Annotated in this window: 120 protein-coding genes, 2 tRNA genes and 2 pseudogenes (1 of these 124 running past the window's edge); 67 read left to right on the plus strand and 57 right to left on the minus strand. The window is 63.0% G+C overall.

Annotated features, from left to right (window positions below; genetic code table 11):
• Positions 1-55 precede the first annotated feature (55 nt).
• The 35 genes and pseudogenes from nusG (at position 56) to H9L16_RS11435 (ending at position 34,864) form a co-directional block, all read left to right on the plus strand.
• Positions 56-571, plus strand: coding sequence for a transcription termination/antitermination protein NusG (gene nusG / locus H9L16_RS11265; protein WP_187551774.1), 516 nt, complete (start codon positions 56-58; stop codon positions 569-571).
• 131 nt (positions 572-702) lie between these two features.
• Entirely contained in the window at positions 703-1,056 is a 354-nt protein-coding gene (locus tag H9L16_RS11270) for a MarR family EPS-associated transcriptional regulator (RefSeq protein WP_187551775.1), read from the plus strand.
• A gap of 25 nt (positions 1,057-1,081) precedes the next feature.
• Positions 1,082-2,077 (plus strand): UDP-glucose 4-epimerase GalE, encoded by a 996-nt coding sequence (gene galE, locus H9L16_RS11275; protein ID WP_187551776.1) that lies wholly within the window; start codon positions 1,082-1,084, stop codon positions 2,075-2,077.
• Positions 2,074-2,937 carry an ABC transporter permease gene (locus tag H9L16_RS11280; protein ID WP_187551777.1) on the plus strand — a complete coding sequence of 288 codons (864 nt, stop codon included), beginning with the start codon at positions 2,074-2,076 and terminating at the stop codon, positions 2,935-2,937. The genes galE and H9L16_RS11280 overlap by 4 nt, the downstream gene beginning before the upstream one ends.
• The gene (locus H9L16_RS11285; protein ID WP_233449387.1) at positions 2,937-3,659 is read left to right on the plus strand and encodes an ABC transporter ATP-binding protein; all 723 of its coding nucleotides are present in this window, start codon (positions 2,937-2,939) and stop codon (positions 3,657-3,659) included. The genes H9L16_RS11280 and H9L16_RS11285 overlap by 1 nt, the downstream gene beginning before the upstream one ends.
• On the plus strand, positions 3,656-4,234 hold the full coding sequence (locus H9L16_RS11290) for a Wzt carbohydrate-binding domain-containing protein (protein WP_187551778.1): 579 nt from the start codon (positions 3,656-3,658) through the stop codon (positions 4,232-4,234). The genes H9L16_RS11285 and H9L16_RS11290 overlap by 4 nt, the downstream gene beginning before the upstream one ends.
• A complete protein-coding gene (locus tag H9L16_RS11295) occupies positions 4,227-5,147 on the plus strand; it encodes a class I SAM-dependent methyltransferase (RefSeq protein WP_187551779.1) in 921 nt (306 codons plus the stop codon). Before H9L16_RS11290 ends, H9L16_RS11295 begins: the two co-directional genes overlap by 8 nt.
• A 102-nt stretch (positions 5,148-5,249) precedes the next feature.
• Positions 5,250-6,311, plus strand: coding sequence for an NAD-dependent epimerase/dehydratase family protein (locus H9L16_RS11300; RefSeq protein ID WP_187551780.1), 1,062 nt, complete (start codon positions 5,250-5,252; stop codon positions 6,309-6,311).
• A 114-nt stretch (positions 6,312-6,425) separates the two neighbouring features.
• Complete coding sequence (locus H9L16_RS11305) at positions 6,426-7,412, plus strand: class I SAM-dependent methyltransferase (protein ID WP_187551781.1); 987 nt, start codon at positions 6,426-6,428, stop codon at positions 7,410-7,412.
• 91 nt (positions 7,413-7,503) lie between these two features.
• Positions 7,504-8,739 carry a glycosyltransferase family protein gene (locus H9L16_RS11310; RefSeq protein ID WP_187551782.1) on the plus strand — a complete coding sequence of 412 codons (1,236 nt, stop codon included), beginning with the start codon at positions 7,504-7,506 and terminating at the stop codon, positions 8,737-8,739.
• Complete coding sequence (locus tag H9L16_RS11315; RefSeq protein WP_187551783.1) at positions 8,736-10,088, plus strand: glycosyltransferase family 4 protein; 1,353 nt, start codon at positions 8,736-8,738, stop codon at positions 10,086-10,088. Before H9L16_RS11310 ends, H9L16_RS11315 begins: the two co-directional genes overlap by 4 nt.
• A 44-nt stretch (positions 10,089-10,132) precedes the next feature.
• Complete coding sequence (locus tag H9L16_RS11320) at positions 10,133-11,482, plus strand: glycosyltransferase family 4 protein (RefSeq protein ID WP_187551784.1); 1,350 nt, start codon at positions 10,133-10,135, stop codon at positions 11,480-11,482.
• A gap of 428 nt (positions 11,483-11,910) precedes the next feature.
• Positions 11,911-12,069 (plus strand): annotated as a pseudogene (locus tag H9L16_RS16540) (DapH/DapD/GlmU-related protein); the annotation flags it as partial.
• A 2-nt stretch (positions 12,070-12,071) separates the two neighbouring features.
• The gene (locus H9L16_RS11330) at positions 12,072-13,160 is read left to right on the plus strand and encodes a glycosyltransferase family 2 protein (protein ID WP_187551786.1); all 1,089 of its coding nucleotides are present in this window, start codon (positions 12,072-12,074) and stop codon (positions 13,158-13,160) included.
• Entirely contained in the window at positions 13,157-14,158 is a 1,002-nt protein-coding gene (locus tag H9L16_RS11335) for a sulfotransferase (protein ID WP_187551787.1), read from the plus strand. Before H9L16_RS11330 ends, H9L16_RS11335 begins: the two co-directional genes overlap by 4 nt.
• Before the next feature lie 93 nt (positions 14,159-14,251).
• Positions 14,252-15,166 (plus strand): glycosyltransferase family A protein, encoded by a 915-nt coding sequence (locus H9L16_RS11340; RefSeq protein ID WP_187551788.1) that lies wholly within the window; start codon positions 14,252-14,254, stop codon positions 15,164-15,166.
• A 16-nt stretch (positions 15,167-15,182) separates the two neighbouring features.
• The gene (locus tag H9L16_RS11345) at positions 15,183-16,445 is read left to right on the plus strand and encodes an acyltransferase family protein (RefSeq protein ID WP_187551789.1); all 1,263 of its coding nucleotides are present in this window, start codon (positions 15,183-15,185) and stop codon (positions 16,443-16,445) included.
• Positions 16,442-17,425 carry a glycosyltransferase family 2 protein gene (locus H9L16_RS11350; protein WP_187551790.1) on the plus strand — a complete coding sequence of 328 codons (984 nt, stop codon included), beginning with the start codon at positions 16,442-16,444 and terminating at the stop codon, positions 17,423-17,425. The genes H9L16_RS11345 and H9L16_RS11350 overlap by 4 nt, the downstream gene beginning before the upstream one ends.
• A complete protein-coding gene (locus H9L16_RS11355; protein WP_187551791.1) occupies positions 17,415-17,729 on the plus strand; it encodes a hypothetical protein in 315 nt (104 codons plus the stop codon). The genes H9L16_RS11350 and H9L16_RS11355 overlap by 11 nt, the downstream gene beginning before the upstream one ends.
• 95 nt (positions 17,730-17,824) lie before the next feature.
• On the plus strand, positions 17,825-18,607 hold the full coding sequence (locus H9L16_RS16545; RefSeq protein WP_425507269.1) for a glycosyltransferase: 783 nt from the start codon (positions 17,825-17,827) through the stop codon (positions 18,605-18,607).
• A complete protein-coding gene (locus tag H9L16_RS11365) occupies positions 18,520-18,885 on the plus strand; it encodes a glycosyltransferase family 4 protein (RefSeq protein ID WP_187551793.1) in 366 nt (121 codons plus the stop codon). Before H9L16_RS16545 ends, H9L16_RS11365 begins: the two co-directional genes overlap by 88 nt.
• Before the next feature lie 140 nt (positions 18,886-19,025).
• Positions 19,026-19,970 (plus strand): glycosyltransferase family 2 protein, encoded by a 945-nt coding sequence (locus H9L16_RS11370; protein WP_187551794.1) that lies wholly within the window; start codon positions 19,026-19,028, stop codon positions 19,968-19,970.
• An 876-nt stretch (positions 19,971-20,846) separates the two neighbouring features.
• Positions 20,847-21,200: a glycosyltransferase family 4 protein gene (locus H9L16_RS16550; protein WP_425507198.1), complete on the plus strand. Its 354-nt coding sequence runs from the start codon at positions 20,847-20,849 to the stop codon at positions 21,198-21,200.
• Between the two features lie 25 nt (positions 21,201-21,225).
• Positions 21,226-22,602: a hypothetical protein gene (locus H9L16_RS11380; protein WP_187551796.1), complete on the plus strand. Its 1,377-nt coding sequence runs from the start codon at positions 21,226-21,228 to the stop codon at positions 22,600-22,602.
• Positions 22,592-23,719: a glycosyltransferase gene (locus tag H9L16_RS11385; RefSeq protein ID WP_187551797.1), complete on the plus strand. Its 1,128-nt coding sequence runs from the start codon at positions 22,592-22,594 to the stop codon at positions 23,717-23,719. Before H9L16_RS11380 ends, H9L16_RS11385 begins: the two co-directional genes overlap by 11 nt.
• Entirely contained in the window at positions 23,716-24,696 is a 981-nt protein-coding gene (locus H9L16_RS11390) for a GDP-mannose 4,6-dehydratase (protein WP_187551798.1), read from the plus strand. The genes H9L16_RS11385 and H9L16_RS11390 overlap by 4 nt, the downstream gene beginning before the upstream one ends.
• Before the next feature lie 3 nt (positions 24,697-24,699).
• Positions 24,700-25,827, plus strand: coding sequence for a glycosyltransferase (locus tag H9L16_RS11395; protein ID WP_187551799.1), 1,128 nt, complete (start codon positions 24,700-24,702; stop codon positions 25,825-25,827).
• Positions 25,828-25,994: 167 nt separating this feature from the next.
• Entirely contained in the window at positions 25,995-26,384 is a 390-nt protein-coding gene (locus tag H9L16_RS11400; protein WP_223158139.1) for a DapH/DapD/GlmU-related protein, read from the plus strand.
• The gene (locus H9L16_RS11405; protein WP_189375893.1) at positions 26,381-27,244 is read left to right on the plus strand and encodes a glycosyltransferase family 2 protein; all 864 of its coding nucleotides are present in this window, start codon (positions 26,381-26,383) and stop codon (positions 27,242-27,244) included. Before H9L16_RS11400 ends, H9L16_RS11405 begins: the two co-directional genes overlap by 4 nt.
• Positions 27,241-28,356, plus strand: coding sequence for a GDP-mannose 4,6-dehydratase (gmd, locus tag H9L16_RS11410; RefSeq protein ID WP_187551802.1), 1,116 nt, complete (start codon positions 27,241-27,243; stop codon positions 28,354-28,356). Before H9L16_RS11405 ends, gmd begins: the two co-directional genes overlap by 4 nt.
• A 4-nt stretch (positions 28,357-28,360) precedes the next feature.
• Positions 28,361-29,305: a GDP-L-fucose synthase gene (fcl, locus tag H9L16_RS11415; protein ID WP_187551803.1), complete on the plus strand. Its 945-nt coding sequence runs from the start codon at positions 28,361-28,363 to the stop codon at positions 29,303-29,305.
• 35 nt (positions 29,306-29,340) lie between these two features.
• Complete coding sequence (locus tag H9L16_RS11420) at positions 29,341-30,558, plus strand: glycosyltransferase family 4 protein (protein ID WP_187551804.1); 1,218 nt, start codon at positions 29,341-29,343, stop codon at positions 30,556-30,558.
• Between the two features lie 4 nt (positions 30,559-30,562).
• Positions 30,563-31,573: an NAD-dependent epimerase gene (locus H9L16_RS11425; protein ID WP_187551805.1), complete on the plus strand. Its 1,011-nt coding sequence runs from the start codon at positions 30,563-30,565 to the stop codon at positions 31,571-31,573.
• Positions 31,574-31,713: 140 nt separating this feature from the next.
• Positions 31,714-32,820 carry a nucleotidyltransferase family protein gene (locus H9L16_RS11430; protein WP_187551806.1) on the plus strand — a complete coding sequence of 369 codons (1,107 nt, stop codon included), beginning with the start codon at positions 31,714-31,716 and terminating at the stop codon, positions 32,818-32,820.
• Between the two features lie 130 nt (positions 32,821-32,950).
• Positions 32,951-34,864, plus strand: coding sequence for an asparagine synthase-related protein (locus H9L16_RS11435; protein WP_187551807.1), 1,914 nt, complete (start codon positions 32,951-32,953; stop codon positions 34,862-34,864).
• Between the two features lie 16 nt (positions 34,865-34,880).
• On the opposite strand, the gene H9L16_RS11440 is transcribed toward H9L16_RS11435, so the two are convergent.
• The 4 genes from H9L16_RS11440 to H9L16_RS11455 form a co-directional block, all read right to left on the minus strand.
• Positions 34,881-36,047 (minus strand): methyltransferase domain-containing protein, encoded by a 1,167-nt coding sequence (locus H9L16_RS11440; RefSeq protein WP_187551808.1) that lies wholly within the window; start codon positions 36,045-36,047, stop codon positions 34,881-34,883.
• On the minus strand, positions 36,044-36,913 hold the full coding sequence (locus H9L16_RS11445) for a phosphoenolpyruvate carboxykinase (ATP) (RefSeq protein ID WP_187551809.1): 870 nt from the start codon (positions 36,911-36,913) through the stop codon (positions 36,044-36,046). The genes H9L16_RS11440 and H9L16_RS11445 overlap by 4 nt, the downstream gene beginning before the upstream one ends.
• A gap of 498 nt (positions 36,914-37,411) precedes the next feature.
• Entirely contained in the window at positions 37,412-37,843 is a 432-nt protein-coding gene (locus tag H9L16_RS11450; RefSeq protein WP_187551810.1) for a lasso peptide biosynthesis B2 protein, read from the minus strand.
• Positions 37,844-38,137, minus strand: coding sequence for a PqqD family protein (locus H9L16_RS11455; protein WP_187551811.1), 294 nt, complete (start codon positions 38,135-38,137; stop codon positions 37,844-37,846).
• Between the two features lie 47 nt (positions 38,138-38,184).
• On the opposite strand from H9L16_RS11455, the gene H9L16_RS11460 reads away from it, so the two are divergent.
• The 4 genes from H9L16_RS11460 (at position 38,185) to H9L16_RS11475 (ending at position 43,905) form a co-directional block, all read left to right on the plus strand.
• A complete protein-coding gene (locus H9L16_RS11460; protein WP_187551812.1) occupies positions 38,185-39,897 on the plus strand; it encodes an ABC transporter ATP-binding protein in 1,713 nt (570 codons plus the stop codon).
• Positions 39,898-40,101: 204 nt separating this feature from the next.
• Positions 40,102-41,046: an MraY family glycosyltransferase gene (locus tag H9L16_RS11465; protein WP_187551813.1), complete on the plus strand. Its 945-nt coding sequence runs from the start codon at positions 40,102-40,104 to the stop codon at positions 41,044-41,046.
• 165 nt (positions 41,047-41,211) lie between these two features.
• On the plus strand, positions 41,212-42,606 hold the full coding sequence (locus tag H9L16_RS11470) for a mannose-1-phosphate guanylyltransferase/mannose-6-phosphate isomerase (RefSeq protein WP_187551814.1): 1,395 nt from the start codon (positions 41,212-41,214) through the stop codon (positions 42,604-42,606).
• A gap of 108 nt (positions 42,607-42,714) precedes the next feature.
• Positions 42,715-43,905 carry an EAL domain-containing response regulator gene (locus H9L16_RS11475; RefSeq protein ID WP_187551815.1) on the plus strand — a complete coding sequence of 397 codons (1,191 nt, stop codon included), beginning with the start codon at positions 42,715-42,717 and terminating at the stop codon, positions 43,903-43,905.
• Positions 43,906-44,447: 542 nt separating this feature from the next.
• Here H9L16_RS11475 and H9L16_RS11480 read toward each other — a convergent pair.
• The gene (locus tag H9L16_RS11480; RefSeq protein WP_187551816.1) at positions 44,448-45,308 is read right to left on the minus strand and encodes a hypothetical protein; all 861 of its coding nucleotides are present in this window, start codon (positions 45,306-45,308) and stop codon (positions 44,448-44,450) included.
• 134 nt (positions 45,309-45,442) lie between these two features.
• Between H9L16_RS11480 and H9L16_RS11485 the strand changes: the two genes are divergently transcribed.
• Positions 45,443-45,886, plus strand: a complete 444-nt coding sequence (locus tag H9L16_RS11485) for a hypothetical protein (RefSeq protein ID WP_187551817.1) — start codon at positions 45,443-45,445, stop codon at positions 45,884-45,886.
• 99 nt (positions 45,887-45,985) lie between these two features.
• On the opposite strand, the gene H9L16_RS11490 is transcribed toward H9L16_RS11485, so the two are convergent.
• Both H9L16_RS11490 and H9L16_RS11495 read right to left on the minus strand, forming a co-directional pair.
• Positions 45,986-46,612, minus strand: a complete 627-nt coding sequence (locus tag H9L16_RS11490) for a TetR/AcrR family transcriptional regulator (protein WP_187551818.1) — start codon at positions 46,610-46,612, stop codon at positions 45,986-45,988.
• A 14-nt stretch (positions 46,613-46,626) separates the two neighbouring features.
• Entirely contained in the window at positions 46,627-46,884 is a 258-nt protein-coding gene (locus H9L16_RS11495; RefSeq protein WP_187551819.1) for an acyl-CoA-binding protein, read from the minus strand.
• 148 nt (positions 46,885-47,032) lie between these two features.
• On the opposite strand from H9L16_RS11495, the gene H9L16_RS11500 reads away from it, so the two are divergent.
• Positions 47,033-49,021 carry an SDR family oxidoreductase gene (locus H9L16_RS11500; protein WP_187551820.1) on the plus strand — a complete coding sequence of 663 codons (1,989 nt, stop codon included), beginning with the start codon at positions 47,033-47,035 and terminating at the stop codon, positions 49,019-49,021.
• A gap of 125 nt (positions 49,022-49,146) precedes the next feature.
• Here the strand turns inward: H9L16_RS11500 and H9L16_RS11505 are convergent, their stop codons facing one another.
• The 3 genes from H9L16_RS11505 to H9L16_RS11515 form a co-directional block, all read right to left on the minus strand.
• Positions 49,147-50,142: a restriction endonuclease gene (locus H9L16_RS11505; protein WP_187551821.1), complete on the minus strand. Its 996-nt coding sequence runs from the start codon at positions 50,140-50,142 to the stop codon at positions 49,147-49,149.
• 155 nt (positions 50,143-50,297) lie between these two features.
• Positions 50,298-50,909 (minus strand): phasin family protein, encoded by a 612-nt coding sequence (locus H9L16_RS11510; RefSeq protein ID WP_187551822.1) that lies wholly within the window; start codon positions 50,907-50,909, stop codon positions 50,298-50,300.
• Positions 50,910-50,983: 74 nt separating this feature from the next.
• Complete coding sequence (locus H9L16_RS11515) at positions 50,984-52,255, minus strand: patatin-like phospholipase family protein (RefSeq protein ID WP_187551823.1); 1,272 nt, start codon at positions 52,253-52,255, stop codon at positions 50,984-50,986.
• Positions 52,256-52,437: 182 nt separating this feature from the next.
• Between H9L16_RS11515 and H9L16_RS11520 the strand changes: the two genes are divergently transcribed.
• A complete protein-coding gene (locus tag H9L16_RS11520; RefSeq protein ID WP_229796586.1) occupies positions 52,438-53,097 on the plus strand; it encodes a DUF8198 family protein in 660 nt (219 codons plus the stop codon).
• Positions 53,098-53,104: 7 nt separating this feature from the next.
• Here the strand turns inward: H9L16_RS11520 and H9L16_RS11525 are convergent, their stop codons facing one another.
• Positions 53,105-53,896 (minus strand): FHA domain-containing protein, encoded by a 792-nt coding sequence (locus tag H9L16_RS11525; protein WP_187551825.1) that lies wholly within the window; start codon positions 53,894-53,896, stop codon positions 53,105-53,107.
• 96 nt (positions 53,897-53,992) lie between these two features.
• Between H9L16_RS11525 and H9L16_RS11530 the strand changes: the two genes are divergently transcribed.
• Positions 53,993-54,265, plus strand: a complete 273-nt coding sequence (locus H9L16_RS11530; protein ID WP_187551826.1) for a polyhydroxyalkanoic acid system family protein — start codon at positions 53,993-53,995, stop codon at positions 54,263-54,265.
• Here the strand turns inward: H9L16_RS11530 and msrQ are convergent.
• Entirely contained in the window at positions 54,237-54,881 is a 645-nt protein-coding gene (gene msrQ, locus H9L16_RS11535) for a protein-methionine-sulfoxide reductase heme-binding subunit MsrQ (RefSeq protein WP_187551827.1), read from the minus strand. The two genes, H9L16_RS11530 and msrQ, sit on opposite strands and share 29 nt — an antisense overlap.
• Before the next feature lie 120 nt (positions 54,882-55,001).
• On the minus strand, positions 55,002-55,967 hold the full coding sequence (gene msrP, locus H9L16_RS11540; RefSeq protein WP_187551828.1) for a protein-methionine-sulfoxide reductase catalytic subunit MsrP: 966 nt from the start codon (positions 55,965-55,967) through the stop codon (positions 55,002-55,004).
• Positions 55,968-56,138: 171 nt separating this feature from the next.
• Here msrP and serC point away from each other — a divergent pair, with 171 nt between their 5' ends.
• From serC to aroA, 4 genes are read left to right on the plus strand one after another with little or no spacing between them, the layout of a single operon-like run.
• The gene (gene serC / locus H9L16_RS11545; protein WP_187551829.1) at positions 56,139-57,224 is read left to right on the plus strand and encodes a 3-phosphoserine/phosphohydroxythreonine transaminase; all 1,086 of its coding nucleotides are present in this window, start codon (positions 56,139-56,141) and stop codon (positions 57,222-57,224) included.
• Complete coding sequence (gene pheA / locus H9L16_RS11550) at positions 57,217-58,377, plus strand: prephenate dehydratase (protein WP_187551830.1); 1,161 nt, start codon at positions 57,217-57,219, stop codon at positions 58,375-58,377. The genes serC and pheA overlap by 8 nt, the downstream gene beginning before the upstream one ends.
• A gap of 7 nt (positions 58,378-58,384) precedes the next feature.
• Positions 58,385-59,500 (plus strand): histidinol-phosphate transaminase, encoded by a 1,116-nt coding sequence (hisC, locus tag H9L16_RS11555; protein ID WP_187551831.1) that lies wholly within the window; start codon positions 58,385-58,387, stop codon positions 59,498-59,500.
• 20 nt (positions 59,501-59,520) lie between these two features.
• On the plus strand, positions 59,521-60,810 hold the full coding sequence (aroA, locus tag H9L16_RS11560; protein ID WP_425507270.1) for a 3-phosphoshikimate 1-carboxyvinyltransferase: 1,290 nt from the start codon (positions 59,521-59,523) through the stop codon (positions 60,808-60,810).
• Between the two features lie 74 nt (positions 60,811-60,884).
• Here aroA and H9L16_RS11565 read toward each other — a convergent pair whose 3' ends face one another.
• On the minus strand, positions 60,885-61,448 hold the full coding sequence (locus H9L16_RS11565) for an energy transducer TonB (RefSeq protein WP_187551833.1): 564 nt from the start codon (positions 61,446-61,448) through the stop codon (positions 60,885-60,887).
• Positions 61,449-61,596: 148 nt separating this feature from the next.
• Positions 61,597-62,232 carry an energy transducer TonB gene (locus H9L16_RS11570; protein ID WP_187551834.1) on the minus strand — a complete coding sequence of 212 codons (636 nt, stop codon included), beginning with the start codon at positions 62,230-62,232 and terminating at the stop codon, positions 61,597-61,599.
• Between the two features lie 92 nt (positions 62,233-62,324).
• Here H9L16_RS11570 and serS point away from each other — a divergent pair, with 92 nt between their 5' ends.
• The 5 genes from serS (at position 62,325) to H9L16_RS11595 (ending at position 66,820) form a co-directional block, all read left to right on the plus strand.
• The gene (serS, locus tag H9L16_RS11575) at positions 62,325-63,605 is read left to right on the plus strand and encodes a serine--tRNA ligase (protein ID WP_187551835.1); all 1,281 of its coding nucleotides are present in this window, start codon (positions 62,325-62,327) and stop codon (positions 63,603-63,605) included.
• A 21-nt stretch (positions 63,606-63,626) separates the two neighbouring features.
• The gene (locus tag H9L16_RS11580; RefSeq protein WP_187551836.1) at positions 63,627-64,631 is read left to right on the plus strand and encodes an acyltransferase family protein; all 1,005 of its coding nucleotides are present in this window, start codon (positions 63,627-63,629) and stop codon (positions 64,629-64,631) included.
• A gap of 131 nt (positions 64,632-64,762) precedes the next feature.
• Positions 64,763-65,758: an FG-GAP repeat domain-containing protein gene (locus H9L16_RS11585; RefSeq protein WP_187551837.1), complete on the plus strand. Its 996-nt coding sequence runs from the start codon at positions 64,763-64,765 to the stop codon at positions 65,756-65,758.
• Positions 65,752-66,186 carry an FG-GAP repeat domain-containing protein gene (locus H9L16_RS16555; protein ID WP_425507271.1) on the plus strand — a complete coding sequence of 145 codons (435 nt, stop codon included), beginning with the start codon at positions 65,752-65,754 and terminating at the stop codon, positions 66,184-66,186. The genes H9L16_RS11585 and H9L16_RS16555 overlap by 7 nt, the downstream gene beginning before the upstream one ends.
• A gap of 58 nt (positions 66,187-66,244) precedes the next feature.
• Complete coding sequence (locus H9L16_RS11595; RefSeq protein WP_187551839.1) at positions 66,245-66,820, plus strand: FG-GAP repeat domain-containing protein; 576 nt, start codon at positions 66,245-66,247, stop codon at positions 66,818-66,820.
• A gap of 109 nt (positions 66,821-66,929) precedes the next feature.
• Here H9L16_RS11595 and H9L16_RS11600 read toward each other — a convergent pair whose 3' ends face one another.
• Entirely contained in the window at positions 66,930-67,511 is a 582-nt protein-coding gene (locus tag H9L16_RS11600; protein WP_187551840.1) for an FMN-dependent NADH-azoreductase, read from the minus strand.
• 114 nt (positions 67,512-67,625) lie between these two features.
• On the opposite strand from H9L16_RS11600, the gene H9L16_RS11605 reads away from it, so the two are divergent.
• The 3 genes from H9L16_RS11605 (at position 67,626) to H9L16_RS11615 (ending at position 69,497) form a co-directional block, all read left to right on the plus strand.
• Positions 67,626-68,615, plus strand: a complete 990-nt coding sequence (locus H9L16_RS11605; RefSeq protein WP_187551841.1) for a LysR family transcriptional regulator — start codon at positions 67,626-67,628, stop codon at positions 68,613-68,615.
• 20 nt (positions 68,616-68,635) lie between these two features.
• Positions 68,636-68,725 (plus strand) — tRNA-Ser (locus tag H9L16_RS11610).
• 118 nt (positions 68,726-68,843) lie between these two features.
• Entirely contained in the window at positions 68,844-69,497 is a 654-nt protein-coding gene (locus tag H9L16_RS11615) for a response regulator (protein ID WP_187551842.1), read from the plus strand.
• A gap of 24 nt (positions 69,498-69,521) precedes the next feature.
• Here the strand turns inward: H9L16_RS11615 and H9L16_RS11620 are convergent, their stop codons facing one another.
• The gene (locus H9L16_RS11620; protein WP_187551843.1) at positions 69,522-72,620 is read right to left on the minus strand and encodes an Rne/Rng family ribonuclease; all 3,099 of its coding nucleotides are present in this window, start codon (positions 72,618-72,620) and stop codon (positions 69,522-69,524) included.
• Between the two features lie 464 nt (positions 72,621-73,084).
• Between H9L16_RS11620 and H9L16_RS11625 the strand changes: the two genes are divergently transcribed.
• Together H9L16_RS11625 and H9L16_RS11630 are read left to right on the plus strand one after the other, a co-directional pair.
• Positions 73,085-74,065, plus strand: coding sequence for an RluA family pseudouridine synthase (locus H9L16_RS11625; RefSeq protein WP_187551844.1), 981 nt, complete (start codon positions 73,085-73,087; stop codon positions 74,063-74,065).
• On the plus strand, positions 74,058-74,660 hold the full coding sequence (locus H9L16_RS11630; protein ID WP_187551845.1) for a hypothetical protein: 603 nt from the start codon (positions 74,058-74,060) through the stop codon (positions 74,658-74,660). Before H9L16_RS11625 ends, H9L16_RS11630 begins: the two co-directional genes overlap by 8 nt.
• Positions 74,661-74,719: 59 nt before the next feature.
• On the opposite strand, the gene H9L16_RS11635 is transcribed toward H9L16_RS11630, so the two are convergent.
• The gene (locus tag H9L16_RS11635) at positions 74,720-75,064 is read right to left on the minus strand and encodes a 4a-hydroxytetrahydrobiopterin dehydratase (RefSeq protein ID WP_187551846.1); all 345 of its coding nucleotides are present in this window, start codon (positions 75,062-75,064) and stop codon (positions 74,720-74,722) included.
• Positions 75,065-75,152: 88 nt separating this feature from the next.
• Between H9L16_RS11635 and H9L16_RS11640 the strand changes: the two genes are divergently transcribed.
• Together H9L16_RS11640 and H9L16_RS11645 are read left to right on the plus strand one after the other, a co-directional pair.
• Positions 75,153-75,779: an NfuA family Fe-S biogenesis protein gene (locus H9L16_RS11640; protein WP_187551847.1), complete on the plus strand. Its 627-nt coding sequence runs from the start codon at positions 75,153-75,155 to the stop codon at positions 75,777-75,779.
• A 736-nt stretch (positions 75,780-76,515) separates the two neighbouring features.
• The gene (locus tag H9L16_RS11645) at positions 76,516-77,520 is read left to right on the plus strand and encodes a hypothetical protein (RefSeq protein ID WP_187551848.1); all 1,005 of its coding nucleotides are present in this window, start codon (positions 76,516-76,518) and stop codon (positions 77,518-77,520) included.
• A gap of 71 nt (positions 77,521-77,591) precedes the next feature.
• Here H9L16_RS11645 and H9L16_RS11650 read toward each other — a convergent pair.
• From H9L16_RS11650 to ccmA, 13 genes are all read right to left on the minus strand, one after another.
• Positions 77,592-77,677, minus strand: a tRNA-Leu gene (locus H9L16_RS11650).
• Positions 77,678-77,707: 30 nt separating this feature from the next.
• Positions 77,708-78,313, minus strand: a complete 606-nt coding sequence (locus H9L16_RS11655) for a cysteine dioxygenase family protein (RefSeq protein ID WP_187551849.1) — start codon at positions 78,311-78,313, stop codon at positions 77,708-77,710.
• Between the two features lie 53 nt (positions 78,314-78,366).
• Entirely contained in the window at positions 78,367-79,482 is a 1,116-nt protein-coding gene (gene metX / locus H9L16_RS11660; protein WP_187551850.1) for a homoserine O-acetyltransferase MetX, read from the minus strand.
• 112 nt (positions 79,483-79,594) lie between these two features.
• Positions 79,595-80,602 carry a tetratricopeptide repeat protein gene (locus H9L16_RS11665; protein WP_187551851.1) on the minus strand — a complete coding sequence of 336 codons (1,008 nt, stop codon included), beginning with the start codon at positions 80,600-80,602 and terminating at the stop codon, positions 79,595-79,597.
• Complete coding sequence (locus H9L16_RS11670; RefSeq protein ID WP_187551852.1) at positions 80,602-81,054, minus strand: cytochrome c-type biogenesis protein; 453 nt, start codon at positions 81,052-81,054, stop codon at positions 80,602-80,604. The genes H9L16_RS11665 and H9L16_RS11670 overlap by 1 nt, the downstream gene beginning before the upstream one ends.
• Positions 81,054-81,599 (minus strand): DsbE family thiol:disulfide interchange protein, encoded by a 546-nt coding sequence (locus tag H9L16_RS11675; protein ID WP_187551853.1) that lies wholly within the window; start codon positions 81,597-81,599, stop codon positions 81,054-81,056. The genes H9L16_RS11670 and H9L16_RS11675 overlap by 1 nt, the downstream gene beginning before the upstream one ends.
• Complete coding sequence (locus H9L16_RS11680) at positions 81,596-83,539, minus strand: heme lyase CcmF/NrfE family subunit (protein ID WP_187551854.1); 1,944 nt, start codon at positions 83,537-83,539, stop codon at positions 81,596-81,598. The genes H9L16_RS11675 and H9L16_RS11680 overlap by 4 nt, the downstream gene beginning before the upstream one ends.
• Positions 83,539-84,054 carry a cytochrome c maturation protein CcmE gene (ccmE, locus tag H9L16_RS11685; protein WP_187551855.1) on the minus strand — a complete coding sequence of 172 codons (516 nt, stop codon included), beginning with the start codon at positions 84,052-84,054 and terminating at the stop codon, positions 83,539-83,541. Before ccmE ends, H9L16_RS11680 begins: the two co-directional genes overlap by 1 nt.
• On the minus strand, positions 84,051-84,221 hold the full coding sequence (gene ccmD / locus H9L16_RS11690) for a heme exporter protein CcmD (protein WP_187551856.1): 171 nt from the start codon (positions 84,219-84,221) through the stop codon (positions 84,051-84,053). The genes ccmE and ccmD overlap by 4 nt, the downstream gene beginning before the upstream one ends.
• Positions 84,218-84,985, minus strand: coding sequence for a heme ABC transporter permease (locus H9L16_RS11695; RefSeq protein WP_187551857.1), 768 nt, complete (start codon positions 84,983-84,985; stop codon positions 84,218-84,220). The genes ccmD and H9L16_RS11695 overlap by 4 nt, the downstream gene beginning before the upstream one ends.
• Positions 84,986-85,118: 133 nt before the next feature.
• Positions 85,119-85,694, minus strand: a complete 576-nt coding sequence (gene azu, locus H9L16_RS11700; protein ID WP_187551858.1) for an azurin — start codon at positions 85,692-85,694, stop codon at positions 85,119-85,121.
• Positions 85,695-85,783: 89 nt separating this feature from the next.
• Positions 85,784-86,455 carry a heme exporter protein CcmB gene (gene ccmB, locus H9L16_RS11705; RefSeq protein WP_187551859.1) on the minus strand — a complete coding sequence of 224 codons (672 nt, stop codon included), beginning with the start codon at positions 86,453-86,455 and terminating at the stop codon, positions 85,784-85,786.
• The gene (ccmA, locus tag H9L16_RS11710; RefSeq protein WP_187551860.1) at positions 86,452-87,096 is read right to left on the minus strand and encodes a heme ABC exporter ATP-binding protein CcmA; all 645 of its coding nucleotides are present in this window, start codon (positions 87,094-87,096) and stop codon (positions 86,452-86,454) included. The genes ccmB and ccmA overlap by 4 nt, the downstream gene beginning before the upstream one ends.
• A 91-nt stretch (positions 87,097-87,187) precedes the next feature.
• On the opposite strand from ccmA, the gene H9L16_RS11715 reads away from it, so the two are divergent.
• Both H9L16_RS11715 and H9L16_RS11720 read left to right on the plus strand, forming a co-directional pair.
• Positions 87,188-88,336: a pyridoxal phosphate-dependent aminotransferase gene (locus H9L16_RS11715; protein ID WP_187551861.1), complete on the plus strand. Its 1,149-nt coding sequence runs from the start codon at positions 87,188-87,190 to the stop codon at positions 88,334-88,336.
• A gap of 111 nt (positions 88,337-88,447) precedes the next feature.
• Positions 88,448-89,293: an amidohydrolase gene (locus tag H9L16_RS11720; RefSeq protein WP_187551862.1), complete on the plus strand. Its 846-nt coding sequence runs from the start codon at positions 88,448-88,450 to the stop codon at positions 89,291-89,293.
• Between the two features lie 139 nt (positions 89,294-89,432).
• On the opposite strand, the pseudogene H9L16_RS11725 reads toward H9L16_RS11720, so the two are convergent.
• A pseudogene (locus tag H9L16_RS11725) lies at positions 89,433-90,485 on the minus strand (IS3 family transposase).
• Between the two features lie 285 nt (positions 90,486-90,770).
• On the opposite strand from H9L16_RS11725, the gene H9L16_RS11730 reads away from it, so the two are divergent.
• Together H9L16_RS11730 and H9L16_RS11735 are read left to right on the plus strand one after the other, a co-directional pair.
• Positions 90,771-91,112: a type II toxin-antitoxin system RelE/ParE family toxin gene (locus H9L16_RS11730; RefSeq protein WP_187551863.1), complete on the plus strand. Its 342-nt coding sequence runs from the start codon at positions 90,771-90,773 to the stop codon at positions 91,110-91,112.
• Entirely contained in the window at positions 91,109-91,399 is a 291-nt protein-coding gene (locus H9L16_RS11735) for an XRE family transcriptional regulator (protein ID WP_187551864.1), read from the plus strand. Before H9L16_RS11730 ends, H9L16_RS11735 begins: the two co-directional genes overlap by 4 nt.
• A 619-nt stretch (positions 91,400-92,018) precedes the next feature.
• Here the strand turns inward: H9L16_RS11735 and H9L16_RS11740 are convergent.
• The 5 genes from H9L16_RS11740 to H9L16_RS11760 all read right to left on the minus strand — a co-directional run bounded on the left by H9L16_RS11740 (position 92,019) and on the right by H9L16_RS11760 (position 95,501).
• Complete coding sequence (locus tag H9L16_RS11740; RefSeq protein WP_187551865.1) at positions 92,019-92,459, minus strand: DUF4265 domain-containing protein; 441 nt, start codon at positions 92,457-92,459, stop codon at positions 92,019-92,021.
• Positions 92,460-92,873: 414 nt separating this feature from the next.
• Positions 92,874-93,536, minus strand: a complete 663-nt coding sequence (locus H9L16_RS11745) for a DUF5677 domain-containing protein (RefSeq protein ID WP_187551866.1) — start codon at positions 93,534-93,536, stop codon at positions 92,874-92,876.
• A 105-nt stretch (positions 93,537-93,641) separates the two neighbouring features.
• Positions 93,642-93,935 (minus strand): hypothetical protein, encoded by a 294-nt coding sequence (locus tag H9L16_RS11750; protein WP_187551867.1) that lies wholly within the window; start codon positions 93,933-93,935, stop codon positions 93,642-93,644.
• Between the two features lie 444 nt (positions 93,936-94,379).
• Entirely contained in the window at positions 94,380-94,688 is a 309-nt protein-coding gene (locus H9L16_RS11755) for a hypothetical protein (RefSeq protein WP_187551868.1), read from the minus strand.
• A 114-nt stretch (positions 94,689-94,802) separates the two neighbouring features.
• On the minus strand, positions 94,803-95,501 hold the full coding sequence (locus H9L16_RS11760) for a hypothetical protein (RefSeq protein ID WP_187551869.1): 699 nt from the start codon (positions 95,499-95,501) through the stop codon (positions 94,803-94,805).
• 552 nt (positions 95,502-96,053) lie between these two features.
• Between H9L16_RS11760 and H9L16_RS16560 the strand changes: the two genes are divergently transcribed.
• Positions 96,054-96,248, plus strand: a complete 195-nt coding sequence (locus H9L16_RS16560) for a type II toxin-antitoxin system prevent-host-death family antitoxin (protein WP_425507199.1) — start codon at positions 96,054-96,056, stop codon at positions 96,246-96,248.
• A complete protein-coding gene (locus H9L16_RS11770; protein WP_187551871.1) occupies positions 96,248-96,655 on the plus strand; it encodes a type II toxin-antitoxin system VapC family toxin in 408 nt (135 codons plus the stop codon). Before H9L16_RS16560 ends, H9L16_RS11770 begins: the two co-directional genes overlap by 1 nt.
• A gap of 1,405 nt (positions 96,656-98,060) precedes the next feature.
• Here H9L16_RS11770 and H9L16_RS11775 read toward each other — a convergent pair.
• Positions 98,061-98,324 (minus strand): hypothetical protein, encoded by a 264-nt coding sequence (locus tag H9L16_RS11775; RefSeq protein ID WP_187551872.1) that lies wholly within the window; start codon positions 98,322-98,324, stop codon positions 98,061-98,063.
• A 288-nt stretch (positions 98,325-98,612) separates the two neighbouring features.
• On the opposite strand from H9L16_RS11775, the gene H9L16_RS11780 reads away from it, so the two are divergent.
• A complete protein-coding gene (locus tag H9L16_RS11780; protein ID WP_223158140.1) occupies positions 98,613-99,764 on the plus strand; it encodes an IS481 family transposase in 1,152 nt (383 codons plus the stop codon).
• 21 nt (positions 99,765-99,785) lie between these two features.
• Here the strand turns inward: H9L16_RS11780 and H9L16_RS11785 are convergent, their stop codons facing one another.
• From H9L16_RS11785 to H9L16_RS11860, 16 genes are all read right to left on the minus strand, one after another.
• Positions 99,786-100,118: a type II toxin-antitoxin system RelE/ParE family toxin gene (locus H9L16_RS11785; RefSeq protein ID WP_187551874.1), complete on the minus strand. Its 333-nt coding sequence runs from the start codon at positions 100,116-100,118 to the stop codon at positions 99,786-99,788.
• Positions 100,106-100,363, minus strand: a complete 258-nt coding sequence (locus tag H9L16_RS11790; RefSeq protein WP_187551875.1) for a type II toxin-antitoxin system prevent-host-death family antitoxin — start codon at positions 100,361-100,363, stop codon at positions 100,106-100,108. The genes H9L16_RS11785 and H9L16_RS11790 overlap by 13 nt, the downstream gene beginning before the upstream one ends.
• Positions 100,364-100,514: 151 nt before the next feature.
• Entirely contained in the window at positions 100,515-100,727 is a 213-nt protein-coding gene (locus tag H9L16_RS11795) for a hypothetical protein (RefSeq protein ID WP_187551876.1), read from the minus strand.
• Positions 100,728-101,161: 434 nt separating this feature from the next.
• Complete coding sequence (locus H9L16_RS11800; RefSeq protein WP_187551877.1) at positions 101,162-101,455, minus strand: HigA family addiction module antitoxin; 294 nt, start codon at positions 101,453-101,455, stop codon at positions 101,162-101,164.
• On the minus strand, positions 101,455-101,733 hold the full coding sequence (locus tag H9L16_RS11805) for a type II toxin-antitoxin system RelE/ParE family toxin (RefSeq protein ID WP_187551878.1): 279 nt from the start codon (positions 101,731-101,733) through the stop codon (positions 101,455-101,457). The genes H9L16_RS11800 and H9L16_RS11805 overlap by 1 nt, the downstream gene beginning before the upstream one ends.
• A gap of 496 nt (positions 101,734-102,229) precedes the next feature.
• Positions 102,230-102,439 (minus strand): BrnA antitoxin family protein, encoded by a 210-nt coding sequence (locus H9L16_RS11810; protein ID WP_187551879.1) that lies wholly within the window; start codon positions 102,437-102,439, stop codon positions 102,230-102,232.
• An 8-nt stretch (positions 102,440-102,447) separates the two neighbouring features.
• The gene (locus H9L16_RS11815; RefSeq protein ID WP_187551880.1) at positions 102,448-102,726 is read right to left on the minus strand and encodes a BrnT family toxin; all 279 of its coding nucleotides are present in this window, start codon (positions 102,724-102,726) and stop codon (positions 102,448-102,450) included.
• A gap of 141 nt (positions 102,727-102,867) precedes the next feature.
• Positions 102,868-103,311, minus strand: a complete 444-nt coding sequence (locus tag H9L16_RS11820; RefSeq protein WP_187551881.1) for a hypothetical protein — start codon at positions 103,309-103,311, stop codon at positions 102,868-102,870.
• Positions 103,312-104,064: 753 nt separating this feature from the next.
• Positions 104,065-104,295, minus strand: a complete 231-nt coding sequence (locus H9L16_RS16565) for a zinc ribbon domain-containing protein (RefSeq protein ID WP_223158141.1) — start codon at positions 104,293-104,295, stop codon at positions 104,065-104,067.
• Positions 104,296-104,416: 121 nt separating this feature from the next.
• Entirely contained in the window at positions 104,417-104,713 is a 297-nt protein-coding gene (locus tag H9L16_RS16570) for a type II toxin-antitoxin system RelE/ParE family toxin (protein ID WP_187551882.1), read from the minus strand.
• Complete coding sequence (locus H9L16_RS11835) at positions 104,713-104,937, minus strand: addiction module protein (RefSeq protein WP_187551883.1); 225 nt, start codon at positions 104,935-104,937, stop codon at positions 104,713-104,715. The genes H9L16_RS16570 and H9L16_RS11835 overlap by 1 nt, the downstream gene beginning before the upstream one ends.
• A gap of 130 nt (positions 104,938-105,067) precedes the next feature.
• Positions 105,068-105,436 carry a YfeK family protein gene (locus tag H9L16_RS11840; RefSeq protein ID WP_187551884.1) on the minus strand — a complete coding sequence of 123 codons (369 nt, stop codon included), beginning with the start codon at positions 105,434-105,436 and terminating at the stop codon, positions 105,068-105,070.
• Between the two features lie 1,362 nt (positions 105,437-106,798).
• Positions 106,799-107,167: a hypothetical protein gene (locus H9L16_RS11845; RefSeq protein ID WP_223158142.1), complete on the minus strand. Its 369-nt coding sequence runs from the start codon at positions 107,165-107,167 to the stop codon at positions 106,799-106,801.
• A 118-nt stretch (positions 107,168-107,285) separates the two neighbouring features.
• Positions 107,286-107,609, minus strand: coding sequence for a type II toxin-antitoxin system RelE/ParE family toxin (locus H9L16_RS11850; protein ID WP_187551885.1), 324 nt, complete (start codon positions 107,607-107,609; stop codon positions 107,286-107,288).
• Positions 107,606-107,848, minus strand: a complete 243-nt coding sequence (locus H9L16_RS11855) for a type II toxin-antitoxin system ParD family antitoxin (protein WP_187551886.1) — start codon at positions 107,846-107,848, stop codon at positions 107,606-107,608. Before H9L16_RS11855 ends, H9L16_RS11850 begins: the two co-directional genes overlap by 4 nt.
• Before the next feature lie 154 nt (positions 107,849-108,002).
• Positions 108,003-108,365, minus strand: coding sequence for a DUF7079 family protein (locus tag H9L16_RS11860; RefSeq protein ID WP_187551887.1), 363 nt, complete (start codon positions 108,363-108,365; stop codon positions 108,003-108,005).
• A 380-nt stretch (positions 108,366-108,745) separates the two neighbouring features.
• Between H9L16_RS11860 and H9L16_RS11865 the strand changes: the two genes are divergently transcribed.
• On the plus strand, positions 108,746-109,111 hold the full coding sequence (locus tag H9L16_RS11865) for a hypothetical protein (protein WP_187551888.1): 366 nt from the start codon (positions 108,746-108,748) through the stop codon (positions 109,109-109,111).
• 123 nt (positions 109,112-109,234) lie between these two features.
• On the opposite strand, the gene H9L16_RS11870 is transcribed toward H9L16_RS11865, so the two are convergent.
• From H9L16_RS11870 to H9L16_RS11880, 3 genes are all read right to left on the minus strand, one after another.
• Positions 109,235-109,489, minus strand: coding sequence for a hypothetical protein (locus H9L16_RS11870; protein ID WP_187551889.1), 255 nt, complete (start codon positions 109,487-109,489; stop codon positions 109,235-109,237).
• Positions 109,490-109,606: 117 nt separating this feature from the next.
• Entirely contained in the window at positions 109,607-109,834 is a 228-nt protein-coding gene (locus H9L16_RS11875) for a hypothetical protein (protein ID WP_187551890.1), read from the minus strand.
• A 442-nt stretch (positions 109,835-110,276) separates the two neighbouring features.
• Positions 110,277-110,418 carry the final stretch of a DUF4265 domain-containing protein gene (locus H9L16_RS11880; RefSeq protein ID WP_187551891.1) on the minus strand. The gene runs 299 nt beyond the window's last position, so the window shows 142 of its 441 coding nt (coding positions 300-441); its start codon lies beyond the right edge, outside the window; the stop codon is at positions 110,277-110,279.

Below are 110,418 nucleotides of genomic sequence, written 5' to 3' on the forward strand. Positions count from 1 at the left end.
CGCTTGTGACCCCCGTCGCATTCCGATAGGCTGCGTTCAATCGTTGAACGCAGTGATGTGTCCCGTGCAGGCGTGGTTCGCAGTTGCCACCAAACCCAGGTCCGAGGCGATTGCCTTCGAACACCTCACCCGACAGGGCTATGCCTGCCTGTTGCCGCGGGTGCGCCGCGTACGGCGCGACGCCACCGGCATGCGCGAAAAGATCGAGTGCCTGTTCCCCAGTTACCTGTTCCTGCAGGCCGATCCGGATCTGGAATCCCTCGCGCCGGTGCGTTCGACGCGTGGGGCGATTGGCCTTGTGCGTTTCGGCAGCACGCCGGCACAGGTTCCGCAGGACGTGATCGACCGCATCCGTGCGCAGGTCGACGAGGATGACGGACTGGTGCGGCTCACCGCGCATGGGTGGCTTCCGGGCGACCGGCTGCGGATTGCGGACGGTCCGCTCAGCGGCATCGAAGGCATCTTCGTTGCCGACAGCGGGCTTGAGCGGGTGCGATTGCTGCTGGACTTGCTGGGTACGGCGCGCGAGGTGATCGTGCCGCGCGAGCAACTGGCGGCCGGGCTCTCGTGACGTATCGCTTCGACTGAACAAGCGGCAAGCCGGGCTCGCCCGGTGCACAACATGAAGCCATCGGGGCGCAGCGGATGATCCACGACCGCAGGGCGGTAGCGTACCTGGACACTTTCAAACAAGCGGGGCATGTGGACGACGAACTGCGACTGAGGATCCTGCGCCTGCTCGCCGAGCGGCCGGAAATGAGCCAGCGCGAGCTGGCCCAGGCCCTGGGCCTGTCCTTGGGCAAGACCAACTATTGCCTGCGCGCCCTCATCGACCGCGGTTGGGTGAAGGTCAACAATTTCCGTACCAGCCAGAACAAGCTGGCGTATGCGTACGTGCTGACATCGAAGGGGCTGCAGGCCAAGCTGTCCGCCGCGGCCCGCTTCCTCAAGTCCAGGCAAGCCGAATTCGTGCGCCTGGAGCGCGAGATCGCCGAGCTGCGCGACGAGCTGGGCGATCAGCAGGGCGGGCAGTCGCGCAGCGGGGCACATCGATGATCCCAAAGAAAGTCAGGATGGCTCGATGAAACATGTACTGGTGACCGGCGGCGCAGGTTACATCGGCAGCCATGCGTGCAAGGCACTCGCAAGCGCAGGCTACGTGCCGGTGGCCTACGACAACCTGGTGCACGGGCACCGCTGGTCAGTGAAGTGGGGGCCTCTGGAACAGGGCGACATCGCCGACCGCACACGCTTGGACGACGTGCTGGCCCGCTACCGGCCGGTGGCGGTGATGCATTTCGCCGCACACGCGTATGTCGGCGAATCGGTCACCAATCCAGGCAAGTACTACCGAAACAACGTTGCCGGCACGCTGACCCTGCTCGAAGCCATGCGCGACCACGCCATCGACAAGCTGGTGTTCTCCAGCACCTGCGCCACGTACGGCGTGCCGCAGCACTTGCTGCTGACTGAAGAACACCCGCAGCATCCGATCAATCCCTATGGTGCCAGCAAGCTGATGGTGGAGCGCATGCTGGCGGACTTCGATGCTGCGCACGGCCTGCGCTCGGTCTGCCTGCGCTATTTCAACGCCGCCGGTGCCGATCCGGACGGCGAGATCGGCGAATGTCATGATCCGGAGACCCATCTGATCCCCTTGGTTCTTGATGCCGCCAGCGGCAAGCGTGCCGACATCACCGTGTTCGGCAGCGATTACGACACGCCGGATGGCACCTGCATCCGCGATTACATCCACGTGGGCGATCTCGCCGGTGCGCACGTGCTCGCCCTGCAGGCCCTGGAAGCTGGTGCGGCAAGCGCGGCCTACAACCTCGGCAATGGGCAGGGGTTCTCGGTGCGCCAGGTGATCGATGCGGCGCAGCGGATCACCGGGAGAGCGATCCCGATTACCATCGCCGACCGCCGCGCCGGAGATCCCCCAGTACTGGTCGGCGACGCCACCCGAATCCGCGACGCACTGGGCTGGTCGCCCAGGCATGCCGATCTGGACGACATGATTGCCAGCGCATGGCGCTGGCAGCAGGCGCGCGAACGCAGGATGGGCGAGGCCGTATGAGCGAGCTCGACGACCGCATACACGAAGAACACTTCGGCCACGCGCATCTCACCGAGATCAGTGCATCCGGCAACTCCCTGCGCACCGAATTGCGTGAACTCTGGGCCTACCGCGACTTGCTGGTCCTGTTGATCCAGCGCGATGTCAGCATCCGCTACAAGCAGAGTGCCGTCGGTATCGGCTGGGCCGTGATCCAGCCGCTGATCACGATGCTGATCTTCACCGTCGTATTCGGAAACTTCGCAAAGCTGCCGTCTGAGGGTTATCCCTACGCTGTCTTCACCATGTGCGCCTTGGTGCCTTGGGCGTTCTTCGCGCGGGCATTGGCGGGTGCCAGTGGCAGCATCGCCGGGTCGGCGAACATGGTCACCAAGGTTTATTTCCCACGACTCATCTTGCCGATCAGCAAGACCGTGTCGGGAATCGTAGATTTCGGCGTCGCCTTTGGCGTCCTTGTGGTGATGCTGCTGATCTATCAGGTCCCGCCCAGTATTGGTCTGCTGTGGTTGCCACTGTTCGTGCTGCTGGCCCTCGCCACGGCACTGGGTATCGGCCTGTGGCTAACCGCCTTGAACGTGAAGTACCGGGACATCGGCCTGCTGGTGCCGTTCCTGACCCAGATTTGGATGTACGCCTCACCGATCGCGTATTCGACAACGATCATTCCAGCGAAGTGGATCTGGCTCTACAGCCTCAATCCGATCACCGGCGTGGTCGAAGGCTTCCGCTGGGCACTGCTCGGCAAGGCACCGCCTGCTGCAGGTCCACTTGCGCTCTCGTGCGCGGTCGTCGTGCTGATGCTGGTCAGCGGACTGTGGTATTTCCGTCGCACCGAACGAACCTTCGCGGACACCATCTGATGCCGACCGCAATCAAGGTGGAAGGACTCGGCAAGCGCTTCCTGCTTGGCCAGACATTCGAAAATACCTTGTCGAGCCGCATGGGCGACCTGCTGCGCGGCCGTGGCCTGCGCCGTAGTGCGGCGCCACCCGCGGACTTCTGGGCGCTGCGCGATGTGTCGTTTGACATCGCCCAGGGAGAGGCGGTCGGCATCATCGGTGGCAATGGCGCCGGCAAATCCACACTGCTCAAGATCCTGTCGCGGATCACCCCGCCCACGCTGGGCCGGGCGTCGGTCAGGGGCCGGCTGTCGAGCCTGCTCGAAGTGGGCACCGGCTTCCACCCCGAACTAACCGGGCGCGAGAACGTCTTCCTCAATGGGGCCATCCTCGGCATGCGCAAGGCCGAGGTGGAGCGCAAGTTCGACGAGATCGTGGCCTTCTCCGGCGTCGAGAAATTCATCGATACGCCGGTGAAGCGTTACTCCTCGGGCATGTATGTGCGGCTTGCGTTTGCGGTGGCTGCGCACCTGGAACCGGACGTGCTGATCATCGACGAAGTCCTCGCCGTGGGCGATGCCGACTTCCAGAAGCGCTGCCTGGGCAAGATGAACGATGTGGCGAGTGAAGGGCGTACGGTGATTTTCGTCAGCCACAACATGGCGGCGGTGCAGAAGCTGTGCAGCAAGGCGATCTGGATGCAGGGGGGCGGGTCGCGAGTACTGGTGAAACGAGCAGCGTGATCGGCGACTATCTCGCATCGTCCAGCCAGCCACTCGACCACGACTCGCCAAGAACACCAGGCTGCATCTACGCCCATGAGCTTGAAGAGGACTCCAGCTCGGACGCCTACGTGACAAGTCTCCACCTCTCGGATCTTGATGGCCGACCGCTGGACGAGGCCGCAACGTTTGCACCTTTGCGCTTCCGAATGAGTTTTTACGTAAAGCGCGAGTTCCGCAGCTTTTCGGCTGTATTGCAGGTCAACACGGCAGACGGGGTGCCATTGCTGTTGACCTCGACGACTCCTGACCAGCAGCAGGCGTTCTCGGTCAAGCCTGGTCATTACACGGTTGATTGCGACTTCTCCCAGTTCCCGCTTGCCGCAGGTGAATACGTGCTTGGCCTGGGACTCGCAATTCCGGGTACGGAATACGTCTGGCGAAACGACGCGGCTTGCCGCCTGCATGTCGCGCCACGCGATGTCTTTGCGTCGGGGCTCCCCCCGGCATCGAATCGATACCTGGTGGCCACTCCGCATGCGTGGTCGGCTCCGCATCGTAATTCGTCTGCGTTGCAGGACAGCCCAATTGCCTGAAGAGATGCGTTGTCGAGTCTGTGCCAGTGCCGGCCTGGTCGATATGGGTCCTTGCGCGGCGCCCGCCGGCGCACAGTGGACAGATGCTGATGGCAGGCTGTTTCGTTGCCCGGAGTGCGCGCTGGGCCAGCGTCATCCGATCCCGAGTGAGCAAGCGCTCATCGCGATGTATCGCGAGACTTCCGATGAAGAAATGGCCTACCCATACGAGGACAATGCAGCCTGGTCGCTGGCGCGCGCTTTGCTACGCGGACGCTTCGCCCATCACACTGGCGTTGCGGTTCTGGACATCGGATGTCATACCGGCGCATTCCTCGCAGGTCTGCCTGCCGAGTGGAATCGACACGGCATCGAAAGTGCACGCGGCCCGATGAATATCGCCCGGGAACAGCATGGGGTAATCCTGATTGGGGAACGGATCGAGACGATCGAGCAGGGGTGGGCAGGCAAGTTCGACGCCGTCACCATGTTCGATGTCGTCGAGCATCTTCCCGATCCAAGCGCTGGGTTGGCCGCTGCTGCGCGGCTCTTGAAGCCGGGTGGCACACTGATGATCAGTTCGAGCGATCTCGATGCCTGGACATGGCGATGGCTGGGCAGCGGGCACTGGTACCTGCAGACACCGCAGCACCTGTCCGTCATCTCGAAGAAATTCCTGGACTATGTCGCTCGGCGAGAAAGCCTGAAAATGAGCGATTTCCATGCCATTCCGCACCGGCGCGCCGATATTGCCACGCGCTACGGTGAAGCGATTCGTGCGTTTTACTGGGGGATGAGAAGCCGCGGTGGAATCTGGCGGATTCCGCATCGAGTGCTGCCATCGTTGCCCGGGCTTGGGCATCTTCGGCACATGCAGTCTGTGCCATGGACAATGACGCTTAAAGATCACTTCTTGGCTTCATATCACCGATGAGGGCTTCGTTTGTCGTACAGATTTCGAGCAAGTCGTCAGCAACGACAAGACCCGCGTGCTGTTCGCGGATGCGATTTTCAAAAACGAATCTGGTAGAACCCAATGACTGATCCCGTCCTGCTCGTCACCGGCTCCGCCGGCCTGATTGGTTCCCAGGCCGTGCGCCACTTCGCCGGCTTGGGCTGGCAGGTGCACGGCATCGACAACAACATGCGTGCCGACTTCTTCGGTCCCGATGGCGATACCACCTGGAACCTGCAGCGATTGCAGCACGACATCCCCGGTTATCGGCACCACGTGCTGGACATTCGTGATCGCGCCGCGGTCCTGCGCGCCATCGAGGAAGTTCCCGCCGACATGATCGTGCATGCAGCGGCGCAGCCCTCGCACGATCTCGCGGCCAGCCGTCCGTTCGACGATTTCGACGTGAACGCGGGTGGCACACTCAATCTGCTGGAAGCGACACGCCGGCATCGTCCGGAAGCGACGTTCTGCTTCATGAGCACCAACAAGGTCTACGGCGACGCTCCCAATGAATTGCCATTGGTCGAACTGGAAACGCGCTGGGAGTACGAGCGTCCGCAGGATTTCGGCGGGATCGCCGAGGACTTCCGGATCGACCGCAGCAAGCACAGCTTGTTCGGCGCCAGCAAGGTCGCCGCCGACGTGATGGTTCAGGAATACGGCCGCTATTTCGGAATGAAGACGGTCTGCCTGCGCGGCGGCTGCCTGACCGGTGCCGCCCACAGCGCGGCCGAATTGCATGGCTTCCTTGCCTACCTTGCGCGTTGCGTCGTCGAAGGACGTCCATACCGGGTGTTCGGCTACAAGGGCAAGCAGGTACGCGACAACATCGATGCCAGCGACGTCTGCCGCTTCATCGAGCGCTTCCATGCCGCGCCTCGTTGTGGCGAGGTCTACAACATCGGGGGCGGACGCGGCAACAGCATTTCAATGCTGGAAGCCATCGCCAAACTCGAGGCCATCGCCGGCAAGCGCTTGTCATGGGAATACGTCGACGAAAACCGCGCTGGCGACCACATCTGCTACATCTCCGACCTGAGCAAGATGAAGACGGATTATCCGGGCTGGGACATCACCGTTCCGCTGGACAATATCCTGGAAGACATCGTGCGGGTGCTGCGGGATCGTGGTGTTGACTGAAGCATGCTGCTTGCTCCGAAATGGCGGTCACGTTAGCCCGCCTTCCCTGTGACGTGAGCCGGACATCATTGGCTTGACCTTTACAACTGACTGGCTTGTCAATGAGGTATGCGCATGACATTCTCGATTCGTAGCCTCCTGCGCCCGTTGCGTCGCAAACTTGACCGAATAATCACGTCACGGGGCTTCCTCAGCTATCAGGCTGGCGCAATGGATCGCCGCAGGCTGGGTAGTGGCGACCTCGCTGCATTCGACGGTCATGACCACATTCTGTTGCGGCGGCACTACTACCTGCCGTTGCCGGATGCGAAGGACCTCGCAAGCCAGAGGGAAACGGAGCTGATCGGCTGCGACTTCGATGCGGATGCCTGCTTCGCGTTTCATGCCGAGCACGTTGCTCGTTACGACCCGGAGTTCCGCCAGTTCCCGAATTCGGGGCCGGCCTCGGTTGATGACTACCACCTCGTCAACGGCACCTTCATGGCGCTTGACGGAAACATGTACTACGGACTCATCCGTGCGTTGGCACCTGCGCGCATCATCGAGATAGGCTCCGGGAACTCGACCAAGCTCGCGTGCGCCGCGATCCGCAGGAATGTCGCGGAAGGGCGCGTGGCAAGCACGCTCACCTGCATCGAGCCGTTCCATACGGAAGTACTGGAGGGGCTGCCGGAGGTCTCTCGAATCCTTCGTTCGTATGTACAGGATGTCGCCATGGATGAGTTCACCAGCTTGGAGGCTGGCGACATCCTGTTCATTGATTCCACCCACACAGTCCGGCCCGGCGGTGATGTCTGGTGGGAAATCTGCGAGATTCTTCCACGTCTGAACCCGGGTGTACTTGTACACATCCACGACATTTCGTTGCCGCAGCCGTATCCGTCGAGGACCTTGGACAACCATTGGTACTGGATGGAGCAATACATGCTCCAGGCGTTCCTGAGCTTCAATCGCAGGTACTCGGTCGTGTGGGCCGGAAACTTCCTGATGCTGAAGGCGCCTGCGCGGATGACCTCGTTGTTCGGGGAAGAGTATTCGGCGATGCGCGCGGCGTATCCCGATTCCGAGCCAGCCAGCTTGTGGCTGCGTGTAGAGGCGTGACAGGGCGAATGTCTCCCGGCACCGTCCAACAGAGCGAAGCCTTTTCACTGCGTCCAGCCGAACCGATGCCGCGATCTCGGGCGTGTCTTGCATGAGCGCCGTGCAAACTGAGGTCGTGAACGTGGCCGAAGGTCTCGGTGGCAAGACCCTGCTGCTGGTCGGTTCGGTTCCGGGCCAGCGCAATGTTGGCCAGATCCTGCTGCGCGAAATGCTCGACTGTCTTGGCCCCAGCCAATTCGTTGTCGCAGGTCTGTTGTCGGCTGGCGAGGTTGGTGATACGCCGCAATCCGATGGGGTGCGCATATTCCGGCGGCCGCATGAACACTCGAGCCGCGCCTTCCCGGGCCGATTGGGCGGCATGGTCGCTGCGATCAATCGGCTCCGTGACTACGAACCCGTCGTTGCCACGCTGGCGGACGAGGTGCATGCCTACGCGCAGGACAACGGGGTGAACCGGGTCTGGGCGATCCTGAACATGCCTTCGGTCATCGATGTCTGCACGCGGCTGATGACGCGCCTGGACGTGCCGCTGCTCGCGCATGTCTGGGACGACGTGAATCATCTGTCGCGGCAGCAGGGACTTGATGCGATGACCCGGTGGCGCACCGAGCGTCGCTTTGGTTCCTTGTTGGCTCGCGCCGAGCGTACCGCGGTGATCGGCGAAACCATGTCCGCCCACTACTCGGCTTGCTATGGCGCGCGCTGCCAGATCGTGCGCCATGGGGTAGCGGATGGCATCGTCGCACGGGATCGGCCGACCGGCTCGGATGAGTTCGTGATCGGATTTTCCGGTGGGATGTATTGCCCCTCGGCTTGGAATGCGTTCCAGGCAGCGCTGGACAGACTGGGGTGGCAGACCGCTGGCAAGCGAATTCGCCTCGTCGTGATGAGCGGGCAGGTAACCTTCAAGACAAGTTCGCCAGCGCGGGTCGACTATCTCGGCTGGCGCAGTGATGCCGAAGTCCATGAGCGGCTCGCCACATGCGATCTGTTGTACTTGCCCCAGCCTTTTGAAGCGTCCCAGCGCGAGCTTGCGGAGCTGTCGTTCCCGACCAAGCTCAGTGCGTACGTGAGCACTGGGCGACCAGTGCTGGTGCATGCACCACAACACGCATCGCTTCCGGTGTTCGCCCGCGCATATCCGCTTGGCCAGGTATGCACCAGCCTGGATCCCGCGGTCATCGCCGCGGTCATCCAGCAGCTAGCGACGGAGCCGGGCCTTTATGCCGAATCAGCCAGGGCCTCCACTGCGATCGCGAACTCGGTGCTGAGCAAGACGAATTTCTCTGCGCAGGTACGGGCATTTGTCGATGGTGGCGCTGCTTGACTCGCATTTTGCTCTTCATGCAGACAAGCTCGACGCTCGGCGGCGTCGAGACGTGGCTGGATCGAACCTGTTCGTACCTGGCGACGCGCGGCTTCGAGCCTGTGGTCGGGCTGGCGCGAGGACTTGCGAACAACAACCCCGCGCGTTACCGGCAACAGCATCCGGATCTCGATACGATCGAGGTCGACGGGCGCGGCCTGAACCGTGACGGGCGCGTGCGGGCCCTGATGCGCGGCATCCGCAAGGTGCGTCCAGCCATCGTGCTGCCCCTGGGTGTTGTGGATGCGAATGCCGCAGTCGTGCGATGCAAGCTGGATGGCGACGATGTGCGCTTGCTGGCGCATGCGCAGGGCAATCTGCCGCCGATGCTTGCGGATTTGAGGTTGTATCGGGACTGGTTTGATCGCGTGGTGTGCCCGGGCCGGCTGACCCGGCGGATGCTGGTCGAGTGGGGTGGATTCGCTCCCGAACGCGTCGAGCACATTCCGAACGGGGCGGATGCCCCCATCGTCGAGCGCCTGCCAAGGCGAAACGATGGCGTGCTTCGACTCGGCTACGTTGGCCGTCTCAGCCAGCCCGACAAGCGCGTACTCGATCTGGTGCCGCTGTGCCACGAATTGATCCGGCTCCGCGTTCCGTTTGAACTGGACGTGGCAGGGGATGGCCCGGCGCGCACGGAACTGGCAGCTGGATTGGCGGAGTTCGGCAGCCGCGTGCGGATGCTCGGACCAAAGGACCAGCAGACGCTTTACCGCGAGATTTTTCCGACTCTGGACGTGCTGATGATGACCTCGGCTTCGGAAGCGTTCGGCATCGTGTTGGTAGAGGCGATGATGCACGGCGTGGTGCCGGTCTCGTCGCGTTACCACGGATTTCACAGCGAGGGCCTGGTGCTCGAGGGCGAAACCGGCCTGGCGTTCGAGGTGGGAGACATGGCGGGCGCGGCAAGGGCGGTGCAGGATCTGCATGCCAAGCCGGATCGATTGCAGGCACTCGCTGCCCGCGCCAGGCTGCACGGCGCCGGCTACACGTGGGAGCGGTCGCTTTCGCAATGGGAGGCTTCTCTGCGCACCGTTGCGGAAGAGCCAGTCCTGCACGCAACGACTCACCCGATCGCCATGTCTGCTGGCGAGAGCGGGCGCCTCGAACGCCTCGGAGTGTCAACCGGCATGGTTGATCGCCTTCGACGGCTGCGACGCGCTGTGCTGGGTCCTGCGGTGCCTGCTGGAGGCGAGGAGTGGCCGCTCTTTCATCGGTTCCACAAGGCCGAGCAGTTGGCTGCGATCCGTGAAGAGTTGCTGCGAATCGATGGACTCGCGGAACGCGCAGTCCCCGAAGCGGCGGGCTGAATGTATGTTGCTCCTCTCGAACCAGACAAAGGCAGCATGCGCAAATGCCTAGCGTGATGTTCGTGAGCCCTTCGGCTTACAGCTTGAGTGGATTGGCGACCTGGCTCGATTATCTGTTGCCAGGACTTGAGCAGCTTGGCTGGACTTCGAGCCTCTGTCTGGTATCGGGGCCGCAGCATCACCGACCCGAAAAATATCTGGAAGTCCACCCGGCAACCCGCGTTGAAATCGCGCACTGTCGAACCGGGACACCCGAAGGGCGTGTTCAAGCATTGTTGGCGGTACTGCGGCGGACGCAGCCAGATATCGTGGTCTCGGTGAATGTGCCTGACACCTACCCAGCCGTGAACAGATTGCGCGAGGATCCCGGCTCATCACCCCATGTGGTGATGAGCGTGCACGGTATCGAAGCCTTTCTTTACGCCGATGCTTCCAAATTCAGGCGTGTGATCGACGCGGTCATTTGTTCGAACAAACTCGCCTGCGAACTGACGAAATCGCTTGGCGGCATCGCCGAGGATCGTGTCCTGTATTCGGCGTATGGCGTTGATATCCCGCAAGGCGGTGATATCGAGAGTAACGCGGATTCTCTGAGAATCGTCTATTCCGGCAGGTTGGAAACTCCCCAGAAAAGGGTGGGTGACCTGGTCGGGATTCTGCGGGCGCTGGATGCACGCAGTGTTCCCTACCAGCTCGAGATCGCCGGCGATGGGCCAGATCGCGATGCCTTGCAACAAGCGTTGCAGCATGGCGTCATCGCTGGCAGGGTCAAATTCCACGGTCAGGTTTCAATCAGTCGATTGAAGGGCGAGATCTATCCTGCAGCCGACGCTATGCTGATCACATCAAGTTGGGAGACCGGTCCAATCGTGGCGTGGGAGGCCATGGCACAAGGACTTCCGGTGGTCAGTGCGCGCTATGTGGGTGCCGGGTTGGAAGGCGCCTTGATCAGTGGCGAGAATGCCTTGCTGTTCGATATTGGCGACACGGAGGGCGCGGCAGCGGCTCTCGAAACGCTATGGCGCGATGCGCAATTGCGACTACGACTGGGAGAGGCGGCCCGGCGACTGGTTGAAACCCGCTACAGCATTCCGGTGTCGATCAAGGCCTGGAGCGATTCCCTCCATCAAGTCCTGTCGGTCAAGCAACTCGCGTTCGCGCCGCTGCCTGAATCTGCTCCCAGCGGCCGCTTGGATCGCTGGTTTGGCCCCGGCATGGCAGAGCGGCTGCGAAAATGGACGGGCAAACAGATGTTCCCTGCGGTGGACCCGGGCGGCGAATGGCCGCACTCGCTCTCCAGCGCGCGCAGTGATGAGGCTTTCTGGCAGTCGGCGACTCATGCGGACCGGGACCAAGCCCGACCCTTTCGCGAGCATGAGACTCCATGCGCTTGAGTGTTAAAACCTGGCTCCGCGGGCTGGCCATGCTGCGCCACCCGATTCTGATCGCGGATCTGGGGCAGCGCCTGCAACATTTGCGCCGGATTTCACTGTTGCGTGCCGACAATCCTGGAGCAACGATCAAAGCGGATCTGATTCTGCTCGGCAACGACATTTCCCGCATCCGGCTGGGAGCGGGTTGTATCCTGGGTGGTGGCGCAGTGCTGGCGTGTGGCGACGATCAGGATGGGCTTGGCCGAATCGTGATCGACGAGGGAACCTATATCGGTCAGTACAACAATCTGCGCGCCGGCGGCGGGGACATCCGCATCGGCAAGAACTGCCTAGTAAGCCAGTTCTGCACCTTGGTCGCAAGCAATCACGCGCATGTGCGCGGACAGCCCATCATTCAGCAGGGCAACGACACAAGGCGCGTGGGTATCGTCATCGGAGACGACGTCTGGCTGGGCGCAGGGTGCGTCATCCTTCCCGGCGTCGTCGTTGGCGATGGGGCCATCATTGGGGCCAACGCCGTGGTGACTACCGATGTTCCGCCCAACGAGATATGGGGCGGCGTGCCCGCACAAAAAATCAGCGAGCGCATGTGACCACGTCCTCGCTACGTGAACGCGCTGGCTGTTGGCTGTACGAGCGCTGGCAGGCGGAGCTCGTGTTGCGCGCCCCAGGATTGGCGCGCACGCTTGGTCTTGCCTGGCAAGACGTTCACAACCGCAGCGAACGACTCCAACTCGATCCGATCACTGGTGGTCGGGTTTGCGAATGGCAGGATTCAAGTCGTCTCACCGTGGCGCGCATCTTCCCGGATGTCGGGACGCGTTTGCTGCGCCATGCGCTTCAGGAATGGCCAGTGCGATTTGCCGGGGCCGATCACGCCACGGCTCCGGGTGCTCCCGACATCTCGATTCTGATCCCGATCGCCGGCCAATCGCGAATGGCGCAGTTCCGGCTGGCGCTAGCTACGGCACGTGCTCAAATTGGTGTAAATACCGAGGTCGTGGTAGTGGAGCAGTGGCCCGACGCGACCTTGCGTTACAGCCTACCGTCGGATGTTCGCTATCTGCACCAGATCGCTGCAGAGGGCGCGCAATTCAACAAGAGCAAAGCCCTCAACGCGGGCGCGCGGGCAGCGTCGGGTCGCAATCTCATCATCCTCGATGCGGACTACGTGCTTCCAGAGCGCTTTGCGGCAGAGTGCGCGTATGCGCTTGAGAACGTCGATGCCGTGCGTTCCGCGCGCTGGATCTTCTACCTTGATCGAACGAGCAGCGAACGATTGGCCACCACGTACGACTGCCTGACTAATGGTGGCACCGAGGCGATCGTCTCCAACAATCCCACGCCTCTGGCGCTGCGCCGCAGTGTGTACTGGGAGATCGGTGGCCACGACGAAGCTTATGAGGGATGGGGCGGCGAAGACACAGAGTTTCTCGACCGCTTGCGCATCAGGCCCATCAGCGAAGGCGGGTGGATGCCGGTGTTGCACGCGTGGCATGCACCCGCGCCGAAGAAAGCGGATGGCGACCGCAACCGGATGCTCCACGAGGAACGGATGGCGATACCCGTCGAAGTTCGGATTGCTCGGCTTCGTGCGGCGCAGGAAATGAGGTCGGAGGAAATCGTTGAGCCAGTACCATTCCGGTCAGGACACGCAATAGAGCAGTCCCAGCCATGAACTGGAAGCTCACCACAGGCAAGCTGCGGGATGCCTGGCTGGCTTATCCCTCGCAGCGAAGGGCATACAGATCGGTGCCGGCTGGCAAGCCGATCTTGCTCACCGGTACTCACCGAAGCGGCACCACCTGGCTGGCCAAGATGCTGGCCGCCAGCGGCATCTGGTACGTCCACGAGCCCTTCTTCCCCGGCAAGGGACGCTGGCCGAGGTCGTTCGAATTTCGCGAGAGTGGCACACCGGACGTCGCGGTCGATGCGCTGTTCACTGACGTGTTGGGGGGCGGCTTCCGACAAGCCCTGAATCTGCCCAATGCCGATCACCCGCTGATGCCCTTGCGACTGATTCCACCCATGGTTCCGAGGATGCTGGTCAAGGATCCAATCGCGTGTCTGCTGAGCGAGTACCTGACCCGGCGGTTCGATCTCCAGACCCTGATCCTGTTCCGGCATCCGGCTGGTTTCGCCGCGAGCGTATGCCGCCTCGGCTGGCCGCGCGGCGCTTTCCTGCGCCAGTTCCTTGCGGATGAGCCATTGATGGCGGCGCACCTTGAGCCATACCGAGCGCTGCTCGAGCGTTATGCGGGCGAGGACACCCTCGCGTCCGCGACAGTCCTGCACGGCGCTCTCTCGTGCGTGCTGTGGCGTTGGGTCGAGGAAGGTGTGGGTACTCCTGTCGTATTCGAGGAGTTGTGCGCAGATCCGATCATGCGCCTGCGGAGCGTGTACGAGACGCTGCACCTACCTTACGACGAGGACATCGCTGACGCGCACCGTACGGCGTGCTTTGGCAGTGCGCGTGCTGTGGGGGACTATCATCCGCATTCGGTCAATCGCAACAGTCTTGCGATGGCGCGTTCATGGACGACGCAACTCGACGACGCCGAACTCGCCGGGGTCCGTGGGATATGGGACACCTTTGGCATTCCGCTCTATTGCAGCGATGCCGACTGGGATCGCAAGGGTTATCTATTGAGTCCGGTCACGGGGCAGGCTGCATGAGTCGCCCGGTCCTTGGCCATCGACGATAAGGCGAACTGATTGCACTCGCTTGGTTTCGTCAGCACCATCATCCCGGCGTACAACCGCCCAGCGATGCTGCGGGACGCGGTAGCATCGGTTCTCGCACAGACATATCCTCGGGTTGAGGTCATCATCGTCGATGATGGGTCCGAAGATGAAACCCCGAAGGTTGCAGGAGAATTGGCGACCTTGCATCCCGGCGTGGTGCGCTGGTTCCGCCAAGACAACGCTGGCCCCGGGGCAGCACGTAATCTCGGGTTGCGACATGCGCGAGGAGAATTCATCCAGTACCTCGATTCCGATGACTTGCTGGAACCCGGCAAGTTCGAGTCGCAGGTGGCTGCCTTGCAGCAACATCCGGATGTCGGCTTGGCATACGGAATCACCCGGCGCGTCGATGTGGCGACGGGCGAATCGCGTGTCTGGGCGCGTACCGGCGAACAGATCGAACATATTTTCCCGTCTTTCCTGATGAAACGGGATTGGGATACGAATGCCCCACTTTGGCGAAGGACTACGTGCGAAGCGATCGGGCCCTGGCTGGAACTGCGCTGCCTGGAGGACTGGGAGCATGACTTGCGTGCAGGCATGCTGGGTATCAGGGCGGTCCATGTGCCGAAGCCGGGCGCCATCGTTCGCGATCACGATGCTATGCGGGCGAGCGGCATGACCACCGGTTTCACAGTGGAGATCGTTCGTGACATGGCTCGGGCTCACGCGGCAGTCTGGAGCCGCATGCGAGCCCTGGATCTTCGTGACTGGAGTTATCTCGAGGAGTTCTCGCGAAAAGTGTTCTGGATCGCCCGGATGTGCGGTGAGCGGGGCTTGATCACCGAAGCCGATGAAGCTTTGGAGATCGCCTCGGAGATGATGACCGGCCACAGCGCGGCGAAACGCCTGCGCATGTTCCGCGTGCTGGTTCGCATACTGGGCTGGCGTCGCGCGGTGGCGTTGGGCGAGCGCGCAATGCATGGATTGGCGGCATGACGGGAGTCGATCACCGATGGCTGTAATCGTCGGCACAGCCTCGCTGGCAAGCCTGCCCGTGACAGGCACCGAAAGTCCACCACGGCTGTTCTCGCTCGATGTGCTCCGTGGTCTGGCGATCGCGCTGGTGATGATCCGGCATTTCCCACCTTCCGACCTGCACCTGCCGGGCATGTTCGAGGTGGTCGTGCAATGGGTGATGAGCATCGGCCACGTGGGCGTGGATCTGTTCTTCGTGCTGTCGGGCTTCCTGATTTCGCGATTGATCTACACCGAGTACGATCGAACCGGTGGATTCGACGCCGTGCGCTTCTGGCTGCGCCGCGGGTTCAAGATATGGCCGGCCTATTTCGCTGCCTACGGCGGCATGACCGCGCTTCGCGTGTTGTGGGAGTTTTGGCGAGGTGAGGGTGCGAGGGCGGGCGAGTTGCTTGATGCGGCGGCCTGCAATGCCGTGTTCCTGCAGAACTACCTGGCCTGCGAGCGCTGGTCGCACAGCTGGAGCCTGGCAGTCGAGGAGCACTTCTACACGGTGTTCGCCGTGCTTGCCGGGGTTCTGACGTGGTGGGCGGCAAGAAAGCAACTTACGGGGGCGCGCGCATTCAAGACCGTGGCATGGGCTTGCGTCCTGGCGGGCGTGGCGGCCTTGCTGATGCGGTTCTACGTCGTGTCCCCGGAATACACGCACACAACTGCGAGCATTGCTTATTACCGCAGTCACCTGCGAATGGATAGCCTGTGCTACGGGGTGCTGCTCGGCTACTGTGTGCACTACCGCATTGGTGGATCATTAGTGCCGCGGATCCGCTGGCCCTTCGGATTCGTTGCGCTCGTGGCTGGCTTGGCATGGCCGACGCTGTGGACAAAAGGTGAGTCCTTCTGGTTCGAGTCGATCGGATTCACGCTGATCTACCTGAGCTTCGGCTTCCTCGTACTTGGCGCCGCGCAGCGTCCGGATTTCGGGCTCGCTGCCCCGCGTGTGCCACGCGCGATGTTGCGCGGCGTGGCGTGGCTGGGTGTGTACTCGTACACGATTTACCTGGCGCACGCGATCCTGTTCGGCATCCCCGGGGTCGAGACGTTGCGTCAAGCTGTTCTGGGTGTATCACTGCCGACCTTCGGAGCAGGCTTCAGCCTGTGGCTCGATCGGTTTGCCTACCTCGCGGCATCCATTGGCTTGGGTGTAGCACTGTCCCATGTGATCGAGCGTCCATTCCTGCGGTTGCGTGCGCGCCTGCTTCCGTCCCGACGCCGGGACTTCGGGTTGTCGGTTGCATGAACACCTCCTCCTCCCCGCGGGTCTCTGTGGTGATGAGCGTCCACAACGACGTCGGCCGCGTGGAAGTGGCCGTGCGCAGCATCCTCGGGCAGAGTTTCCGGGATCTGGAGTTGATCGCAATCGACGACGGGTGCAGCGATGGCAGTTCGCTTCTGCTGGATAACCTGGCGAGTGAAGATCCGCGCCTGCGTGTCATCCATCAGGAAAATACTGGCCTTACACGGGCACTTATCCGTGGTTGTGCAGAAGCCAGAGGTGATTTCATCGCTCGCCAGGATTCCGATGATTGGTCACATCCACTGCGCGTGGCCGAACAGGTCGCGTTATTCGAAGAGGATCCTCGGCTTGGCTTCGTATCTTGCACGACAGAATGCATAGGCCCGTGCGGAGAGCACATGTCGTTCACCGAGCGGCCCGCAGATCCCGAGGTCGCGACGCGCGGGTTGCTACACAGTCGCCAAGGGCCGCCGGCGCACGGTAGCGTGATGTTCCGCAAGGCACTTTACGAGAGGGTCGGGGGTTACCGAGAAGAATTCTATTACTCCCAAGATTCCGATCTGTGGTTGCGGATGGGCGAGCATGCGTTGATCGGATACATCCCGGACGTGCGCTATCGCTATATAAAAGAGCCAGGAAGTATTTCAGGTGTTAGTAGACCCCGGCAATCAGAATTCGCCAGGCTGGTGCATGCCTGCAGGGCTTGCAGGGTCTCCGGGACTAGTGAGTCAGAGTGCATGGATGAAGCGCGAAAGCTCACGGAGCAGATTCGAGCCGAGCGGTGTGGCCCCCAAATTTCAGGCGCCGTCAAAGGTCTTGGAGTTACCTATCTTATAGGTTCGCAGCTCGTGAAGAATGGCGACAAGCGCGCCATTGGATATCTGCGTCAAGTTGTTGCTGCACGACCAATGCATTGGCGAGCGTGGTTTCGTCTTGTACAGGCAGTCCTGATGACATCCAAGGAGAGAGAGAATGATTGGTAACCAGGTATTTCACTGCATCGCAGTTCTTGCGGGCCTGCGGCTGGCGGCGACGCAATTGTCGGTGCCGGAGACCGATCTGATTAAAGAGCTTTCCAGAACATCCAGAACTGTTACCGAGGTTGGCGTGTTCGAGGGACTTACATCTGGCCGAATCATGGAGAAGATGCCGGATGGCGGTGAGTCGGGCCGCTGCCCGGAGACTAGCGGGCCAGTGCGGCTGGTGCGTGAGCTGGGTTCGACACCGCCGGGGTTCGAACTGCAGGAAACCCGGGACACCATTACGGTGTACCGCCGCGTTTCATGACCCGCGTGCTGGATATTCTCGTTGGAGCGGATGTTCTGCCTGACCCAAACTCTGGCGCGGCTGGCACCGTTATGGATACCAGCCATGCGCTCTCAATGCTTGGTCACAGCGTCGACTCGTTCTGGGCGGACTCACTCGGGCGCAGGGTTTCCCACGGCAACTTGCACTACATACTTGAGCTGCCTCGCGCCTATCGGCGCGAAGTCGCTGCTCGGCTTGCACTAAAACGCTATGACGTTGTCCAGCTCAGCCAGCCATACTCGTATCTGGCCGGACGCATGGTGCGCAGATTGTCGGATCGGCCTCTGATGATTTGGCGCAGTCATGGACTTGAAGCAAAAGTTGATGCGGCAATGCTCCGATACGCACCAACGGCACCATCGACGGTACGTGGAGCATTTCGTGGCTTGGTCGGCCGTCGGCTTCATTGGATTCAGCGTGAAGCGATGCGCTGCAGCGATGGTGCGATCGTGCCCTGCGACGATGACAAGAGCTTCTTGGTCGAGCAGTTTGGTGCGCAGCCCGACCGGGTCGCTGTCATCTGGCATGGTGTGCCTGACACCTACCTGGATGCGCCGGTGTCGACCAACAAGCGGCGCTGGAAGAGGATCCTTCATGTCTCGCAGATGTCGGCCAACAAGGGGCCCATGGTCATGAGTCAGGTGGCGGCACAGGTCCTGCAATCAAGCACCGATGTCACCATGACCTGGCTCTGCCCCAGTCGGTGCACGATACATTGCGATCGGCGTTGCCGGAGAGCGTTCGCGACCGTGTGGAGTTGCGGGGCTGGGTGGATCGAAGTTCCCTCATGGACATGTACGACACGCATGGAATATTCCTGTTTCCGACGCTGGCGGAAGGCGCCGCCAAGGTTGTAATGGAAGCTATGGCAAGGGGCATGTGCGTGGTTTCGTCAGACACGTCGGGTCCATCCGACTATATTCGTGACGGCACCAATGGGTGCCTCGTCCCTGTTGGCGACGTGTCCGCGATGGCGTTGTCTACCATTGGTCTTTCTACCAACGCCGAAATGTGCAGTCGGCTTGGCAATTCTGCAAGGGCGACCGCGGCAGAATTTAGTTGGGCGCGGTGCGCGCGTGCGATGACCGAGTTCTATGGGCATCTTGATGCGTTGAAAGAGTGTCCGCAGGCATGATTGGGATTGACTCTCACCCAACTGGTAGTGGCTTGCATTTCCCTGCTTCGACTGGTCAATGATAGGTAACGCTACAGCTTGGCCGAGTCGGCGCATCCGTATCCAGGGCTGTCTGATGGTGGCGTGTTAAAAGTTGCGGATTGGAAGGCAGCAGTGGTGTCGATGCAGGTGACTGGTTCAACCACCGCGAGGATAGCAACACTATGTCCGCAAACTTCGCGCTAGGCATCGTCATCCCAACCTATAAACGCGGCGCGATCGTGATTGACAGCGTGCGCGCATTACTTTCGCTGACTACTCCGCCGACCGAAATTGTGCTCGTCGATCAAACAGAGCGGCATCCGGCGGAGATCGAAAGTGAATTACAGGCACTGCAGGATGCCGGTCTGGTCAACTGGTTGCGACTCCCTCAGCCGAGCATCCCGCATGCGATGAATGTAGGCCTGCAGTTCGCGAAAGCCGAAGTCGTCTTGTTCCTCGATGACGACATAATTCCAGACCGGGCTTTGGTGACTAGGCATCTGGCTGCGCAGCAGCGGGCCTCGCTGGTGGCCGGCATGGTGCTGCAGCCAGGGGAGCAGCCCGAGTCCCTTGAACCTGGCGAGCAATTTCGCTTCACTAGTGACACAGCGGCTGACATTCACGAATTCATGGGTGGAAATTTCTCCGTGCGGCGCGACATGGCAATCGCCCTAGGGGGATTCGACGAGAATTTTATCGGCGCGGCCTATCGCTTCGAGGCCGAATTCGCTTGGCGCTATCGCAAGCTGCATGGACTCATTCGCTACGAGCCAGGCGCGGTCATCCATCACCTTGCAGTGTCATCCGGGGGTACGCGCGCGCACGGCCACCACCTACGCACCATGAACCCTGCGCACTCCGTGGGTGCATACTATTTCTGGCTGAAGACCAGACAAGAGGGCTGGTGGCGCGAGATGTTCTTGCGCCCTTTCCGGTCGATCCGTACCCGCCATCATTTGCGCAACCCTTGGTGGATTCCGTTGTCACTGCTGGCCGAGGTGCGCGGCTTCCTCGCCGCGCTTGCGTTGATTCGCCGTGGTCCCCGCCTGATCACCTTGTCTTGATAGTCCGATCAAACTCACTTCTCGACCCGTTGCTTGGCTGCAGGCACCTGATGGGCGAACGCTTCGCCCGGAGGTTTGCCTGATGCGCGTCGCGATGGTCACCACTCACCCGATCCAATATCAGGTGCCGTGGCTGCGGCTGCTTTCCAACACGCCAGGCATCGAGCTGCATGTTTATTTCTCGATGTTGCCGGATGCCGCAGAGCAAGGCAGGGAGTTCGGTGTGTCTTTCGATTGGGACATCCCCCTGTTGGAGGGCTACGCCTGGAGCGTATTGGAGAACCGCTCGCGGCATCCTTCGTTGACGACGTTTGGCGGATGCGACACGCCCGGGATCGGTCGCGAGTTGCGCAAGGGTAATTATGATGCGGTGATCGTCAATGGTTGGGGCTTCAAGACCTGCCTGCAGGCATTGCTGGCTTGCCGCATTGCAGGCATCCCCTGCATCGTGCGTGGCGAGGCGAATGGGCTTCGCCCGCGCGCGTGGTGGAAACGTTGGCTGCATGCGTGTTTGTTGTCGCAGTACGCGGCCTGCCTGGCGATCGGCACCAACAACAGGCGTTATCTCCTGGATGCTGGTGTGCCGGCCAGCCGCATTTTTGCTACCCCCTACTGCGTCGAGAATGAGCGGTTCGCGATTGCTGCGGATGCGGCTAGAAGCCAGATTGGTCGTGAGGCGTTGCAGTTTCGCTTCGGGCTTGATCCGGAACGAGCCACCTTCTTGTTCTCGGGCAAGTTCGTCGACAAGAAGCGCCCCGGCGACATCATCGAGGCGATTCGAGGGCTTGACTCAAACGAACGTGAACGAATCCAACTCCTGCTGGTGGGGGCGGGCCACTGGAAGCCGAATTGCGTGAATCGGCAAAGGACTTGCCCGTGCATTTCGCCGGATTCCTCAATCAATCGGAGATCACGGCGGCCTATGCCGCGGCTGATTGCCTGGTCTTGCCGTCAGACCATGGCGAGACTTGGGGCCTGGTGGTCAACGAGGCCATGGCCTGCGGTTTGCCAGCCCTCGTCAGCGATCAGGTCGGTTGCGCAGTGGACCTGATAGTGGCCGGGCATACCGGCGATGTGTTCCCCTGCGGGGATGTGGCCGCCCTGTCCGCGATGCTGGCCCGGCATGGGCGTAATCGCGAGGGATTGGCGGACATGGGTGCTGCTGCAAGGGGCGGGTGGCGGCGGGTTACAATTTCGAGCACGTACGGCAAGGCGTGCTTGCGGCGCTGACGACAGTAACCAGGAAGGCGGTCTGATGGCGTTGTATGTCTTGCTGGGTCTTGCTGCACTGTTCTCGTTGCGCGCCGTGACGGCATGGCGCTACGGTTTTTTTCTGATGATCCTGCTGGCTGCCGTGCAGGATCCACTGCGGAAGCTGGTGCCCGGCACGCCTGGTTGGTTGGTGCTCATCACTGCCCCTGTGTTCCTGGCCACGGTCCTGGGGGCAGTGCTGCGAACGCGCGGATGGTGGCCGCTGTTCAAACGCGCCTATCCTCAGGTCGGAAACGCCCTGCTGATGCTGATCCTCTTGTGCGTGCCTGCCGCGATCCTGTCGGCAACCTATGGCCCGGGCTCATGGATGCTCACTGTGCTGGGTGCCTTTTCCTATGCGTCGATTTTCCTGGCAGTGATCACCGGCTTTCATTTTCCGCGCGACCCAAAGTCCGTGCGCAAGTTGCTGGTTGTTTACTGCCTGGCCCACGGCGTGATGCTTAGCGGTGCAGTACTGGAATACTACGAAGTCTTCCCGGCCATGCAGGTCATCGGCACCAAGGCCATGGGCTTCGAATGGATGCGCTGGGGCTCTGGCTACACGGTAGACATGCTGGCTGGCTTTTATCGAAGTCCCGATGTGATGGGCTGGCATGCAGCTGCGGTATGCATGCTGTCGTTGGTGCTGGGGCTTGCCGGCAAGGGTAAAGGTCGTTGGGGCTGGATTGCCCTGAGTGGCCTGGCCATCATTGCGCTCATGCTGTGTGGACGTCGCAAGATGGTCTACATGCTTCCGGTGTTCCTGCTTGCCCTGGTCTGGATCTACTGGCAAGCGGGACGTGCGGGGCGAATGGTGGCGATGCTCGGTTTGTTGCTCATTCCGGTGGGTAGCGTCTGGCTGGTAAGCGACCAATTGAGCGAGGAGTCCGCCAATGTTCGTTACTACAGTGGCGAAGGCCTGAAGTTCAGTGCAATGGAAAGCATCCAGGGGCAGGGTTTCGGAGCGGTAGTCGAGACCTACAAGCAATCAGGGGTGCTGGGGGAAGGGTTGGGGGTTGCCACGCCCGGCTCGCATAACCTGAAGGTCGCGCGACCACGTGTCTGGCAGGAGAGTGCGCCCAGCCGGATCATGGTGGAGCTCGGTGTACCGGGTACCCTGGGATTCCTGTTGGTGATGATTGGGATCGTGCTCGCGTTGTGGCGAACGACCATCAAACAGCTACGCACGCGCAGCCAGTCGGCACCGTATGCAGCAGGCCTGTTCGCTTTCTTCCTGGCCAATGTCGGCAGCCTGACCGTGTCTGGCCAGATCCTGGCGGATCCGTTCATCGCGGCGTTCCTGGGCATTCTGGTAGGGGTCGTGTTGTCGCTCGTGCGATTCCAGGCTCCCAAGGCGAATGGACCCTCGCGTGCTGTCTGAAGGAGATGACGGACGAGCCAGTTTGTCTGTCGGACTGCTCGCGACGGCTCGGATGGACGCGCCAGGCAGCATGCGTGCTTATGCGGACGTACTGATGCAGGCAATGGCAATGCATGCTCCAGACGTCGACGCGAAATTGATCGAAATTGCGGCGCCCGCTGGTGCGGGCACCATTGCGCGGCGTATGGAGACTGTCTCGCTGCCGTTGCGTGCATGGTCCAGACGGCGTGAAGTACCCCATGTGTGGCACGTGCTCGATGGCAGTCGCGCCTACATCGCGCCGGCGCTTGAACGGGCACCCGTCGTGATCACGGCACACGACATCATTCCGCAACTGCAGCAGGATGGGCGCTTCGCCGGTGTGCCACCGCTGGGTCGGGCGGCTCGGTGGCTATGGCGCCGCAACGGTGCGGCGATGCGTGGAGCCTCCGCGCTGGTCTGCGATAGCGATAGCACGCGCCAGGATATGGAGCGGGCGTATGGCTTGCCCGTGAATGCCCTGGTGGTGCCGTTGCCTGTACGTCCCTCGCTTCTCGCAAAGGCATCAGGTCACGTGCCACCTCGCGAAACCGGCGTGGTCCTGCATATCGGCAACAACGGCTTCTACAAGCGGCGGGAGCAGGTGCTGCGTATCTTCGCGCGGCTGGATCGGTCGGTCGCGCCAACACTGGTGATGATCGGTCCTGCGCCTGTTCAATCCATGCGCGAACTGGCCCGCGACCTGCAAATCGACGGCGCGGTCGTGTGGATCGAAGACGCCAGTGATGTGGTCGTCGCTGATTGGTACCAGCGCGCATCGGTGATGGTGTTCCCGTCCCTGTATGAAGGCTTCGGGTGGCCGGTGCTCGAAGCGATGGCGTTCGGCTTGCCGGTGGTCTGCAGCGACGCAGGTTCCCTGCCGGAGGTCGCCGGTACGGCGGCACCATGCCTGGCACCCGACGATATCGACGGATTCGTGCGTGAGACGGCCGTGTTGTTGCGCGATCCCGCACTCGCCCTGCTTCGGGCGCGGGCGGGGCGCACCCGCGCGGAGGCGTTCGGGCTGCAGCGTTTCGCGAACGACATGGCTGCTGTCTATCGATCGACTTTCATCGAATGGAGCAACAAACGGCGATGACGACGCGCACAGCATTGATCTTCGGCGTCTCAGGACAGGACGGTGCATTGCTGGCGCGGTTCCTGGCCGACAAGGGCTACCGCGTCCATGGAACGTCGCGCGATGCGCAGGTGAGCGGTTTCGCCAACCTGGACCGTGTCGCGGTACGCGATCGGGTACAGGTGCACTCCGCAGCGACCAACGATTTCCGCAGCGTGGCGCAGGTGCTGAGTGAGGTGCAGCCGGACGAAACCTATCTGCTGGCCGGCCAGAGTTCGGTCGGGCTGTCCTTCGGCCAGCCCGTGGAAACGCTCGAAAGCATTGCAGTCGGGACCCTCAACGTGCTCGAGGCGGTCCGCTTTCTCAGACTCGACACGCGCCTGTACCACGCGGGCTCCAGCGAATGCTTCGGTGATGTCGGCACGGCTGCCGACGAGCAGACCGCGTTCCGCCCGCGCAGTCCGTATGCGGTGGCCAAGGCGAGCGCGCACTGGATGGTCGCCAACTACCGCGAGGCTTACGGGCTGTATGCCTGCACCGGGATCCTGTTCAATCACGAATCGCCGCTGCGTCCGGCGCGCTTCGTCACCCGCAAGATCGTCGCGGCGGCGGTGCGTATCGGCGCTGGAAGCGGCGAGCGCCTGCAACTCGGTGACTTGGCGATTGAGCGCGACTGGGGCTGGGCGCCCGAGTATGTCGATGCCATGTGGCGCATGCTGCAGCGTCCGGCGCCCGAGGATTACGTGATCGCGACCGGACGCGTGCACGCATTGCACGAATTCGTGGCGATGGCGTTCGCGTCTGTCGGCCTGGACTGGCAGGAGCACGTGGATTTCGATCCCGGCCTGCGCCGGCCCAGCGAGATCGACCACAGCGTCGGCGACGCATCGAAAGCGGCACGGGATCTGGGTTGGACGGCTTCGTCCAGCCTGCAGGATGTCGTGGCGCGCATGGTCGCAGCCGAACAGGGCGGGCCATGGCCGATGGTCGTGGGCTGACCGATGCGGATTGCCGTCGACGCGCTGCCGATCAACAACTTCTCCGGGCGCAACGTGCTCGCTGGGCACCTGCGCAATCTTGCCGCGGCCGCGGCCGGCCGCCACAGCTTCCATGTGTTCCACCATGCCGGCAATCGCGACATTCGGCGTGACCTTGGCAGCCACGTGGAGTGGATCGAGATCGGAGCCGTCGGGACAGGCTGGGCCAGGCGGTTGTGTTGGCAACAGGTTGCGATGCAGGCCAGGCTCGATGAGGTTTCGGCAGATCTGCTGCTCTCCACGTCGGGCGCGCTGGTACCCGGTGTGCGCACTCCGCAGATGGTGATGGCGCAGAACCCGTGGTGCTTCTTCCCGCAGTTCCATGCGACGGCAACGGATCGGGTGAAGGCACGCCTTCAACGCCACGGCTACCGCAATGCGCAACACCGTGCGGCCGCGATGTTCTACCTCTCCGACTACATGGCACGGATCTACGCCGACAATGCCGGTCGTCCACCGCGCCACGGCGAAACCGTGCTGGTCGGCGCCGATGACGGCATGTTCGATGCAGCCGCGTCGGAGCCGCTGCCAACCTTCGAGGAACGCGCGGCTGAAATACTCACGGTTTCCGTGATGACCCCGCACAAGTCGGTCGAGGATGTGCTGGACGCCCTGGGCCTGCTGCACCAGCGCGGCGTGGAGGCGCGTCTGTCGCTTGTCGGGCCTTGGTCGGACGAAAGTTACCGCGCCGCGATCGAGCAGCGCATCGCGGAGCAGGGATTGTCGCGTTCGGTGACGATCACCGGTGGCGTATCCGATGCGGAGCTCGAGGCACACTACCGCCGCGCGCGGGTGTTCTGCCTGCTCAGCCGTTGCGAGTCGTTCGGCATTCCGGCAGTCGAAGCGCAGGTGTTTGGTACCCCGTGTGTCGTCGCGGATGTTTGCGCACCTCCGGAGATTGCGGGTCCGGGTGGAGTGGCTGTTGCGGCAGCTCGCATCGACCTTGCCGCGGATGCACTGCAACCGCTGCTGATGGATGTAGTCGCCTGGGAGCGGGCCTCGCAACGCGCACTCGAGAATGCAGAGCGTTTCCGCTGGGCCCGATTGAGCCGCCCGATCATCGATTTCATCGACCACTGGCAACCCGCGTGAGTCTGGACATAGCTTCCGCCCGCGCTACCCGCCCGTACTCGCGTCGGGAGTACGTCGGACGCATGCTGTGGGCCTTGGCGACACCCCCGTTCCGCTTCAGTCCGCGCGTGCTGTTTGGATGGCGTCGATTCCTGCTTCGTTGTTTCGGAGCGCAGGTGGGACATGCCGTGCACATCGACCCCACTGCCCGCATCGAGATCCCGTGGAATCTCGACATCGGCCCTGGCGCGGCGATCGGCGCGCATGCCTGGATCTACAGCCTGGGACCCATCCAGATCGGTGCGCGCGCCACCGTTTCGCATCGCGCCCATCTGTGTGCGGGCACCCACGATTACACCGATCCGGCACTGCCCCTGCGGCGAATCGGTTTGACGATTGGCGCGGATGCCTGGGTATGCAGCGATGCCTTCGTCGGCCCTGGCGTCACCGTGGGCGAGGGAGCAGTGGTGGGCGCAGGTGCGGTGGCCACGCGCGATGTCGATCCGTGGACCGTGGTCGCCGGCAACCCGGCGCGTTTCGTGAAGCACCGTGAATTGAAGCAGGAGCAGCCGCGATGATTTCGGTCGTGGTTCTCACATTGAACGAGGCAGCTAATCTGCCGCGATGTCTGGCAAGCATTGCCTGGAGTGACGATGTGGTGGTGCTCGACTCGGGCAGCACCGACGCCACAGTCGAGATTGCGCAGGCGCGCGGTGCGCGGGTCATCACGCGGCCATTCGATTCGTTCGCGGGCCAGCGCAACCATGCGATGGAGCATGCGCAGTTCAAGCATTCCTGGGTGCTCCACCTGGATGCCGACGAAGTCGTGACCGAGGTGCTGCGAGAGGAACTGCTGGCGATCGCGTGCGCGGCATCGACACGGTTCCCGGTCTTTCGCGTGCCCTCAAGGATCATCTTCATGGAGCAGTGGCTGAAACATGCGGGCATGTACCCCGCATACCAGGTGCGTTTCGGACGAGCCGATGCATTGCGATTCATCGACCATGGGCACGGGCAGCGCGAAGTGCAGCCTCCGGAGCAGGTTGGCACGCTGGTGCACCCGCTGGATCACTACAATTTCTCGAAAGGCATCAACGACTGGTTCGCTCGCCACCTGCGTTACGCGGAGCACGAGGCCCGACAGATGCTGGCAGAGCGTGCGCAGCCGTTGCGGATTGGCGACATGCTCAGCATGGACGCCACAATCCGCCGTCGTGGATTGAAGCGCATCGCTGCGCGACTGCCGATGCGCGCGACCTTGCGATTTCTGTACAGCTACGTGCTGCGACGCGGCTTCCTGGACGGGATTGCCGGCCTGCAATACGCGCGCATGCTGGCCATCTACCAGCAATTCATCGATTTCAACATCCAGCAATCAACTGCCAGCCGCGATCATGCCGGCACCGATGCATCGACACGGGAGACACGCAACACATGACCACCAAGCGCGCACTGATCACCGGCATCACCGGCCAGGATGGTGCCTACCTCGCCGAGCTGCTGCTGGCGAAGGGATACGAGGTCCACGGCATCAAGCGCCGCGCGTCGTCGTTCAATACCGACCGCATCGACCATCTCTACCAGGATCCGCACGAGACGGATCGGCGGTTGTTCCTGCATTACGGCGACCTCACCGATGCGACCAACCTGATCCGGATCCTGCAGCAGGTGCAGCCGGACGAGGTGTACAACCTGGGCGCGCAGAGCCACGTGCAGGTGTCGTTCGAGACCCCGGAATACACCGCCAATTCCGACGCGATGGGCACGCTCCGGTTGCTGGAGGCGATCCGCATCCTCGGGCTGGAGAAGAAGACGCGCTTCTACCAGGCATCCACGTCGGAGTTGTACGGCAAGGTGCAGGAGACGCCGCAAAAGGAGACCACGCCGTTCTACCCGCGCTCCCCGTACGGCGTGGCCAAGCTCTACGCGTACTGGATCGTGGTGAACTACCGCGAGTCGTACGGCATGTTTGCCTGCAACGGCATCCTGTTCAACCACGAATCGCCGATCCGCGGCGAGACCTTCGTGACCCGCAAGATCACCCGCGCACTGGCGCGGATTTCGCTGGGCCTGCAGGACTGCCTGTACTTGGGCAACCTCAATGCGCGGCGCGACTGGGGGCATGCGCGGGACTATGTCGAGGCGCAGTGGCTGATGCTGCAGCAGGAAGAGGCCGAGGACTTCGTGATCGCGACCGGCGAGCAGCATTCGGTGCGCGATTTTGTGACGCTGGCAGCGCGGGGACTGGGAATTGAAATGGAGTGGCGTGGGGCAGGCAACGAGGAGGAGGGCTTCATTGCGAGCGTGCCGGAAGGATCGCCACTGTCGCCGGGCCAACGCATCGTGGCAGTGGACAGCCGCTATTTCCGCCCCGCGGAAGTGGAAACGCTGCTGGGCGACCCGACCAAGGCGAAGACCCGGCTCGGCTGGACCCCCAAGACGTCGTTCGCCGAACTTGTGCGGGAAATGGTCGCCGAGGACCTGAGCCTCGCGCAGCGCGATTCGCTGGTCAGCGATGCCGGCTTCCGCACCTATCGCTATAGCGAGTAACGCCATGGAATCCGCATCCAGAATCTACATCGCAGGTCATCGCGGCCTGGTGGGCTCCGCCATCGTGCGGCGTCTGGCCGCCGATGGCGAAAACAACCTGCTGCTGCCTTCGCGCGAGTCGCTCGATCTGACCTCGCAGGCGCAGGTCGAGCGCTTCTTCGAGACGGAGCGGCCGGATCAGGTTTACCTGGCCGCCGCCAAGGTCGGCGGCATCCACGCCAACGACACGTATCCCGCGGAATTCATCCGCGACAACCTGGTCATCCAGACCAACGTGATCCACGCGGCCTGGAAGCACGGCGTGCGCAAGCTCTGTTTCCTGGGCTCGTCCTGCATCTATCCGAAGCTGGCTCCGCAGCCGATGACCGAGGATGCCTTGCTCACCGGTCCGCTGGAACCGACCAACGAGTGGTACGCGATCGCCAAGATCGCCGGCATCAAGCTGTGTCAGGCCTATCGGCGCCAATACGGGTTCGATGCCATTTCGTTGATGCCGACGAACCTGTACGGTCCCGGCGACAATTTCGACCTGCAGAATTCGCACGTCCTGCCGGCGTTGGTGCGGCGCTTCGACGAGGCCAAGCAGCGTGGAGATGCCACTGTGACCATCTGGGGCACCGGGACGCCAAGGCGCGAGTTCCTGCACGTGGACGACCTGGCGGACGCCGCGGTGTTCCTGATGCGCAATTACAGCGACGAAGGCATCGTGAACGTGGGCGTCGGCGAGGATCTGTCGATCATCGACCTGGCCCGACTGGTGGCACGGGTGGTGGGATACACGGGCGAGATCGCGACCGATGCCAGCAAGCCCGACGGGACGCCGCGCAAGTTGCTGGACGTCTCGCGGATCCATGCCATGGGCTGGAACGCCCGGGTCGGGCTGGAGGAGGGCGTGCGTTCGACCTACGACTGGTACCTGGCGCACGCGGCAGACAGGCGCGCGGGTTGACCGCATCGGGGCGACCAATCGACGCGGACAGGTCATTGCGCATCTTCTTCTTCAATCGTTACCTTCCCCCCGACCATTCCGCCACCAGCCAGTTGCTCGGCGACCTGGCCCGGCACCTGGCCGAAGGTGGATCGCAGGTCGTGCTGGTCGGTTCCCGGCAGCGCTACGACGATGCCACGGCCATGTTGCCGAGGAACGAGCGCATCGACGGATTCGACGTGGTGCGGGTGGGCGGTACCCGCTTCGGCCGCGATTCACTGGCCGGCCGCGCGCTGGACTACGCCAGCTATTTCCTGGGGGCCGCTCGCGTGCTGTGGTTCCAGGTCGGGCGTGGCGATACCGTCGTGCTGATGACGGATCCGCCCATGCTCGGGGCGCTGCTCGGGCCGCTGGCACGCTGGCGCGGCGCCCGCTGCGTGAACTGGCTGCAGGACCTGTTCCCGGAAGTGGCGCAAGCCCTGCTGGGTCGTAGCGTTCGGTTGCTTGGGGCGCCTCTGCGATGGCTGCGCGACCAGGGCGTGCGAACTGCCGCCTGCAACGTGGTGATCTGCGAAGGCATGGCGGGCAGGTTGGTCGCGCGCGGCGTGGACCGCAAGCGTCTTGCGATCATCGAGAACTGGACCGACGACAATGCGATCCAGCCGATGCCAGCGCAGGACAATCCGCTGCGGCGGCAGTGGGGCCTGCAGGAGAAATTCGTGGTGGGCCATTCGGGCAACCTCGGTCGCGCGCACGATTGGCGGACGATGCTCGATGCCGCGACCGCACTGCGCGGGCGCGCCGACATCCACTTCGTCATGATCGGCGGTGGCAACGGGCTTGAGGCGTTCGCCGCCGAGGCTGCACAGCGCGGCTTGGAGAACGTCAGCCTGCACCCGTATCAATCACGCGATGCACTGGTGCACAGCCTTTCGGTGCCGGACCTCCACTGGTTGAGCCTGCACCCGGCGCTGGAAGGCTGCATCCTGCCCAGCAAGTTGTACGGCATCCGCGCTGCAGGCAGGGCGGCGTTGTTCATCGGGGCCACCGACGGCGAGGTCGCGACGCGCTTGCGCGACACCGCAACCGGCTTTGCGGTGGCTCCGGGCGATGCGTCCGGCGCCCGTGCCGGCATCGAGCGCCTCGCCGACGACCGCGCGCAGGCGCATGCGATGGGCGCGCGCGCGCGCGCGGACCTGAAACCGCGCACGGCTGCGCTGGCGCTCTGGCGTGGGCTGCTGGATTCCCCCTGGCCGCGGCAACCCCTACCATGACGTCATGACCATTCTCGTAACCGGAACCGCCGGCTTCATCGGCTCGCATGTGGTCCAGCGCCTGCTCGACCGCGGCGATCGCGTGGTCGGTCTCGACAGCCTCAACGACTATTACGATGTCGCGCTGAAGCAGGCGCGGCTGGCGCGCTTCATCGACCACCCGCGCTACACGCATGTGCACGCGGACTTGGCGGATCGTGGCGCGATCGAAGATGTGTTCACCCGCCATTCGCCGCGGCGCGTCGTCAACCTGGCGGCACAGGCCGGGGTCCGCTATGCGGCGGAGAATCCGCACATCTACGTGGCGAGCAACGTGACCGGCTTCCTGCACGTGCTCGAGGGGTGCAGGCAGCACGGCGTCGAACACCTCGTGTACGCCTCCACCAGTTCGGTGTACGGGGCCAACACGGCGATGCCGTTCACCGAGCATGAAGCCGCCGAGCATCCGCTCACCCTGTATGCGGCGACCAAGAAGGCCAACGAGCAGATGGCGCATGCCTATGCGCATCTGTATGGCATCCCGTGCACCGGGCTGCGGTTCTTCACCGTCTATGGTCCGTGGGGGCGCCCCGACATGGCGCTGTTCCTGTTCACCCGCGCGATCTTGGCCGACGAGCCGATCCGGGTCTTCAACCACGGACGCCACAAGCGCAGCTTCACGTATGTGGACGACATCGTCGAGGGCGTGATCCGCACCCTTGACCGCATTCCGGGAAAGGATCCGGCTTGGCGCGGCGAGGCGCCAGATCCTGCGAGCAGCGGCGTTGCGCCCTACCGTCTGTACAACATCGGCAACGAGCAGCCGGTGGAACTGTTGCGCTACATCGAAGTGCTGGAGCAATGCTTGGGCCGCAAGGCCAGGATGGAGATGCTGCCCCTGCAGCCGGGCGATGTGCCCGATACCGAAGCGGACATATCCGACCTCATCGCTGATGTCGGGTACAGCCCGATGGTGCCGGTGGAGGAGGGCGTGGCCAGGTTCGTCGCGTGGTATCGCGATTATTACCAGCCCTGAACGGCAGTCCGTTCAAGCTGGCGTCCTTGCTCATCTGCGGAGTGAATACATGATTCCGGTGATCTTCCCCGATGGCTGCGGCACGCTTGCTTGGCCGATGTCAGGAGAAGCGAATGCCAGGCGGTTCGCTTGCCTCGAGGATGCTTACGGCCGCGTCTGAGCAATCCGCCCGCGCCTGGCTGGCGGCTGCGTTGCGTGATGGCTGCCTGCCGGCGGACGCTGGTCTGCAGGATGTCGGCCAGTTGCTTGACGCCGCAGCCAATGAAGGCGTCGTGGCACTGCTGGAATCTCGCTTGCGCGGTGGGCCCGATTGGGGTGCGTTGCCCGCTGCGTTGCGCGAGGGGCTCGCCGATGGCGCGCGCGCAGCGGCTGCGCAGTGGTTGTTGCGCGAGCGCGAATTGCGCCGGATCGCCGAGGTATTCGCGCACGCGAACATCCGCGTGCTCGTGTTGAAAGGTAGCGCGCTCGCACTCTGGCTGTATCCGCAGCCATACCTGCGGATGGGCGGCGATATCGACCTGCTGTTCGAATCGCGCGGTGAGGCAGAACGTGCTGCGCAGGCACTCAAGGCCTTGGGCTATGCGCTTGCCTTCGCGCCGGCTGAAACCCACTTCGAGATGACCAGTCGTCTGGTGGTCGATGGCGTCATGCGTTCGGAACTCGATCTGCATTACCGCCTGCTGAACTCAGCCGCGTATGCGGACATCTTCGGTTTCGATGAACTGTGGCAGGAAGCAAGCACGCAACAGGCGACGGGCGAGTGGCTGCGGACGCTTGCTCCTTTGCATGCCTGGATTCATGCCTGCCTGAACCGGGCGCTCGACCTGCAAAACCGCATTCCGGATCGGCTCAAACTGCTCTACGACATTCGCCTGTTCGCCGCACGCAGCGGAAGGCCGCAATGGGAAACCCTGTGCGATCTGGCGCAAGCCAAGCACATCGCCGGCCCTTGCCTGCACTCACTGGAAGATGCGATGCAGTGGTTGGATGCGGACGTGCCGACGGATGTGCTCGCACGCATGCGTGGCCTGGCCGAGGTAGAGGCGATCGATTACCGTCGCCTGGGCGATTGGCGGTACATGCAGTGGCAGAATTTGAAGTCGTTGCCTACGTTGTCCGCGCGCATGCAATGGGTGCGTGAGCGCCTGCTGCCGGGCACCCACCAGTTGCGCGAGCTGCATGGCGAAGGCGGGTGGTGGACATTGATGATGCGACGTATCGGTCGTGGTTTGGCGCGGCTGCGCTAGCTGTCGTTTGTTGAGGGCTTTAGTCGATGAAGCGAGTGAAATGAAACCAAGCGTGGAGCAAACGGCGATCGACAGGCACGTTCCTTCAGTATCAGGAGCCTGCTGAGACATGGCGGCAATTGCCGGCGTCTTGCGCCTGGATGGTGCGCCGGTCGCATTGCAGGATGTTGATGCCGTGATGGCGCGGATGGCGCACCGCTCTCCGGATGGCGTTGCCTGTTTCGAGGACGGGAGCTTCGCGCTGGCATATGGCGCGTTGCATACCACTCCCGAATCCCTGCATGAGCACCAGCCGATCGTCCTGGGTGATCGCTGGGTGCTTGCCGTGGATGGCCGCATCGACAACCGCGAGGCCTTGCTCAGGCAATTCGGCATCGACACCGTCGATGCCGGGCACGTCGCCGATGCCGACTTGTTCGCCAAGGCCTGGGTGCGCTGGGGTGGAGAGTTCTGGCGCCATGTGGTCGGTGATTTTGCGCTTGCGGTATGGGATCGGCACGAGCGCCGGTTGAGTGCGATGCGGGACCGGATTGGCCAACGGCCGCTGTACTACGCGCGTTCCGCGCAGGTGCTGGCGTTCGCATCGGAACCGGAGGCGCTGCTGGGCCTGCCCGGTGTTTCGCCGGTGTGCGACGAGGATGGGTTGGCCTATCTGCTCTCCAGTTGCTTCCTGTCCGAAGACCGGGGAGCGACGTTCTACCGTGATGTGCGTCGCGTGCTGCCAGGCGAAACCCTGCAGGCATCGACCTCAGGCCTGCGCCTGACACGCTATTGGTCGATACAGCCTGGTCCGCTCTTGCAGTTGCGTGATCCTCGTGAATATGTGGACGCATTTCGCGAGATATTCGGTGAGGCCGTGCGTTGCCGCCTGCGCACCCTGCATCGCCCGGCATTGATGCTCAGTGGCGGGATCGACTCGGCCAGCGTACTCGCGGCGGCACGCCTGCAGCACGGACAAAGCGGGACGCATGGCTTGTTGCCTATCTCACTGGTCGCCGGCGCGGCACAGGAATGCGAAGAGACCGCAAACATTCTGCACCTGCACGGGCAGGGCGATGGTATCCGCCTGCCGGTCGAGAGTCTTCCGGGCAGTCCCTTGTTCGATGAACTCAGTTCGGTGGTATGGGAACAGGCCCATCCCATCGACAATTCCATCCTGTATGCACGCCTGCTCTGTCTGGTTGCTCGCCAGGCAGGCAGTAACGTGGTGCTTGATGGCGCGGATGGCGACGTTGTGATGCATGGGGAGAATCACCATGCGGCGGATCTGCTTTTGGCTGGACATCCGCTGCGCGGGCTGCGGGAAGCGCGATTGGCCAGCCATGTGAACACTTATCTGCGTGGCCTATCGCCAGCACGCATCCTCGCGCGGGGCGTTGCGGCGCGTCTGCAACCCAGGTGGTTGGCGGCGTGGCGCCATCGCATCCTGGATAGACGGCGTGGCGAGGATGCATTGGGCCCGTGGATGGCCCCGGATTTCACCCGGCGCCTGCGCCTGCGCGAACGGATCCTTGAGATGGCCGCGGAGGATCGCCGGCGGCGAACACATTGCAGTCCCGCCGAGAATCTGGCCTGGACCTACTGGAATCCCGGATTCACTCGCTCACTGGAAGGCACTGATCGCACCGCGGCCGGTTTGGGCTGCGAGGCACGCCACCCCTGGTGTGACCAGCGTGTGGTCGAGTTTTTCCTTGGCCTGCCAGAGGACTACAAGTCACGCGACGGCTGGACCAAATGGATCGCCCGCAGCGCTTACGCTGATGGCCTGGGGGACCGCGTCGCCTGGCACTCGGGCAAGGTGCATTTGGGCTCCCGTCTGAGTCGGCAACTTCTGGATGCGTCACCGCAGCTCGTATCGACCCTGCTTGGCGCTGCGAAGGAACGCTTTGGTGGATTGGTTGATCCTGATGCGTTGTCGGATCTGCACGCTTCCTGGCTTGCCGCCCGCGACGGCGGGGAAGCCTTCGATCAAGACAGCGTGATGCAGCTGGCAACGCTGGCGGCGTGGATGGCGCGCTATGGGTTGCATACGGTCGACGCATGATCAGCAGCGGCGAGATTCAGCCGTGCGCGCTGGAAAGTTTCGCCACCGCCGCCAATGCGCGGTCGAAATCGCGGAACTTGCCCGGGAACCGTCGCAGCATTTCCTGGGCGATGTCGGTCAGTGAACGGTGGCCGTCCATCTGTTCCAGGATGCTGCGTTCAATGAGTCCATCCTCGCTCAATGTCGGGATGTAGTTCGCCGTGGATTTGCGCAGGAGATCGCTCTGTCCCGGCAGCAGCTGGAAGGTGGATTGCCGGAAAGTCGCCTTGCGCTCGCCAGTGCGGGTTTCGATGCGCGTGTCCCAGCGGTAGACCCAGTCGCCTTGCACGCGCTTGACGGCAAGCCGCGTCTGCATCCGATCCCCGGCCTGCGCCAACACCGGTTCCGATAGTGGGAAGAAGCAACGGCCATACACCAACTCCGGCAGCAATGGCGAGTTGGAGAAGCCGAGGCCATCGTCGACGAGGCCGTCGAACCAGACATACAGGCCGTGCAGCATGCCATCGCGTTCCAGGGTCCAGTCCAGTGTCCGGTCCAGGGCGCGTGTTTCCTCATCGGTGTAGTGCACCGTACCCCAATGCGCAGGCGCTGCCAGCAGCCGGCCTGCTGCGATGGGTTCAGGCCTTGCCCGCCAGTAGCGATTGGTCATGTGCGGCAAGGCGGCAGACAGATCCAGTCCGAAGGCATTGTGTCGCCAAGGTGTGTCCACGCGGCGCATTTCTTCCGGGGCCGTAGCCGGCGCTGCATAAAGCAGGTCCCGTTTTGGCAGCAAGCGCCCATCTGGCTTGAGGTGGCGTTTGCGTGCATCGGCGAGTGAGGCGATGTTGCCGGTGAAGAACGGCAAGTTGCCGTGCAGATCGCCGACCACGAGGTCGGCCTTTTCCGGCAAATCGATCTCGGTGGACATGCCGCGGATCCATTCGATCCGCTCCGCGCCGGGAATATTGGCGGCACAGGATTTGCCGATTTCGATACCGACGCTCGGTTCCACCGCGAAGACACGGCGTGCGCCGTACCGGCAGGCGAGGAAGGACATGATGCCGGTGCCGCAACCGATATCCAGCACCACGCTATCCGCGTGGATATGCCGACGCAGGGCCTCGTGCCAAGGCGTGAACCGGGCTTCGTCGCAGATCATCTCGCCGTAAGCGCGGATGCTGTAGCCGTCGTCGTAGTGGCTCATGCCGGGAACGTTGCGATGCGATCAAGGTGTTCCCCAAGCATGTTGACCAAGCGTTCCTGTTGGGCGAACTCGTGCGGATATCGCAACGCGAATGCAGGTGCCGCCTGGGTGATCGCACCGGCCTGTCGCAAATGGCTTACGGTTTGCTCGCGTGCTGTGGGATCAAGTCTGAAGCTGTGTTCCACCAGCGCCATGCATGCCGCCGCACACGTCAGTGGTTCGATGGACATCGCTTCGGTTGCCTGCTGGGGGTCGCTGAGCAAGTACACGGCGAGCAGCCTTTGTGGTGCCAGCAGTTCCGTTGGCAACGGCAGGCCGATCACCCGTTGCTTGCTGCTGTAGTCAGCAACGGGAGTCAGCGATTGGGGAGAGGCGAACACCTGGTCGATGCTGTCCTCATACAGTCGCAGTCCTGGGTAGGCAGGTGTCGCCCACACCTGACCTTCACGCAGTTCCAGCAAGACGCAGTCGTCGCAAAGTGCGGTAAACCCACGCCGATGCAGAAGCCCGGCCAGTGTGGATTTACCCCAGCCGCTTCGCCCGAGAAACAGGACGGCACCCGTGCTGGTCGCCGCCAGACTGGCGTGAACCATGAAATGGCCCAGTTGAGCCAACAGCCGGGGCAAGGCCTGGTCGATCAACAAATGTTCGAGTGTGTTTTCCGCGAGCTCGCCGAGCGCATCCACGCCGATGGTCCGTGCTGCCGGATCCAGGTGGAAATCGCATTGCCCAGGGGCACGAAACAGGTAGCGACTCGAATCGGCCGCTGTTCCAGAATCCAGAAGGGCAACTTGCAGCGAGAGATCACCGTTCTCTTCGCGCCATTCATGCTGCCATGCTTGTGCCGATCTCATGGATCTGGACACGCCCCTACAGTCCAGCACACACAACCTACTGGCTGCATGGAGGAGCTGCGCAGGTACCGGGAGTGCAGGTAGCGGGAAAAAGCACGTCACAACGTGCCCGGCGTACATTCGGGATTGGGTTACGCCGGAGTGATAATCCAAATTACCGGGGTACAAAACGTGCGTAGCAGTGTTTAGCGATTCGTGATGTCGCTTACGTCACTGGCAATGTTTTGAGAACTGATCCGCAGTGTTCATGCCGCTAGAACAAATGAGTGGGTTTCCCGCCCCCTCATTAGTCGGCCCGGTTCCGCCGGCCGTCAACGCCTGCACACTGCCATACAGCTTCAACTGCGGCGTCTCGTAAGGCCTAGCTTGCACCGATCCATCCCTGATTTGCTGCATGTCGAGCCCCCTGATTTCGCCTAGTCCGTACCTTCTGGCACGGATGCAACGCAAGTTTAACCATGGATCGTCGAGAAAGTCCACGGGCCGGCGGTCGACCGGGTCAGCATGCCTTCAACGCGCACCGAAGAAGCTGCGGAACCCGGAGTCGACGGAAAGCAGGCGAGTGCCTTCCAGTTCGACCCATGCATGCGCCGAGAACGGGCCCGGGTCTTCCTTCACACCCAGGTGCAGCTCAGGGCGCAACCCGCGCCATCGCAGCCACCCGTAGACCAACAGGGATTGCCGGAGACACGTGGCGTCCACAAAGCCATGGCGGCCTGCGACATTGACTGACGTGGCCAGGGCGCGCGCCTTGGTGATCTCTGCCGCGGTTGCCTGTCGCGTTTCGGCTTGATGGGTGACCACGTCCACCATGCGCCGGGTACGGCCGTAGCCGAACACCGCCAGTGCGACGTGAACCAGGGTCAAGCCAGCGCCGCATGCGAGCACGCGGGCACGCTCGCGCCCGGACAGCGCCCGCCATCCGACGAGGAGGCGACCCATTTACGCAACCTTGACCAAGCCCGCTTCGGACAGGGTCTGGACGAGTGACAGCAGGTCCTGCTCGATCCGGGACGGTTCGGCAGCGAATTCGTCGCACAAAGCCAAGTGGATCGCGGCGAGGTCTTCGCGCTCCGGCAACAGCTCCCAGATCCGGGTGCCGACCGGATCCAGCCCGAAGTAGCGCTCACTGGCGAGGTCGAGCAGCACTACTTCGTCTCCCACCGCCTGCATAAGCACGTCGTCAGATGCCACGACTTTGCTGGCCAGCGTGACGGACTGGGTGGTTACGGTCATGCTTGAGGTATCGACTAAGGCGGTGCGGACAGGGTAGGCGAGTGCCAATGCAGGGTAAAGGGGAGCGGGCCGCGCGCGCGACGGCCTCAAGCGCATGGCTGAAAGCATGGCTGCGGCCCCACGCCGGCGTGCTGGTGCTTTCGCTCTGCCTGATGCTGGTCCAGAGCCTGGCATCCCTGGCTCAACCCTGGCTGGGCGGGCTGGTCACGGATCGGCTGATGGTCGACCAAGGCTTCGGACTGCTGCTCTGGTTGATCTTTGTGCTGGTATGCGCCCAGCAATTGCTCGGTTATCTGGTGGCAGTACAGCTGCAGAAGGTGTCGGGGCGGCTGGTGGCAACAGCCGGCGGCGAGGTATACGCCCACTTGCAGGATCTGCCGCTTGCCTGGCATCAGGCGCGCCGCCGGGGCGACGTGCATGCACTGCTGCTGGGCGATATCTACCGGCTCAGTGGGTACATCACCGGCACGCTGGTGCCACTGCTGCCGCTGCTGCTCACCTTCGTGGGGGGGCTGGCGATGATGTTCCGGCTGGCACCGCTGATTGCGGTGGCGGTGGCGGTGTCATTGCCGGTGTTGGTCATCGCACTGAAGCTGGTGGGGCGGCGCATGCGACCACTGGCCCACGCTTCGTCGCAGGCCTGGGCCGACCTGTCGGCGCTGGCCGAACAGAACCTGGAGTTGTTGCCGGTCATCAAGACCTTCGCCAAGTCTTCGCTGGAGGCCGACAACTATCGTGCCCGGGCCGAAGCCCTTTATCGGGTCCAGATGCGCGAGGCCCGCCTGCAAAGTGCGATGAGCCCGGCGGTGTATGTGGCTGGCGCTGGGCTGGTCCTGCTGATGCTGGGACTGGCCGGGCACCTGGTGATTCGCGACGAGATGCGCGTGGGTGAGCTGGTCAGCCTGTTTCTCTACGGCATGTTGCTGGTGAGCCCGATTACGCAGCTGGCTCATGTGTATGGCACCACCCAGGCTTCCCTGGGGTCCATGCATCGCCTGCGCGATGCGCTGCTGGCACCGGTCGAGGTGGACAGCGGGACGCTAGACCGCTTCCCTGAAGGTGTGGATATCGTGTTTGCAGGGGTCGACTTCGCCTATCCCGGGCGCGACCCGCTGTTCCGGGGCTTCGATCTGCACATCCGGGCTGGCGAAACCGTGGCGCTGACCGGTATCAACGGCGCGGGCAAGAGCACCCTGGTACATGTGTTGCTGCGTCTGGTCGAACCACAGGCCGGGCGCGTCTCCATCGGTGGCATCGATCTGCGCCAGTTTCGTCTGGATGCCCTGCGTGGGCAAATCGGCCTGGTTGCCCAGCAGGTGATGCTGTTCAACGCCACGGTGACCGACAACATCGCGTACGGACGAAGCGGCGCGACCCGCATTCAGATCGAGCAGGCTGCAAGGGCGTCCCGCGCCCACGACTTCATCATGGGCCTGCCGGAGGGCTACGACACCATCGTGGGCGATCAGGGGATCCGGTTGTCGGGCGGGCAGAAGCAGCGCCTCGCCCTGGCACGCGCCTTGTTGAAGGACCCTCCCATCCTCATCCTGGACGAAGCCACGGCGATGTTCGATCCGGAAGGCGAAGCCGAATTCATCAGGGAGTGCGCTGATGTCCTGCAGCAGCGCACCGTCATCATGATCACGCATCGTCCGGCAAGCTTGGCGTTGGCCGACAGGGTACTGCGGATGGACGCCGGATCGATCCACGAAGTCACGCCGAGCGTGCAGACGGTGTCCGCCATGCCGGGAAACCTCTAGACTCACGACTTGTCGCAATCTATACCGTGGATCCTGGCCGGGGGCTGTTTGTTCAAAGGTTTCGATCCCACTGCCGCCTTGGTCGCACTGCTCATCACGTCGCTGTCGCTTTGGCTCTTGCAGCCATTGGCCGCGCGTCTTGGCCTGCTGGATCATCCGATAGGACGCAAGGACCACGCCAGGCCCACGCCGGTCACCGGAGGCGTGGCGATCCTCGCCGGTTGCGTGGCCGCGTTCGTGATGATGCAGGCAAACAGTTCATCGATGCTGGCGTTTTGCGCCGCTGCGGTTCTCCTTGTGGTCACCGGGCTGTACGACGACCTGCGTGACATGCGCTGGTACTGGCGAATCCTGGCGCAAGGCACCGCTGCTTTGATCATCATTTACGGGGGCGGCGTGCGGGTCGAGCAGCTTGGCCCGGTCTTCGGCATGGGAGAAATGTCGTTGGGCTGGCTGTCGGTGCCGTTCACCGTGTTCGCAACGATCGGCATCATCAATGCCATGAACATGATCGATGGCGCCGACGGCCTGGCTGGCCTGCTCGGGTTGGCGGCCTTGGCGATGCTGGCGGCGGCGTCGCTTTACGCCGGCAATGTCCTGCTGGCCGAGCGATTGTCGGTGCTGTGCGGTGCGATGGCGGGGTTCTTGGCATGGAATATCCGCCTGCCCTGGCGGTCGCATGCCAAGGTCTTCCTGGGCAATGCGGGTAGCGCGCTGCTGGGACTGGTGATCGCCTGGGCCGCGTTCCGGCTCACCCAGACACCCGGACACCCGGTCAATCCGGTATTGGCACTGTGGCTGTTGCCGATTCCGGTGATGGATTGCCTGGTGCTGATCGTGCGCCGCCTGCAGGAGGGCCGTTCGCCGTTCGCGGCGGGCCGCGACCATATCCATCACATGATGCAGGATGCGGGATTCGGGCCTACGCGCGCCGCGCTTTGGCTGACACTGTTCAGCCTGTTCTGCGGGCTGGCAGTGGGACAGGCCATGCGCATGGACATTCCCAATCCGCTGCTGTTGACCATGTTCGGCCTGTTGTGTGTTGGCTGGTACCTGTTGACGCGCAGACGGGACCGGGCGGTGGCCTTCTTTCAGCGACTGAGACGGATCCCTGCTCCGAAACCGGAGCCCATCCGACATCCGGATTGAAACCGTCGCGTTGTCTCCTGCCAGGATCATGCGCTGTCGCATCTACGACTTCATCGCACCAAACGATTTGAAACGGCACAGGAACAGCGTGAACCGTGCCGACTCCGGTTCTTTCGGCGCGCGAGCGCATGATTTCAGTGAACGGGGATGGGTCATAATCCGGGGATGATTCCAGTCATCTTGTCCGGCGGTTCCGGTACGCGCCTCTGGCCGCTTTCGCGTGAAGCCTTCCCGAAGCAATTCCTCAGCCTGGTGGGCGAGGGATCGATGTTGCAAGCGACTTGGCGCCGGGTGGGACCGTTGGCCACGCATGCGCCGATCGTGGTGGCGGGCGAAGAGCACCGTTTCATGGTGGCCGAGCAGTTGCGCGAAGCAGGCTGCACCGATGCCACCATCCTGCTGGAACCGGTGGCGCGCAATACGGCACCCGCGATTGCGGTTGCGGCACTGGAAGCGATGCGCAGCGGCGAGGATCCGCTTTTGCTGGTTCTCCCGTCCGACCATGTCATCCAAAATGAGGAGGCCTTCCGCGCTGCCGTGCGCGAGGCAGCCCCTGCTGCCCAGTCGGGTGCCCTTGTCACGTTCGGGATCGTGCCTGCCGGGCCGGAAACGGGCTATGGCTACATCAAGGCGGCCGGCGGTGCGGGTGTGCGGTCGGTGGAATGCTTCGTGGAAAAGCCCGACCTGGCGACCGCCCAGGGCTACGTGGCGAGTGGCGAGTTTTTCTGGAACAGCGGGATGTTCCTGTTGCTCGCGTCGCGCTACCTGGCCGAATTGGAGCGTCAGCAACCCGCCATGCTGGCGGCGTGTCGGCACGCGATCGATCAGGCGCGGCGCGAAGTGGATTTCGTGCGCCTGGATCACTCCGCGTTTGCGGCTTCGCCGTCGGACTCGATCGACTACGCAGTGATGGAAAAGACCGCGCACGCCGCCGTGCTCCCGATCGATGTGGGCTGGAGCGATGTGGGCAGTTGGGCTGCGCTGTGGCAGATCGCGGAGCAGGATGGCGCCGGCAACGCGCACCATGGCGACGTGCTGGCACAGGACTGTCGCAATACCCTGGCATGGGGCGACTCGCGCCTGCTGGCCCTGCTGGGCCTGGATGACGTGGTAGTCGTGGATACTGCGGATGCGGTCTTGGTGGCGCATCGCGACCGAGTCCAGGATGTCAAAGGCATCGTGGCCGAACTCAAGCGCGGCGAGCGCACGCAAACGACATTCCACCGCAAGGTCTATCGGCCGTGGGGTAGCTACGATGCCATCGACATGGGCGAGCGCTTCCAGGTCAAGCGGATCACGGTCAGACCCGGCGGCGTGCTGAGCCTGCAGATGCACCACCATCGCGCCGAGCACTGGATCGTGGTCAGTGGTACGGCGCGGGTGACCCGGGGAACAGACATCCTGCTGCTCGGCGAGAACGAGAGCACCTATATCCCGTTGGGCGTGACTCACCGTCTTGAAAATCCGGGGCGGGTGCCGCTTGAATTGATCGAAGTGCAGTCCGGCAGTTATCTGGGCGAGGACGACATCGTCCGCTTCGAGGATGTCTACGGGCGCTGAGTTTTCCGCATGTCCTTGTTGCGTGGCATCGCAATTCGTGAACCCGTGCCGCCATGCAGCATGTGCGACTTGCTACTCTGCCGGTCGGAGGCCTGTGCGGGAAGGGTGATGACACCACTCGACAAGCGGTTGTTGATCCTCGACGACGACATCACGGTGGCCCGGACCATCGGGTTCGTGGCGGAAGGGATGGGCTTTTTCGTGCGATGCGTGGATGCGCCGCAGGCCTTCTTCGATGCGGTCGCAAGCATGGCCCCCAGCCATATCGCCATCGACCTGATCATGCCGGGCATGGACGGGGTGGAGGTCATGCGCCAGTTGGCGCTGGCGGACTGCCAGGCGCAGGTGATTCTGACCAGTGGCATGGGCCAGAAGGTGCTGGAGTCCGCGCAATCGACGGCCAGCGAGCGTGGCTTGAACATCCTGGGAGTGCTGCCCAAGCCGTTCCGCTCGGCAACGCTGCGCGACCTGCTGTCGCGGGACGTGATCCCCCCGCGCAAGCCCCGGTTGGCGGTCGCAACGGAACATGTGGCAATGGTGGTACCGCCGGCCTTGCTGGAAGCGGCAATAGCGGAGCGCCGCATCACCATCGTGGCGCAACCCAAGATCGAGCTGGCCAGCGGCCGGGTGGTAGGTGCGGAAATCCTGGCGCGCTGGAAGGATCAGGAACTGGGGTTCGTGCCGCCGGATGCGTTCGTCGCCGTGGCCGAGACCACCGGCATGATGCGGGCGCTGACCATGCTGGTGCTCGATCAATCGCTGGAATGGTTTGCCGACAGTCCGCTGCGTGCCATCGGCGGCAGCATTGCGGTGAATCTGTCGACCTCCTGCCTGTCCGATGTACTGCTGGCGGACCAGATCCAGGAACATTGCGAGGCCTGCGGGGTACCGGCCGGCAGCCTGATCCTGGAGATCACCGAGTCCACCGCGATGGACCGCACCGCGGACACTTTCGACACCCTGACCCGGCTACGACTGAAGGGGTTCCGCCTGAGTCTGGACGATTTCGGCACGGGCTATTCGTCGCTGGCGCAGCTGGCGCGATTGCCGCTGTCGGAAATCAAGATCGACCGCTCGTTCGTCGCCAGGCTGCAAACTTCCGATGTGTCGCACAAGATCGTGGACGCGACCATTCGCCTGGCCAAGGGCATGGACCTGGTCTGTGTGGCCGAAGGCGTGGAGGATGAGCACGTGGCGCGCATGTTGACTGACATGGGCTGCGCGCTGGCGCAAGGCTACCTGTTCTCCAGACCCCTGCTGGTGGATCAGTTCGATGACTGGCAGCGGGCACGGGGCTGACCTCGGAATGTCCGTGCGCGCCTCCGGGATGAGCGCTGCAGATCGCGCGGATCACGTCGGTCGCGAGCGCCTGCGGTCGGAGCGCGAATCCAGTATCAGTGCCAACTTGCATGCCGCAGCCATCGTCAGCAAGGAAAACAGCTGGCCGAGGGCGACGCGCGTCCGCACCTCCTGCCATGCCACCAAGCGCGCACGGTCGCCAGGTTCCAAACGCGCAAGCTCGCCCTCGACCAGTGTGAGCAGGCGCTGGAACAGATCGGAAATCGTAGGAGGTCTTGGCAAGGACATGCCTGAAATACAAGATCGAATAAGAAGATGCAGCGGTTGCCACGGGCTGCTGAGCTAACCGATAACCATAGCGCACTGCTTGGAAGGCTTCGTGATCGCGGTGCATTGCGCTGGCCGATCGAAGTGCGGAGGCTGCTCCAGTGCGCCCGGTGACGTTCTTGAGTCGGCTCACCGAGTCTGGGAATGAACCCGGGACCGGGACATCCCGTGCCGCAGGAGTAGACGACTTGGGCCGCGGATGTGGGCGAGAGCCGCTACTCCAGTTGCTCTTTCGCGAAAGCTGCATCCAGTGCTTCCATCGCATCCAGCGGCTCGCAGTTCGCGGCTTTTTCGTAGGCGTCGGCGGCGGCGTCTTCGTTGCGCTTCTCGTCCAGCAACAGCAGCACGTTGCCGTGTTCGACGTGGGCGATCGGCGAGGCTGGGGTGAGCTTGAGCGCTTCGCCGATGTGTTTCTCGGCCGCCGACGCCTTGGCACCGTAGGTCAGGCCACCGATCATCGCACCGATCTTGTTGATGATCTCGGCGTGGTAGAGGGCGAGGGCGGTGTGCGCCTCGGCGTGCTTGGGTGCCAATTCGAGGGTGGCATCGAGTGATGCGCGCACCTTGGTGGCGATGCCCATCTTCAACGCCTTGGTGATGCTCAGGCCCTGGCTGTAGCGGCCCAGTGCGAAGGCATGGCGGTAGTGGCTGTTGGCGTCGTCCGGCAGTGCTTTCACCGCAGCTTCGGCGATTTGCGCGGCCTGTTCGTAGCGCTTGAGTTGCTCGCCTTCGTCATCGACCAGGTACGTCGCATGGATACCGAGTGCCTTCACCGCGACCGAGGCACCGATCGGCCCAAGCGCGCTGCCGGCATCGAAGGCGGCCTTGAAGTCGCCGGCGTGGAAGCATCGCCAGGCCTCCTGCAATGCGGAGGCGATGGCGTCGGCATCGAGCTTGGGTGCGGCCTTGCCGGCGGACTTGAGCAATGCCGTGGCGCGCTTGGCATCCGGGAAAGGTTCGCAGTCGCCGGCATGCAATTTCGGCCAGGCCTTCTTCAACGCATCGCCGGCATGCGCGTAGGGCTTGGCGTCGTGCGGGAAGGCGGCCCAACCGGAAGCGGATTTTTTCGCGGCCATGCGGCCTCCCCTGTGGCGATGAGTGGTGCCCAGCATCCCGCCACCGGCGCGTGCTGGCAAGAGGGACGCTAGTGTGATTGCTCGACCACAGAGCGGCAGTCTGGCGGCATCGGACACCCCAACGGAGGCCTGCCATGGCCACGCTTCGCAAGAACGCCGCGCGCAAGAATGCTTCGCGCAAGAACAACACGACCATCGCCCTCGAGCCGAACCTGCGCCACGCCTGGCTGGCGTCGCTGGGCCTGCTGGTCGCCGCACGCCGAGAATCGAAGGCCGCCGCCCAACGCGTGGTCAGCAAGGCGGACACCGCCATCGCCGATGCCCGCAACGCGATGAAGCGCGCCGAAGCCGACCTGCGTGGCGGCATCGAAGGCGTGCGCGACCAGGTGCAGCCGAAGGTCATGAAGTTCAGCAGCGACGTCGAGGCCCGCCTGGCCCCGGTGCTCGACAAGCTGGGCCTGAAGTCGAAGCACAAGCGCGCCGCGCGCAAGACCCGCAAGCCTGCCGCGAAGAAGCCGGCCCTGCGTCGTGCCACCCGCACGCCGGGCAAGCGCGTGGCGAAGAAGGCTTCGCGCTGAGCAAGTACCAGCCGATCTCCTGTCGGTGAAACGACAACGCCCCGCCATGCGGGGCGTTGTCGCTTCCGGTGCTGGTCACGGCAATGAAGCCGCGTCTTGTTACTCGATGTAGGCGCGGGTCAGGGTATTGAGGTGCACGCGCTCGGCATCGCGCAGGAACGGTGAGATCAGCATCATGACCTGGACGATGCCGTCGCGGATCGAGGCGCGCTCGTCCTTGTCGCCTCGCGCGGAGGCATAGTTCATCCAGAACGTGGCGATCACCAGGATGTTGGTGGACGCGGCATCGACCTCATCCGCGGAGGCGCGCATCACACCGGCCTGGACCAGCCCGCGCATCACTGTGTGCGCCTGTTCGTCGGCGCGCTTGAGGATCCGCGCGAACCGCATGCGCAGGCGGCGGTTGCGGCTGAGGATGTCGACCAGGTCGCGATACAGGAAGCGGTAGTCCCAGATGCACTCGAACACCAGGTGCAACTGCAGCCAGACATCTTCCAGTCCCGGCAGGCGACCGCTGGGCGCTGCCAGTGCGGTGTCCATGCGCTGTTCGTAAACCGCGAACAGCTGCTCGATGATGTCGTCCTTGTTGCGGAAGTGGTAGTACAGGTTGCCCGGGCTGATTTCCAGCTCGTCGGCGATATGATTGGTGGTGACGTTCGGCTCGCCCTGCGCGTTGAACATCATCAGCGACGCATCGAGGATGCGCTGTCGGGTCTGCCTGGCCATTGTCTGCGTCCGGATCAGGCCGTCAGTTTCTTCACCAGGTCCACGTACTTCTGCTTCGCCTCGTCCTGCCCGGTGCCCTTGAGTTTGGCCCAGGCCTCGTACTTGGCGGTGCCGACGAAATCGAAAAAGCCGGGCTTGGCACCGCTGACGTCGCCTTCGGCACCCTGTTTGTAGAGCGCGTACAGGCGCAGCAGGGTGTCGTTGTCGGGGCGCTCGGCGAGCGCGTGCACGTCCTTGGCGGCCTGCTCGAACTGGGCTTGCAGATCGGACACGGTGGTTCTCCTCCCTGTGGAGCCGGCATCTGAGCATGCGACCGGAAGGGGGTCAATACGCAAGGGAATTGTCGCGGACGCGGTGCTCTGGCACCGTAGGCGGCAACGGGCCGCCAGCAGGCGGCCGGATCGCCTGAGGGGGCGTGCAATGAGCTATTTCGTCACGGGTGGCACCGGCTTCATCGGCCGGTTCCTGATCGGCAACCTGCTCAAGCGCAAGGGCAGCATCCACGTGCTGGTGCGCAAGGCCTCGCTCAAGAAATTCGAGGCGATGGCGAAGAAACAGGGCTGGGATCCCAAGCGGGTCATCGCCGTGGCAGGCGACATGACCGCCGCGAACTGCGGGCTCACTGCCGCGCAGGTTCGCGCACTGACCGGCAAGATCCAGCATTTCTTCCACTTGGCTGCGATCTACGACCTCACCGCCAGCGCGCAGGAACAGCAGGCCGCCAACATCGACGGCACCCGGCACGCGCTGGACCTGGCCGCCGCGCTGAAGGTGAAGTGCTTCCACCATGCCAGTTCGATCGCCGCCGCCGGCCTGTACCCGGGCGTGTTCCGCGAGGACATGTTCGACGAGGCCGAGGGCCTGGACGATCCCTATCTGCGCACCAAGCACGAGTCCGAAGGCCTGGTGCGCGCGGAGAAGCGGGTCAGGTGGCGGATCTACCGGCCGGGCATGGTGGTGGGGCATTCCAAGACCGGCGAAATGGACAAGATCGACGGCCCGTACTACTTCTTCACCTTCCTCAAGAAGCTGCGCGAAATGCTGCCGCCGTGGATGCCGACACTGGGCATCGAAGGTGGCCGCATCAACATCGTGCCGGTGGATTTCGTCGCCGACGCGATCGACCACATCGCCCACAAGCCCAAGCTCGACGGGCATTGCTTCCACCTGACCGACCCGGAGCCGCAACGGGTGGGCGAGGTGCTCAACACCTTCGCGCGCGCCGGCCACGCGCCGGAAATGACCATGCGCATCGATGCGCGCATGTTCGCGTTCGTGCCGGGTGGCGTGCGCATGGCGGTCGGCAACCTGCCGCCGGTGAAGCGCTTCGTCGGCATGCTGCTGCGCGACTTCAAGATTCCCAAGGAAGTCCTGAAGTTCATCACCTATCCGACGCGCTTCGACAATCGCGAGACCGAGCGCGCGCTGAAGGGCAGCGGCATCACCGTGCCGAAGCTGGATGACTACGCATGGCGGCTTTGGGACTACTGGGAGCGCCACCTCGATCCGGATCTTTTCATCGACCGCAGCCTGAAGGGCAAGGTGCGCAACAAGGTCGTGCTGATCACCGGCGGCTCGTCCGGCATCGGCCTGTCCACCGCGCAGCGCGTGGCCGAGGCGGGCGCGACCACGATCATCGTTGCGCGCGGCGAGGAGGAACTGTTCAAGGCCCGCGATGCGATGAAGAAGGACGGTGGCAAGGTGTTCGCGTACACCGCCGACCTAGCGGACATGGCCAGTTGCGATGCGCTGGTGAAGCAGGTGCTCGAAGCGCACGGGCACGTCGACATCCTGATCAACAACGCAGGGCGTTCGATCCGTCGCTCGATCGAAGCCAGCTACGACCGCTTCCATGATTTCGAACGGACCATGCAGCTCAATTACTTCGGCAGCATCCGCCTGATCATGGGCTTCATGCCGAAGATGACCGAGCGCCGCAAGGGCCACATCATCAACATCAGCTCGATCGGCGTGCTGGCCAATTCGCCGCGTTTTTCCGCTTATGTCGCCTCGAAGGCGGCGCTGGATGCGTTCAGCCGCTGCGCGCAGGGCGAGCTGTCGGGCAAGGGCATCAGCTTCACCACCATCAACATGCCGCTGGTCAAGACGCCGATGATCGCGCCGACCAAGATGTACGACAGCGTACCCACGCTGTCGCCGGAAGAAGCGGCCGACCTGCTGGTCAAGGCGATCATCGAGAAGCCGAGCCGCATCGCCACCCGCCTGGGGATTTTTTCGGCATTGGTGAACGCGGTCGCGCCGAAGGCCTACGAAGTGGTGATGAACACCGCGTTCGAGCTGTTCCCGGACTCCGCCGCGGCCAAGGGCGACCGCAAGGCGCTGAAGGACGAACAGCCGAGCAATGAGCAGATCGCGTTTGCGTCACTGATGCGCGGCGTGCATTGGTAATCACATGTCGGGGCTAGATCGCTCCGGCTTCTGTGGGAGCGCGCCTGGACCCGACGCTCTTGTCGGAAAAGCGTCGCGGCCAAGTCCGCTCCCACAAGGGCGTTAGCCCGCCTGCGAGATCACTCTCAGTACGACCGACACTGCTTGAAGCGGACCGACTTGGTGCTGCCCTGTGGTGGCTGCATCTGCACGCGTGACGCGGCGAGTTCCGGATAGCGTTCCAGCAACGGGCAGAGTTCGCTTGACGGGTCGGCGACATCGGTCGCCAGGTACACAAGCAAGGTCGACTGGGTCGACCAGAACGCGCGATCCACCCCGAACAAGGTCGAGATCGCGTTGGCGGTTTCCGTTCGACGGCGCTCGAGTGCAGCGGGATCGGTCGGAACCGCGTTGGCATTGTCGATGACGGGTGCGGAGGCAACGGGTGTGGTCGAGGACGCGCCTGCTGGCGTCTGCGCTGTGGTCTGCATCGGGACGGGCGCGGCCGTCGACGCGGATTGCAAGCCTTGGGCAATCATCCAGACCACGGCGGCGGCGACGGCTGCGCCACCCCAGGCGATGCCCATCATTTTCGGACTGGCGGGCGTGGCGGTTGCGACCGGCGCGGGCGCGGCGGTGGTGTCCTGCGCAGGCCTGGCGACATACGGACGGACTTCGGGCCACAGGTCTTCGCCGTCGATCAGTTCGATGTCCTGCTGCCTGGCCATGCGCATCGCTTCTTCGTCGAAACGACCGGGCGTGACCACGATGACTTTCTGGGTGCCGCGCAGCGTCGCCGAACCGCCGAGGCCGAGCAGCGCCTGCGCGCCGACGATCGATGCGCTGCCATATTTGACCGAAAGCAGCGTGCGCTCACCACCGCGCTCCAGGACGATGTCGCCGCCATCGGTCGGGATGCCGTCTGCGGGCATGCCTTCTTCGACCACAGTGCGATAACCGCGGCCATGCATGGCCTGCAGCACGAGGCGGGTGAAGTCGCGCCAGCGCAAGGTGCCCAGCTGGGCTGCACCGCGCTCGCTGGCCTGCGAAGCGGCAGGAGACGACGGCGAGCGCCGCAACCAGGCCGTGGCTGCCAACCCGAGGGCAACGAATACCGGCAACGCGATCAGGATCGGGGACATAAAGGCAAAGACAACAACATGGGGCAAGGACTATAGCCCTTGCCGGGCCAATGCGGCGTCATCGACACGATTCCCGGAGGGGGAAATGCCCGCCAGTCCGGGAGTCGCAGGGGGAGGGAGCGAGCGAAGCGACGGACTGGCGGGACTTGGAGGAATCAGCTGGCCGGGGCTTCAGCGGCCGCCTTGGCGGCCTTGCGGGCCGGGGCCTTCGCGGCCTTCGTCACCTTGGGGGCTTTCGCATCCTTGCGCGGGGCCTTGGGCGTCTTCGGCGCGGCCGCGCGCTTGCTCAGGGCAGGCTTGCGCGGCACCTTGGCAGGCTTCGGCGCGCTGCCGCCATTGGCCTTGCGCAGTTCGTCGGTCAGGCGCTCGACGCGCTGGGTCAATGCATTCAGGTCGTCGCGGCCCGGCACGCCCAGCTTGACCAGCGCGCGCTGCACCCGGTCCTCGAACACCTTTTCCAGCTTGTCCCAGGTGTCGACGGCGCGTTCGCGGGCCTGGCCAACGCGGCCCTCGACCACGTCGCGCACCACGTTGGCGCGGTTGCCCGCGAGCTTGCGCGCGGTTTGCTCCAGCGACAGCCCATCGCGGACCAGGCCCTCGAACAACTTGCCGCCCTCGGCCTGCGCGCGGTTGAACGCGCCCATGCCGGCCAGCCAGATCTGCTGCGCGGATTCGGTGATCGACTTGCCCAGGCGCTCGGCCTGGTCCTGGGACGCCTGCTTGGTGCCCGAGGCGGTCTTGCGCGCAGTCTTCTTGAGCTTGGCCATGTCGTTTCTCTGTGTGCGTCGGCGACGCGCGGGGATTGGATTGCGACGCAGGATCGCGTCGGCGTCTAGAGCATTCACACCATGCCGCGGGCCTGCGCGCGTTTGTCGGTACGCAGGCGATGTTCTATTTCGTCCAGCGCGCGATCGAGGATCGCGGTTGTTTCGGTGCTGCGCGCCTGCGATGGCAGGTGGGCGATGATCGAGCGCGGCCGGTCGGCGATCACGTCGGCGCGCAAGCGGATGCCGTGGCGTGCCAGCACCGGTTCCAGTTCGTCGCGACGCTTGCGCAGATCGGCCAAGGTGTTGCGATAGGCGAGCTGCGAAATCCGGCGGCGCGCGGCGAAGCTGAAGATGTTGGTGTAGAACAATTCGCGGTTGTCGGCGTTGGGCTCGAACACCACCTGGTCGATGTGCGGGTACTGGCCCGGGTAGCGCGCCAGCCCGACCTGCATGCGCGACTGCAGCATCGTCCGCAGCGCTTGCGAGATCACGCCGGGGAAACCACCCTCGGCGATGCGGCGGTCGCTGAAGCGGTGCGCCTGCGCATCGGCATAGGCATCGGTGCCGGGATTGAATGGCACCAGCGGGTTGATGCCGAGCATCAGGTCGACGTCGCGTTCCAGCACCACCGAGGCATGCATGGTTCGGCGCAACGCGCCATCGACGAAGTGGCGGCCGCGGATCTCGACAGGTGGATACAGGCCGGGCAACGCGGCGCTGGCCTGCACCGCGCGCGAGATCGGCACGCTGTCCCAGCCGGCGTCGCCGAATCGCACCGCCTCGCCGCTGTCCAGGTCCACGCCGATCACGTAAAGCGGGCGCTCCAGCTTGCGGAAATCGTTGCTGCGGCCGCGCCGGGTGAACACCTCGCGCAGGAAATGCTCGACCCCGGCGTTGTCGAAGATGCCGGTCGGGACCAGCCCGCCGATGCGGGTGACGATGTCGGACCAGCGCGAATCGCCGCGCCCGGACAGCATGTCGCGGGTCAGGCGTGCGGCCAGTTTCGGGAACGCGACGGCGCGTCGCAGGTATTCGTCGGTGGCCAGGCGCAGGAAGGTTTCCGGGCGGAACACCACGTCGTCGCTTTCACCGGTGATGAAGATCCGGCACAGCTCCGCAGTGTCCATGCGGTTGGCCAGACCGGCGGCAAAGAACGCGCCGGAACTGACGCCGACGTAGCAGTCCAGCCGGGTCAGATCCAGGCCGTCGCAGGCCTCGTCCAGCGCACGCAGGGCACCAAGTTCGTACATCGCCCCGATCGGCCCGCCGCCGGCGATGGCCAGGCCGATGCGCGGGGCACGGGTACGGCCGGGATGGCGTTGCTGGGCAGCATGCAGTGACAGCATTCGGTTCGCTCGCGTGGGTCGCGGCCGAGTGTAGCGGAGCGGGTTGGAGTATTGCGTCGACGCGCCAGCGCCTCGACACTGCACCGATGCCTGCAAAGAAATCTGCAAGGAAACCCGCCGGGAAACCTGCCCGCCCCGACCCCATCGCGCGCCTCAGCCGGCGTCTGGCGTGGCATCAGGTGATGTACGACCCCGAGCGCGAGCCGCGCAATGCATCGCGCTGGCTGAAGCCGCTGCAATCGTGGCAAGCACAGCGGCTGCAGCGCAGCTTTGGCGGTTTTCTGGGCGATCCGGTGCGCCGACCGGCCGCGCAGTTCTTTCTGACCGACTTGTACGGCGAGCGAGACTTCAGCCAACGCGATGCGGACATCGCGCGGGTGATTCCGATGATGCAGAAGCTGCTCCCGGCGGCCCTGCTCAAGACCGTGGCGGACGGCATCGAGCTGGCGGTACTGACGCACGCGCTCGACCTGCGCATGGTCGAGGCACTGCAGGCGCTCGGCGGCCGCCGTCGCAGCATCGACGCCGATCTGTATGCACGTGCCTACCGCGAGGTGGGCCATCGGCGCCTGCGCGCACGCCAGATCAGCCTGATCGACGAGGTCGGTCACGGCCTGTGGTCTGCATTGCGGATGCACGGCGTGGGGGCGCTGTTGAAGATCTCGCGGATGCCGGCGCGCGCGATGGGGTTCGGCGAGCTGCAGGGCTTCCTGGAGCGCGGCTTCGAGGCGTTCGGCAAGCTGGGTGATGCCGAGCCATTTCTTGCCGAGATCCGCGACAACGAGTCCCGGGTGATGCAGCGCCTGTTCGCCGCCGATCCGGATCCGTTCCGGATGAGCTGATCGCGTCTCAGCGCGCGCCGAACAGCAACAGTGCGGACAGCGCCGCCGCGAGCAGGATCGCCGCAAGCAACAGCCACGGAACCCGCAGTGTCCAGTGCCGGCGACCGCTGGCGGGCAGGTCGTCGTCGCCATCGCCGTTGCCCTCGCGCACGCGCGGCGGCTGCACCACGGCCGCGGGCGGCGGTCCTTCCAGCACGAACCGATGCTGCACATCGAACGCCACCTGGTCGCCGGCCTGCAGCAATGCATGGCGCACGCGTTGCCCATTGACCTGCACGTCGGCGGCGGCATCACGCAGGACGGCTTGGCCGTTCACGGCTTCGATCAGCGCGTGTTGCGGGGCGATGCCGGGACCGTCGATGCGCAGGTCGGCGTCGGTGGCGCTGCCGATCCGGCGCGGCTTTTCCAGGTTCAGGCTGCGCCCGTGGTGATTGCCGCCCAGCCCGCGCAGGACCAGGCGCAGGTTGCCCACCGGGTCGCGACCGGCGATCACCGGGGCGGCCACACGGTCGGCATTCGCAGCCACCAGCAGCAGCTCGCCGCCATCGACATGGATGCTGTCGCCGGCACGCAGCATCGCCACGTGCTGCACCGGGCGGCCGTTGACGTGGACGCCGCGCAATCCCTCGGCCACGGTCAGCCACAGGCCGCGGCGGTCGTTGCTCACCCGCAGCAGCCACGACTGTTCGGCGTCGACCGGACCCAGCCCCGTGGGCAGGCGGCCGAGCGCGTGCACGCCAGCGCCGACCGCGAGGTCGGGCTGGTCGCCATCGCTGAAACGCAGGCGCAATTCGCTCATCGGGCGGCAATCTAGCATGCGCGGCGGGCCATGCAGGCTGGTTGCGGCTCGTACCGCGCGGCACAATGCGCGCTCACCACCTCACTGGATCGCCGCATGTCCCGCATCGATATCCGCCACCCGCATGCCTTGCCCAAGGCCAAGGCGAAGAAGGCGATCGACGAAGTCGCGAAGAAGCTGGCCGAACGCTTCCAGATGGAATGCGCATGGAACGGCGACATCCTCAACTTCACCCGCTCGGGCGTGGACGGCCAGATCGAACTGGGGAAGGACGACCTGCACGTGCACGCCAAGCTGGGCTTCCTGACCGCGATGTTCAAGGACCCGATCGAGAACGAGATCAAGCGCGTGCTGCAGGAACGCTTCTAGCCTTCACCTTGGCAGTGGCGCGCGCCTTGAGTGCTTTCCAGGCACGCCAGCCCAGCAGTACCGCGAGGATCCCGGCATACAGCGCGGGCTCGCGCAGGTCGGATTTCACCAGCCACCAGAAGTGCAGCACCGCCAGCACCGCGATCACGTAGACCAGCTTGTGCAGGCGTGCCCAGTTGCGACCCAGACGCTTGATCCAGCCGGTGGTGGAAGTGACCGCCAGCGGCACCAGCAGCAGCCAGGCGATGAAGCCCACGGTGATGTAGGGGCGCTTGATGATGTCCTGGAAGATCTGCGCCCAGAAGCCGCGCAGGTCCAGCCCGAGGTAGGCGGCGAAATGCAGGCTGGCGTAGGCGAAGGCATACAGCCCCAGTATCCGCCTGAAGCGCACCAGCACGTTCCAGCCGGTCAGCTGGCGCAGCGGCGTGATCGCCAGGGTGATCATCAGGAAACGCAGCGCCCACAGGCCCAGGCGGTGTTCGATCTCGGCGACCGGATCGGCGCCCAGTGCGTTGCTGAAGCCCTTTGCCTCGCCCCACATCTGCCACAACAGAATCGCCAGCGGGGTGAGCGCGGCGAGGTGGACAAGCGTCTTAGGAAGAATCAGCGAGCGCATGTGGGGCCCGTGAGCCTTTGAGCGACCTTCGACGACATGGATGTCGTCGATGAGCCTGCATGGACGTATTTACGGCGTGTCGTGCAAAGGCTCACGGGCCCGCAGGCGCGGAGCGAGCGGTCAGAACCACTTCTTCAAATCCATGCCTGCATACATCGACGCCACCTGCGCGGCATAGCCATTGAACGGCAGGGTGGGGATGCGTTCGGCGAACAGCTTGCTGGCACTGCCGGCGATGCGGCGCTCGCTGGCCTGGCTCCAGCGCGGGTGATCCACCGCGGGATTCACGTTGGAGAAGAATCCGTACTCGGAGGCCTGCGACATGTTCCACGAAGTCTTCGGCATGCGCTCGACGAAGGTGATTGCGATGATCGACTTGATTCCCTTGAAGCCATACTTCCACGGCACCACCAGCCGCAACGGCGCGCCGTTTTGCTGCGGCAGCGTCTTGCCGTACATGCCCGTTGCAAGCAGGGTCAGCGGATTCATCGCCTCGTCGATGCGCAGGCCTTCGCGATAGGGCCAGTCCAGTACCGGCGAACGCACGCCGGGCATCTGCCTTGGATCGGCTAGGCTGGTGAAGGCGACGTACTTCGCCTTCGAGGTGGGTTCGAAGCGCTTGAGCGCGTCGCCCAGCGGCACGCCCAGCCACGGGATCACCATCGACCAACCTTCCACGCAGCGCATCCGGTAGATCCGCTCCTGCGGCGACAGTCCCTTGATCAGGTCTTCCAGCGACAGTTTTCCTGGCTTGGCGCAGTGGCCGCCGACCGCCACCGTCCAGGGCGAGGTACGCAGGGTCTTGGCGGCGTTGGACGGGTCGTCCTTGTTGGTGCCGAACTCATAGAAATTGTTGTAGGTAGTGGCGTCGAGTTCGCGGGTCAGCTCCTCGGCGGTGCTGAAGCCGGCCTTGGCCTGCTCCGGTGTGATCGTGGCGGTGGACGCCGGCGGCGCGGCCTCCGAACAGCCCGCGATGCCAAGTGCAGGCACCGCCCCGAGCATCGCCAGCACGCGGCGGCGGTCGCGATACACGGATTCTTCGGTCACGTCTGCAGAGGGGATGCGGAGTGCCTCGCGCAGGTTCATGGCGGCCTTGCTCCAGCGTTGCGGGTGGTGACGCCAGCTTAGAGCCAAAGCCGTGTACGAAGTTTCATGCATACCGGCCCAATCGTCCGCAATATGTTGCCGTCGCAACCATGGCCGCGCAGGCTGCTGCACTGCGGCATACTCGGGACTTCGACCTGTCGGACCCTTGCGATGTCGCGTGCCTACAATTTCAGCCCCGGTCCTGCGGCCCTGCCGGAACCCGTCCTGCGCCAGGCCCAGGCGGAGATGCTGGAGTACCGCGACAGCGGTGCCTCGATCGTCGAGATCAGCCATCGCGGCGAGGCGTTCCTCGAGGTCGCCCATCGCACCGAAGCTGACCTGCGCACCCTGCTGTCGATCCCCGACGACTACGCCGTGTTGTTCACCGCCGGCGGCGCGACCACGGTGCAGGCGCTGCTACCCTTGAATTTCGCCAATGCCGGGCAAACGGTGGACTACGTGGTCACCGGCCACTGGGGCAAGACCGCGCTGAAGCAGGCGGCCCCGAGTGCGGATGCGCGCATCGCTGCGAGCACCGAGGCCGGTGGTTTCCGCAGCCTGCCGGCGCGCGGCGAATGGACGGAGTCGCCCGACGCCGCCTACCTGCATGTCACCGCCAACGAGACCATCCACGGCGTCGAATTCCGCGAGATTCCGACTGCCGGCGACGTGCCGGTGATCGCCGATTTCAGCTCCTCGATCGCCTCGGAACCGCTCGACATCACCCGCTTCGGCGCGATCTACGCCGGCGCGCAGAAGAACCTCGGGCCGGTCGGTATCGCCGTGCTGATCGCCCGCCGCGACCTGCTCGAACGCGCCGGCCAGCCGCGCGCGCCGATCTTCGATTACCGCACCCAGCTCGAAGGCGAGTCGATGCTCAACACGCCGCCGACCTGGAACTGGTACATGCTCGGGCTCACCGTCAAATGGATGCTCGACGAAGGCGGCGTGGCCGTCTTCGCGGAACGCAACGCGCGCAAGGCGGCGTTGCTGTATTCGGCGATCGACGGCTCCGGCGGCTACTACCGCAACGACGTCGCCATCGACGCACGTTCGCGCATGAACGTGCCGTTCTTCCTGCACGACCCGGCGCTCGATGCGGCCTTCCTGACCGAGAGCAAGGCCGCCGGCCTGGTCGCGCTGAAGGGCCACCGGGTGCTGGGCGGGATGCGCGCCTCCATCTACAACGCAATGCCGGAAGCCGGGGTCCAGGCGCTGGCCGATTTCATGCAGGAGTTCCAACAGCGCCATGGCTAAGAAGACCGACATCAAGAAGCCGATCGCGAAGAAGGCCGCGAAGCCGCAGGTCGACGCGGCAGGGAAGGGCGAGCTGAAGCCCGACCTCGCCGAAGTCCGCACCCAGATCGACGGCATCGACCGGCGCATCCAGGAGCTGATCGCCGAGCGCGCGCAATGGGCGCACCAGGTCGGCAAGGCCAAGGGCAAGCTGGCGGCCGCGGTCGACTATTACCGCCCCGAGCGCGAGGCGCAGGTGCTGCGCAAGGTGGTCGACCGCAACGATGGCCCGCTGTCCGATGAAGTGCTGGTGCGGTTGTTCCGCGAAGTCATGTCGGCTTGCCTGGCACAGCAGGAGCCGCTGAAGATCGGCTACCTCGGGCCGGAAGGGACCTTCAGCCAGCAGGCGGTGCACAAGCACTTCGGCCATTCCGCGCATGGCCTGCCGCTGGCCAGCATCGAGGAAGTGTTCCAGGAAGTCGCCGCCGGCAATGCCGATTTCGGCGTGGTGCCGGTGGAGAATTCCGGGCAGGGCACCATCCAGGTCACGCTCGACCTGTTCCTGACCTCGCCGCTGAAGATCTGCGGTGAAGTGGAATTGCGCGTGCACCAGCACCTGCTCTCGCGCAGTGGCCGCATCGAGGACATCGAACGCATCTACGCGCATCCGCAGGCGTTCGCACAAACCGGCGGCTGGTTGCGCACGCATTTGCCGAAGGCGGAGAAAGTGCCGGTATCGAGCAATGCAGAGGGCGCGCGGCGCGCACGCAACGCCGATGATTCTGCTGCAATTGCCGGAGAATCCGCCGCGCATGTCTACGGCCTGAAGAAGATCGCCGGCCCGATCGAGGACCGCAGCGACAACACCACGCGCTTCCTCGTGCTGGGCCGTGAGTCGTTCCCGTCGTCGGGCCACGACCGGACCTCGCTGCTGGTGTTCATCCGCGACCGTCCCGGTGCGCTGTACGGCGTGCTGGAGCCGCTGGCACGTCGCGGCATCAGCATGAACCGGATTGAATCGCGCCCCGCGCATGGCCATCTCTGGCAGTACGCGTTCTTCATCGATGTCGCCGGTCATCGCGACGAATCGCCGCTGAAGGACGCGCTGGACGAGATCGCCGACAAGGGCGACGAAGTGCGCGTGCTCGGTTCCTATCCCGTCGCGATTCTCTGAGGCGCGCATGGTCGACTTCGAACGGCTGGCCCGCCCCGGTGTGCGCGAATTGCGCGCCTACGATCCCGGCCATGACCTGGTCGCGCTGCGCCGTCGCTTCGCCGAAGCACAGCTGGTCGAGCTCGGATCCAACGAGAACCCGTATGGCGCCAGCCCGGAGGCGCGGCAGGCGATCCAGCGCGCGCTCGACGGCATCCACATCTATCCGGATCCGCTCGGCGGCGACCTCAAGCGCGCGCTGGCCGCACACCATGGCGTGCAGCCGACCAACCTGTTGCTGGGCAATGGTTCGCACGAACTGCTGATGCAGTTCGCGCAGGTGTTCGCGGGCCCCGGCGATGAAGTGGTCGCGTCGAAGTTCGGCTTCGCGGTGTATGCGCTGGCCGCGCAGGCCGCGGGCGCGACCTTGCGTCCCGCACCGGCGCTGCCGCGAGAAAACGCGATGCCGCGCGGCCACGACCTTGCGGGGTTGCGTGCCAGCATCGGCCCGCGCACCAAGCTGGTGTACCTGGCCAATCCCAACAATCCGACCGGTACCTGGTACGCCGCAGACGAATTTGCGGCTTTCATGGCGCAGGTGCCGGGTGACGTGATCGTGGTGGTCGACGAGGCCTACGCCGAATTCACCAATGCGCCGGACTACGCGTCCGCGCTGCCTCTGGTGACGCTCCACCCGAATTTGGTGGTCACCCGTACTTTCAGCAAGGCGTATGCGCTGGCCGGCTTGCGGGTCGGCTTCGCGGTCGCCGACGAGGGCCTGATCGCGGTGATGGAACGCGTGCGCGAGAGCTTCAACGTCAATGCGCTTGGCCTGGTCGCGGCGGAAGCCGCACTGGCCGATGTCGACCACCTGCAGGCGTCGATCGCCGGCAACAGTGCCCAGCGCGAGGCGCTCGCGGACGCGTTGCGCGCACGCGGCATGAAAGTGGCGCCGTCGCAGACCAATTTCCTGCTGGTCGAATTCGGCGACCACAGTTCCCGGATCGAGGCGCGGCTGGTCGGGCGCGGCGTGGTGCTGCGGCCGATGGGTGGCTACGGCCTGGGCGAATGCCTGCGGATCACCGTCGGTACCGAGGTCGAGAACCAGCGCCTGCTCGCCGCGCTGGACGAGGTGATGAAGTGAGTGACGGATCGCTCGATTGGATGGCCTCCGCCGGTGGTCCGCTGCGCGGCACGTTGGAGATCCCCGGCGACAAGTCGGTCTCGCATCGTTCGGTGATGTTCGGCGCGCTGGCCGATGGTGTCTCGACCATCGACGGCTTCCTGGAAGGCGAGGACACCCGCGCCACCGCGGCGATTTTCTCGCAGCTCGGCGTGCGCATCGAAACGCCCTCGCCCTCACGGCGGATCGTGCATGGCGTCGGCATCGACGGACTGCAAGCCGCCGATGGAGCGCTCGACTGCGGCAATGCCGGCACCGGCATGCGCTTGCTGGCCGGCCTGCTCGCGGCGCAGCGCTTCGACAGCGTGCTGGTCGGCGATGCGTCCTTGTCGAAGCGGCCGATGCGTCGCGTCACCGAGCCCTTGTCGAAGATGGGCGCGCGCATCGACACTGAATCTTGCGGATTGCCGCCGCTGCGCATCCATGGCGGGCAAGCGCTCACCGGCATCGACTACACGCTGGAAGTCGCCAGCGCGCAGGTGAAGTCCGCGCTGCTGCTGGCCGGCCTGTATGCCGATGGCGAGACGGTGGTGCGCGAGCCGCATCCGACCCGCGACTACACCGAACGCATGTTGTGCGCGTTCGGCGTCGACATCGAATTCTCGCCGGGCCTCGCGCGCCTGCGTGGCGGACAGCGCCTGCGCGCGACCGACATCGCGGTGCCTGCGGATTTCTCTTCCGCCGCGTTTTTCCTGGTTGCGGCCAGCATCGTGCCGGCCTCCGAGCTTCGCTTGAAGCAGGTGGGCCTGAACCCGCGTCGCACCGGACTGCTGCAAGCGTTGCGGATGATGGGTGCCGACATCGTCGAAGAAAATCCATCGACGCATGGCGGTGAACCCGTGGCCGACCTGGTGGTTCGCCACGCGCCGCTGCACGGCATCGAGGTGCCGGAGGCGCTGGTGCCGGACATGATCGATGAATTCCCCGCGCTGTTCATCGCTGCCGCGCATGCGCAGGGCGCTACGGTGGTGCGCGGTGCCGCCGAGTTGCGGGTCAAGGAATCCGACCGCTTGGCGGCGATGGCCAAAGGCCTGCGTGCGTTGGGTTTGCAGGTCGATGAAACGCCGGACGGGGGCACCATCCATCCGGCTGAGTTGCAGGGCGGCGTGGTCGACAGCCAGGGCGACCATCGCATCGCCATGGCATTCGCGGTGGCTGCGCAGCGGGCGCGCGGCGAGGTACGGATCGGAGATGTCGCCAACGTGGCGACCTCGTTCCCCGGCTTCGATGTGCTGGCGCGTGGCGCGGGTTGCGGTTTGGCCGAGGCCTGATCGGGAAGTCCGGCGCTGCAAACGAAACGGCCCGCACTCGTCGGGCCGTTTCGTTAGCACGTTGCATGTCGGGATCAGCCGCGTTCAAGCGCGAATTCGACCGGGACACGCACCGTGGAGGCGACCGGCTTGCCATCCCGCAGGGCCGGCTGGAAACGCCACTGGCGCACGGCCTGCAGGGCGGAGCGATCGAACTCGCGATTGCCACTGCGGTCGTCCAGGCTCACCTCGATCGGCACGCCATTGCGATCGATGTTCGCCAGCACCAACACGGTGCCGGTTTCGCCGGAGCGCAGTGCCGATGCCGGGTACTTCGGCAACACCTGACTCCTGGCGATCAGTGACGCATCACGGGAGCGGCTGGTCACCGGTGCCTTGACGGCCGGCTTGGCATCGCGTGCCGGTGCCGGTGCCATCGGCGATTCGTCGATCGGTACCGGCAGGGTGGCTGTGGATGCCAGCGACGGCGCGGCATCCACCGCGTGGCTGCGATCCTGGATCGTCCACCAAGCGGCACCGGTGATCGCGAGCAAGCAGAGCAGAAGCAGCGTCTTGCGGGCGCGAGTCGGTTCTGGCTGCAGATCTTGCGGGACATCGTGCGGCAACTGCGAATCGAAACCGTTCTGGACGTTCGTCATGTCGATCTCCTCGTCGTGTGGATACACGCGACCGAGTGTCCTGATCGATTCGTTAGCAGTGCATCAATCCGCGGTGCTTGTGGCTTTCGAGAGGGAGGGGGATTCAGGGATGTCGCCGTGGCGTCCACGTTTCGTTGCGGATGCGTGATCAACCCCCGGGATTGAAGGCGATCGGCACCACCACGTCGGCCACCACCGCTTGGCCATCGCGCACGGCCGGCTGGAAGCGCCAGCGCCGCACGGCTTCCATCGCCGCGCGATCCAGGTAGCGATCGCCGCTGCTTTCCGCCACGTCCAGGCGATCGACGCTGCCATCCGTGGCCACCGTCACCTTCACTCGCACCGTGCCGCCGATATTGCGGCGGAGTGCTTCCTGCGGATAGCGCGGTGCAGGCTGGCTGATCGGCACCGGGGTGTCGCTGCCGCTGGCGACCGGCGCGGAGGGTGTGGCGGGTGCCGCCGGAGGCGGTGGCGGTGGTGGCGGTTCATCAATGATGCGCGGTTGCTCGACCGCAGGCAGCGACTTGTCCTGCGCAATGGCCGGAAGGCGCAGGCCGCTGGCATTGCCTTCATCGCTGGCGACATCCGCCGGCAACGGTGCAGGCAGGCTATCGGTGCTGCCGGTCGCGGTATCGGGATCGCCGCCCTTGAAGAAGTCGGTGTCGTTGCGCTGGTCCAGCCACAGCAGCAGGAAGAGCAGCAGGCCGACACCGAACGCGATGGCGAGAACCTTGACGGCCTGCGGCGGCAACAGCGGCTTGCGCGGAACGGCGGGATCGACCATGCCCACATTCTGGCACAGGGCGTCTGCGTGCCAGCGCCAATGCGGCCCGGCTCGGGCGATAATGTGCGTTCGCCCACGGAAGTCCCCTCGCGATGCTCGATCCTGTCCTGTTGCGTTCCAATCCCGCCGAACTCGCCGTACGCCTGCGCACCAGCCGCGGCTTCGAGCTGGACGTTGGCCACCTCGAGTCGCTGGAAGCGCGCCGCAAGCAATTGCAGATGCGCACCCAGGAACTGCAGAACCTGCGCAATACGCGCAGCAAGCAGATCGGCATGCTCAAGTCGAAGGGCGAGGATGTGTCCGCGGTGATGGCCGAAGTCGCTGCATTCGGCGATGAGCTGAAAGCATCCGAGGTCGAACTCGACGACCTGCGCGGCCAGATCGAAGTCATTGCGCTGGGCATACCCAATCTTCCCGATGCGTCGGTGCCGCTCGGCAGCGACGAACGCCAGAACGTCGAGCAGAAGATCTGGGGCACGCCGAAGAACTTCGATTTCGAGGTCAAGGATCACGTCGAGCTCGGCGCGCGCAACGGCTGGCTGGATGGCGACAGCGGCGCCAAGCTCAGCGGCGCGCGTTTCACCGTGCTGCGTGGCCAGCTGGCGCGGATGCATCGCGCACTCGCCCAGTTCATGCTCGACCTGCACACCGGCGAACATGCTTACGAAGAAACCAACGTGCCGGTCATCGTCAATGCCGAGGCCATGCGCGGTACCGGCCAGTTGCCGAAGTTCGAGGACGACCTGTTCTCAACCGAACTGGGCGAACACAAGCGCTACCTGATCCCGACCTCGGAAGTCCCGCTGACCAACATCGTCCGCGAGGAGATACTCGAAGCAGAGCGGCTGCCATTGCGGATGACCGCGCATTCGATGTGCTTCCGCTCCGAAGCCGGCAGTGCCGGTCGCGACACCCGCGGCTTCATTCGCCAGCACCAGTTCGAGAAAGTGGAACTGGTCAGCATCACCAAGCCCGACGAGTCGGACGCCGAACACGAGCGCATGACCCGTTGCGCGGAAGTCGTGCTGGAAAAACTCGGCCTGCCGTACCGCAAGGTCCTGCTGTGCACCGGCGACATGGGTTTCGGTGCGATCAAGACCTACGACCTGGAAGTCTGGCTGCCTTCGCAAGCGACCTATCGCGAGATCAGTTCCTGTTCCAACTGCGGCGATTTCCAGGCGCGCCGCATGCAGGCGCGCTGGCGCAATCCGGCGACCGGCAAGCCCGAACTCGTGCATACGCTGAACGGTTCCGGCGTCGCGATCGGCCGCGCCCTGATCGCGGTGATGGAGAACTGCCAGAACTCTGACGGCAGCATCGATGTGCCGGAGGCGCTGCGTCCGTACATGGGCGGTATCGAGCGCATCGCCTGATGCGCATGCATGAGATGACCCATGCGCTCACCAGATGAGGCGGTGCACTCTGCCAGGGCGGTTGAGCTCGACGGAGTTCGGTTCGTCCTGATCATCCTTGTGGTGTTTGGCCACCTGCTGGAGCAGGTGATGTCAGGCCCGGCAGACCTGATCTACAGGTTTATTTACCTGTTCCACATGCCCGCGTTCATCTTCCTGTCGGGGATGGTGTCGCGCACCACGCTGGATGTGGCTTATGCGCGCCGACTTCTCCTCGGGATCGTCGGGGTTTACCTCCTGCACCAGTTCCTGCTGCAGGGGATGGATGCGCTGTTGTTCAAGCATCCCTTCACCTTTCGTCCGAACATTCCGTACTGGGCGCTCTGGTACCTGATGAGTCTGTTGTGGTGGCGGACGATGCTCCCCTTCCTGTTGGCGACGGGACGCCCGGTTCTGGTCGCGTGCGCGATCGCGCTGCTGGCGGGATTCATGCCCTTTATCGGCTACGAATGGTCGCTCTCGCGCACGCTGGTGTTCCTGCCGTTCTTCGTCGCGGGTCAGCAGTGGGGAGCTAGGCAAGGCAACCGATTGCCCGCTGTCAGCCCCTTGGTCGGATTCGCAGTACTCGCCCTGCTGGCGTCTGCTGCGTGGATGACACGTGATTTCAGTCTCAAGTGGTACTACGGAAGCGTTGGCTATTCCGAATGGCGCGTGGGAGCGTTTCAGGGACTCGGCTACCGCATGTTGTATCTGCTGCTGGCCGCAATGGGCGTATTTGGCGTGCTGGCGGCTTGCGCCAGATTCAAAGGGCGGATCTTTCGTCTCGGCAAATACAGCATCGGTGCCTTCATTCTCCATCTGTACCTGGTGAAAGTCGCCGTCGCATTCGGGTGGTTTGGTTGGCTGTGGCGATTGAGCGAACCGACCCGGCTCCCGTTGCTGTTCGCAACTTCGATCGCCATCGTGATCACCTGCAGTCTCCTGGCCCGCATGGCACCTTGGCTGTTCGATTTGAGGCGTTGGTTCAGGAATGTCGAAACAGCGTGAGCCTTCAGGTTTATTCTTGGCTTGCGCCACATCCCCGTGCTGGGTGTGTTCCAGCGCACGTATGGCGCAAGCACAGGCGGATATGTCCGCCATATCAACTCTGGATCCGATCTTGGACAATATGGACTGACATGAAGCGAACCACATGTGGCTTTCTGTGCGCGGGCGTGTTGCTGATGACGAATGCGCAAGCAGCGAGCTTCGGTCAGCCCAAGCGGGTGTCCTTGCAGATGAGTGTGGTATCGAACGTCGCCATCGGCGACGCCAACGGCGATGGTCGTGCCGACTTGGCAGTCACCGAATCCGCCCGGTATCCGGCACCGCACTCCCTTGTCATCTACCACCAGGGCGGCGATGGCTCGCTTGGTGCTCCCCAGCGCATTCCCTTGTTCCCCGATGGCAACGGGATCAATTCATTGAAATTCGTGGATCTCGACAAGGATGGACGCCAGGACGTCGTGATCGGCACCGACCATGGCGTCGCGGCGATCCGGCTGGGTCAGCAGGGTACCCCCCAAGCCATACGGTACCAGCTTGTGTCCGCAGGCTGCCGCTTCATGGCGCAAGGCCCTTCGGACATCAATCAGGACGGGAACCAGGACATCGTCTGTCATGGCGAGAATGAATGGCCGAACCAGTTGAGCGTTTATTTCGGTGATGGCATGGGCGGATTTTCTTCCGCCAAGGGGTTCGTGACCGAGGCGGGATCTGGAGCCGGTTTTCGCGGCCTGCATGTGGGGGACTTGACTGGCGACAACCGCCCCGATGTCGTGATCACTGCCGGAACCTCTGCACGGTTCTTTGTCTTCCCGAATGATGGTGCCGGCGGGCTACAGGCTGCAGTCGCCTATTCCCATCCAGTTGGGCCGTCTGGTGCGTATCCGACGACCGTGCTGGTAGCAGATATCGACGGCGACGGTCGGAATGAGGCAATTACCGCCGATAGCGAGGAAGCGCCGTACGCGAGACTCAATATCTATCGACGGGGTATGGCTGGCGCATTGGAACTGTCCCGGCAGATCCCAGTGCACTCCAGTACCACGGCGCTACTTTGGGGAACGTCGGGGGCGATGGTGACAACGACTTGGTGCTTGGGCATTGGGGATTCGCTTCGGCAAGTGTGTTAGGCGATGGTGATGGGGGAATCGAAACGCAGGAGCGTTACGAGCTGCCCGGATTCGGCAACGATGTCGCCTATACCCTCAAGCAAGGCCACGCCAATGCACTCGCCCTCGGCGACCTGAATGGCGACGGGTGCGCTGACCTGGCCGCGGCCACATTCTCCGGCGTGACGATCCTGCATGGCTGCAAGCCGAAACATCGATCCTTGCCTTTGGTGGATTTCGATGGCGATGGCGTGACCGACCTTTACTGGCGCCACAAAACCAATGGATTAGCCTGGATCTGGTTATGGGGGACTCGAATGCGGCCTGCGTCAATCCCTGCCCGCCGTTGGTGGATCCCACCTGGAAGGCTAGCGTCGGCGATTTCGATGGTGACGGAGCCTCGGACGTCTTCTACCGAAGCACCACGGGGCAAAACTACCTTTACCTGAAAGCCTTTTATCAACGCCCGGCGGCACCGGTGTGGGGGCTGACTGGGAGGTGGTCGGGGTGGGCGACTTCGACGGTAACGACCGTTCCGACCTGTTCTGGCGCAACAAGGGAACCGGACAGACCATCATCTGGAAAAACGGTGAATACGCCGGGCTGGTGTGGGAGATGACGGTCACCGATCTGAACTGGCAGGTTGTGACCGTGGGCGATTTCAATGGTGACGGCAAGGATGACGTGTTCTGGAAGCACGCCGTCAGCGGGCGCAACATCATCTGGTGGGCCGGCACGGGCGCGCAATTGCAGGAGGTCACTCGTGTGGTGAACACTCAGTGGCGCGTATTCGGCTCCGGTGACGTTAATGGCGACGGCAAGGACGACGTGGTCTGGCGCAACATCGGCACGGGCGATGGCATCATCTGGCACTCGGGCAACTACTTCACCCAAGTGTCGATGACGAACGTCGCCAGCCCCGATTGGCGGATCAAGTTCGTCGGAGATTTCAATGGCGATGGCATAGGCGACATCTTCTGGAGGAATGAGGGCACCGGTGCCAATATCGTGTGGCCGAACGGGCAGTACAGCCAGCTGAAATATCTGAGTAGCCTGGACACCAATGCTTACTTTGTGCACTGAAAGCACGTTCCAGGAACTCTCTAAAGCTTTGTAACCATGAAAAACGGGCCCGCATTGCGGGCCCGTTGCGTTCCGGGTAGGGGAGGGGGAACGCGAAACTGATGTGGCGTCATGCTGCCAGCGGCAGCTCAACATCGATGCGTGCACGTGCGGCCGAGAGCGACGTCACCCGCTGCTCCGGCGAGACCGACAGGCCTTCGGCGCTGACGAATTCGACATCGTCGATGCCGAGGAACGCGAAGACCTGGCGCAGGTAGGGTTCAACGAAGTTGCGGCCACTTTCGATCGGATGCAGCCCGCCATACGTCGCGGCCACGATTATCTGCTTGCCGCCGGCCAAGCCTTGGGGACCCTGAGCGGTGTAGCGGAAGGTCTTGCCGGCCACCGCGACTCGGTCGATCCAGGCCTTCAGCTGACTGGGAATGCCGAAGTTGTACATTGGCGCGCCGACCACGATCACGTCGGCGGACAGGAATTCGTCCATCACCGCGGCTGAGGTAGCGGCCTCGTCGGCATCGGCCAGCGCCAGCGATCCGCCGCTGAGGTGCGGCAGCGGATTGGCGGCGAGGTCGCGATACGTGACCTCCAGCCCGCGCACGTCGCGCAGCCAGCGGGTGACGATTGCCGCGCTCAATTCGCGGCTGGCCGAATGCTGGCCAAGGATGCTCGAGTCGAGATGCAGGAGTTTCATGGAAGTGCCCCGTTGCTGGCGGCCGTGCCGCGTTGGAGTGCATCCTCCTCCGTTGCATATTCGGGATAAAGCGGGTTCAATACCACGATACGTTCCATAAGCGGAATTATCGCCATGCAAGACCTCAACGATCTTTACTACTTCGCCGCGGTGGTGGATCACGGCGGTTTCGCCGCCGCGGAACGCGCGCTCGGCATCCCGAAGTCGCGTCTGAGCCGGCGCATCAGCGCGCTGGAAACCGAATTGGGCGTGCGCCTGCTGCAACGCTCCACGCGGCGGTTCGCGGTGACCGATGTCGGTACCAGCGTGCATCGCCACGCGCAGTCGATGCTGGCCGAGGCGCAGGCCGCGCGCGAGGCAGTGGATCGCCTCAGCGCGGAGCCGCGCGGCACCATCCGGGTCAGCGTGCCGGTGTCGATGGCACAGCAGCAGTTCCCGAAACTGCTGCCGGATTTCATGGCGCTGTACCCGAAGGTGCGCGTGCAGCTGATCGTTGGCAACCGCAGGGTAGACGTGATCAACGAGGGGGTCGATGTCGCCCTGCGTGTGCGCGCGAAGCTGGACGACGACGGCAGCCTTGTGATGCGCAGTTTCGGCCAGATCCAGGAATTGCTGGTGGCCAGCCCGAAATATCTCGATCGCGCCGGTCGCCCGACGTCGCCGGAGCAGCTCGCCGAGCACGTCACTCTCAGCATCAGCGAGGACGAAGCCCGACAGCGTTGGGAACTGCACGGCCCGGATGGCGAAGTGCGCCGCATCGACCTGCAGCCGCGCATCACCGGCTTCGATTTCCCGATGATGCAGGCGATGGCGGAGGGCGGCATCGGCATCACCCTGCTGCCGGAAACCGTATGTGCCGATGCGGTGCGCCGCGGCGACCTGGAAGTGGTGTTGCCCGATTGGCGCCTGCCGCAGGGCATCGCCCACGCTGTGTTCGCGTCCCGCCGCGGATTGCTGCCGGCGGTGCGGGTGTTCATCGACTTCCTGGCCGAGCGCCTGCCCGAGCTGCTCGAAGCCGCGCGCCTGGAATGCAGCGACCCGGCCTGCCTGAAAGCCAAGGCAAATGCCAAGGCGGGCTCGAAGCAGGTCCCGAAACAGCTCTGACGTGCGAAAATGCGCGCTACGGAAGTGTGGCCGAGTGGTTTAAGGCAGCGGTCTTGAAAACCGCCGATGGGTAAAACCATCCGTGAGTTCGAATCTCACCGCTTCCGCCATCTTCCTTCTGACGCGTTGGTACCGGGTAGGACTTTTCCTACTTGCCGTCGCGGCATACCCTGCTGGGATGGGACCAGTTGGTTCGGTAGCGTGTCCCCATCGAATCGGGGAGCTGCCATGAGCATCAAGGTTTTCATCGTCGACGACCACGCGCTGGTGCGCACTGGCTTTCGCCTGATCCTGAGTCGCGAAGTCGATATCGAAGTGCTCGGTGAAGCCGAAAGCGGCGAGGACGCATTGCCGCAGATCCGCAAGCTCAAGCCCGACGTGGTCCTGTGCGACCTCAACCTTCCGGGTATTAGCGGACTGGAAGTCACCGAGCGGATCGTGCGCGGAGACTACGCCAGCAAAGTGATCGTGGTGTCGGTGCTGGAGGACGGGCCGATGCCGCGCCGCTTGCTAGAGGCGGGCGCGTGCGGCTACATCGGCAAGGCCTGCGATGCGGCCGAGTTGTTGCGTGCGGTGCGTGACGTATCACGCGGCAAGAAATACCTGGCCAGCGCGATCGCGCAGGGTATCGCGTTGTCCGGGATGAGCCGGGATGCGGCGTCGCCGTTCGACATGCTGACCCCGCGCGAGATGGAAGTCGCCCTGCTGCTCAATCAGGGCATGCGCCAGGAAGCCATCGCCAAGCGGCTCAGCTTGAGTGCGAAGACCATCAATACCCACAAGTCCCGCCTGTTCGACAAGCTCGGCATCCGCGACAGCATTGCACTGGCGCGGTTGGTCAGTCAGTACGGTCTGGTCGATCCGGCGCACGCCGTGCATTGACGGCGCGCGCTGGATCCCGCAGCGTCACCCGCCGCGGTTGGCCTCGGCAGCGGCGCCGTCCTGCGCCTGCGGCGCGCTGACGGGCTCATGGCGTGCGGTCTGGAACAGACCGCGCAGCTGCTCTGCACGACGTGCCGCTTCGTCGTCGACTGAGGCGGTGTCGGCTGCCGCGGCTGCGGGCTCGGCGGCGACGGCTTCGATCGCAGGCTGGACGCTCGCCACTTCGGCGAGTGCGGGCTCGACAGCGACAGGCGCTTCCATCGCCGGGATCGCAATTTCGACTTGGGTCGGCTCGCTTGCCGCGGGCTCGACTTCCACGGCAGCGGTCGCGGTCGTGTCGTCGACCGGCGGAACGGCTTCGATCACCGTGTCCACGACGGTCTCGCTCACCGTGATGAGCGGCGCGGCCCTGCTGGTAGCGGTATCGAACGTGGCGCTTTCGACGATCACCGCTTCTGCGTCCGACTGGATCGATGCGGGCTGATCGGCGACGAGCGACTCGATCCCTGCCTTGGCTTCGACGATCGGCTCAGCACGCGATTCTGCGGCGACGGCAGATGCCGCGACCGCTTCCACGAGCACGGGTGCAGCGGCCATGGCAGCGACGGCGGCAACGGCGGGCGAGGGAACGCGGGTTGTTTCATCCGCGGCGACGCTGTTTTGCGGCGCAGCCGGCGCGATGTCGTCGAAATCAAACTCGGGTTGCCCGCTGTCGACGCCCAATGCCTCGTCGGCACCGCCGTCCTGGTCGAGCGAGCCGTCATCGGCCACGCCACCGGCTTCACCGGCACCACGACGACGACGACGACCGCCGCGACGGCCACGACGCCGTTTGCCGCCCGCTTCGCCGTTGGCATCGTCGGAGGCATTGGCTTCGTCCTGCGATTCGATGCCGGCGGCGGTGGTCAGGCCGGTCTCGTCCTGCGCTGCCACGATCGGTGCTGCCGCACTCGCCGCGGCGACAGCGACGGGCGACGCCACGATCTCGATGTCGGCCTCGGCAACGACTGGCTTCGGCGCCTGTTGCCTGTCCTGCCTGGGCGCTTGCGGCTGCTTGTCGCCCTGTGGCTTCTGCTGCTGCGGTTGCTTCGGCTGCTTGTCCTGCTGCGGCTGGGACTGCTTATCCTGCTTCGGCTGCTGTTGCTGCTTGTCGTTGCGTGGCTTTTGCTGTTGTGGCTGCTGCGGCTGCTTCTGTTCGCCTTGCGGCTTGTTGCCACGTGCCTCGCCCTGCGCATTGCGACGGCCTTCATCGCGATTGCCGCGTTCGTCGCGACGTGAATCGCGGTTGCCGCGGCCGTCACGGTCGTTGCGGCCGCGGTTGCCGCGCTCTTCGCGACGACCGCCGGGTTGCTCGACCTTGGCCGGCTCCGGGGTGGCCGGCGCACCGACGAACAGGCCACGCAGCCAGCCGATGACGCCGCCGCTGGCCTGGACTTGCTGCGGCGCGGGAACCTGCGCGACCGGCACCGGGGCCGGCTGCGCGGCTTCCGCCGGCATTGGGCGCGGTTCGCGCAGCGGTGCCGGCTGGGCCGGCTTGACGTTGGTCACCGCCGGCGCAGCCGGGATGTTCAGCTGCGCCTTGCTCAACGCGATGGTGGCGAGCTTGCGCGGCGTGCCGCGCTGGTAGCTGGGCTTGGCGGTTTCCTCGCCCATCTCGTTTTCGCGGATGCGCGTGACTTCGTAGTGCGGTGTGTGCAGTTGCTCGTCGGCGACGATCACGATCGGCGCGTCGTGGCGGGCCTCGATTTCGCGCAGCGCGCTGCGCTTCTCGTTGAGCAGGAAATTGGCGATTTCCACCGGCACCTGCACCAGCACCTGGCCGGTGTTGTCCTTCATCGCGTGCTCCTCGGCGACGCGGATGATCGACAGCGCCAGCGATTCCACGCTGCGCATGCGGCCGTGGCCTTCGCAGGTGGGGCAGACGATCTGGCTGGCTTCGCCCAGGCTGTTGCGCAGGCGCTGGCGGCTCATCTCGAGCAGGCCGAAGCGCGAGATGCGGCCGATCTGCACGCGCGCGCGGTCGTACTTGAGCGCGTTCTGCAGCTTGTTCTCGACGTCGCGCTGGTGCTTGTTGCTGGACATGTCGATGAAGTCGATCACCACCAGCCCGCCAAGGTCCCGCAGGCGCAACTGGCGGGCCACTTCCTCGGCCGCCTCCAGGTTGGTGTTGAACGCGGTTTCCTCGATGTCGCCGCCCTTGGTGGCGCGCGCCGAGTTGACGTCGATCGCGGTCAAGGCCTCCGTCTGGTCGATCACCAGCGCGCCGCCGGACGGCAGGCGGATGGTGCGCTCGTAGGCGTTCTCGATCTGCGACTCGATCTGGAAGCGATTGAACAGCGGGGTGTCGTCGGTGTAGTGCTTCAGCTTGCGCTTGTTGTGCGGCATCACCTGTTCGACGAAGTCCAGCGCCTCCGCGTACATCTCCGGGGTGTCGACCAGGATCTCCCCCACGTCGGAGCGCATGTAGTCGCGCAGGGCGCGCACGATCAGGCGCGACTCCTGGTAGATCAGGAACGGCGACGGCTTGCTCAGCGCGGCGTCGGCGATCGCGCGCCAGATGCTCAGCAGGTAGTCGAGGTCCCACTGCAGTTCTTCGGCATCGCGACCCACGCCGGCGGTGCGGATGATCACGCCCATGTCGTCGGGGATCGCCAGCGCGTCCATCGCCTTCTTCAGCTCGGCGCGGTCGTCGCCCTCGATCCGGCGCGACACGCCACCGGCGGTCGGTGAATTCGGCATCAGCACCATGTAGCGGCCGGCCAGCGAGATGAACGTGGTCAGGGCAGCGCCCTTGTTGCCGCGCTCGTCCTTGTCGACCTGGACCACGACTTCCTGGCCTTCGCGCAGCAGCTCGCGGATCGTGCCCTTGTTGGGGTCGACGCCGGCCTGGAAATAATCGCGGGAAATTTCCTTCATCGGCAGGAAGCCGTGGCGTTCCGCGCCGTATTCAACGAAGGCCGCCTCGAGGGACGGTTCAAGCCGGGTGATCCGGCCTTTGTAGATGTTGGACTTCTTGTTTTCCCTGGACGGCTGTTCGATGTCGATGTCGTACAGGTTCTGGCCGTCAACGATGGCTACCCGCAGTTCTTCCGCCTGCGTGGCATTGATCAGCATTCGCTTCATGGTGGGTTCCTAGCGCGCATCTGCGCGCGGAACGCCGTGGGCGTTTCACATCTGGATACCGCAAGCGCCGTGGCTGCGCGAGTGCGCGCCGCGTCGCTCCAAGTGTTCCAGCGCTGCAACACCACGGCATGCCGCGGGAGCGCTTGTTTCCTGGTTCGTGGTGCAGGGCCGGCGACAGCCACCCGAGGGTAGGTCGCACGGGGCATTGTTCGTTCCGCATAAGCACGAGTGCGACGCACCCGGCGATGGCGGGGTCTGCCGCGCAGCCGTTAACATGGCCGTCCCGGGGACGGTGGCAACGACACTGCAGCGGGCTCGCGGGGAAGGCCGGCTTTCGGCCGGCGGCTTTGGGGCCGGGTCCACTTCCCTGCGAAATCAAACCCTTAGATCGCCCCCCGAGTGTATCAGATCAACCGCGACAGCTGCAGGCCCACGGCGGGCAGGCCCACAGGAGCATGCCCCCGATGACCGATTCTACGCCTCCGACCCCGCCGGCTCCGCCGACCACTGGTGCGCGCACCGTCCGCGTGGCGGAAGACCGCGACGGCCAGCGCGTCGACAATTTCCTGCTGGGCTACCTGAAAGGGGCGCCGCGCAGCCTGATCTACAAGCTGCTGCGGTCCGGGCAGGTGCGGGTAAATGGGGGCCGGATCAAGGCAGAACGCCGGCTGGAAGCAGGCGATGAAGTACGGATCCCGCCGATCAAGCTGCCGGATCCGACTGAAAAGGGCACGCCACCGCAGGGCTTCATGGATGCGCTGGAGGCGGCAATCGTGTTCGAGGATGCCCGCCTGCTGGCCCTGAACAAGCCGTCCGGTGTGGCCAGCCACGGCGGCAGCGGCATTTCCTTCGGTGCCATCGAGACCCTGCGCGCGCTGCGGCCGCGGGAAACGCTGGAGCTGGTTCACCGGCTGGACCGGGACACCTCCGGTCTCCTGATCGTGGCCAAGAAGCGCAGCGCGCTCAGCGAATTGCAGGCCTTGTTGCGGGAGGACCATGGGGCCGGCATCGACAAGCGCTACCTGGCGCTGCTGACCGGGCGGATGCCGGACGGAACGATGTCGGTGGACGCGCCGCTGCATGTCGGCCTGCGCCAGGGCGGCGAACGCCACGTGCAGGTGAATTTCCGCGGCAAGCCGTCGCTCAGCCACTTCCGCCTGCTGGAGCGCTGCGGCGGGCAGAGCTATTGCGAAGTCCGCATCGAGACCGGCCGCACCCACCAGATTCGCGTGCATGCCAAGCACATCGGCCATGCGTTGGCTGGCGACGACAAGTACGGCGACGAGGCCGCCAACCGGAAGCTGCGCGAGCAGGCCGGGTTGAAGCGCCTGTTCCTGCATGCCACCAGCCTGGAGTTCGCGCTGGATGGTGGCAAGCAGCCGTATCGGCTGAACGCGCCCTTGGCACCGGATCTGGTGGCGGTGCTGGATCGCCTGCATGGCTGAGAACGTGCACGCGCTGCGCCCGGAGATGACCGATGCGGAGATCGGCGTGCTCCGCGAGTGCTTGTCCAAGGCGGCCAGCCTGGTCGAATTCGGCAGCGGCGGCAGCACCCTGCTGGCCGTGTGCAGTCCTGCTCTCAAGCGGATCTGGTCGGTCGAGAGCGACGCCGACTGGATCGCAAGTCTGCGTGGACACCCCGAGGTGGCGCATGCCGAACGCGACGGACGTTTGCACTTCACCCACGCCGATATCGGCCGCACCGGCGACTACGGCACGCCGCTGGACAAAATGGCGCAGGCACGCTGGCCCGATTACCACCAACAGGTCTGGCGCGACCCGGCCACGACGTCGGCCGATCTGGTCCTGGTCGATGGCCGCTTCCGCGTGGCCTGCGCGCTGGAAGCGCTGGCCCGCTGCCAGCCGCATACGATCCTGCTGTTCCACGATTTCTGGAACCGCACGCACTACCACCCGGTGCTGGCGTTCACCGACTGGCTGGGCAGTTGCGATTCGCTGGCGATCCTGCGTCGCAAGACCAGCATCGACCAGGTCAAGTTCGAGGCGGTGCGCCGCCTGCACCGCATGAATCCGGATTGAGTTCCCGCTGGACGCGCCGGCGGCGCGTGCAGATCAGCCTCCACCACATGCCGCGGGATTCATAAGCCGGCGAGCGCGTCCGCCTTGGCCGCACAGATGAAGTCGTTCTCCGAAAGCCCGCCGACATCGTGGGTGGACCAGCGCACCACGCAGCGGTCGTAGTGCACCGAGAGGTCGGGGTGGTGGTTTTCCGCATTGGCGACGTGCGCCAGCGCGTTGACGAAGGACATCGTCCGGTAATAGTCGGGGAAGGTGAAGCTGCGGCTCAGCGCGTGGCCCTGCTCGGTCAGCTCCCAACCGGGCAGCTGCGGCAGCAGTTCGCGGATGCTGGCGTCGGTCAGGCGGTGGTCGTGGCCGTGGCGTGGCAGGCAATGCGCCTGTGCGAGCGGGATCAGGTCGGCCATGGCGATGTCCTTTCGGGAATGAACCGGGCGTGTGGGCACGCCGGCGCGCAAGGGATGCGCAACCCGGCTGCATCGTTAGAATACCGGGATGATCCAGATTTCCGAAGCCGCGCAGACCCACTTCCGCAAACTCATCGAGCGCGAATCCGCGCCCGGCCTCGGTGTGCGCCTTTCGGCGCGCGATCCGGGCACCCCGCGCGCGGACGTGCGCCTGGAATTCGCCGGCAGCGAAGACCTGACCGGCGACGAATGGGCGATCGATTGCGAGGGCTTCACCCTATGGCTGGACGCCCCCAGCGTGCCGTTCCTCGATGGCGCGGAGATCGACTACACCGCCATGGCCACCGGCGGCCAGCTGCAGATCCGCGCGCCGAAGATCAAGGGCGTGGCACCCGCCGACGGCGCTTCGATCGTCGAGCGCGTGCGCTGGACCATCGAGCAGGACATCAACCCCCAACTCGCGCAGCACAAGGGCCATGTCAGCCTGCAGGAAGTGACGGCCGATGGCGTGGTGCTGCTGCGGTTCGGCGGCGGTTGCCACGGCTGCGGCATGGCCGATGTGACCCTGAAGCAGGGCATCGAGAAGACCCTGATGGAGAAGGTGGCGGGCGTGATCGCAGTGCGCGACGCCACCGACCACGACACCGGCAATGCGCCCTTCATCCCGCGCGGCGCGGGATCCGAATCCGGCGCGTCGCCGCTCGGCGCGGCCTGATCGGATCGGCCGCGCGTGACGACAGCCGCTGACGTCATCGCCGCGCTCAACCAGCGCCGCCAACGCAAATCGCTGCGCCCGGAAACGCCCGGGCAGTTCCCCTCGGGCTGGCAGGATTGGTTCGACACCCAGCCGCGCGTGGATCCGGCGACGTCCACCGCGGCGGTGGCGGGCCTGATCGATGCCGCAGCGGCCAAGCCGTTGCGGGCAATCCCGCGCAGCCCGCGCCGCTTGAGCCGCTGGCAGGCCTTCGGCGGGCTGTGGCAGCAGAACTGGGAACCGGATCTTCGCGAGGATCGCACTCTGCGCATCGGCGTGCGCGTGCTTGACATGGTCCTGCACCTGCTGCTGGCCGGCGCGCTGTTGTGGATGATGTACCTGGGCTTCATGGCCATGGCGCGGGAGGCGGACGAGGAAGACGAAGCGGTGCAGGTCGAGTTCATCGGCCGCGGCAATGTCGCCGAGGGTGGCGGCGCGCTGGCGAATGCCGGTGCGGATTCCGCCCCGGCCGCAGCGGCACCGGCGCAACGCGCGGCCACGCCGTCGCCCGCGAGTGGTCGGCCCGATGCCGCGATCGCTCAGAGGCCGATGCCGGCGCAGCCCCGATGCCGGTCGAGACGGAGATGCCACAGCAGGTGCAGGCGGTGGTGCCGCCGATGCCAGCGGAAGCCGCGCAGCGGGTACAGGTCAGCGAATCACCGACCCCCCCGAACCGACGGCGTTCCAACTGCCGGCGGTGCGCGAACGCAGCGTGCAGGTGCCGGAGGTGCAATTGCGCGAACCGCAGCCGCGCCAGCAGGTGGAAGAGATCGCCACCCTGCGTCCGCAGCCGGTGCGCAGCCTGCAGCCCAGCGAGCGCCAGGCGCAGCTGCGCATGCCGGAATTGCGCAACCAGCCGCAGTCGCTGGACGTTCCCACACCGCAACGCATGCAGGCCGTCGCCGCGCGGGCAACGCCCGACATCGCCACCCGCCAGCTGCAGGTGCCCACTCTGCGCGGTGAAGTGCGCGATATCCCGATGCCACCCGGTGGCGCGCCCACGCCCGCGGCCCAGCCTGGGCGCGGCACGGCATCGAACGCCAATGCCGCCGCCAACGGCACCGGAGGGGAACGTGGCAATGCGTTGTCCGCCGGCAAGGCGCCGGCAGGCAGCGGGCAGGGCACCACGGCGGCGGCGCAAGGCGGGCGTGGCGTGACCACCGCCGGTGCCGGCGCAGGTCCGGGCAACAAACCGGCGCCCGGTGGCTGGCCGGGCACGGCCAAGACCGACGACTGGGGCGCCTCGAATCGCAACGTTGCCGGCACCGGCACCGGTAATGGACGCAACGGCGACGGAAGCGGCAAGCCCGGGCTCTACAACAGCGACGGCAGCCTGCGCCTGCCGGACGAATGGACGCAGCAGAGCGGCATCAACGTCGATCGCTCCGGCACCTGGCTGAAGCGCCCGGGGCTGGAATACCGCGGCACCCGGTTCGACAAGTACTGGATCCCACAAGGGAACCTGCTGGAGGAATGGGTGCGGCGCGGGATCAAGAAAATCGCCATCCCGATCCCGGGCACCAATACGCGGCTGGAATGCGTGGTGTCGATGCTGCAACTGGGCGGCGGCTGCTTCCCGGTGAATCCCGACGTCAACGCACAGCCCGCGGTCGCGCGGCCGCCGCCGGACATTCCGTTCAAGCCGCAACTGCAGGAAGACAACGGCAGTGTGAAACCGCAGGATCCGCCGCCCGGCGGCTGAGTGCGCGGCTCGTTGCAAGACACGGCGAACGCCGGAAACAGAAAAGCCACGCAATGCGTGGCTTTTCATTTTGGTACCGGTGATAGGACTCGAACCTACACGACATCACTGCCGGGGGATTTTGAATCCCCTGCGTCTACCATTCCGCCACACCGGCACGGGCGCGAAGTATAGCCCAGCGCGTGGCTCAGGCGGCCTTGTCGGTGGCGAGTTGTGCGGTTTCGCAGGCATACCACTCGCCCTCATGATGGGCGAACTTGGCGCAGCAGCCCATTGGGGCCTGGTAGATGTGCAGCGACACCGCGACAGCATCCGCACTGCTGTTGCGGATCGTGTGGTACTCGTGCGGCGGGATCAGGCTGCCGGCGCTACCCGGGCCGGCATGCATGCCGCCAGCGGCGCGGAATCGGGTGCGTTCGCCGACCTGTTCCAGCAGTTCGTATTGGGTGATCTCCAGGTCGCCGTGCCAGACGCCTTCTACGCACCACAGGCCGGAATGGTCGTGCAGCGGCGTGCCTTGCCCCGGTCCCCAGGTCATCGCGACGACGCTGTAGCCGTGTTCGGCACTGCGATACAGCTCGCGACGCGCGTAGTGGTCGACGATGGGTTCGTGCACACAGTCCGGCAAGTGCACATCGGGGTCGCGGATCAACTTGCACAGGGCCGAGCGCAGCGCGGACATGACCGCATGCGTATCTCCGGCGCCGACCGCGGCATCGACCATGGCGATGAACTTGTCGCGGCCGTGGAATTCGACCGGAGCGAATTGGAGCTCGGAACAGGGCGAGGTCATGTCCGAAGTCTACTAAAGGTTATGTCGTCATGCCCGTGAGGCATGACCGGCTGTCATCCTGCCAGGAAGTCGCGGACGGCCGGGCCGAATCGCTCGCTGTCCACCAGGAAGGCATCGTGGCCCTGCGGCGACGGCAATGGCAGGAACGTGGCTTCGCAGCCGCTGGCGCGCAGGCCGTCGGCGATCTCCTCCTGCTGCTGGAGCGGGAACAGGATGTCGGCCTGCACCCCGATCGCCAGCGCCCGTTCCAGCCCGCGGATGCCGGCCAAGCCTTGCGCGGTGGTGCCGGCGCAGCCTTCGCCCAGATCGAACCAGTCCATCGAGCGACTGAGGTAGAGATAGCAGTTCGGGTCGAAGCTGCGCACGAACCGGCGCGCATGGCCTTCCAGGTAGCTTTCGACCTCGAACTCCAGGCCGAACGGATCCTCGTCATCGCGGCGGTCGGATTCCAGCCGCACGCGACCGAAACGCCCGTCCCATTCCAGCGCGGAGCGGTAGGTGATCACACCCAGCTTGCGCGCCATGCGCATGCCGGACTCGGGATAGGCGTCGTCGCTGTAGTGGCCGTTGTTCCACAGCGGGTCGAGGCGTATCGCTTCGCGTTGCAGCGAGCGGATCGCGATCGAGAATGGCAGCGCGCGCGCGGCACCCGAAATGTTGATGTGGGAGCGGGCGATGCCGGGATGCCGCTGCAGCAGCGCCAGCGCAGTCATCCCACCCATCGAATTGCCGACCACGCAGGCCAGTCGTTCGATGCCGAGCGCGCGCACTACCGCGACTGCGGCATCCGCGCCGTCCTCGATCGACAGTTCCGGGAAGTCCAGGCGGTACGTCTCGCCGGTGGCCGGGTTGATCGAGGCCGGCCCGGTCGAACCCTTGCAACTGCCCAGCGAATTCACGCAGACCACGAACCAGCGATTGGTGTCGATTGGCTTCCCGGCGCCGAGCATCCACTCCCACCAGCCCGGCGCGGGATTGCCGGCGTTGGCGGCGGCATGCGCGTCCGGCGACAGCCCGGTGACGATCAGGATCGCGTTGCTGCGCTCGGTGTCCAGCGTGCCCCAGGTCTCGTAGGCCAGACGCGGGCCATGCAACGCGCCGCCGCGTTTGATCGGGAACGCCGTGGGCAGGTCGAACCAGCGCGTGCCGGGTGGGATGAATTCGGTCATGTTTTGCCGTCATCCCGGCGAAAGCCGGGATCCAGCTTCGGATTTTGACTTGCCCAGCGGATAGAGCAAGGCTGAATTCCGGCTTCCGCCGGAATGACGAGAAAAGCGGGACTTATTTCCCGATCACCAACTTCACCGGCTCGTCTGCAGGCAACGTCACCCGCACCGGCTTCGATTCGATGTCGCCGTCCTGCTTGTTGGCGATGCCGCTCTGCGAGAGCCGCGCGACCAGCACGACTTCTTTCAGCTGCGAGAGTTTGAGCGTGGGCATCGGGCTGTCGCCATCGTCGAGGCTGGCGGTGAACGGCAGGTCGGACACGCTGCGCTTCTCCACCGCGACCGGCATCGGCGGGCCGTCCGGCGCACGCGCGATGACGAAGACAGTGGCATCGCCGCGCAGGCGCACGCGCGCCGCGAAGTCGGGATCCAACGCGACCTTCACAGCGAGTGCGTCACTTGTTTCGGGCGCAGCTGGAGCGAGCGCAACGACAAGCGCAGGCAGGCCTGCATCCGCGCGGGCGGCATCGATTTCCTTGCGCAGGCTGGTGGCGGTGGCGGCATCGACCTGCGCGAGCAACGGTTCCCAGGTCGCCGCCGCGGCGGCGTTGTCGCCGGTCTGGCGTTGGGCGATGCCCAGGAACCAGCGCGCACGTTGGTGAGTGGCTTCAGCCGCGATGGCGCGCTTGAGCAGGTCGACGGCCTGCGCATCGAACAACCGTTGCGGGTGGGCCAGCGCGCGCGACTGCGCGGCTTCGGTCAGCAGATCGGGATTGTCCGGCAGCAATGCAACGGCCTTGGCATAGGCATCGCGGGACTTCGCGGCCTGTCCTTCGCGCTGATAAGCCTGGCCCAGCAGTCGCCAGCCTTCGGCCTGGCGCGGATCGCGTTGCAGTTCGGCTTCGAGCTGGACAATCGCATCGCCCAAGGTCTTCGGGGTTTGTTGCGCCGTGCCATCCAACGCGCGCGGGGTGCCGACGAGCATGTACAGCAGGCCGGTCGAGGCCAGCATTATCACGCCGATGCCCAGGGCCACGCCGCGTGCGTCGCGCCACAACGGACGTAACAACACGGCCACGGTGGCGAGACACAACAGGGTGGCTAGCGCGACAAAAACGGTCATCACCACTCCTGCGGTTCGTCATTGCGCGGCAGGGGCTGCGCGGGTTTGCGGCGCACAAGCACCACGACCAGGGCCATGCCGGCCAGCAGGATCAAGGCCGGGCCCAGCCACAGCAGCCAGGTGCGACCTTCGACCCGCGGCTTGTACAGCACGAACTCGCCGTAGCGCTGCACCAGATGCTCCTTGACCTGCGCATCGCTCTTGCCCGCACGCATGAGATCCAGTACTTCACGGCGCAGTTCCAGTGCGATCAACGCGTTGGAATCGGCCAGCGACTGGTTCTGGCACATCACGCAGCGCAACTCGGCGGCCAGATCGTGGAAGCGCGTTTCCTCGGCGGCATCGCGGAATTGCAGAGGCGCGGCATCGGCCTGCTGGTTGGCCTGCGCGAATGCCGGCAGGGATGCGGGCAGCGTGGCCAGCCACAGCAGCAGGGCAAGCACGAGCCGCATCAGCGCGCAGCCTCGACCTGCTGCAGCGCCGGCAACAACTCATCGACGATGACGGCATCGGTGAGCGCGCCGACGTGCTTCCAGCGGATGATGCCGGCACCATCGACCAGGAACGTTTCCGGCGCGCCGTAGATGCCCCAGTCGATCGCAGCACGACCCTCGATATCAGCCAGCACCAGCCAGAACGGGTTGCCGAATTGCTCCAGCCAGCGCAGTGCGTCGGCCGGTTCGTCTTTCCAGTTGTAGCCGACCACGCGCACGCGCTTGGTCTCGGCGAAGCGGGTGAGCACCGGGTGCTCCACGCGACATTCAACGCACCAGCTGCCCCAGACATTGAGCAGGAACGGCTGTCCGCGAAGATCGGCCAGGCGCACCGTGTGCTTCGGGTCGTGCAAGACGGGCAGCGCGAACTCCGGTGCCGGCTTGCCGATCAGCGGCGATGGCAACACATCGCGGTCGGGGTTGCGGCTCATCCAGACACCGGCGGCAAGCAGTGCGGCCAGTGCGAAGAATACGGCCAGCGGCAACCATCGCGAGGTTTTCATGCTCGCACTCCCTGCGGTTTGCCGTCATCCCGGCGTACTCTGAAACGCTTGTCGGTGGCGGCGACCAATCCGCCAAGCGCCATCAGGAATGCGCCCGCCCAGATCCAGCGCACGAATGGCTTCACGTGCACGCGCAACGCCCACGCGCCTTCGCCCAGCGGTTCGCCGAGTGCGACATACAGGTCACGGGTGATACCGCGCTCCAGCGCCACTTCGCTCATCACCTGGCCGCCGCGATAGCTGCGCTTTTCCGGATGCAGGGTGGCGATGTGATCCGAGCAATCCCGAAGGACGTCGACCGTGCCGCGTTCGGCACCGTAATTCGGGCCGTCGAGATGTTGCACGCCCTTGAGGAGGAAGCAGTACGTGCCCAGGGGCACCGACTGGCCCGGTGTCACCGCGACCTCGCGTTGCTGGCTCAGCCCATCGTCGAGCAATGCGCCGATCAGGAACACGGCGATGCCGAGATGCGCCAGGGTCATGCCCCACATTTCGCGGGTCAGGCGTGCGCCCGGCATCTTCCAGTGTGACCACAGGAAGCGCAGGGTGCCTGCGGCAACCCAGACTGCGCCGAGGATGCCGGCTGCGGTTTTCCATCCGCCTTGGGGGGCGAGGAAGAAGGTGGCCACGCCCAGTATCAGTGCCAGTACCGCCCATGGCAGCAGCATCCGCAGCGGCATCGCCATGTCCTCGCGCTGCCAGCGTGTCAGCGGACCGAACGGCAACAGCAGTACCAGCGGTGCCATCAGCAGCAGGAACATCATCGCGAAGTAGGGCGGGCCGACCGAGATCTTGCCGAGTTCCAGTGCGTCGGCCAGCAGCGGATACAGCGTGCCGAGCAGGACCATCGCGCAGGAGGTGGTGAGCAGCAGGTTGTTGAGCAGCAGCAGGGTTTCGCGCGAGCCGGCGGTGAACGGCTTGGCGCTGGCGTCGGCCTCGGGTGCGCGCAGTGCGTACAGCAGCAGCGATCCGCCAATGACGATGCCGAGGAAGATCAGCACGAACAGGCCACGGGTCGGGTCGGCCGCGAATGCATGCACGCTGGTCAGCACGCCCGAGCGCACCAGGAAGGTGCCGAGCAACGACAGCGAGAATGCGGAGATCGCCAGCAGCAACGTCCAGCCGGCGAAGCTGCCGCGCTTCTCGGTGACCGCCTGCGAATGCAGCAGCGCAGTGCCGGCCAGCCACGGCATGAAGCTGGCGTTCTCGACCGGATCCCAGAACCACCAACCGCCCCAGCCGAGTTCGTAATACGCCCACCAACTGCCGAGTGCGATGCCGACGGTCAGGAACGCCCACGCCACGTTGGTCCATGGTCGCGTCCAGCGCAGCCACTGCGCGTCGACGCGGCCTTCCAGTAACGCGGCGATGGCGAACGCGAACGGCACCGAAAACCCGACATAGCCCAGGTAGAGCATCGGCGGATGGATGATCATCCCCGGGTCCTGCAGCAGCGGATTCAGGTCGCGGCCTTCGGCAGCAGCCGGCAGCAGCCGCTCGAAGGGATTGCTGGTGAAGATCAGGAAGGCGAGGAAGCCGACAGCGACGATGCCCATCACGCCGAGCACGCGCGCGACCACCGGCATCGGCAATGCGCGCGAGAATCGGGCGACCGCTGCGGTCCACAGCGCCAGGATCAGCGTCCACAGCAGCAGCGAGCCTTCGTGCGCGCCCCACACCGCGGTGTAGCGGTAGATCACCGGCAGCAGCGAATTGGAGTTCTCGGCGATGTAGCGCTGCGAGAAATCCTGAGTGATGAAGCCGTGGGTGAGGATGGCGAAGGCGAGCGCGACCAGCGCCAGTTGCAGGTAAGCGGCGGGCCGCGCGATCGCCATCAGCGGCGCCACCCCGCGATGCGCGCCGAGCATCGGCAGCAGCGACTGCAGGATCGCGGCAAGCAGGGCCAGGATCAGCGCGACTTGTCCCAGTTCGGGCAGCATCAGTAGTTCCCCTCTCCCTTCGTGGGAGAGGGTGCCGCCGCGCCAGCGGTGGCGGGAGAGGGGGGCACGTCATGCTTCGTGTGCGCTTTGCCCATCTTGTCGGCGACTTCCTTGGGCATGTAGGCCTCGTCGTGCTTGGCCAGCACGTTCTCGGCGACGAACACGCCGTCCTGCATGCGGCCGGTGGCGACGACCGCCTGCTTCTCGCGGAACAGGTCAGGGAGGATGCCGGTGTAGACCACCGGCAGGCGCGCGTCGCCGTCGTCCACCTCGAAGCGGGATTCCAGCGAACCCGGCGTGCGCTTGAACGAATTGGCGGCGACCATCCCGCCCAGGCGGAAGCGGGCTTCGCCGGACGCGACCTGCGGGCCGGCTTCGCCGGTCAGCACTTCGTTCGGCGTGTACAGGTAGGCCACGTTGCGCTGCAGGGCCAGCGCGATCAGGGTGGTGGCCAGCGCGGCGGCGGCCACCACGGCCAGCACCAGCCACAGGCGGCGCTTGCGAGTCGGGTTCATCGTTCGAGTTCCGTGTTCGCGGCGGGGGCGCGATTGGGGTTGCGGGCCGCGCGCTGGCGCACGGCGCGCAGGGCGGTGCGCCACTGCAGTTTCGGCGCGATGTAGTCCCACAACATCACCACCGCGAAGACCGCGTAGGCGGCGATGACGTATTCGCGGTAGCTCATCGCTCGTGCTCCGGGGCAGACTGCGTCGTCACCAGTTTCGCCACCCAGTCCTTGCCGGCTTCGCGGCGCAGGTTGTCTGCACGGGCGCGTGCGAGCAGCGAGCCGACAAACCACAGGTGGGTGCCGATCACCATCCACCACAGCGGCGCGATCATGCTCGCGTCCATCGAGGACTCGCCGAGCAGGCGGATGGTCTGGCCTTGGTGCAGCGAGTTCCACCACACCACCGACCAGCGGATCACCGGCAGCAGGGCGACGCCGACGATCGCCAGCAGGCCGGCAGCGCGGGCGGCGTTTCGGCGGTCGTCGATGGCCGCGTACAGGCCCATCACGCCCAAGTAGAGGAACAGCAGGATCAGCTCGGTGGTCAGGCGCGGATCCCAGTCCCACCACGTGCCCCACATCGGCTTGCCCCAGATCGAACCCGTGGCCAGGGTGATCAGGGTGAAGGCGGCGCCGCTGGGTGCGCAGGCCATCGCCAGGATCTCGCACAGCTTGATCCGCCAGATCAGCGCGATCGCGGCATACACCGCCATCAGTCCGAAGATGCCCATGCTCATCCACGCGCTCGGCACATGGATGTAGAGGATCCGGAAACTGTCGCCCTGCTGGTAATCGGCGGGTACCTGGAACAGCGCGCCATACAGGCCGATGCCCATCGTCAGCAGGCCGAGCAGGTACGCCCATGGCGTCCAACGGGCGGCGAAGCGGTCGAAGTAGGGGGGCGAACCGAGTTGGTGGAACCAGCGGATCAGCGGGGACATCGCGGCCTGTGCGGGTGCGGCGCACATGGGGCCGCGGCAATCCGGGAAGGATACCAGCCCCGCGCGCCAGGCGGCCTCGGCGTGGCGGCACGGGTGTGGCCTGGCAGCGCCCGCCCGTGCCGCCGCGTCGGACTCATTGCACCTGCAGGCTGCCCTGCATCAGCGACATGTGGCCGGGGAAACTGCAGAAGAACTTGAACGGGCCGCCGTCCTTGAGCTTTGCCACGTCGAAGGTCACCGACGTGGATTCGCCGCCGCCGAGCATCTTCGTGTGGGCGATGACGCGGGCATCGTCCGGCTTGATGTGTTCCGGGGTGACCGACATGCCGTCGGCGGCGATGCCGGACATGTCGGCCTGCCTCGCCACCACCACGTTGTGGCCCATCACGTTCACCGCCATGGTGCCGACGTGCTTGAGGTTGATGGTGAACTGGGCGCAGCTGGCGGGAACGGTGATCGAGTCCGCGTTGTACTGCATGGCATCGTTGCCTTCGATCGTGGTGGTGCAATCGGCGACGGTGGCCGGTTTGCTGCCGGTGGAGGCGACGGGCGCGGGTGCGACCGGGGCGGCTTCGGCGGGCGCCGGGGCTGCCGCCGCTTCCGTTGCCGGTGCGGCAACGGGGGGCTCGGCGGATGGTGCGGGCGACTGGCTGCAGGCGGACAGGGCAAGCGCCAGCGCGCTGGCGACGAGGATGTGGCGGGATTTCATGGGGAAACTCCTGGTGCACGTGGGGCCGGCGTGATCCGCCGGGATGTCGCCATCGTCCCGCTTCGCGGTAGCGCGCACCTTGATCCCGATCAATCGTGGGCAATGCGCAATGCCGCGGCCGCGGTCAGCGGCGCCAACACCGACGCCAGCACCAGCCCGGCGCCCAGCAGGAGCAGGGCACCCACCGCATCCAGGCCCTGTGCGCTTGCCGCCACCGCGCCGGCGCCAAACACCAGTACCGGCACATAGAGCGGCAGCGCCAGCAGCGCGACCAGCACGCCGGCGCGGCGCATGCCCACGGTCAGCGCCGCGACCACCGCGCCGAGCAGGCTCAGGATCGGCGTGCCCAGCAGCAGGCTGGCCATCAGCACCGGCAATTGCGCCTGCGGCAGGTGCAGGAGTTCGCCGAGCAGCGGTACCGACACGATCACCGGCAGCGCGGTGGTCGCCCAGTGCATCAGCGTGCGCACCAGCACCAGCCACCACAACGGCACCGGCGCCAGCATCCACTGCTCCAGCGAGCCGTCCTCGGCGTCGCCGCGAAACAGGCTGTCGAGCGCCAGCAGGCCGGCCAGCAGCACCGCCAGCCACAGCACGGCGGATGCGACCGGCGCCAGCGATTCGGCATCGCCACCCAGCGCCAGCGCGAACAGCACGACCGTCAGCAGCGCGAATAGCGCAGGCTGGAAGGCATCGCCGCGGCGTGCCCACAGCAGTTGCAGGTCGCGACGCAGCAGCGCATTGGCGGCCTGCCACATCATGCGGCTGCCCCGAGTTCGAGCAGACGCGTACGCACCGGCGGCGCTGCGTAGGCGCCATGGGTGGTGATCAGCGCCGCGCCGCCGTCGCGGAGGTGCGCCTGCACCATCCGGTTGACCAGGGTGATGCCGTCGAGGTCGAGGTTGGCGTAGGGTTCGTCGAGCAGCCACAGCGGCGCCGGCGACAGCCACAGGCGGGCCAGCCCGAGCCGCTTCTTCTGGCCGGCGGACAAGGTGCGCAGCGGCGCGTCCTCGTAGCCGGCCAGGCCGACGATGGCCATTGCGGCTTCGGTGCCCTGCGCTTCGCGGCGGCCGTGCAGGCCGCACAGGAAATCGAGGTTCTGCAGGGCCGACAGATCCGCCTTCAGCCCGGGCAAGTGGCCCAGGTAAGCGACGAAGCGCGCACGCAATTCATGCCGCGCCGGTTGGCCATCGATCTGCATGCTGCCGGCATCCGGCCGGAGCAGTCCGGCGAGCACGCGCAGCAGGGTGGTCTTGCCGGCGCCGTTGCCGCCCTGGACCAGCAGCGCCTCGTTGGCGTCCACCGCGAAATCCAGCGGCCCGAACACCGGCGTCTCGTTGCGGGAGAACGCCAGCCCGCGCACGGCGAGCAGGGGACTGGGGGAGACGGCGGAATCGGGCATGGGCACGGGATTCTACCGACATGGGGATCGGTCACATGTCTGCGCGACGGGATTCCGTAAACTCCGGCATCCATACAATCAGTTCGCATCGATGCAGATCGCAACCAAGTTGCCGAAGGTCGGCACCACCATCTTCACCGTGATGTCGCAGCTGGCCGTCGAGCACGGCGCGGTCAACCTCGGCCAGGGCTTCCCGGATTTCCCGGTGCCGGGGCGCCTGGTGGACGCATTGACCCGCGCGATGCAGGCCGGACACAATCAGTACGCGATGATGACCGGCGTGCCCGCGCTGCGGCAGGCGATCGCCGGCAAGACCGAGCGCTGCTACGGCTGGCAACCCGATGCCGATGCCGAAATCACCATCACCAGCGGCGCCACCGAGGCGATCTTCGACGCGATCCATGCGGTGGTGCGCGCGGGCGACGAGGTGATCGTCCTCGATCCCTGCTACGACTGCTACGAGCCGGCGATCGACCTGGCCGGCGCGAAAGCGGTGCACGTTGCGCTGGATCCGCTCACGTTTGCGCCCGATTGGGCTGCGGTGCGCGCCGCGATCACCCCGCGTACGCGGATGCTGATGATCAACAGCCCGCACAACCCGTCCGGCGCGATGTTCGGCGTAGAGGACATGCGTGAAGTGGCATCCATCCTCGCCGGCACGGACATCATCCTGTTGAGCGACGAGGTCTACGAACACATCGTCTTCGATGGCGCGCGCCACGAGTCCGCACTGCGCTATCCGGAACTGCGCGAACGTGCGTTCGTGGTCTCCAGCTTCGGCAAGACCTACCACTGCACCGGCTGGAAGATCGGTTACTGCATCGCGCCGCCGGCGTTGAGTGCGGAGTTCCGCAAGGTCCACCAGTACAACGTGTTCTGCACGTTCGCCCCGGCGCAGCACGCGTTCGCCGAGATGCTGGTCGAAGAGCCCGAACACTACGAGGAACTCGGCGCGTTCTACCAGGCCAAGCGCGACCGCTTTCGCGCGCAGTTGCTCACCACCAAGCTCAAGCCACTGGCGGTGCCGGGTGGGTATTTCCAGTTGGTCGACTACTCGACGGTCAGCGACCTCGACGATGCCGCGTTCTGTCGCTGGCTGACCATCGAGAAGGGCGTGGCCGCGATCCCGCTGTCCCCGTTCTACGAAACCCCGCCCGCCGGCCAGCGCCTGGCGCGGCTGTGCTTCGCCAAGAACGACGCGACGCTGGATGCGGCGATCGAACGCTTGCGCTTGCTTTGAAGTCATCGCCCTGAGCGCAGCGAAGGGCCTGCTGTTTCAGACGAAAACAGATCCTTCACTGCGCTCAGGATGACAAATTCCCTAAGCTTGGGATGACAGAAGGAACGAGCCATGCAAAATCTCCGCGTCTCCATCGTCCAGGGCGAAACCCGCTGGCACGATCCTGCCGGCAATCGCGCCTATTACGGCGAACTGATCGCGCCACTGCACGGCATCACCGACCTGGTGGTGTTGCCGGAGACTTTCACCAGCGGCTTTTCCAACGATGCGATCGGCAATGCCGAGACCATGGACGGGCCCACCGTCGAATGGATTCGAGACCAGGCCCTGAAGCTCGATGCGGCGATCACTGGCAGTGTTCAACTGCGCACGCAGCAGGGCGTCTTCAATCGTATGTTGTTTGCCACCCCCGATGGCGGGCTCACGCATTACGACAAGCGGCATCTGTTCTCCTTTGCGAAGGAAAACGAGCGCTACGCCTCGGGGCAGGAGCGTGTCGTCGTTTCCTGGAAGGGCTGGAATATCCTGCTGCAGGTTTGCTACGACCTACGCTTCCCGGTGTTCGCGCGCAACCGTTTCAATGTGGATCGCACTGAGGCAGCCGACTACGACCTCGCGCTGTACGTGGCGAATTGGCCGTCGGCGCGTGCCTATCCATGGAAGACGTTACTGCGCGCGCGCGCCATCGAGAACCTATGCTATGTGGTCGGCGTCAACCGCGTCGGCACCGACGGCAACGGCCTGCACTACAGCGGCGGCAGCGCGGTGATCGACTTCCTAGGCCATCCGGTCAGCGAAGCCGCCGACGAGGAAGTGGTTGCTACTACAGCATTGCAGGCTGCCGAACTGGCAGAGCATCTCCGCCGCTTCCCGGCGCTGTCAGATCGAGATGTGTTCGAACTGGATTCCGTTAAGGAAACTAGGGTCGATTTCGGTCCAGGAGCTTATCGTAATTGATATGGGGCTGTCGTAGATGAGGTGGGTTTAAGCTGGTGGAATGGGCCTGAACCGCTGCAAATTAAGAACAAGACTGCAATCTCGGCTGGTCGAGTTTTTGTGCTCGAAGTGACCGTCCGTCCAGCCGTAAGCTCCCCCGTCAAGCAGACACTGCAAAAGTAGAGCTTCCGGCGTGCTTGTCGCGGTACTCGGCGGGGCTTAGTCCTCCGAGCGAGTCGTGGGGCCGTTCTTCGTTGTAGTCGATCATCCAACAGTGCGCAGCCTCGCGGACGTCCTCAAGGCGGGCGAACAGATGCTGGTCTAGCACTTCCTCGCGGAAGGTGCGGTTGAAACGCTCGATGTAGGCGTTCTGGTTGCGCTTGCCCGGCTGGATGTATTGGATGGCCACGCGGTTCGCTTTTGCCCACTGGGTGAAGGCCTCACCCAGGAACTCCGGCCCGTTATCGGAGCGCATGACTTGCGGCAGGCCATGGTCGCGCTTGAGTTGCTCGAAGATGCGAACCAGCCGGTTCGAGTTGATCGACGTGCCGATCTCGATGTGCAGGGCTTCGCGGTTGAAGTCATCGACGACGTTGAAGGTCCGAAAGCGCGGCCGCACGCGAGTGCATCGCTCATGAAGTCGATTTACCACACGGTATCGGGCAGCTTCGGCACGTACAGCGCCACGCGCTCACGCTTGGGCAGATGCCGCTTGGCGGCTCGTCGCAGGTTCAACTTCATCGCCCTGTACACCCGATAGATCCGCTTGGGGTTCCAGTCCGGCCGCGTCTTGCGTAACTGGTCGCTGCACTTCCAGAAGCCGCGGCTTGGCCGCACTTCCAACAACCTGGCCAGCGCGACAACTCTACGCATGCACAGGACCGGCTCAGAGGGCGCGCGTGTACCTGCATCAGGTACCGCGCCGCCTCGCGCTTCTGCGCCGGCCCTACAGCTTTTTTGCGATCAGGTCCTTCATCGCTGCGTTGTCCAGCGCCAACTCCGCGTACATGCGCTTGAGCTTGGCGTTCTCGGCTTCAAGCTCCTTCGCCCGACGCAGCTCGGAGGCTTCCAAGCCGCCGTACTTGCTCTTCCACTGGTAGTACGTCGCCGTGCTGATGCTGGCTTGGCGGCAGATGTCCTTCACCGGAATCCCGGCGTCGGCTTGTTTGAGGATCGAGACGATCTGCGTCTCGGTGAATTTGGATGTGCGCATGGAACCTCCTGGCTGGGAAACGATGCCAGAAAGTGTTCTAGTTATGAGATTTCTGTCAGGCGGGCGAGCTTACGAATCGATCTGCACGCGCCAGAAATCGTCTTCAAATACTGGATTCAATTTTGACTCTCCCTGAGCCCTAACGCCTGAGTTAAGCCGGACCGCTGCGCGGAACGGCGGAGTGGTACACGTCACCATGCAGCCGAGCCGCGAAGCGGTCTCGGCTTGAACGAATTGTTAGGCGGCGGCAATTGACGTTCGTACCTATTTAGGTACAATGCGCCCATGCCACCCATCTTGTCAGTTCGTTTCTACTGTACGACAACAGGCAATGAGCCTGTCCGCGATTGGCTGTTAGCGCAAGTCTCACCAGGCGCCAGAAAGGCGATTGGTGCAGACATCAAGACAGTTCAGTTTGGGTGGCCGATAGGAATGCCGGTTGTACGCAAGATGGAATCAGGCCTTTGGGAAGTTCGGAGCAATATTCCGGAGGGAATTGCCCGAGTGCTTTTCACGATAGTTGGCGCAGACATGGTGTTGCTGCATGGTTTTGTAAAGAAGACACAAGCCACACCAAAGGCGGATCTCGCTTTGGCACAAACCCGAATGAAAGAGGTGAGAGCGTGAGCAAGAGCAAGCACATTGGTAGTGACTTTGATGCTTTCCTGGCTGAGCAAGGCGAGCTTGAAGAGGCAACTGCGATTGCCGTTAAGCGTGTGATTGCCTGGCAGATTGAGCAGGCGATGCAAACGACTGGCGTGAATAAGAGCGCTTTGGCTAAACGCATGCACACAAGCAGAACGGTCGTAGATCGGATGCTAGATGCGACTGACACGGGGCTGACGCTCGAGACCATGACAAGGGCAGCAACTGCTCTTGGGTTCAGGGTGCGAGTGGATTTGGTAGCCGCCTAACGCCTGAGTTAAGCCGGACCGCTGCGCGGAACGGCGGAGTGGTACACGTCACCATGCAGCCGAGCCGCGAAGCGGTCTCGGCTTGAACGAATTGTTAGCGCGCACCAAACACGACTGGAACTATCACCAAGAAAACTGCCAGCGGCAACAGTATGAATGCGGTGAACTTCCACAGCAAAGAGCGTCTAGTTGGGGGAGTCCACCGCTCTGTCCGTAGCCTCCGTTCCATGCCCAAGTTCCAGCTGGCATAGCGCGGTGAGTGCACGAAACTCACTAGAACGAAGAATGCGCTCATGACGGCTTGGATCTGGATAACTCCCAAGAAGCTTTCAGGGTCGTCTGCGCGTACGTAAAGACGGCCAGGAGCAAATCCACCGGGGATATATGTCTGGCCTTGGTAAAGACCCGCTACGAACCACGCGGACATTGCTAGTCCAAAGCCGAAGTAAAGCCACTCGATCTTGCGTCTTCTAGCGAGAATCTTCATTTGCGCGCTAACGCCTGAGTTAAGCCGGGCCGATTTGCGGCCTTGGGCAAGTGAAACTTGCAAGAACTTGCACGAGGCCGCGAAGCGGGCTCGGCTTGAACGAATTGTTAGGCGCATGCTCTGGGCGAAAATTCAGGCGCGCCGCCAAACGGGAAACGCTAGATCGAGTCCGACCTTCTCAGCCGTGTCAATTAGATCGTTCAATATGGAATCAGTGACATAAGGCGGGACATCAATAGCGTAAAGCGCGAATCTCTCTAGAGCTTCCGTGGAGCATCCGACTTCTCTGAACTTGGACAAGATTGGATCAATTTCGGCTTCAGTATTGTTGAGCATCCAAATTAGTGAGTGCGCAGATGGCTCGGTCACGACAAACTCAAATATATGCTCATTGACCGAGTCAGGTTGCGCTTCAAAGACGTCATTGACGGCTAGGCCCTTGATGAAGAATGGCGCATTTCTCAGCCGAAATGCATTACCAATCTGGTCGCACCACACTGCCTCACTCGATATCGGTGGCCAATCGCCGTCAGTGTCGATTGCGAACTGACGCTTGCGAGAAACTGCGGTCATGCGCCTAACGCCTGAGTTAAGCCGCGCCGATTTGCGGCGTTGTGCAAGTGAAGATTAGCAAGACTTGCACGACGCCGCGAAGCGGTGTCGGCTTGGACGAATTGTTAGCGCGGTGCGTAGTCACAGAGGCTCAGATTGCCAACCTGATTGCATCCCGTCCGTCGAAGCTGGCGTTCGGTCAGGGCCAGCCACCGCTTTTCCCGAGAACCAATGCCTGGAGAAGATCGACAGGTGTTGATCGCGAGCAATCTCGGAGAGGCTGGGACCAACACAAAATTTTTAAAAAGCAAGTTCCGTGAACTCGTTCTACCCCGCGCTAACGCCTGAGTTAAGCCGGACCGCTGCGCGGAACGGCGGAGTGGTACACGTCACCATGCAGCCGAGCCGCGAAGCGGTCTCGGCTTGAACGAATTGTTAGGGCCGCTTTGCGGGGAGTAGAGCAGCCTGCAAGCTGATCGGGTCAACAAGTTCCCTAAGAGCGAGCCACTTGCCGGAGAGAATTTTCACCGTCTCCAAGCCACCCAGCAGAGCATGGGCCCGATCAGTGATTTTGGATTGCGGTGGATTTGGCGAAACGATGCTAGAGGTCCCGTGCGTGTGCATTGACAGCATTTTGTAGAGAACCTGATAAAAGTGCTCAAGCCCGAGAGCCTTCGACATCTCTCGAACATTTGGGGCCTTATCGCCGGAGTCGATCACCGCTAGCTGTATCACGGTTTCATCAAGTGACAAGCCGCCGTCTGAGTCCTCCAGCGAGAGAACTCCTTCATTGATCAGAGACTTGAGATTTCTTCTGAACTCGTTGTGCGCGGTTCGTTCAAGCGACATTGCGTTCTCTGCTGATCGAAGTCCCCAAGCTAGTTTCAGGATCGATTCGATGATGCACCTTAGAAGGATATGAAAAGCCGCCGTGTTCTCAGGGCCGAGCAGCAAAGAAGAGGAGTGACCAAGTTCCGATGCATATTTTGCAGAGTCATGAGCCAAGCGATCTCTTGGATCGTCTTTGATAGGCATCTCGCAAATGAATTGCAGCAGCGAAATTTGCTCTTTTACTGAGTTGGCGATGTCGTTTGGCATGCGGCCCTAACGCCTGAGTTAAGACGGACCGCTTTGCGGAACGGCGGCGTGCTACACGCTAGCACGCAAGCCGAGCCGCGAAGCGGTCTCGGCTTGAACGAATTGTTAGGCAGCAATCCTGATGTAAGTAGCTGCACCCATTAGCCCAAGCAGCAAGCCGAACAACAGGGCGGCGAGGTGTCTCTGAAGCATAGGCGCCATGAGGAAAGCCCACAGCCCGGCCCCGAGCGAAAAGGCCAGAATTCGTGTCAAAGCGGAGAGTGCAGACGGCCAATCCACCGATTGGTCACGGAACAGCAAGCTCACGACGAAGATCTTTGCCAGCGTGGTGAATGACGCGAAGAAGGCGAGGGCGCTGGGCGTCAGGCGGGACTTCGCTCCGGTCTTTGAGAGCTTCAATGTGTCTGCTGCCTAACGCCTGAGTTAAGCCGGGCCGCTGCGCGGCCTTGGGCAAGTGAAGATCATAGCGACTTGCACGAGGCCGCGAAGCGGTCTCGGCTTGAACGAAATGTTAGCGCGGTGCGTAGGCACAGAGGCTCAGGTCGCCAACCTGTTTGCATCCTGGAGGTCGATGTTGGCGTTCGGTCAGGGCCAGCCGCCGCTTTCCCGAAAACCCAATGCTGGAAAGCGCGATTGGCCTGCCAATGGCGAGCATCTTAGAGAATGCGGAGAACAGGCCAAATTTTTTAAGAGCAACTTCTGTGAACTCGTTCTACCCCGCGCTAACGCCTGAGTTAAGACGGACCGCTTTGCGGAACGGCGGCGTGCTACACGCTAGCACGCAAGCCGAGCCGCGAAGCGGTCTCGGCTTGAACGAATTGTTGGGCACCGCCCCGTGATGCTTTACTCACCTGATCGGGGGCGCTTGCGTCCCTTCATCATTTTGAGCACCTCAGTGCCGATGACAACGAAACCGGCTGCCATGAACAGGATGGCCCAAGCACCGATGAACTGACTAATGCGTTCTTGGGGCGTTGAGCCAGAGCCGGGGAAGAACAGCAGCCAGAAGATCAGCAAAACTGCAGCGACGAGAATGAACCACGCGAATTTCTCCGTGGGTCCACCGCGCTTCCGTGCGAATTGCCACAGGAAAAGCCCTGGTCCGAGGATTGCAAGGATCACTATCGCGATGGCGAATATCTGGGCCAGCATTGTAGTTACGCGGTGCCTAACGCCTGAGTTAAGCCGGACCGCTGCGCGGAACGGCGGAGTGGTACACGTCACCATGCAGCCGAGCCGCGAAGCGGTCTCGGCTTGAACGAATTGTTAGCCTTTGTGTGACTTCTTTTTCTTCTTTTTTGGAGTGGTTTTCGGTGCGGCTTTTGGCGTAGAAACAGGTAGCCGAGCTTTACCAGATGTTACAAATTCCGCGAGCTTCTTGAGCCTGCGATACTGGGCACTGAGCAGTTTTGAAGTGACATGCACACTTCCAGTGCGGTCTTGCAGCTCACTTAGTCTGTTGAAGTTCATAGAATCCGCAAGATCTTTGTTCAGTCCTTCAAGTTCTTTGACCTCTTGACGAGTGAGCTGAATCTTCTCAATCCGTGCTTTTCTTGCTCTTGCACTTATCTTGTAGAGGCAGTCTTGGATTGCGGCATATGCCTTTACTGCGCCCGCAGTGGATGTGGCAATCGCCGTTACTGCCCCGGCGATTTGTACGGCTGGATGAACATTGAGAAGAAGGTCGATCCAGCCTGGGGATGCGTACCTAATTTCCTTAACAACTGGTTTGAATCTTGGGCTGACTTGGCTTTGAAGGACAGAATACATATTGACGATCGAGTATCCACCTGCCCATGGGTAGCTTTCGAGAGCATGGTTGATCCGCTCCTCATCTCTAGTGGGGAGATCTGTGTCGAAGGCATATATGAATGCATAGACCTGAAGATACGCATGGGGGAACTCGTACAAGTCTTTCAGATTCCAGCGGCCATCCATTTCGACACGGTAGATTCCGGATTCCATGATTCCCCTGAAAAGGCTAACGCCTGAGTTAAGCCGCACCGATTTGCGGCGTTGTGCGAGTAAAGATTAGCAAGACTCGCACGACGCCGCGAAGCGGTGTCGGCTTGGACGAATTGTTATGCGCTTGATCCAGTGGGTGAACCCAGCGAGCTGAAGTGATCTTAAGCCCGCGAAGATCGGGATGCGATTGCCACATCAAGAAGGACAGGGCGGTAGGCGGTGCGGATCTGCTTTTCCCAACGAACAACTGCACTCAGCCAACCCCAGACCGCCGAACCAGAGCACGATCACTGTTGCCCGAAAAAAATCGAAAAGCTCTTTGCGTTTGACCGCGCATAACGCCTGAGTTAAGCCGGACCGCTGCGCGGAACGGCGGAGTGGTACACGTCACCATGCAGCCGAGCCGCGAAGCGGTCTCGGCTTGAACGAATTGTTAGCCTGCCGCCTCTATTGTAGACTAGTCAGGTATCTAGTCATTTGAAGGTGCCGGAAATGAGTACTTGGCCTGTTCAGGACGCAAAAGCGAGGTTCAGTGAACTCTTGGAGGCTTGCATGTCCGAGGGCCCTCAGCTTGTCACAAAGCGTGGGGCCGAGGCTGCAGTTCTCGTTGATATCTCGGAGTGGCGCCGACTGAGAGAGGCGGCGAGGCCAAGCTTAAAGGATCTCCTCTTGGCTCCCGCCGCGCGTGGCGATCTGCAGATCCCGAAGCGTGGGGTGGCAAAGCGCCGTCCGCTGGAATTGAGCTGATGTTCTTGCTTGATACGAATGTTGTTTCCGAATTGCGGAAGCCAAAGCCCCATGGCGGGGTTCTCGCCTGGATTGAACAGATGTCTGATGCGGAACTGCATCTGTCGGCGGTCACAATTGGCGAGATCCAAGCAGGGATTGAGGTCACAAGGGATCAGGACAAAGCGAAGGCTGATGAATTGACCGCTTGGCTGGACCAAGTTGCCGGCGCCTACAACGTACTTCCGATGGACGGTGCGATTTTCCGGGAATGGGCGCGCCTGATGCACCGAAAGTCAGAGACTTTGTATGAAGACGGGATGATCGCAGCGACAGCGCGAGTGCATGGCCTAACCGTGGTCACCCGAAACGTGGCGGACTTCAAGTCCTTCAAGGTGCCGCTCTTGAATCCGTTTGCGAAGAAGTAGGGTGCAGGCTAACGCCTGAGTTAAGCCGCACCGATTTGCGGCGTTGTGCGAGTGAAGATTAGCAAGACTCGCACGACGCCGCGAAGCGGTGTCGGCTTGGACGAAATGTTAGCGCGGTGCGTAGTCACAGTGGCTCAGATCGCGTCCCTGATTGCATCCTGGCCGTCGAAGCTGGCGTTCGGTCAGGGCCAGCCACCGCTTTCCCGAAAAAACCAACGCCTGAAAAAGCGTTTTTGCTGCCTGATCGCGAGCAATTGCGACAACAGCTGAGAACAGAACAAAATGTTTAAGAGCAAGTTCCGTGAACTCGTTCTACCCCGCGCTAACGCCTGAGTTAAGCCGGGCCGATTTGCGGCCTTGGGCGAGTGAAAATGAGCAGCGCTCGCACGAGGCCGCGAAGCGGTCTCGGCTTGAACGAATTGTTAGACCGGTGCCAGCCGTTGCTTTTGACCAACGAACCAATCTGACCTGAGTCTATCGCCGACAACCGCTCTTTGCGAACAAGCCGAACCCAGCAACGGAGTGCCGGCGCTCTAGCCGGCACGGAGTTTGTGGCGACGCTCAGAAGCCTGGGCGAGGCGACGGACGAACAAGTGGCAACTTGGCTTGATGCTTGTTGACCGGCCTTTGTTTCTGGACCGGTCTAACGCCTGAGTTAAGCCGGACCGCTGCGCGGAACGGCGGAGTGGTACACGTCACCATGCAGCCGAGCCGCGAAGCGGTCTCGGCTTGAACGAATTGTTAGGCATCAGCCACTTGTCTCAACAGATGAAGAAATGCCAAGCCAACCAACAACCAGAAGAAGAGTTTATGGACGCTCTTGTCCGCTGCCGACTTGTCTGAGGCATAGCCGTCTCTACCTGGAATCGTAGAGCATGCGGCGATGAAAATGGGAGCCAAAAATCGGTTCGGAAATCCAACGTCCTCCCGAAGAACGCCAAGAACACAGCGAGTCCGAACAGACAATATGCAGAGATCGTCCATGGGTCGAGAGATCGCTTCATGATGCCTAACGCCTGAGCTAAGCCGGGCCGCTGCGCGGCATTGGCGATGGTCAAATCATAGCCGGCCAGCGCCGAGGCCGCGAAGCGGGCTCGGCTTGAGCGAATTGTTAGACCGCTGACGCCGCGCTCTTTGCATGCGCAACTTGGACACAGTGCTCGCCTTGACACGCGAACCTGCCACTAGGCGGAGGCATAACGGGTTTGAGTTATGCCTGAGGCTGGGCGAGGGTAATTCAGGGAAGCTCTTGGGCTTGCGCCAACTGCTTTTGACAAAGGTCTTGCCGTCTGCGGTCTAACGCCTGAGTTAAGCCGGGCCGCTTTGCGGCTTTTGGCGAGTGAAGATCATAGCGACTTACACGAGCCGCGAAGCGGTCTCGGCTTGAACGAATTGTTAGGCCGCTTCACGTCATGCAGACGATAGCGTCTCCTTGCCGATAGCCCTCTGGAGTTGGCACGTAGAAGACATGGAATCCGTCGCAAACGTACTTCGACGAGCGCTTAGGGCACACGAGGTACTCACCTTTAGCATTGGAGTACCAGAAACGGTCGAATGATGAAATCTGCAAGACCTGTTGCGGCACGTTGTCCGTGGGCATCCAGCCATCTTTCTGGAGGGAGAAATCACAATAGCCGGTCGTCTTGCAGCCGACGAGCAGCGTGATCATTGCTAGTAGAGAGAAGCGATTCATTCTTGGCAGCGGCCTAACGCCTGAGTTAAGACGGACCGCTGCGCGGAACGGCGGCGTGCTACACGCTAGCACGCAAGCCGAGCCGCGAAGCGGTCTCGGCTTGAACGAATTGTTAGGCCTGAAACCGGTTCGGTCTGGGTTGATAGGTAACACTTTAGTCTGGGTTGATAGGTAACACTTTAGTCTGGGTTGATAGGTAACACACCAACGATGATCGAGGGCACCCGAAGGAGGTGCCCCATGCCTTGGAGTGAGACCTCAGCGATGGACGAGAAGGCGCGGTTTATTCGAGACTGGATAGCAGGTCATTGGTCGGTGACCGAGTTGTGTAGCCGCTATGGCGTGAGTCGGAAGACGGGTTACAAGTGGGCCGAGCGGTTTGCGCTTCAGGGGCCGGATGGGTTGTTGGATCAAGGGCATGCCCCGCGTCATTCGCCGCATCGCACGCCGGAAGCGACCGAGCAGGCACTGCTGGCGGTGCGGCTAAAGTACCCCCGGTGGGGTGCCAAGAAATTGCTGATCAAGGCGGCCAAGCAGTGGCCTGAGATGGTGTTGCCGCACCGGTCGACGGTCTGCGAGATCTTGCGTCGCAATCAATTGGTGGTTCCCCGTAGCAAGCGGCGTGGCATCGGCCACCCGGGCCGCCCGAGTGTTGAAGTCAAAGGCCCCAACGATTGTTGGAGCATCGATTTCAAAGGGCAATTCAAGACGTGCGATGGTCGTTACTGCTACCCGCTGACCGTGACCGACAACTACAGCCGTTACCTGCTCGCATGCCAAGGAATGTCGGGGCCGTTGCTTGAGCCGACGCAAGCCGTACTGACGCGCCTGTTCAAGACGTTTGGACTGCCGCGGCGCATCCGAAGCGACAATGGAACGCCGTTTGCCGCCTATACCCTTGGGCGCTTGACCCGGTTGTCGGTGTGGCTGCTCAAGCTCGGCGTGATGCCCGAGTTGATCGAGCCTGGAAAGCCACAACAGAATGGCCGACATGAGCGCATGCACCGAACACTCAAGGACGGGACCACTCACCCGCCTGGTGCGAACCTGCGTGCCCAACAGCGAAAGTTCAACCTGTTCATTCGTGAATTCAACGATGAGCGGCCGCACGAAGCATTGGACATGAAAACGCCAGCCGAGGTGTATCAGCCCTCGCCGCGTCCGATGCCGACGCGACTGCATGCTCCAACCTACCCGGATCGATTTGAAGTGCGCTACGTGAGCGCGAACGGTGGTATCCGCTGGAAGAGCAACTGGGTGAATGTGACGAGTGCCCTGATCGGTGAGTACGTCGGACTGGAAGAAATCGACGAAGGAATCTGGGAGGTGTACTTTGGATCAAAGCGACTGGGCCGCTTGCACGAACGCCTCATGCGGATTGAGGATTGCTACGGAATGACACGCAGACACGTGTAACCCATCATCCCAGACTATTTGTTACCCATCACCCCGGTCACTCACTTGTCTGGAGCGCGAGGTCAGCTGTCCCTTGCGTAACAGGCGCTCTGAACGCATGACATGCACGATAAAGACCTTGTGCCCGTCATGGCGGTAAAAGATACGGCAAGGTGGCTCCACTATTTGACGATAACGGGAGCGCGCGAGCTCTTGGGGACGGCTACCGCTGTCAGGATGGTCAACTAGTTGCTCAACGTGGCCGAAGACACGTTTGACGAGTTCAGCAGCCGCGACCGGATTCTCCAGAGCAATGAAGTCAGCAATTGCATCAAGGTCCGCCAGTGCAGGCTCTGACCAGACTATTTCAGCCATCTGGCGAGGCGCTTCTTAGCTTGCGTGTGGGTCGCCGTGCGACCCTCAGCGATCGCCTGTTCTCCGCGGGCAATGCCTTCAAGGATGGCCATGCGTTGCTGCATGAGTTGATAGGTCTCAACGTCGAGCAGATAGGCGCTTGGCAGGCCATGCTGGGTAATGAGAATTGGCTCCTTATCCCGCTCGATATCGGAGAGGAGTTCAGTGGCCTGGCGCTTGAGCGTCGTGACGAGTTCGGTACGCATAAAGTGACACTACAGTAGCACTATGACGCGCGCAAGTGGCCGGTGCAAAGACCTAACGCCTGAGTTAAGACGGACCGCTTTGCGGAACGGCGGCGTGCTACACGCTAGCACGCAAGCCGAGCCGCGAAGCGGTCTCGGCTTGAACGAATTGTTAGGCCGCACCCGCGCTACTTGGGCTGCAGCTCACCATGCCACCAGATGAGAGCAGAACACCAATGAGCAGCAGGCGGAAAGCGACCAAGAACTCGATCTTTCTTCCGCCATCGAATGCAAGAGGAATCGTCATGTTCCAGAGCCATTGCAGAAGCCTTGTCAGGATGATGATTAGAAGGAGGACGGCCGGAACGATGACGAAAATGGACATCAGATCTCCTGTGACTATCTTGGCTGCGGCCTAACGCCTGAGTTAAGCCGGACCGATTTGCGGCGCGGCGGAGTGGTACACGTCACCGCGCAAGCCGAGCCGCGAAGCGGTCTCGGCTTGAACGAATTGCTAGGTCACTCTGCAATGTGCGGCCAAGCGATTCAAGTGGGCGGCCCGGAACTCTGGTTGGGATGCGAAGGCCAAGGCGCGGATCAGCGCTTCAGCGCCCGCGCCGCAACACGCCACTTGGCAATGCCAGCGCTTGTAAAGCCGACACGAACCAACAAAGCAGGCCACTGAACTTGCGATGTTGATGACATGAAAACAACCCGAGACCTAACGCCTGAGTTAAGCCGGACCGCTGCGCGGAACGGCGGAGTGGTACACGTCACCATGCAGCCGAGCCGCGAAGCGGTCTCGGCTTGAACGAATTGTTAGGCTGCGCGCATTTCAAGCTTTCCTACCCGATTGAGGTTGACGCTCTTCTTGGCCAGCCAAAGATCGTGGCTGTCCTGCATGGTCAGCCAACTCTCAGGGGAACGGCCGATCGCTTTAGACAGCCGCAGTGCCATCTCAGGCGTAATGCGGCTAGACCCATTCAGCACGCGGCTCAGGGTCGATGCGGCAACGTCAAGCTTTGCAGCCAGCTCCCGACCACTGATGCCATTGGGTTCAAGATAAACGCCGGTGATGAACTCACCAGGATGCGGAGGGTTGTGCATTGCCATTAGTGATAGTCCTCGTAGTCGAGTACATAGACGTTTCCGTCCTTGAACTCAAAAGTCAGGCGCCAATTGCCATTGACCCAAATGGACCACCGACCTTTGAGTTTGCCTTTTAGTGGATGCAAGCCGAAGCCGGGGATGTCCATGTCGTCAATGACCTGAGCCGTGTCCAATGCAGCGAGCTGGAGCCTCAGGCGCTTGGCATGGCTGACTTGGACGCCGGCAGTGCTTCCACTCTCGAAGAGCTTGCCAAGGCCTTTGTGCCGGATCGTCTTGATCATGCCCGAAGTTTACCCAAACGTTGCGTAGTGCGCAACACGCAGCCTAACGCCTGAGTTAAGACGGGCCGCTTTGCGGCCTTGTGTAAGTGAAGATCATAGCGGCTTACACGAGGCCGCGAAGCGGTCTCGGCTTGAACGAATTGTTAGACCGCTGACCGAGACCCACGGGAAGAAAGCGACAAAGCCTGCACGTGTTGAAGCTGGTGCGACTGTTCCGATGACAAGCATAGCAATGGCCAGAAGACCGAAGCCGGAAGTTCTGAGGTCAAGCCCCCAAGTGACGTAAGACAGATAGCCGCAGGCAGCCATTGCGAGAAAGATGACAAGACAGATCAGCCTGGCAAAGGTGTCTGTTGTTTTTCCCGCGTTCTCTTGGTCTGCCATCTGCGGTCTAACGCCTGAGTTAAGCCGGACCGCTGCGCGGAACGGCGGAATGGTACACGTCACCATGCAGCCGAGCCGCGAAGCGGTCTCGGCTTGAACGAATTGTTAGCGCTCACTTCCAGGACATATCCAACTTTCGATGAGAAGCGGCACAGTCACGCAAGTACAGATTGATCAGGCTCTGATAGGGAATTCCCACTTCACCAGAGATAGTCTTGAAGTAGTCAATTGCTTCCTGGTCAAGCCTGAGCGTGATTTGCTTCTTAAGCAGGGACGCATAAGGATTCTTCTTTGCTTTGGAGAAGTCGTATTCTTTGCGCATATTGATCCTCAGTACTGCAAAGTTTCCGTTCTTGTTGCTTTGCGAGCGGAAATGATCCGAATCACGTGATCAGCGCCACGGTAGCAGTGGCAGACGACGAGAAGCTTCATGGTTGAACTCAAGCCAAGAAGAATGAATCGATCCTCTTGCTCTGAGTGATCCGGGTCCGCCATGTATTTGCCATTCTCGTCGGCGAAGACGGAGCATGCTTCATCAAATGTGATGCCATGCTTCTTGGCGTTTGCCGAAGCTTTGGTGTCATGCCATTCGAAGCGAAGCTCGGTCATGTCGAGAATGTAACTACAAAGTAGCTACGCGTCAACATGAGCGCTAACGCCTGAGTTAAGCCGGACCGCTGCGCGGAACGGCGGAGTGGTACACGTCACCATGCAGCCGAGCCGCGAAGCGGTCTCGGCTTGAACGAATTGTTAGCCCGCAGACTCACATGCTTCACTGATCTTTACTTGGTACTCGATGACAGCTGACTCTTGAGTGATCTCTGTCTTGCTGCATTGAATCAGGAACGGTCTCTTTGCGCCCGCAGGAATAGGGCCAATGAGTCGCGTTTCACATTCATTGACTTGTGACCCTGGCTTTCCAATCGTTGCGGAAATCACAGCATCACGCCACTCGAGGTTTGAAGAATTGTGGGCCACGCCAAAGATGGCCACTTGATCCACGTCTGGAACGAGATTGTGCCTGTCAATAGCGAGTCCTGCTGGTGCGGTCTTGCAGGGGTCATGTACGGGAGCGCTGGATTGCATGTCCTTCATGTACTGCCTCTCCGCGTACAACATGAAGCCGAAGACGGTGGCTGCAATAAGTGCGATCGTGATTATTGCGCCGAGGACGGAGATGAGAAGTTGCTTCATGCGGGCTAACGCCTGAGTTAAGCCGCACCGATTTGCGGCGTTGTGCGAGTGAAGATTAGCAAGACTCGCACGACGCCGCGAAGCGGTGTCGGCTTGGACGAATTGTTATGCGCCTGATCCAGTTGGTGAACCCGGCGAGCTGAAGTGATCTTAAGCCCGCGAAGATCGGGATGCGATTGCCACATCACGAAAGACAGGGCAATAGGCGGTGCGGATCTGCTTTTGCTAACGAACAACTGCACTCAGCCAACACCAGACCGCCGAACCAGAACACGATCACTGTTGCCCGAAAAAAATCGAAGAGCTCTTTGCGTTTGACCGCGCATAACGCCTGAGTTAAGCCGCACCGATTTGCGGCGTTGTGCGAGTCAAGATTAGCAAGACTCGCACGACGCCGCGAAGCGGTGTCGGCTTGGACGAATTGTTATGCGCCTGATCCAGTGGGTGAACCCAGCGAGCTGAAGTGATCTTAAGCCCGCGAAGATCGGGATGCGATTGCCACATCACGAAAGACAGGGCGGTAGGCGGTGCGGATCTGCTTTTGCCAACGAACAACTGCACTCAGCCAACACCAGACCGCTGAACCAGAACACGATCACTGTTGCCCGAAAAAAATCGAAATGCTCTTTGCGTTTGACCGCGCATAACGCCTGAGTTAAGCCGGACCGCTGCGCGGAACGGCGGAGTGGTACACGTCACCATGCAGCCGAGCCGCGAAGCGGTCTCGGCTTGAACGAATTGTTAGATCTCACCCTAGTCACCTAGGAAATCAATGATGCGGGTGCCGGTGCCAAGCTTCTTGTTGTAGAACTCCGTGTACCCACATTTGCCACACGAAACGAATGTAAAGCGCTCAGTGGCAAAGTCAAAGAACGATGAGATTAGTCCACCAGATGCGCGGAACTCGCCTGTCTTACGCTCAGTTGATCCGCATTTCTTGCAGGGCTTGATGCGTGGTGTATATTCGGTCTGGATTTCAATCACGTTGCGAAAATTCCGAGTGAGATCTAACGCCTGAGTTAAGCCGGACCGCTGCGCGGAACGGCGGAGTGGTACACGTCACCATGCAGCCGAGCCGCGAAGCGGTCTCGGCTTGAACGAATTGTTAGCGCCCAGTACGTTGAGTCAACTGAGTTGGGTTGCGGCGGTGATGGAATACCGCAATTACCAAAAGCTGGTCCCCACGAACGCGGAAAACGAGCGAAAAGGGAAACTTCCTAAGCAGGAGGCGGCGGCAACTGCCAGCCACGTAAGCGAATGCTTCTGGATTGCGGGCTGCAGATGAAACAGCTGCATCAACGACACGGGCAAACTCCAGACCGAGGCCAACCGCACGGGACTCGTACCAAGTCTGGGCTTCAAGGACTTCCGCCCGAGCCTCCGGCCGAAATAGGATACGCATCAGTGACTGCGCTGGAACAACTCAGTTCTGACCTGATCCCAAGACACCGCGGTGGAAGGGTCTTGGTCATGTGCGTCGAGACGCGCTTGAAGTTCCTGAAGCTGAAGGGGAGTAAGCGCCGCAGATTCTGGGCTTTCAGTAGCGATACTGTCCCAAATATCTTCGGCAAGCTGGATCCGCTCAGCGACGGACAGGCTCAGGAAGTCGGGTCTTGTCTGGCTCATAGGTCGAGTATAGAACGAGCTTAGGTTGGGCGCTAACGCCTGAGTTAAGCCGGACCGCTGCGCGGAACGGCGGAGTGGTACACGTCACCATGCAGCCGAGCCGCGAAGCGGTCTCGGCTTGAACGAATTGTTAGCGCCGACCGCTGCCACGCAGCGCCTTGAGTTTACTGGTGAACCACGACCGGCTGGATTGCGCAGGCGCTTTGCCGCAACGAACTTGGTAAGGCTTGCCCGACATGCTGCTTTTGGTGGCGGCAAGCTCGATAAACGCTTCGGTGGATGTGACCAAGCCTTTCTTAAGCAGGTAGTCGTACTTGCGTTGCAAGTGCTCGCTGGCCTTCTGGGCGTTGTACCAGGAACCGTTGCGAGAGAACTCACAGTTGGACTGCTTTAGGGCTGCGAACAGCTGGCCGACCTCCTGAGTGGTTGCAGGCGAGGGCGACTGAGCGGATGCAACGCTTGAAATCAGTAGCAGGAGTGTGAGGAATGCGATCTTCATGCAATTTAGGCGCTAACGCCTGAGTTAAGCCGCGCCGATTTGCGGCGTTGTGCAAGTGAAGATTAGCAAGACTTGCACGACGCCGCGAAGCGGTGTCGGCTTGGACGAATTGTTAGCGCGGTGCGTAGTCACAGAGGCTCAGATTGCCAACCTGATTGCATCCCGTCCGTCGAAGCTGGCGTTCGGTCAGGGCCAGCCACCGCTTTTCCCGAGAACCAATGCCTGGAGAAGATCGACAGGTGTTGATCGCGAGCAATCTCGGAGAGGCTGGGACCAACACAAAATTTTTAAAAAGCAAGTTCCGTGAACTCGTTCTACCCCGCGCTAACGCCTGAGTTAAGCCGCACCGATTTGCGGCGTTGTGCGAGTGAAGATTAGCAAGACTTGCACGACGCCGCGAAGCGGTGTCGGCTTGGACGAATTGTTAGGCCGCACCAGCCTGGTTTTGCAGGCTTTTCCCGCAAACAGGCTCTTGCGAAGAACTCACGAGCGAGACCTGCGACGAGTCTGCGCCAGGTGCGCGTTGGCCGAAGGCTTACGCGGCCCGCGACCAAAGGCCAACACACCTGAACTTTTGCGTCTTGGCCCAGCGGAAGAGCTGGACCCCCGCCAAACCGCAATCTTTCATGGCTGCGGCCTAACGCTTGAGTTAAGCCGGGCAGCGTAGCGGCCGAGGCAATGGCCTAATCATAGCTGCCATGGTCCGAGGCCGCGAAGCGGACTCGGCTTGAACGAATTGTTAGACCGGTGCCAGCCGGGGCTCTTACCTAGTCACTCCTTGTTTGATCTGAGTTCTGAGCCGAAAACCGCTGTTTGCGAACAAGCCGAACCCAGAAACGGAGTGCCGGCGCTCTAGCCGGCACGGAGTTTGTGGCGAGGATCAAAACCTGGGCGAGGCGAGGGAGGAGCCAACAGCAACTTGGTCTCACGCTTGTTGACCGGCATCTGCTTCTGGACCGGTCTAACGCCTGAGCTAAGCCGGGCCGCTGCGCGGCATTGGCGATGGTCAAATCATAGCCGGCCAGCGCCGAGGCCGCGAAGCGGGCTCGGCTTGAGCGAATTGTTAGGCCGCTGACGCCGCGCTCTTTGCATGGCAAATTTGAACTTGGGCCTCGCCTTGAACACGCGAACCTGCCACCAGGCGGAGGCATAACGGGTTTGAGTTATGCCGGAGGCTGGGCGAGAGTGGATCAGAGAAGCTCTTGGGCTTATGCCAACTGCTTTTTGCCAAGATCTTGCCGTCTGCGGCCTAACGCCTGAGTTAAGCCGGACCGCTGCGCGGAACGGCGGAGTGGTACACGTCACCATGCAGCCGAGCCGCGAAGCGGTCTCGGCTTGAACGAATTGTTAGACCTCAGGCGTTCAAAGGTAAGTGACACGATCATTTGCATCAATGCAGATGTGTTTCAGTCGCTGCAGCTCAGAGATGATTGCGTTCCTGTCTGCTTCTGAGACGCTGCCTTGGAACTGGAACATCGCTGCAATGGCGTTCACGAGGCTCGCTCTTCGGCCAGGTCGCAGTTTGACTAGGCGATCCGCAACGTACTTGATCATTTCAGGGTCGGTTGGGCGAGCCGAGGGAGCATCACTGCGACTCGCAGGATGACTTTCCTCCTCTTCTTTTCGCCCGAGCTGGAGCAATAGCTGTGCGAGTCTGAACTTGTCTCTGTAGCCGAGATCTTCAATGAGCAACGTCAGATGTTGGTAACGCATCTCCGAATCTTTGGTCATGAGGTCTAACGCCTGAGTTAAGCCGGACCGCTGCGCGGAACGGCGGAGTGGTACACGTCACCATGCAGCCGAGCCGCGAAGCGGTCTCGGCTTGAACGAATTGTTAGGCCGCCAGCAATTACTCGTGATCATGCATCCAAGCTGGTATGTCGCGCTGCGATTGCAAAAGACGCCAGACATCTATGTGCTGCGTTTGCTCGACATAAAAAATCAAGTACGGAAAGCCCTTGACTGACCAATGCCTCAGGCCAGGAAGGTTCAGCTCGTGAGCGTACCGAGGTGATCCAGCCGCTGGGTGGCGGCTAATGTGCGCTATTGCAGTTTCCAGTGCATCCGCAAATGAAAGCGCTATCTCAGATCCAGCTTCCGTAAGGTAGTGGTCAAACGCCTCTTGAATATCGGCGTCTGCCTGCTTGCGCGGGATTACAGGCTTTGATTTCACCGCTTCTTTGGCCTACTTGCGCGCAGGCGCAAACTATCAAAGTAGTTAGAGGAGAACGGCGTCGCTCCAAGCTCCGACTCAGCACCGGCAAGCAGTAGGTTGCGAAGTCGCAGCCTATCTTGATCCTTGCGGATCAGTTCTCGGACATATTCGCTGCTAGTGCCATAGCCACCTTGCGACACTTGCTTGTCGACGAAGGACTTCAACGTTTCTGGCAAAGAGATATTCATTGTGCTCATGTGGCTGAGCCTACCGCTGTTGGCAAAAATTGGCAAGAAGCTTGATTCGGCGGCCTAACGCCTGAGTTAAGCCGGGCCGCTTTGCGGCCTTGGGCAGGTGAAAATGTATAGCACTTGCACGAGGCCGCGAAGCGGGCTCGGCTTGAACGAATTGTTAGGGCGCGGTCTCAACGCCTTTCCGTGCTGAAATGATGTGGGGCTTCAACTCCCGCCATGGGGTACGCCGTTCCTCTGGCCAAGGCAAGCGGATCAGCGGCCTGCGCTTGCGGGCGAGTATTGAAGTCACGAGCCAATCCTCATTAAAGCCGTCCCAGACACCAGCCGCTGCCCAGAGGTTCGAATGAACGATGGGATGAACTTCATCAAAGAGGATTCGCCTCAGTTCAGAGATATCAAAGGGCGAGGCCGCACAGATTGAGGCGACTCTTTCCCAGTCGGGCTCTGTATCAAGATAGAGCTCACTGAGCGCGATCCAGAGTGGTCGGCGAATCTCGAGCTCTTTTGCTGCAAACTTCATTCAGCGCCCTAACGCCTGAGTTAAGCCGGGCCGCTTTGCGGCTTTTGGCGAGTGAAGATCATAGCGACTTACACGAGCCGCGAAGCGGTCTCGGCTTGAACGAATTGTTAGACCGCTGACGCCGTGCTCTGTGCATGCCCAACTTGAACACTGAGCTCGCCTTGAACACGCGAACATGTCACCAGGCGGAGGCATAACGGGTTTGAGTTATGCCGGAGGCTGGGCGAGGGTGGATCAGAGAAGCCCTTTGGGCTTACGCCAACTGCTTTTTGCAGAGGTCTTGCCGTCTGCGGTCTAACGCCTGAGTTAAGCCGGACCGCTGCGCGGAACGGCGGAGTGGTACACGTCACCATGCAGCCGAGCCGCGAAGCGGTCTCGGCTTGAACGAATTGTTAGGTGGCGTGCCGTACGTAATACGCCGCTGTGCCAAGTGCTGCAACCAGTCCGATGAGGACAAGAAAGCCGAACCGGAGGTGGAACGGAATTGGCACCTTGTCCAAGCTGCGTTCCATGGTCGCCGTGTCCAGCCGCCAGCCGTGGTTGCACTCCTGGCAAGCGAGTTGATAGCGCTTGCCGTATACAAATCCGAAGAGCAGGTCGAACCGGCCGAATTTGTAGGTGAGCTGGGGTTCGAAGTCCCGAACGGCATCACAGCCTGGGCAGTGGTGTTGCTCCAGGGGCCAACAGCGACGATTCTTTCCCCTTGGCCGATCATGAACATCATGCGGTCACCTGCAGCCACCTAACGCCTGAGTTAAGCCGGGCCGCTTTGCGGCCTTGGGCAGGTGAAAATGTATAGCACTTGCACGAGGCCGCGAAGCGGGCTCGGCTTGAACGAATTGTTAGGTGCCAGCTTGTTGTGCCAGGCCTCATTTCTGAGGACGGTACGGCTCTGCCCGGAACAAGAGCACGCCGGCTATGGCGGCTAGAAGCGGAAGCACTACAGCGCAGACGCGGTAGACAAGGTCGTCTGTACTCGTACCGTCAGCCTCAATAGTGGCGCCAGGGAGAAGCAGAGGCACGTTCGCGCAGGCGATGAGCAGGCCGATCACCACCCAAGTGATCGCAACGACGCGGCGAACGAAGAAGTTGAAAAATCGCCAGTAGATGTCGCTGAACGTCATGGCACCTAACGCCTGAGTTAAGCCGGGCCGCTTTGCGGCTTTTGGCGAGTGAAGATCATAGCGACTTACACGAGCCGCGAAGCGGTCTCGGCTTGAACGAATTGTTAGACCGCTGACCTAGACCCACGGGAAAAAAGCGACAAAGCCTGCACGTGTTGAAGCTGGTGCGACGGTTCCGATGACAAGCATAGCAATGGCAAGAAGACCGAAGCCGTAAGTTCTGAGGTCAAGCCCCCAAGTGGCGTAAGACAGATAGCTGCAGGCAGCCATTGCGAGGAAGATGCCAAGACAGATCAGCCTGGCAAAGGCGTCTGTTGCTTCTCCCGCTTTCTCTTGGTTTGCCATCTGCGGTCTAACGCCTGAGTTAAGCCGGACCGATTTGCGGCCTTGGGCACGGTGAAAATTACCAGAACTCGCACGAGGCCGCGAAGCGGGCTCGGCTTGAACGATGAGTTATGTGCCTGCCTCAGTAGGTGAACCCGGCGGGCTGAAGCGATCTTAAGCCCGCGAAGATCGGGATGCGAGGGTCACGACACGCAGGCTAGGGTAGTAGATGGCCACGTAAGCCAACTCTTTCAGCCGCAACGCACGATCAATCGGGACTTTCAGATCGCATGGCTGATGGATTCAAGCCAAAGAAACGTGGACAAGCATGACCACGCATAACGCCTGAGTTAAGCCGGGCCGATTTGCGGCCTTGGGCAAGTGAAACTTGCAAGAACTTGCACGAGGCCGCGAAGCGGGCTCGGCTTGAACGAATTGTTAGGCGCATGCTCTGGGCGAAAATTCAGGCGCGCCGCCAAACGGGAAACGCTAGATCGAGTCCGACCTTCTCAGCCGTGTCAATTAGATCGTTCAATATGGAATCAGTGACATAAGGCGGGACATCAATAGCGTAAAGCGCGAATCTCTCTAGAGCTTCCGTGGAG

Source organism: Thermomonas carbonis (assembly GCF_014396975.1).
GTDB classification, from domain to species: Bacteria; Pseudomonadota; Gammaproteobacteria; order Xanthomonadales; family Xanthomonadaceae; genus Thermomonas; species Thermomonas carbonis.

Excerpts from the sequence above, each read along its gene's own strand:
- nusG (WP_187551774.1), top strand. The coding sequence starts at position 56 with ATGTGTCCCGTGCAGGCGTGGTTCGCAGTTGCCACCAAACCCAGGTCC.
- galE (WP_187551776.1), top strand. The coding sequence starts at position 1,082 with ATGAAACATGTACTGGTGACCGGCGGCGCAGGTTACATCGGCAGCCAT.
- H9L16_RS11280 (WP_187551777.1), top strand. The coding sequence starts at position 2,074 with ATGAGCGAGCTCGACGACCGCATACACGAAGAACACTTCGGCCACGCG.
- H9L16_RS11285 (WP_233449387.1), top strand. The coding sequence starts at position 2,937 with ATGCCGACCGCAATCAAGGTGGAAGGACTCGGCAAGCGCTTCCTGCTT.
- H9L16_RS11300 (WP_187551780.1), top strand. The coding sequence starts at position 5,250 with ATGACTGATCCCGTCCTGCTCGTCACCGGCTCCGCCGGCCTGATTGGT.
- H9L16_RS11305 (WP_187551781.1), top strand. The coding sequence starts at position 6,426 with ATGACATTCTCGATTCGTAGCCTCCTGCGCCCGTTGCGTCGCAAACTT.
- H9L16_RS11310 (WP_187551782.1), top strand. The coding sequence starts at position 7,504 with ATGAGCGCCGTGCAAACTGAGGTCGTGAACGTGGCCGAAGGTCTCGGT.
- H9L16_RS11320 (WP_187551784.1), top strand. The coding sequence starts at position 10,133 with ATGCCTAGCGTGATGTTCGTGAGCCCTTCGGCTTACAGCTTGAGTGGA.
- H9L16_RS11335 (WP_187551787.1), top strand. The coding sequence starts at position 13,157 with ATGAACTGGAAGCTCACCACAGGCAAGCTGCGGGATGCCTGGCTGGCT.
- H9L16_RS11340 (WP_187551788.1), top strand. The coding sequence starts at position 14,252 with ATGCTGCGGGACGCGGTAGCATCGGTTCTCGCACAGACATATCCTCGG.
- H9L16_RS11345 (WP_187551789.1), top strand. The coding sequence starts at position 15,183 with ATGGCTGTAATCGTCGGCACAGCCTCGCTGGCAAGCCTGCCCGTGACA.
- H9L16_RS11350 (WP_187551790.1), top strand. The coding sequence starts at position 16,442 with ATGAACACCTCCTCCTCCCCGCGGGTCTCTGTGGTGATGAGCGTCCAC.
- H9L16_RS11355 (WP_187551791.1), top strand. The coding sequence starts at position 17,415 with ATGATTGGTAACCAGGTATTTCACTGCATCGCAGTTCTTGCGGGCCTG.
- H9L16_RS16545 (WP_425507269.1), top strand. The coding sequence starts at position 17,825 with ATGCTTGGTCACAGCGTCGACTCGTTCTGGGCGGACTCACTCGGGCGC.
- H9L16_RS11380 (WP_187551796.1), top strand. The coding sequence starts at position 21,226 with ATGGCGTTGTATGTCTTGCTGGGTCTTGCTGCACTGTTCTCGTTGCGC.
- H9L16_RS11390 (WP_187551798.1), top strand. The coding sequence starts at position 23,716 with ATGACGACGCGCACAGCATTGATCTTCGGCGTCTCAGGACAGGACGGT.
- H9L16_RS11395 (WP_187551799.1), top strand. The coding sequence starts at position 24,700 with ATGCGGATTGCCGTCGACGCGCTGCCGATCAACAACTTCTCCGGGCGC.
- H9L16_RS11405 (WP_189375893.1), top strand. The coding sequence starts at position 26,381 with ATGATTTCGGTCGTGGTTCTCACATTGAACGAGGCAGCTAATCTGCCG.
- gmd (WP_187551802.1), top strand. The coding sequence starts at position 27,241 with ATGACCACCAAGCGCGCACTGATCACCGGCATCACCGGCCAGGATGGT.
- fcl (WP_187551803.1), top strand. The coding sequence starts at position 28,361 with ATGGAATCCGCATCCAGAATCTACATCGCAGGTCATCGCGGCCTGGTG.
- H9L16_RS11425 (WP_187551805.1), top strand. The coding sequence starts at position 30,563 with ATGACCATTCTCGTAACCGGAACCGCCGGCTTCATCGGCTCGCATGTG.
- H9L16_RS11430 (WP_187551806.1), top strand. The coding sequence starts at position 31,714 with ATGCTTACGGCCGCGTCTGAGCAATCCGCCCGCGCCTGGCTGGCGGCT.
- H9L16_RS11440 (WP_187551808.1), bottom strand. The coding sequence starts at position 36,047 with ATGAGCCACTACGACGACGGCTACAGCATCCGCGCTTACGGCGAGATG.
- H9L16_RS11450 (WP_187551810.1), bottom strand. The coding sequence starts at position 37,843 with ATGGGTCGCCTCCTCGTCGGATGGCGGGCGCTGTCCGGGCGCGAGCGT.
- H9L16_RS11455 (WP_187551811.1), bottom strand. The coding sequence starts at position 38,137 with ATGACCGTAACCACCCAGTCCGTCACGCTGGCCAGCAAAGTCGTGGCA.
- H9L16_RS11460 (WP_187551812.1), top strand. The coding sequence starts at position 38,185 with ATGCAGGGTAAAGGGGAGCGGGCCGCGCGCGCGACGGCCTCAAGCGCA.
- H9L16_RS11470 (WP_187551814.1), top strand. The coding sequence starts at position 41,212 with ATGATTCCAGTCATCTTGTCCGGCGGTTCCGGTACGCGCCTCTGGCCG.
- H9L16_RS11475 (WP_187551815.1), top strand. The coding sequence starts at position 42,715 with ATGACACCACTCGACAAGCGGTTGTTGATCCTCGACGACGACATCACG.
- H9L16_RS11480 (WP_187551816.1), bottom strand. The coding sequence starts at position 45,308 with ATGGCCGCGAAAAAATCCGCTTCCGGTTGGGCCGCCTTCCCGCACGAC.
- H9L16_RS11485 (WP_187551817.1), top strand. The coding sequence starts at position 45,443 with ATGGCCACGCTTCGCAAGAACGCCGCGCGCAAGAATGCTTCGCGCAAG.
- H9L16_RS11490 (WP_187551818.1), bottom strand. The coding sequence starts at position 46,612 with ATGGCCAGGCAGACCCGACAGCGCATCCTCGATGCGTCGCTGATGATG.
- H9L16_RS11500 (WP_187551820.1), top strand. The coding sequence starts at position 47,033 with ATGAGCTATTTCGTCACGGGTGGCACCGGCTTCATCGGCCGGTTCCTG.
- H9L16_RS11505 (WP_187551821.1), bottom strand. The coding sequence starts at position 50,142 with ATGTCCCCGATCCTGATCGCGTTGCCGGTATTCGTTGCCCTCGGGTTG.
- H9L16_RS11510 (WP_187551822.1), bottom strand. The coding sequence starts at position 50,909 with ATGGCCAAGCTCAAGAAGACTGCGCGCAAGACCGCCTCGGGCACCAAG.
- H9L16_RS11515 (WP_187551823.1), bottom strand. The coding sequence starts at position 52,255 with ATGCTGTCACTGCATGCTGCCCAGCAACGCCATCCCGGCCGTACCCGT.
- H9L16_RS11520 (WP_229796586.1), top strand. The coding sequence starts at position 52,438 with ATGTACGACCCCGAGCGCGAGCCGCGCAATGCATCGCGCTGGCTGAAG.
- H9L16_RS11525 (WP_187551825.1), bottom strand. The coding sequence starts at position 53,896 with ATGAGCGAATTGCGCCTGCGTTTCAGCGATGGCGACCAGCCCGACCTC.
- H9L16_RS11530 (WP_187551826.1), top strand. The coding sequence starts at position 53,993 with ATGTCCCGCATCGATATCCGCCACCCGCATGCCTTGCCCAAGGCCAAG.
- msrQ (WP_187551827.1), bottom strand. The coding sequence starts at position 54,881 with ATGCGCTCGCTGATTCTTCCTAAGACGCTTGTCCACCTCGCCGCGCTC.
- msrP (WP_187551828.1), bottom strand. The coding sequence starts at position 55,967 with ATGAACCTGCGCGAGGCACTCCGCATCCCCTCTGCAGACGTGACCGAA.
- serC (WP_187551829.1), top strand. The coding sequence starts at position 56,139 with ATGTCGCGTGCCTACAATTTCAGCCCCGGTCCTGCGGCCCTGCCGGAA.
- pheA (WP_187551830.1), top strand. The coding sequence starts at position 57,217 with ATGGCTAAGAAGACCGACATCAAGAAGCCGATCGCGAAGAAGGCCGCG.
- hisC (WP_187551831.1), top strand. The coding sequence starts at position 58,385 with ATGGTCGACTTCGAACGGCTGGCCCGCCCCGGTGTGCGCGAATTGCGC.
- aroA (WP_425507270.1), top strand. The coding sequence starts at position 59,521 with ATGGCCTCCGCCGGTGGTCCGCTGCGCGGCACGTTGGAGATCCCCGGC.
- H9L16_RS11565 (WP_187551833.1), bottom strand. The coding sequence starts at position 61,448 with ATGACGAACGTCCAGAACGGTTTCGATTCGCAGTTGCCGCACGATGTC.
- H9L16_RS11570 (WP_187551834.1), bottom strand. The coding sequence starts at position 62,232 with ATGGTCGATCCCGCCGTTCCGCGCAAGCCGCTGTTGCCGCCGCAGGCC.
- serS (WP_187551835.1), top strand. The coding sequence starts at position 62,325 with ATGCTCGATCCTGTCCTGTTGCGTTCCAATCCCGCCGAACTCGCCGTA.
- H9L16_RS11580 (WP_187551836.1), top strand. The coding sequence starts at position 63,627 with ATGCGCTCACCAGATGAGGCGGTGCACTCTGCCAGGGCGGTTGAGCTC.
- H9L16_RS11585 (WP_187551837.1), top strand. The coding sequence starts at position 64,763 with ATGAAGCGAACCACATGTGGCTTTCTGTGCGCGGGCGTGTTGCTGATG.
- H9L16_RS11600 (WP_187551840.1), bottom strand. The coding sequence starts at position 67,511 with ATGAAACTCCTGCATCTCGACTCGAGCATCCTTGGCCAGCATTCGGCC.
- H9L16_RS11605 (WP_187551841.1), top strand. The coding sequence starts at position 67,626 with ATGCAAGACCTCAACGATCTTTACTACTTCGCCGCGGTGGTGGATCAC.
- H9L16_RS11615 (WP_187551842.1), top strand. The coding sequence starts at position 68,844 with ATGAGCATCAAGGTTTTCATCGTCGACGACCACGCGCTGGTGCGCACT.
- H9L16_RS11620 (WP_187551843.1), bottom strand. The coding sequence starts at position 72,620 with ATGAAGCGAATGCTGATCAATGCCACGCAGGCGGAAGAACTGCGGGTA.
- H9L16_RS11625 (WP_187551844.1), top strand. The coding sequence starts at position 73,085 with ATGACCGATTCTACGCCTCCGACCCCGCCGGCTCCGCCGACCACTGGT.
- H9L16_RS11630 (WP_187551845.1), top strand. The coding sequence starts at position 74,058 with ATGGCTGAGAACGTGCACGCGCTGCGCCCGGAGATGACCGATGCGGAG.
- H9L16_RS11635 (WP_187551846.1), bottom strand. The coding sequence starts at position 75,064 with ATGGCCGACCTGATCCCGCTCGCACAGGCGCATTGCCTGCCACGCCAC.
- H9L16_RS11640 (WP_187551847.1), top strand. The coding sequence starts at position 75,153 with ATGATCCAGATTTCCGAAGCCGCGCAGACCCACTTCCGCAAACTCATC.
- H9L16_RS11655 (WP_187551849.1), bottom strand. The coding sequence starts at position 78,313 with ATGACCTCGCCCTGTTCCGAGCTCCAATTCGCTCCGGTCGAATTCCAC.
- metX (WP_187551850.1), bottom strand. The coding sequence starts at position 79,482 with ATGACCGAATTCATCCCACCCGGCACGCGCTGGTTCGACCTGCCCACG.
- H9L16_RS11665 (WP_187551851.1), bottom strand. The coding sequence starts at position 80,602 with ATGACCGTTTTTGTCGCGCTAGCCACCCTGTTGTGTCTCGCCACCGTG.
- H9L16_RS11670 (WP_187551852.1), bottom strand. The coding sequence starts at position 81,054 with ATGCGGCTCGTGCTTGCCCTGCTGCTGTGGCTGGCCACGCTGCCCGCA.
- H9L16_RS11675 (WP_187551853.1), bottom strand. The coding sequence starts at position 81,599 with ATGAAAACCTCGCGATGGTTGCCGCTGGCCGTATTCTTCGCACTGGCC.
- H9L16_RS11680 (WP_187551854.1), bottom strand. The coding sequence starts at position 83,539 with ATGCTGCCCGAACTGGGACAAGTCGCGCTGATCCTGGCCCTGCTTGCC.
- ccmE (WP_187551855.1), bottom strand. The coding sequence starts at position 84,054 with ATGAACCCGACTCGCAAGCGCCGCCTGTGGCTGGTGCTGGCCGTGGTG.
- ccmD (WP_187551856.1), bottom strand. The coding sequence starts at position 84,221 with ATGAGCTACCGCGAATACGTCATCGCCGCCTACGCGGTCTTCGCGGTG.
- H9L16_RS11695 (WP_187551857.1), bottom strand. The coding sequence starts at position 84,985 with ATGTCCCCGCTGATCCGCTGGTTCCACCAACTCGGTTCGCCCCCCTAC.
- azu (WP_187551858.1), bottom strand. The coding sequence starts at position 85,694 with ATGAAATCCCGCCACATCCTCGTCGCCAGCGCGCTGGCGCTTGCCCTG.
- ccmB (WP_187551859.1), bottom strand. The coding sequence starts at position 86,455 with ATGATGTGGCAGGCCGCCAATGCGCTGCTGCGTCGCGACCTGCAACTG.
- ccmA (WP_187551860.1), bottom strand. The coding sequence starts at position 87,096 with ATGCCCGATTCCGCCGTCTCCCCCAGTCCCCTGCTCGCCGTGCGCGGG.
- H9L16_RS11715 (WP_187551861.1), top strand. The coding sequence starts at position 87,188 with ATGCAGATCGCAACCAAGTTGCCGAAGGTCGGCACCACCATCTTCACC.
- H9L16_RS11720 (WP_187551862.1), top strand. The coding sequence starts at position 88,448 with ATGCAAAATCTCCGCGTCTCCATCGTCCAGGGCGAAACCCGCTGGCAC.
- H9L16_RS11730 (WP_187551863.1), top strand. The coding sequence starts at position 90,771 with ATGCCACCCATCTTGTCAGTTCGTTTCTACTGTACGACAACAGGCAAT.
- H9L16_RS11740 (WP_187551865.1), bottom strand. The coding sequence starts at position 92,459 with ATGACCGCAGTTTCTCGCAAGCGTCAGTTCGCAATCGACACTGACGGC.
- H9L16_RS11745 (WP_187551866.1), bottom strand. The coding sequence starts at position 93,536 with ATGCCAAACGACATCGCCAACTCAGTAAAAGAGCAAATTTCGCTGCTG.
- H9L16_RS11755 (WP_187551868.1), bottom strand. The coding sequence starts at position 94,688 with ATGCTGGCCCAGATATTCGCCATCGCGATAGTGATCCTTGCAATCCTC.
- H9L16_RS11760 (WP_187551869.1), bottom strand. The coding sequence starts at position 95,501 with ATGGAATCCGGAATCTACCGTGTCGAAATGGATGGCCGCTGGAATCTG.
- H9L16_RS16560 (WP_425507199.1), top strand. The coding sequence starts at position 96,054 with ATGTCCGAGGGCCCTCAGCTTGTCACAAAGCGTGGGGCCGAGGCTGCA.
- H9L16_RS11770 (WP_187551871.1), top strand. The coding sequence starts at position 96,248 with ATGTTCTTGCTTGATACGAATGTTGTTTCCGAATTGCGGAAGCCAAAG.
- H9L16_RS11775 (WP_187551872.1), bottom strand. The coding sequence starts at position 98,324 with ATGATCACGCTGCTCGTCGGCTGCAAGACGACCGGCTATTGTGATTTC.
- H9L16_RS11780 (WP_223158140.1), top strand. The coding sequence starts at position 98,613 with ATGGACGAGAAGGCGCGGTTTATTCGAGACTGGATAGCAGGTCATTGG.
- H9L16_RS11785 (WP_187551874.1), bottom strand. The coding sequence starts at position 100,118 with ATGGCTGAAATAGTCTGGTCAGAGCCTGCACTGGCGGACCTTGATGCA.
- H9L16_RS11790 (WP_187551875.1), bottom strand. The coding sequence starts at position 100,363 with ATGCGTACCGAACTCGTCACGACGCTCAAGCGCCAGGCCACTGAACTC.
- H9L16_RS11795 (WP_187551876.1), bottom strand. The coding sequence starts at position 100,727 with ATGTCCATTTTCGTCATCGTTCCGGCCGTCCTCCTTCTAATCATCATC.
- H9L16_RS11800 (WP_187551877.1), bottom strand. The coding sequence starts at position 101,455 with ATGGCAATGCACAACCCTCCGCATCCTGGTGAGTTCATCACCGGCGTT.
- H9L16_RS11805 (WP_187551878.1), bottom strand. The coding sequence starts at position 101,733 with ATGATCAAGACGATCCGGCACAAAGGCCTTGGCAAGCTCTTCGAGAGT.
- H9L16_RS11810 (WP_187551879.1), bottom strand. The coding sequence starts at position 102,439 with ATGCGCAAAGAATACGACTTCTCCAAAGCAAAGAAGAATCCTTATGCG.
- H9L16_RS11815 (WP_187551880.1), bottom strand. The coding sequence starts at position 102,726 with ATGACCGAGCTTCGCTTCGAATGGCATGACACCAAAGCTTCGGCAAAC.
- H9L16_RS11820 (WP_187551881.1), bottom strand. The coding sequence starts at position 103,311 with ATGAAGCAACTTCTCATCTCCGTCCTCGGCGCAATAATCACGATCGCA.
- H9L16_RS16570 (WP_187551882.1), bottom strand. The coding sequence starts at position 104,713 with ATGCGTATCCTATTTCGGCCGGAGGCTCGGGCGGAAGTCCTTGAAGCC.
- H9L16_RS11835 (WP_187551883.1), bottom strand. The coding sequence starts at position 104,937 with ATGAGCCAGACAAGACCCGACTTCCTGAGCCTGTCCGTCGCTGAGCGG.
- H9L16_RS11840 (WP_187551884.1), bottom strand. The coding sequence starts at position 105,436 with ATGAAGATCGCATTCCTCACACTCCTGCTACTGATTTCAAGCGTTGCA.
- H9L16_RS11845 (WP_223158142.1), bottom strand. The coding sequence starts at position 107,167 with ATGACCAAAGATTCGGAGATGCGTTACCAACATCTGACGTTGCTCATT.
- H9L16_RS11855 (WP_187551886.1), bottom strand. The coding sequence starts at position 107,848 with ATGAGCACAATGAATATCTCTTTGCCAGAAACGTTGAAGTCCTTCGTC.
- H9L16_RS11860 (WP_187551887.1), bottom strand. The coding sequence starts at position 108,365 with ATGAAGTTTGCAGCAAAAGAGCTCGAGATTCGCCGACCACTCTGGATC.
- H9L16_RS11870 (WP_187551889.1), bottom strand. The coding sequence starts at position 109,489 with ATGACGTTCAGCGACATCTACTGGCGATTTTTCAACTTCTTCGTTCGC.
- H9L16_RS11875 (WP_187551890.1), bottom strand. The coding sequence starts at position 109,834 with ATGGCAAACCAAGAGAAAGCGGGAGAAGCAACAGACGCCTTTGCCAGG.